Origin of the sequence: Shewanella sp. JNE2 (genome assembly GCF_023159115.1) — a bacterium.
In the GTDB taxonomy this organism is placed as follows: domain Bacteria; phylum Pseudomonadota; class Gammaproteobacteria; order Enterobacterales; family Shewanellaceae; genus Shewanella; species Shewanella putrefaciens.
In genome coordinates this window covers 3114256-3229598 of record NZ_CP096169.1, presented here as the reverse complement: position 1 = coordinate 3229598, position 115343 = coordinate 3114256, and the positions used below count along the sequence as shown (strand labels likewise).

The 115343-nt window shown below is 43.3% G+C and carries 108 protein-coding genes and 12 tRNA genes (2 of these 120 only partly in view); 76 read left to right on the top strand and 44 right to left on the bottom strand.

Annotated elements, in window-relative coordinates; all coding sequences use genetic code 11:
* From ispD to rpoS, 7 genes are all read left to right on the top strand, one after another.
* Positions 1–630 carry the 3' portion of a 2-C-methyl-D-erythritol 4-phosphate cytidylyltransferase gene (gene ispD / locus MZ182_RS14490; RefSeq protein ID WP_086022290.1) on the top strand. Its footprint begins 78 nt before the window's first position, so only the last 630 of its 708 coding nucleotides appear in the window; its start codon lies off the left edge, out of view; its stop codon occupies positions 628–630.
* Between the two features lie 40 nt (positions 631–670).
* A complete protein-coding gene (ispF, locus tag MZ182_RS14485) occupies positions 671–1156 on the top strand; it encodes a 2-C-methyl-D-erythritol 2,4-cyclodiphosphate synthase (RefSeq protein ID WP_011788608.1) in 486 nt (161 codons plus the stop codon).
* A 21-nt stretch (positions 1157–1177) separates the two neighbouring features.
* Positions 1178–2260 carry a tRNA pseudouridine(13) synthase TruD gene (gene truD, locus MZ182_RS14480; RefSeq protein WP_248065780.1) on the top strand — a complete coding sequence of 361 codons (1083 nt, stop codon included), beginning with the start codon at positions 1178–1180 and terminating at the stop codon, positions 2258–2260.
* Positions 2257–3006 (top strand): 5'/3'-nucleotidase SurE, encoded by a 750-nt coding sequence (gene surE, locus MZ182_RS14475; RefSeq protein WP_248065781.1) that lies wholly within the window; start codon positions 2257–2259, stop codon positions 3004–3006. Before truD ends, surE begins: the two co-directional genes overlap by 4 nt.
* Positions 3003–3638 (top strand): protein-L-isoaspartate(D-aspartate) O-methyltransferase, encoded by a 636-nt coding sequence (locus MZ182_RS14470; protein WP_011788611.1) that lies wholly within the window; start codon positions 3003–3005, stop codon positions 3636–3638. The genes surE and MZ182_RS14470 overlap by 4 nt, the downstream gene beginning before the upstream one ends.
* A 92-nt stretch (positions 3639–3730) precedes the next feature.
* A complete protein-coding gene (locus MZ182_RS14465; protein WP_248065782.1) occupies positions 3731–4615 on the top strand; it encodes a peptidoglycan DD-metalloendopeptidase family protein in 885 nt (294 codons plus the stop codon).
* A gap of 81 nt (positions 4616–4696) precedes the next feature.
* Positions 4697–5677: an RNA polymerase sigma factor RpoS gene (gene rpoS / locus MZ182_RS14460; protein WP_248065783.1), complete on the top strand. Its 981-nt coding sequence runs from the start codon at positions 4697–4699 to the stop codon at positions 5675–5677.
* Between the two features lie 97 nt (positions 5678–5774).
* Here the strand turns inward: rpoS and mutS are convergent, their stop codons facing one another.
* A complete protein-coding gene (mutS, locus tag MZ182_RS14455) occupies positions 5775–8345 on the bottom strand; it encodes a DNA mismatch repair protein MutS (RefSeq protein ID WP_248065784.1) in 2571 nt (856 codons plus the stop codon).
* 383 nt (positions 8346–8728) lie between these two features.
* On the opposite strand from mutS, the gene recA reads away from it, so the two are divergent.
* The 13 genes from recA to MZ182_RS14390 all read left to right on the top strand — a co-directional run bounded on the left by recA (position 8729) and on the right by MZ182_RS14390 (position 16039).
* Positions 8729–9802 (top strand): recombinase RecA, encoded by a 1074-nt coding sequence (recA, locus tag MZ182_RS14450; protein ID WP_011788615.1) that lies wholly within the window; start codon positions 8729–8731, stop codon positions 9800–9802.
* Between the two features lie 17 nt (positions 9803–9819).
* Positions 9820–10290: a regulatory protein RecX gene (locus MZ182_RS14445; protein ID WP_411028074.1), complete on the top strand. Its 471-nt coding sequence runs from the start codon at positions 9820–9822 to the stop codon at positions 10288–10290.
* Between the two features lie 340 nt (positions 10291–10630).
* Positions 10631–13255, top strand: coding sequence for an alanine--tRNA ligase (alaS, locus tag MZ182_RS14440; protein ID WP_248065786.1), 2625 nt, complete (start codon positions 10631–10633; stop codon positions 13253–13255).
* 9 nt (positions 13256–13264) lie between these two features.
* A complete protein-coding gene (locus tag MZ182_RS14435) occupies positions 13265–14521 on the top strand; it encodes an aspartate kinase (RefSeq protein ID WP_011788618.1) in 1257 nt (418 codons plus the stop codon).
* 118 nt (positions 14522–14639) lie between these two features.
* A complete protein-coding gene (gene csrA, locus MZ182_RS14430) occupies positions 14640–14837 on the top strand; it encodes a carbon storage regulator CsrA (RefSeq protein WP_007649794.1) in 198 nt (65 codons plus the stop codon).
* 205 nt (positions 14838–15042) lie between these two features.
* Positions 15043–15134, top strand: a tRNA-Ser gene (locus MZ182_RS14425).
* A gap of 22 nt (positions 15135–15156) precedes the next feature.
* A tRNA-Arg gene (locus MZ182_RS14420) sits at positions 15157–15233 on the top strand.
* A gap of 24 nt (positions 15234–15257) precedes the next feature.
* Positions 15258–15334, top strand: a tRNA-Arg gene (locus MZ182_RS14415).
* An 87-nt stretch (positions 15335–15421) separates the two neighbouring features.
* Positions 15422–15498, top strand: a tRNA-Arg gene (locus MZ182_RS14410).
* A gap of 42 nt (positions 15499–15540) precedes the next feature.
* Positions 15541–15617 (top strand) — tRNA-Arg (locus tag MZ182_RS14405).
* 44 nt (positions 15618–15661) lie between these two features.
* Positions 15662–15738, top strand: a tRNA-Arg gene (locus tag MZ182_RS14400).
* 35 nt (positions 15739–15773) lie between these two features.
* Positions 15774–15865: transfer RNA gene (locus tag MZ182_RS14395), tRNA-Ser, on the top strand.
* Between the two features lie 97 nt (positions 15866–15962).
* A tRNA-Arg gene (locus MZ182_RS14390) sits at positions 15963–16039 on the top strand.
* Between the two features lie 338 nt (positions 16040–16377).
* Here the strand turns inward: MZ182_RS14390 and MZ182_RS14385 are convergent.
* The 3 genes from MZ182_RS14385 to hpf (MZ182_RS14375) form a co-directional block, all read right to left on the bottom strand.
* Entirely contained in the window at positions 16378–19254 is a 2877-nt protein-coding gene (locus MZ182_RS14385; RefSeq protein WP_248065787.1) for a valine--tRNA ligase, read from the bottom strand.
* A gap of 15 nt (positions 19255–19269) precedes the next feature.
* Entirely contained in the window at positions 19270–19782 is a 513-nt protein-coding gene (locus MZ182_RS14380) for a DNA polymerase III subunit chi (RefSeq protein ID WP_248065788.1), read from the bottom strand.
* Positions 19783–21029: 1247 nt separating this feature from the next.
* Complete coding sequence (gene hpf / locus MZ182_RS14375; protein WP_011788621.1) at positions 21030–21389, bottom strand: ribosome hibernation-promoting factor, HPF/YfiA family; 360 nt, start codon at positions 21387–21389, stop codon at positions 21030–21032.
* Positions 21390–21686: 297 nt separating this feature from the next.
* Between hpf (MZ182_RS14375) and MZ182_RS14370 the strand changes: the two genes are divergently transcribed.
* On the top strand, positions 21687–22379 hold the full coding sequence (locus tag MZ182_RS14370) for a cytochrome b/b6 domain-containing protein (RefSeq protein ID WP_014611053.1): 693 nt from the start codon (positions 21687–21689) through the stop codon (positions 22377–22379).
* A 99-nt stretch (positions 22380–22478) separates the two neighbouring features.
* On the opposite strand, the gene MZ182_RS14365 is transcribed toward MZ182_RS14370, so the two are convergent.
* Entirely contained in the window at positions 22479–22928 is a 450-nt protein-coding gene (locus tag MZ182_RS14365; protein ID WP_011788623.1) for a c-type cytochrome, read from the bottom strand.
* Between the two features lie 188 nt (positions 22929–23116).
* Here MZ182_RS14365 and trpR point away from each other — a divergent pair, with 188 nt between their 5' ends.
* The gene (gene trpR, locus MZ182_RS14360) at positions 23117–23392 is read left to right on the top strand and encodes a trp operon repressor (protein ID WP_011788624.1); all 276 of its coding nucleotides are present in this window, start codon (positions 23117–23119) and stop codon (positions 23390–23392) included.
* 146 nt (positions 23393–23538) lie between these two features.
* On the opposite strand, the gene slyD is transcribed toward trpR, so the two are convergent.
* On the bottom strand, positions 23539–24195 hold the full coding sequence (gene slyD, locus MZ182_RS14355) for a peptidylprolyl isomerase (RefSeq protein ID WP_011788625.1): 657 nt from the start codon (positions 24193–24195) through the stop codon (positions 23539–23541).
* 641 nt (positions 24196–24836) lie between these two features.
* Here slyD and thrA point away from each other — a divergent pair.
* From thrA to MZ182_RS14330, 5 genes are all read left to right on the top strand, one after another.
* Positions 24837–27305, top strand: a complete 2469-nt coding sequence (gene thrA, locus MZ182_RS14350) for a bifunctional aspartate kinase/homoserine dehydrogenase I (RefSeq protein WP_248065789.1) — start codon at positions 24837–24839, stop codon at positions 27303–27305.
* Positions 27302–28264 carry a homoserine kinase gene (gene thrB, locus MZ182_RS14345; RefSeq protein WP_248065790.1) on the top strand — a complete coding sequence of 321 codons (963 nt, stop codon included), beginning with the start codon at positions 27302–27304 and terminating at the stop codon, positions 28262–28264. Before thrA ends, thrB begins: the two co-directional genes overlap by 4 nt.
* A 71-nt stretch (positions 28265–28335) precedes the next feature.
* Positions 28336–29619, top strand: a complete 1284-nt coding sequence (gene thrC, locus MZ182_RS14340; RefSeq protein ID WP_248065791.1) for a threonine synthase — start codon at positions 28336–28338, stop codon at positions 29617–29619.
* A 223-nt stretch (positions 29620–29842) separates the two neighbouring features.
* Positions 29843–30697 carry a substrate-binding periplasmic protein gene (locus tag MZ182_RS14335; protein ID WP_014611046.1) on the top strand — a complete coding sequence of 285 codons (855 nt, stop codon included), beginning with the start codon at positions 29843–29845 and terminating at the stop codon, positions 30695–30697.
* Between the two features lie 275 nt (positions 30698–30972).
* Positions 30973–34257, top strand: a complete 3285-nt coding sequence (locus MZ182_RS14330; protein ID WP_248065792.1) for a S41 family peptidase — start codon at positions 30973–30975, stop codon at positions 34255–34257.
* A gap of 122 nt (positions 34258–34379) precedes the next feature.
* On the opposite strand, the gene MZ182_RS14325 is transcribed toward MZ182_RS14330, so the two are convergent.
* The 4 genes from MZ182_RS14325 to MZ182_RS14310 all read right to left on the bottom strand — a co-directional run bounded on the left by MZ182_RS14325 (position 34380) and on the right by MZ182_RS14310 (position 37404).
* A complete protein-coding gene (locus MZ182_RS14325; RefSeq protein WP_248065793.1) occupies positions 34380–34817 on the bottom strand; it encodes an OsmC family protein in 438 nt (145 codons plus the stop codon).
* Positions 34818–35013: 196 nt separating this feature from the next.
* Positions 35014–35370: a DUF3325 domain-containing protein gene (locus tag MZ182_RS14320; protein WP_011788632.1), complete on the bottom strand. Its 357-nt coding sequence runs from the start codon at positions 35368–35370 to the stop codon at positions 35014–35016.
* Positions 35367–37031: a PepSY-associated TM helix domain-containing protein gene (locus tag MZ182_RS14315; RefSeq protein WP_248065794.1), complete on the bottom strand. Its 1665-nt coding sequence runs from the start codon at positions 37029–37031 to the stop codon at positions 35367–35369. The genes MZ182_RS14320 and MZ182_RS14315 overlap by 4 nt, the downstream gene beginning before the upstream one ends.
* A gap of 4 nt (positions 37032–37035) precedes the next feature.
* Positions 37036–37404, bottom strand: coding sequence for a DUF3649 domain-containing protein (locus MZ182_RS14310; protein WP_011788634.1), 369 nt, complete (start codon positions 37402–37404; stop codon positions 37036–37038).
* Positions 37405–37874: 470 nt separating this feature from the next.
* On the opposite strand from MZ182_RS14310, the gene MZ182_RS14305 reads away from it, so the two are divergent.
* Entirely contained in the window at positions 37875–39443 is a 1569-nt protein-coding gene (locus MZ182_RS14305; RefSeq protein ID WP_025008729.1) for a methyl-accepting chemotaxis protein, read from the top strand.
* Between the two features lie 241 nt (positions 39444–39684).
* The gene (gene hpf / locus MZ182_RS14300) at positions 39685–40041 is read left to right on the top strand and encodes a ribosome hibernation-promoting factor, HPF/YfiA family (protein ID WP_248065795.1); all 357 of its coding nucleotides are present in this window, start codon (positions 39685–39687) and stop codon (positions 40039–40041) included.
* A 93-nt stretch (positions 40042–40134) separates the two neighbouring features.
* Here the strand turns inward: hpf (MZ182_RS14300) and MZ182_RS14295 are convergent, their stop codons facing one another.
* A complete protein-coding gene (locus MZ182_RS14295; RefSeq protein ID WP_248065796.1) occupies positions 40135–40857 on the bottom strand; it encodes a YebC/PmpR family DNA-binding transcriptional regulator in 723 nt (240 codons plus the stop codon).
* 421 nt (positions 40858–41278) lie between these two features.
* On the opposite strand from MZ182_RS14295, the gene MZ182_RS14290 reads away from it, so the two are divergent.
* Together MZ182_RS14290 and MZ182_RS14285 are read left to right on the top strand one after the other, a co-directional pair.
* The gene (locus MZ182_RS14290) at positions 41279–42847 is read left to right on the top strand and encodes a methyl-accepting chemotaxis protein (RefSeq protein WP_248065797.1); all 1569 of its coding nucleotides are present in this window, start codon (positions 41279–41281) and stop codon (positions 42845–42847) included.
* Between the two features lie 334 nt (positions 42848–43181).
* Positions 43182–43406 (top strand): TIGR02922 family protein, encoded by a 225-nt coding sequence (locus MZ182_RS14285; RefSeq protein ID WP_014611040.1) that lies wholly within the window; start codon positions 43182–43184, stop codon positions 43404–43406.
* A 67-nt stretch (positions 43407–43473) separates the two neighbouring features.
* On the opposite strand, the gene MZ182_RS14280 is transcribed toward MZ182_RS14285, so the two are convergent.
* Complete coding sequence (locus MZ182_RS14280; protein WP_011788640.1) at positions 43474–44055, bottom strand: TetR/AcrR family transcriptional regulator; 582 nt, start codon at positions 44053–44055, stop codon at positions 43474–43476.
* 133 nt (positions 44056–44188) lie between these two features.
* On the opposite strand from MZ182_RS14280, the gene MZ182_RS14275 reads away from it, so the two are divergent.
* Entirely contained in the window at positions 44189–45256 is a 1068-nt protein-coding gene (locus tag MZ182_RS14275) for an alkene reductase (RefSeq protein WP_011919698.1), read from the top strand.
* 89 nt (positions 45257–45345) lie between these two features.
* Here MZ182_RS14275 and MZ182_RS14270 read toward each other — a convergent pair whose 3' ends face one another.
* Positions 45346–47778: a Lon protease family protein gene (locus MZ182_RS14270; RefSeq protein ID WP_025008732.1), complete on the bottom strand. Its 2433-nt coding sequence runs from the start codon at positions 47776–47778 to the stop codon at positions 45346–45348.
* A 309-nt stretch (positions 47779–48087) separates the two neighbouring features.
* Between MZ182_RS14270 and MZ182_RS14265 the strand changes: the two genes are divergently transcribed.
* Positions 48088–49329 carry a DEAD/DEAH box helicase gene (locus MZ182_RS14265; protein WP_248065798.1) on the top strand — a complete coding sequence of 414 codons (1242 nt, stop codon included), beginning with the start codon at positions 48088–48090 and terminating at the stop codon, positions 49327–49329.
* A gap of 86 nt (positions 49330–49415) precedes the next feature.
* On the opposite strand, the gene MZ182_RS14260 is transcribed toward MZ182_RS14265, so the two are convergent.
* Positions 49416–49919: a hypothetical protein gene (locus tag MZ182_RS14260; protein ID WP_248065799.1), complete on the bottom strand. Its 504-nt coding sequence runs from the start codon at positions 49917–49919 to the stop codon at positions 49416–49418.
* A gap of 183 nt (positions 49920–50102) precedes the next feature.
* Here MZ182_RS14260 and MZ182_RS14255 point away from each other — a divergent pair, with 183 nt between their 5' ends.
* Genes MZ182_RS14255 through MZ182_RS14205 form a run of 11 tightly spaced genes read left to right on the top strand, consistent with a single transcriptional unit; the run spans position 50103 to position 59959 of the window.
* A complete protein-coding gene (locus MZ182_RS14255) occupies positions 50103–51056 on the top strand; it encodes a YbgA family protein (protein WP_014611035.1) in 954 nt (317 codons plus the stop codon).
* Positions 51057–51098: 42 nt separating this feature from the next.
* Entirely contained in the window at positions 51099–52079 is a 981-nt protein-coding gene (locus MZ182_RS14250; RefSeq protein ID WP_248065800.1) for a MerR family transcriptional regulator, read from the top strand.
* A 58-nt stretch (positions 52080–52137) separates the two neighbouring features.
* Entirely contained in the window at positions 52138–53598 is a 1461-nt protein-coding gene (phrB, locus tag MZ182_RS14245; protein WP_248065832.1) for a deoxyribodipyrimidine photo-lyase, read from the top strand.
* Positions 53599–53623: 25 nt separating this feature from the next.
* Entirely contained in the window at positions 53624–54061 is a 438-nt protein-coding gene (locus tag MZ182_RS14240; protein ID WP_248065801.1) for a nuclear transport factor 2 family protein, read from the top strand.
* Positions 54061–54888: an SDR family NAD(P)-dependent oxidoreductase gene (locus MZ182_RS14235; protein ID WP_248065802.1), complete on the top strand. Its 828-nt coding sequence runs from the start codon at positions 54061–54063 to the stop codon at positions 54886–54888. The genes MZ182_RS14240 and MZ182_RS14235 overlap by 1 nt, the downstream gene beginning before the upstream one ends.
* The gene (locus MZ182_RS14230; protein ID WP_011788650.1) at positions 54885–56135 is read left to right on the top strand and encodes an NAD(P)/FAD-dependent oxidoreductase; all 1251 of its coding nucleotides are present in this window, start codon (positions 54885–54887) and stop codon (positions 56133–56135) included. Before MZ182_RS14235 ends, MZ182_RS14230 begins: the two co-directional genes overlap by 4 nt.
* The gene (locus MZ182_RS14225; protein WP_248065803.1) at positions 56132–56941 is read left to right on the top strand and encodes a DUF1365 domain-containing protein; all 810 of its coding nucleotides are present in this window, start codon (positions 56132–56134) and stop codon (positions 56939–56941) included. Before MZ182_RS14230 ends, MZ182_RS14225 begins: the two co-directional genes overlap by 4 nt.
* A 1-nt stretch (position 56942) precedes the next feature.
* On the top strand, positions 56943–58196 hold the full coding sequence (locus MZ182_RS14220) for an SAM-dependent methyltransferase (RefSeq protein ID WP_248065804.1): 1254 nt from the start codon (positions 56943–56945) through the stop codon (positions 58194–58196).
* 12 nt (positions 58197–58208) lie between these two features.
* A complete protein-coding gene (locus MZ182_RS14215; protein ID WP_248065805.1) occupies positions 58209–58850 on the top strand; it encodes a DUF2878 domain-containing protein in 642 nt (213 codons plus the stop codon).
* A gap of 3 nt (positions 58851–58853) precedes the next feature.
* Positions 58854–59426: a chalcone isomerase family protein gene (locus MZ182_RS14210; RefSeq protein WP_248065806.1), complete on the top strand. Its 573-nt coding sequence runs from the start codon at positions 58854–58856 to the stop codon at positions 59424–59426.
* On the top strand, positions 59414–59959 hold the full coding sequence (locus tag MZ182_RS14205) for a DUF3833 domain-containing protein (protein WP_248065807.1): 546 nt from the start codon (positions 59414–59416) through the stop codon (positions 59957–59959). The genes MZ182_RS14210 and MZ182_RS14205 overlap by 13 nt, the downstream gene beginning before the upstream one ends.
* A 120-nt stretch (positions 59960–60079) precedes the next feature.
* On the opposite strand, the gene MZ182_RS14200 is transcribed toward MZ182_RS14205, so the two are convergent.
* Positions 60080–60424: a DUF3634 family protein gene (locus MZ182_RS14200; RefSeq protein WP_011788656.1), complete on the bottom strand. Its 345-nt coding sequence runs from the start codon at positions 60422–60424 to the stop codon at positions 60080–60082.
* A gap of 154 nt (positions 60425–60578) precedes the next feature.
* Here MZ182_RS14200 and MZ182_RS14195 point away from each other — a divergent pair, with 154 nt between their 5' ends.
* Positions 60579–60764, top strand: a complete 186-nt coding sequence (locus tag MZ182_RS14195; RefSeq protein ID WP_011919688.1) for a hypothetical protein — start codon at positions 60579–60581, stop codon at positions 60762–60764.
* A 321-nt stretch (positions 60765–61085) separates the two neighbouring features.
* Here the strand turns inward: MZ182_RS14195 and MZ182_RS14190 are convergent.
* The 4 genes from MZ182_RS14190 to MZ182_RS14175 form a co-directional block, all read right to left on the bottom strand.
* Positions 61086–61161, bottom strand: a tRNA-Thr gene (locus MZ182_RS14190).
* A 44-nt stretch (positions 61162–61205) separates the two neighbouring features.
* Positions 61206–61281: transfer RNA gene (locus MZ182_RS14185), tRNA-Phe, on the bottom strand.
* A 487-nt stretch (positions 61282–61768) separates the two neighbouring features.
* Positions 61769–61844, bottom strand: a tRNA-Thr gene (locus tag MZ182_RS14180).
* A gap of 44 nt (positions 61845–61888) precedes the next feature.
* A tRNA-Phe gene (locus tag MZ182_RS14175) sits at positions 61889–61964 on the bottom strand.
* Between the two features lie 388 nt (positions 61965–62352).
* On the opposite strand from MZ182_RS14175, the gene MZ182_RS14170 reads away from it, so the two are divergent.
* Positions 62353–62904 (top strand): cytochrome b, encoded by a 552-nt coding sequence (locus MZ182_RS14170; RefSeq protein ID WP_248065808.1) that lies wholly within the window; start codon positions 62353–62355, stop codon positions 62902–62904.
* A gap of 4 nt (positions 62905–62908) precedes the next feature.
* On the top strand, positions 62909–63484 hold the full coding sequence (locus MZ182_RS14165; RefSeq protein WP_011788658.1) for a YceI family protein: 576 nt from the start codon (positions 62909–62911) through the stop codon (positions 63482–63484).
* A gap of 87 nt (positions 63485–63571) precedes the next feature.
* Here MZ182_RS14165 and MZ182_RS14160 read toward each other — a convergent pair whose 3' ends face one another.
* Positions 63572–63850 (bottom strand): oxidative damage protection protein, encoded by a 279-nt coding sequence (locus MZ182_RS14160; protein WP_011788659.1) that lies wholly within the window; start codon positions 63848–63850, stop codon positions 63572–63574.
* 2 nt (positions 63851–63852) lie between these two features.
* The gene (mutY, locus tag MZ182_RS14155) at positions 63853–64941 is read right to left on the bottom strand and encodes an A/G-specific adenine glycosylase (RefSeq protein ID WP_011788660.1); all 1089 of its coding nucleotides are present in this window, start codon (positions 64939–64941) and stop codon (positions 63853–63855) included.
* A 200-nt stretch (positions 64942–65141) separates the two neighbouring features.
* Here mutY and trmB point away from each other — a divergent pair, with 200 nt between their 5' ends.
* From trmB to MZ182_RS14130, 5 genes are all read left to right on the top strand, one after another.
* Positions 65142–65858: a tRNA (guanosine(46)-N7)-methyltransferase TrmB gene (trmB, locus tag MZ182_RS14150; RefSeq protein ID WP_011788661.1), complete on the top strand. Its 717-nt coding sequence runs from the start codon at positions 65142–65144 to the stop codon at positions 65856–65858.
* A gap of 48 nt (positions 65859–65906) precedes the next feature.
* The gene (locus MZ182_RS14145; RefSeq protein WP_011788662.1) at positions 65907–66233 is read left to right on the top strand and encodes a YggL family protein; all 327 of its coding nucleotides are present in this window, start codon (positions 65907–65909) and stop codon (positions 66231–66233) included.
* Entirely contained in the window at positions 66233–67147 is a 915-nt protein-coding gene (gene glsB / locus MZ182_RS14140; protein WP_011788663.1) for a glutaminase B, read from the top strand. Before MZ182_RS14145 ends, glsB begins: the two co-directional genes overlap by 1 nt.
* A 179-nt stretch (positions 67148–67326) precedes the next feature.
* The gene (locus MZ182_RS14135; protein WP_011919683.1) at positions 67327–68148 is read left to right on the top strand and encodes a YggN family protein; all 822 of its coding nucleotides are present in this window, start codon (positions 67327–67329) and stop codon (positions 68146–68148) included.
* Between the two features lie 384 nt (positions 68149–68532).
* Positions 68533–69474, top strand: a complete 942-nt coding sequence (locus tag MZ182_RS14130; RefSeq protein ID WP_014611022.1) for a LysR family transcriptional regulator — start codon at positions 68533–68535, stop codon at positions 69472–69474.
* A gap of 659 nt (positions 69475–70133) precedes the next feature.
* Here the strand turns inward: MZ182_RS14130 and MZ182_RS14125 are convergent.
* The 8 genes from MZ182_RS14125 to MZ182_RS14090 all read right to left on the bottom strand — a co-directional run bounded on the left by MZ182_RS14125 (position 70134) and on the right by MZ182_RS14090 (position 77159).
* Positions 70134–72020 carry a DUF885 domain-containing protein gene (locus MZ182_RS14125; RefSeq protein WP_248065809.1) on the bottom strand — a complete coding sequence of 629 codons (1887 nt, stop codon included), beginning with the start codon at positions 72018–72020 and terminating at the stop codon, positions 70134–70136.
* A gap of 153 nt (positions 72021–72173) precedes the next feature.
* A complete protein-coding gene (gene hemW, locus MZ182_RS14120) occupies positions 72174–73337 on the bottom strand; it encodes a radical SAM family heme chaperone HemW (RefSeq protein WP_248065810.1) in 1164 nt (387 codons plus the stop codon).
* Positions 73337–73954 carry an RdgB/HAM1 family non-canonical purine NTP pyrophosphatase gene (gene rdgB / locus MZ182_RS14115; protein ID WP_011919679.1) on the bottom strand — a complete coding sequence of 206 codons (618 nt, stop codon included), beginning with the start codon at positions 73952–73954 and terminating at the stop codon, positions 73337–73339. The genes hemW and rdgB overlap by 1 nt, the downstream gene beginning before the upstream one ends.
* Positions 73955–74064: 110 nt before the next feature.
* Entirely contained in the window at positions 74065–74499 is a 435-nt protein-coding gene (locus MZ182_RS14110) for a DUF4426 domain-containing protein (RefSeq protein WP_011788669.1), read from the bottom strand.
* 77 nt (positions 74500–74576) lie between these two features.
* Complete coding sequence (gene yggU / locus MZ182_RS14105) at positions 74577–74867, bottom strand: DUF167 family protein YggU (RefSeq protein ID WP_011788670.1); 291 nt, start codon at positions 74865–74867, stop codon at positions 74577–74579.
* Positions 74867–75415: a YggT family protein gene (locus tag MZ182_RS14100; RefSeq protein ID WP_011788671.1), complete on the bottom strand. Its 549-nt coding sequence runs from the start codon at positions 75413–75415 to the stop codon at positions 74867–74869. Before MZ182_RS14100 ends, yggU begins: the two co-directional genes overlap by 1 nt.
* A 46-nt stretch (positions 75416–75461) precedes the next feature.
* Positions 75462–76280: a pyrroline-5-carboxylate reductase gene (gene proC / locus MZ182_RS14095; RefSeq protein WP_248065811.1), complete on the bottom strand. Its 819-nt coding sequence runs from the start codon at positions 76278–76280 to the stop codon at positions 75462–75464.
* Between the two features lie 180 nt (positions 76281–76460).
* Positions 76461–77159 (bottom strand): YggS family pyridoxal phosphate-dependent enzyme, encoded by a 699-nt coding sequence (locus tag MZ182_RS14090; RefSeq protein WP_011788673.1) that lies wholly within the window; start codon positions 77157–77159, stop codon positions 76461–76463.
* 35 nt (positions 77160–77194) lie between these two features.
* Here MZ182_RS14090 and MZ182_RS14085 point away from each other — a divergent pair, with 35 nt between their 5' ends.
* The 4 genes from MZ182_RS14085 to hemH all read left to right on the top strand — a co-directional run bounded on the left by MZ182_RS14085 (position 77195) and on the right by hemH (position 81078).
* The gene (locus MZ182_RS14085) at positions 77195–78232 is read left to right on the top strand and encodes a type IV pilus twitching motility protein PilT (protein WP_011788674.1); all 1038 of its coding nucleotides are present in this window, start codon (positions 77195–77197) and stop codon (positions 78230–78232) included.
* Positions 78233–78241: 9 nt separating this feature from the next.
* Positions 78242–79354, top strand: coding sequence for a PilT/PilU family type 4a pilus ATPase (locus MZ182_RS14080; protein WP_248065812.1), 1113 nt, complete (start codon positions 78242–78244; stop codon positions 79352–79354).
* Between the two features lie 138 nt (positions 79355–79492).
* Positions 79493–80032: a glutathione peroxidase gene (locus MZ182_RS14075; RefSeq protein ID WP_248065813.1), complete on the top strand. Its 540-nt coding sequence runs from the start codon at positions 79493–79495 to the stop codon at positions 80030–80032.
* A 32-nt stretch (positions 80033–80064) separates the two neighbouring features.
* Positions 80065–81078, top strand: coding sequence for a ferrochelatase (hemH, locus tag MZ182_RS14070; RefSeq protein ID WP_248065814.1), 1014 nt, complete (start codon positions 80065–80067; stop codon positions 81076–81078).
* Positions 81079–81146: 68 nt separating this feature from the next.
* On the opposite strand, the gene ruvX is transcribed toward hemH, so the two are convergent.
* The 4 genes from ruvX to MZ182_RS14050 form a co-directional block, all read right to left on the bottom strand.
* A complete protein-coding gene (gene ruvX, locus MZ182_RS14065; protein ID WP_011788678.1) occupies positions 81147–81572 on the bottom strand; it encodes a Holliday junction resolvase RuvX in 426 nt (141 codons plus the stop codon).
* Positions 81573–81603: 31 nt separating this feature from the next.
* Positions 81604–82167: a YqgE/AlgH family protein gene (locus MZ182_RS14060; protein WP_011788679.1), complete on the bottom strand. Its 564-nt coding sequence runs from the start codon at positions 82165–82167 to the stop codon at positions 81604–81606.
* A 112-nt stretch (positions 82168–82279) separates the two neighbouring features.
* Positions 82280–82609: a stress response translation initiation inhibitor YciH gene (gene yciH, locus MZ182_RS14055; protein ID WP_011788680.1), complete on the bottom strand. Its 330-nt coding sequence runs from the start codon at positions 82607–82609 to the stop codon at positions 82280–82282.
* 165 nt (positions 82610–82774) lie between these two features.
* Positions 82775–83089, bottom strand: coding sequence for a hypothetical protein (locus MZ182_RS14050; RefSeq protein WP_011919670.1), 315 nt, complete (start codon positions 83087–83089; stop codon positions 82775–82777).
* 178 nt (positions 83090–83267) lie between these two features.
* Between MZ182_RS14050 and MZ182_RS14045 the strand changes: the two genes are divergently transcribed.
* Positions 83268–83828, top strand: coding sequence for a DUF4136 domain-containing protein (locus MZ182_RS14045; protein ID WP_011788682.1), 561 nt, complete (start codon positions 83268–83270; stop codon positions 83826–83828).
* 342 nt (positions 83829–84170) lie between these two features.
* Positions 84171–84812 (top strand): trimeric intracellular cation channel family protein, encoded by a 642-nt coding sequence (locus MZ182_RS14040; RefSeq protein WP_041412371.1) that lies wholly within the window; start codon positions 84171–84173, stop codon positions 84810–84812.
* Between the two features lie 47 nt (positions 84813–84859).
* Here the strand turns inward: MZ182_RS14040 and tpx are convergent, their stop codons facing one another.
* The 3 genes from tpx to MZ182_RS14025 form a co-directional block, all read right to left on the bottom strand.
* Positions 84860–85453: a thiol peroxidase gene (gene tpx / locus MZ182_RS14035; RefSeq protein ID WP_248065815.1), complete on the bottom strand. Its 594-nt coding sequence runs from the start codon at positions 85451–85453 to the stop codon at positions 84860–84862.
* 109 nt (positions 85454–85562) lie between these two features.
* Positions 85563–86390, bottom strand: a complete 828-nt coding sequence (locus tag MZ182_RS14030) for a mechanosensitive ion channel family protein (RefSeq protein ID WP_248065816.1) — start codon at positions 86388–86390, stop codon at positions 85563–85565.
* A 34-nt stretch (positions 86391–86424) separates the two neighbouring features.
* A complete protein-coding gene (locus tag MZ182_RS14025) occupies positions 86425–87018 on the bottom strand; it encodes an OmpA family protein (protein ID WP_248065817.1) in 594 nt (197 codons plus the stop codon).
* 321 nt (positions 87019–87339) lie between these two features.
* Between MZ182_RS14025 and ltaE the strand changes: the two genes are divergently transcribed.
* The gene (ltaE, locus tag MZ182_RS14020; protein ID WP_014611012.1) at positions 87340–88353 is read left to right on the top strand and encodes a low-specificity L-threonine aldolase; all 1014 of its coding nucleotides are present in this window, start codon (positions 87340–87342) and stop codon (positions 88351–88353) included.
* A 404-nt stretch (positions 88354–88757) separates the two neighbouring features.
* Here ltaE and MZ182_RS14015 read toward each other — a convergent pair whose 3' ends face one another.
* The 3 genes from MZ182_RS14015 to MZ182_RS14005 all read right to left on the bottom strand — a co-directional run bounded on the left by MZ182_RS14015 (position 88758) and on the right by MZ182_RS14005 (position 92864).
* Entirely contained in the window at positions 88758–89582 is an 825-nt protein-coding gene (locus MZ182_RS14015; RefSeq protein ID WP_248065818.1) for a zinc-dependent peptidase, read from the bottom strand.
* 100 nt (positions 89583–89682) lie between these two features.
* A complete protein-coding gene (locus MZ182_RS14010) occupies positions 89683–91419 on the bottom strand; it encodes a GGDEF domain-containing protein (protein ID WP_248065819.1) in 1737 nt (578 codons plus the stop codon).
* On the bottom strand, positions 91416–92864 hold the full coding sequence (locus MZ182_RS14005; protein WP_411028091.1) for an ABC transporter substrate-binding protein: 1449 nt from the start codon (positions 92862–92864) through the stop codon (positions 91416–91418). Before MZ182_RS14005 ends, MZ182_RS14010 begins: the two co-directional genes overlap by 4 nt.
* A gap of 291 nt (positions 92865–93155) precedes the next feature.
* Here MZ182_RS14005 and MZ182_RS14000 point away from each other — a divergent pair, with 291 nt between their 5' ends.
* From MZ182_RS14000 to MZ182_RS13980, 5 genes are all read left to right on the top strand, one after another.
* Positions 93156–93614, top strand: a complete 459-nt coding sequence (locus MZ182_RS14000; protein ID WP_011788691.1) for a GNAT family N-acetyltransferase — start codon at positions 93156–93158, stop codon at positions 93612–93614.
* A gap of 157 nt (positions 93615–93771) precedes the next feature.
* The gene (locus MZ182_RS13995) at positions 93772–93981 is read left to right on the top strand and encodes a DUF3820 family protein (RefSeq protein WP_011788692.1); all 210 of its coding nucleotides are present in this window, start codon (positions 93772–93774) and stop codon (positions 93979–93981) included.
* Positions 93982–94107: 126 nt separating this feature from the next.
* Positions 94108–94410: a hypothetical protein gene (locus tag MZ182_RS13990; protein WP_011788693.1), complete on the top strand. Its 303-nt coding sequence runs from the start codon at positions 94108–94110 to the stop codon at positions 94408–94410.
* Between the two features lie 169 nt (positions 94411–94579).
* Positions 94580–95092, top strand: coding sequence for a GNAT family N-acetyltransferase (locus MZ182_RS13985; RefSeq protein WP_011919662.1), 513 nt, complete (start codon positions 94580–94582; stop codon positions 95090–95092).
* A gap of 60 nt (positions 95093–95152) precedes the next feature.
* Positions 95153–95686, top strand: coding sequence for a GNAT family N-acetyltransferase (locus MZ182_RS13980; RefSeq protein ID WP_011788695.1), 534 nt, complete (start codon positions 95153–95155; stop codon positions 95684–95686).
* Between the two features lie 130 nt (positions 95687–95816).
* On the opposite strand, the gene MZ182_RS13975 is transcribed toward MZ182_RS13980, so the two are convergent.
* On the bottom strand, positions 95817–96512 hold the full coding sequence (locus MZ182_RS13975) for a pirin family protein (protein WP_011788696.1): 696 nt from the start codon (positions 96510–96512) through the stop codon (positions 95817–95819).
* 11 nt (positions 96513–96523) lie between these two features.
* Complete coding sequence (locus MZ182_RS13970) at positions 96524–96967, bottom strand: DoxX family protein (RefSeq protein ID WP_011788697.1); 444 nt, start codon at positions 96965–96967, stop codon at positions 96524–96526.
* Positions 96968–97133: 166 nt separating this feature from the next.
* On the opposite strand from MZ182_RS13970, the gene MZ182_RS13965 reads away from it, so the two are divergent.
* Positions 97134–98027, top strand: a complete 894-nt coding sequence (locus MZ182_RS13965; RefSeq protein ID WP_248065820.1) for a LysR substrate-binding domain-containing protein — start codon at positions 97134–97136, stop codon at positions 98025–98027.
* A 29-nt stretch (positions 98028–98056) separates the two neighbouring features.
* On the opposite strand, the gene MZ182_RS13960 is transcribed toward MZ182_RS13965, so the two are convergent.
* Positions 98057–99802: a bifunctional metallophosphatase/5'-nucleotidase gene (locus MZ182_RS13960; RefSeq protein WP_248065821.1), complete on the bottom strand. Its 1746-nt coding sequence runs from the start codon at positions 99800–99802 to the stop codon at positions 98057–98059.
* Between the two features lie 139 nt (positions 99803–99941).
* The gene (locus MZ182_RS13955; RefSeq protein WP_011788700.1) at positions 99942–101033 is read right to left on the bottom strand and encodes a CNNM domain-containing protein; all 1092 of its coding nucleotides are present in this window, start codon (positions 101031–101033) and stop codon (positions 99942–99944) included.
* 144 nt (positions 101034–101177) lie between these two features.
* Here MZ182_RS13955 and MZ182_RS13950 point away from each other — a divergent pair, with 144 nt between their 5' ends.
* From MZ182_RS13950 to der, 8 genes are all read left to right on the top strand, one after another.
* Entirely contained in the window at positions 101178–102299 is a 1122-nt protein-coding gene (locus MZ182_RS13950; protein WP_007646311.1) for a bifunctional tRNA (adenosine(37)-C2)-methyltransferase TrmG/ribosomal RNA large subunit methyltransferase RlmN, read from the top strand.
* A 32-nt stretch (positions 102300–102331) separates the two neighbouring features.
* Positions 102332–103120: a type IV pilus biogenesis/stability protein PilW gene (gene pilW / locus MZ182_RS13945; protein ID WP_248065822.1), complete on the top strand. Its 789-nt coding sequence runs from the start codon at positions 102332–102334 to the stop codon at positions 103118–103120.
* On the top strand, positions 103117–104202 hold the full coding sequence (locus MZ182_RS13940) for a RodZ domain-containing protein (protein WP_248065823.1): 1086 nt from the start codon (positions 103117–103119) through the stop codon (positions 104200–104202). The genes pilW and MZ182_RS13940 overlap by 4 nt, the downstream gene beginning before the upstream one ends.
* Positions 104203–104251: 49 nt before the next feature.
* Positions 104252–105367 carry a flavodoxin-dependent (E)-4-hydroxy-3-methylbut-2-enyl-diphosphate synthase gene (gene ispG / locus MZ182_RS13935; protein ID WP_011788704.1) on the top strand — a complete coding sequence of 372 codons (1116 nt, stop codon included), beginning with the start codon at positions 104252–104254 and terminating at the stop codon, positions 105365–105367.
* A gap of 130 nt (positions 105368–105497) precedes the next feature.
* The gene (hisS, locus tag MZ182_RS13930; RefSeq protein WP_248065824.1) at positions 105498–106775 is read left to right on the top strand and encodes a histidine--tRNA ligase; all 1278 of its coding nucleotides are present in this window, start codon (positions 105498–105500) and stop codon (positions 106773–106775) included.
* Positions 106776–106788: 13 nt separating this feature from the next.
* Positions 106789–107409, top strand: coding sequence for a tetratricopeptide repeat protein (locus tag MZ182_RS13925; RefSeq protein ID WP_011919655.1), 621 nt, complete (start codon positions 106789–106791; stop codon positions 107407–107409).
* Positions 107410–107420: 11 nt separating this feature from the next.
* Positions 107421–108608 (top strand): outer membrane protein assembly factor BamB, encoded by a 1188-nt coding sequence (gene bamB / locus MZ182_RS13920; RefSeq protein WP_011788707.1) that lies wholly within the window; start codon positions 107421–107423, stop codon positions 108606–108608.
* 79 nt (positions 108609–108687) lie between these two features.
* Complete coding sequence (gene der / locus MZ182_RS13915) at positions 108688–110154, top strand: ribosome biogenesis GTPase Der (RefSeq protein WP_011919654.1); 1467 nt, start codon at positions 108688–108690, stop codon at positions 110152–110154.
* An 81-nt stretch (positions 110155–110235) separates the two neighbouring features.
* Here the strand turns inward: der and xseA are convergent, their stop codons facing one another.
* Complete coding sequence (gene xseA / locus MZ182_RS13910; protein ID WP_248065834.1) at positions 110236–111582, bottom strand: exodeoxyribonuclease VII large subunit; 1347 nt, start codon at positions 111580–111582, stop codon at positions 110236–110238.
* A 120-nt stretch (positions 111583–111702) separates the two neighbouring features.
* On the opposite strand from xseA, the gene guaB reads away from it, so the two are divergent.
* From guaB to MZ182_RS13895, 3 genes are all read left to right on the top strand, one after another.
* The gene (guaB, locus tag MZ182_RS13905; RefSeq protein WP_011788710.1) at positions 111703–113169 is read left to right on the top strand and encodes an IMP dehydrogenase; all 1467 of its coding nucleotides are present in this window, start codon (positions 111703–111705) and stop codon (positions 113167–113169) included.
* Between the two features lie 117 nt (positions 113170–113286).
* Positions 113287–114864, top strand: coding sequence for a glutamine-hydrolyzing GMP synthase (gene guaA, locus MZ182_RS13900; RefSeq protein ID WP_014611002.1), 1578 nt, complete (start codon positions 113287–113289; stop codon positions 114862–114864).
* A gap of 371 nt (positions 114865–115235) precedes the next feature.
* Positions 115236–115343 carry the 5' end (the start) of a hypothetical protein gene (locus MZ182_RS13895; RefSeq protein WP_248065825.1) on the top strand. 3720 nt of this gene lie beyond the right edge of the window, so only the first 108 of its 3828 coding nucleotides appear in the window; its start codon is at positions 115236–115238; its stop codon lies beyond the right edge, outside the window.

The window sequence follows — 115343 nt, the reverse complement described above, 5'->3', positions numbered from 1 at the left end:
GCCGATAAACCCAAGCAATATCTTGAGGTATTAGGTCAAAGTATTCTTGCCCATACGTTAGATACACTATTGTCGCATCAACAAATCACCCAAGTGATTATTGCACTACATCCTAATGACTCATTTTTTTACGCATTACCACAAGCGCAACATCCAAAACTTATCACAGTGCTTGGTGGCGGTGAGCGTGCTGATTCAGTGTTGGCGGCGTTGATGAAAGCGCCTGAAGATAGTTGGGCCTTGGTACATGACGCAGCAAGGCCCTGTTTAACCTTGGTTGATATCGATAAATTACTTGTGTCACGTGCCGATTTCCCCCATGGGGCGATATTGGCAATGCCAGTGCGTGATACGATGAAGCGTGCTAATCAAAAAGGGGAAATAAGTGCAACTGTTTGCCGCGATAATTTATGGCATGCGTTGACGCCGCAATTATTTCCAACATCTGAGTTGAAAATGCATCTTCAAGCGGCAATCCTAGCTGGTGTAACGGTTACGGATGAAGCCTCTGCCATGGAATGGGCAGGGATATCGCCGGGGCTGGTTTCTGGCCGTGCCGACAATATCAAAGTCACACATCCCGATGATCTGGAGCTGGCTGAACTCTTTTTAATGCGCGTTGCAAAATAGTTTATCTAGCATGTTACTAAAGTAAGTTAGGAAATAATAAATGAAAATCCGTATCGGTCATGGTTTCGATGTTCACAAATTTGGCGAAGTTCGGCCCTTAATATTGTGTGGTGTTGAAGTACCCTATGAGACTGGGCTCGTCGCACATTCCGATGGTGATGTGGTGTTGCATGCAGTGTCTGATGCCATTCTGGGAGCGATGGCTCTCGGAGATATAGGCAAACATTTTCCCGATACGGATACCGCCTATAAAGGCGCTGATAGCCGCGTATTATTGCGTCATTGCTATGATTTGGCAAAGCAAAGGGGTTTTGAACTAGGTAATGTTGATGTCACTATTATTGCCCAAGCGCCCAAAATTGCACCCCATATTGAAGCTATGCGCCAAGTGCTTGCCACCGATTTAATGGCCGAATTGGATGATATTAACGTCAAAGCCACCACTACTGAAAAGTTAGGGTTTACAGGACGTAAAGAAGGCATTGCGGTAGAAGCAGTTGTGTTGATGAGCCGTAAACAAGATTAATTAACGAGATAGATAAGTCCCATGAGCGAACTGCATTACTTATATGGCAAACCACTCGGCACTGCCGATTTACGTACTCAAAATAGCGATTTTATCGTGAAAGAGATTTTGCCCTTTAGCCCAACAGGAGAAGGGGAACATCATCTCTTACATATCCGTAAAGACGGGCTGAATACGGTTCAAGTGGCAGAAATGATTGCCAAGTTTGCAAAGGTGCATCCAAAGGAAGTGACCTATGCGGGCCAGAAAGATAAAAATGCCATTACTGAACAATGGTTTGGTGTACGCATTCCGGGTAAAGAAACTCCCGCTTGGGCAGAACTTAACAGTGAACGATTAACGCTTCTCTCTAGTAGTCGCCATAGCAAAAAATTACGCATCGGTGCACTACTGGGTAATCGCTTTATTTTGACTTTGCGTAATGTCACTCACGCTGAAGATATCATTAGCCGGATTGAGAAAGTGAGTCAAATCGGTGTCCCCAATTATTTTGGTGAGCAGCGTTTTGGCCATGATGGTAAAAATCTCGTCATGGGACGCCAAATGTTGGCGGGTAAAAAAGTGAAAGACAGAAACAAACGCAGCATGTATTTATCTGCTGTGCGCTCAAACTTGTTTAATACCGTCGTGTCATACCGCTTAGCCAACCATGGTACTAAACCTTTAGCGGGTGATTGTGTGATGTTGGCGGGTAGCAAAAGTTTCTTCGTGACACCCGAATGGGATCTGGTGGTGTTGAAACGTCTGATTGAAAAAGATATTCAACTATCAGCACCTTTGTGGGGTCGTGGCATGATGTTGCCTCAAGGCGAAGCCGCGGCGATGGAAACCTTAGCGATGAGTGAGCTTAGCGATGACTGCTATGGTTTGGAACATGCAGGATTGGAGCAGGAACGTCGTCCATTACTGCTTGAGCCTCAAGGGCTTAAATACGAAATAACAGAAGATAGTTTAGTGTTAGAGTTTATTTTACCCGCGGGTAGCTTTGCGACATCTCTACTTAGGGAACTGGTTGATTATCAGGATGTAAAAGAGCAGCAGTGGCAAGCAACAGTTACGTCAGAGGCTAACGCTGTTAACGGTAGTGATGACGCTGCATCATGATCCGCATTCTTGTTAGTAATGATGATGGTGTCAATGCATCTGGCATCAAAGCCTTAACAGAAGCACTCGTTGAAATAGCCAACGTGATGACAGTCGCGCCAGATCGTAATTGTTCGGGAGCCAGTAATTCACTAACCTTGACTAATCCATTAAGAATTAATAGGTTAGATAATGGTTATATTTCTGTACATGGTACGCCGACAGATTGTGTTCACTTAGCTATCCGCGAACTCTGTGATGGTGAACCCGATATGGTCGTTTCTGGCATTAATGCCGGTGCAAATATGGGTGATGATACCTTGTATTCTGGGACTGTCGCTGCGGCAATGGAAGGGCGATTTTTAGGCTTTCCAGCAGTGGCTATTTCTCTCAATGGCCGAGAGTTTAAGCATTATCAATCTGCGGCTGTTTATGCACGGCGCATCGTGCAGGGACTTTTATTACACCCATTAGCGAGCGATCAAATTTTAAATATCAATGTACCAGATTTACCGCTTGATGAGATTAAAGGCATTAGAGTGACTCGGCTTGGCGCAAGGCATAAAGCTGAAGGCATAGTGCGGACAAAAGATCCTGCGGGGCGAGAGATTTTTTGGCTCGGCCCACCAGGTCTTGAACAAGATGCTACCGAAGGGACAGATTTTCATGCAGTTGCCAATGGGTATGTGTCAATTACCCCTTTGACAGTTGATCTCACAGCCTACAGACAATTATCGGTATTGCAGAATTGGGTAGATAAAATATGACTCGAGTTGCCTTAACATCGGCGGTGAATCTCGCTAAAAAGCTTTCTGATGCGGGGATCCGTAATCAAGCCGTGTTAAAGGCGATATCGCAAACCCCGCGTGAAATGTTTCTCGATAATGCGTTAGCCCATAAAGCCTACGAAAATACCGCCTTGCCAATTGGTCAAGGTCAAACGATTTCTCAGCCTTATATCGTTGCCAGAATGACCGAACTATTACTCAGTAATATGCCAAAAAAGGTGCTAGAAGTCGGAACGGGGTCGGGTTATCAAGCCGCCATATTAGCCCAGTTAGTGCCAGAGCTTTGTACGATAGAGCGTATTAAAGGCTTACAAATTCAAGCTCGGCAAAGATTAAAACGGCTCGATCTACATAATGTGTCATTCAAATATGGCGATGGCTGGCAAGGATGGTCTAACCGTAGCCCGTTTGATGCCATTATGGTGACCGCTGCCGCAGCGACAGTACCCGAGGCACTTTTATCCCAACTGGTCGATGGCGGGGTGTTAGTGTTACCAGTGGGAGAGAACACACAGCAATTGATGCGGATCACCCGTCATCGCGAGCGTTTTAGTTCAGAAAATATTGAAACGGTAAAATTTGTGCCATTAGTTAATGGTGAATTAGCATAAATTGGATTGCAACTTCATCACTTGTTAGTGATGTTTAGAGGAAGTGTGTTTCTCATCATAAACAGTAATGCAACTTAGTAGAGGAGTTTTTATTGTTGAATGCGGGTTTACTTTTAAACCTCAGCTTATTGTTTATGCTTGCAGGCTGTAGCTTTCAGGCGAGCCACCCTGCGCCTGTCGAAAGTCTTTCTCCCCACCTCTCAAAACACAGTAAAGGCCATCTTAAATCCGATTCTTATAAAGTAAAAAAAGGCGATACGCTTTATTCTATTTCATGGGCGGCAGGGAAGGATTTTGTTGAAATAGCTAAAATTAATCAATTAGATAAGTCCTACACCATTTACCCTGGGCAGATCTTGTATTTAACACAGCCTCGGATTGTTAATCAGTCCAACACTAAGACTTTAGGTGGATATTCTTCTGCTTTGAAAAGTCAAAAATCAAATAATTCTCAGGAAAAACAATCAAATAATAATAATTTGCAAATAAGTGCTTCACAGAAAAAAACACTTGATCAGAAAGCTAAGTCTGCGTATTCTGCAACAAGTGGCCAACAAAATATTAACCCTTCAATCGTTGCTCCTACTTCGACACTGCCTAACAGTGTGAGCCAGTGGCAATGGCCTGTAAGAGGTAAATTAGTTGGGACTTACTCTGCTAATGAGCAGGGGAATAAAGGCATTAAGATCGCAGGTCAAAGGGGAGATATCATCAAAGCCGCAGCAGACGGGAGGGTGGTATATGCAGGTAGTGCTCTTAGGGGGTATGGTAATTTAGTCATTATTAAACACAGTGAAGATTACCTTAGTGCTTATGCTCATACGGATCAGATCTTAGTTGAAGAAAAGCAACATGTCCTCGCTGGACAAACTGTTGCTAAAATGGGTAGTACAGGAACCGATCAAGTAATGTTACGATTTGAAATTCGTTATCATGGTCAATCTGTTAACCCACTTAATTATTTGCCTAAGCAATGATTGCTTAGGGCCTTGTTGGCAAATGGAGGATAGGAAATTGCAATAGTTCAAGCAGTTTAATTAGGTTTAGGAGATTTGATCATGAGCCGTATAAATAGCACTGTCGCAGAAGAATTAGTCGATTTTTCCGTTGAAACCGCAGAGTTTGATCTCGAAAAAGAGGATATTGCTACAGATTTAGTTCAAGAACTTGGACTAGAACAACAGGTTCAAGATGACCTGCAAAAAAATCTTGATGCCACGCAACTCTATTTAGGTGAAATAGGGTTTTCCCCCCTGCTTAGCGCAGAAGAAGAAGTTTACTTTTCTCGTAAAGCCTTAAAAGGCTGTGAAAAATCCCGTAATCGCATGATTGAAAGTAATCTTAGACTTGTTGTTAAGATTGCACGTCGTTATAACAACCGAGGATTAGCACTCTTAGATTTAATCGAAGAAGGGAACTTAGGACTTATCCGCGCGGTAGAAAAATTTGATCCCGAAAGAGGTTTTCGTTTCTCAACCTATGCAACTTGGTGGATTCGTCAAACGATTGAACGTGCAATTATGAATCAAACTCGCACCATTCGTTTACCGATTCATGTTGTTAAAGAGTTGAACGTATATTTAAGAACCGCTCGGGAATTAGCGCAAAAATTAGATCACGAACCGACAGCTGAAGAAATTGCTGAAAAATTGCAAGTCCCTAGTGCAGATGTCAGCCGTATGTTGAAGTTGAATGAAAAGATTACCTCAGTCGATACGCCTTTGGGGGGCGATAATGACAAAGCGCTGATCGATATATTGGCTGATGATGACAGTGTAGGCCCTGACTATAAGGTACAGGATGAAGATATCTCAAACTCGGTAGTGAAATGGCTCAATGAGTTAAATACTAAACAAAGAGAGGTATTAGCTCGTCGTTTTGGATTATTAGGCTATGAGCCATCGACATTGGAAGATGTCGGGGCCGAGATAGGGTTAACCCGTGAGCGTGTTCGTCAAATTCAAGTTGAAGCCTTAAAACGTCTGCGTGATTTACTCGGTTCACAAGGCCTATCTGTTGAAGCGTTGTTTAGAAATTAATGTTATTGGGCAAAGTAAGACGGTAATGATCAAGCAATTTAAGTCCCTATTAAAAACGCCCACAATAGTGGGCGTTTTGTTTTTTAAATTTAATTGATTAGCTCAAGCGCTTTAATTCGTAGAGTAAATCAAGTGCTTGTTTAGGCGTTAAATTATCGGGATTTATTGCTTGTAACTTAGTTAGAGCGGGATTCTCAGCCGGCTCAGGTAGGGCGAGTAGGGTTTGAATGGGTGTTTTTGTGCCCTCAAGCTGATGATCGCGACTTTCTAATTGCTGCAACTTGTGTTTGGCTGCCTTAATGACTTTCGCTGGTACGCCCGCGAGTGCTGCAACCTGTAAGCCGTAGCTTTTACTGGCGGCGCCTTCTTGTACCGCATGCATAAAGGCGATGGTATCCTCATGTTCTATCGCGTCTAAATGGACGTTATAGACACCAGCCATCAGATCCGGCAGTTGGGTTAGCTCAAAATAGTGGGTGGCAAATAACGTCATAGCACCGATTTGTTGGGCGAGATACTCTGCAGCAGACCAAGCTAGAGATAAGCCATCGTAGGTCGATGTACCGCGGCCAATTTCATCCATTAATACCAGACTTTGAGCCGTTGCATTATGGAGGATATTGGCAGTCTCAGTCATTTCGACCATAAAGGTTGAACGGCCTGAAGCTAAATCGTCCGATGCACCAATACGAGTAAATATGCGATCAATAGGCCCTATCACAGCCCGCTCTGCCGGTACAAAACAGCCAATATGAGCCATAAGCGTGATTAAGGCGACTTGGCGCATATAAGTCGACTTACCCCCCATATTGGGTCCTGTCACTATCAACATGCGTCTTTGATTGTGCAAGGTGACTGGATTGGCGATAAAGGGTGTTTGACTGACACGTTCAACGACGGGATGTCTGCCTGCATCAATCTGGACGCCGATATCCTGGCTTAGCTGAGGACAGATATATCCTAAAGTTTCAGCGCGTTCGGCAAAATTACTTAATACATCGAGTTCAGCAGCCGCTCTAGCAAAAGCTTGTAACTCATGTAGTTTGGGCAGAATAAGATCGAAAAGCTGTTCCCATAGCTGTTTTTCAAGGGCCAGCGCTTTACCTTGGCTTGAGAGCACTTTTTCTTCGTACTCTTTAAGTTCGGGCGTGATATAACGCTCCATATTTTTAAGCGTTTGGCGTCGTTGATAATTGAGCGGTACTTGTGAAGATTGCAAGCGGCTGACTTCAATATAATAACCATGTACGCGGTTATAGCCGACTTTAAGTGTATTGATGCCAGTACGTTCTTTTTCCCTTGCTTCAAGTTGAACCAAATAGTCGCTGGCCCCCTCACTCAGACCGCGCCATTCATCAAGTTCATTATTGTAGCCTTCGCGGATCACGCCACCATCACGAATAAGCATAGGGGGATTATCAACAATGGCGCGCTCAAGCAGTTGTTGCTCTTCTGGAAACTCGCCTAAGAGTTGGCCTAGTTTCACTGTATGGGGGGCGCTTAACTGTGCTAATGATTGCTGCAATTGAGGCAATAGGTTTAATGCTTGGCGTAGTCGGGCAAAATCCCGTGGTCGAGCAGTACGCAGCGCAAGCCTTGCCATAATACGCTCAATGTCACCCAGTGCCTTAAGCTGTTCATGGAGTGGTTCATGTGTGCCTGTCTTAAGTAATTCATTCACAGCCGTTTGGCGGGCGATAATTTGATTAGGATCCCGTAATGGTTGATGGATCCAGCGCTGCAGCATACGGCTTCCCATTGCTGTCGCAGTATTATCTAATACGGCTGCTAAGGTATTATTACGGCCACCCGCTAGATTTTGGGTGAGTTCCAAGTTACGGCGGGTTGCGGCATCAAGTACTATACTATCCGCTTGATTAAAGCGAATTATGGCATTGATATGGGGTAGGGCAGTACGTTGTGTATCTTTAACATACTGCATTAAGCAACCAGCGGCTTGCAGTGATAGACGCGCATCGCTAATGCCAAAACCATGAAGATCTTTAGTGCCAAATTGTGCAAGTAAAAGTTTGATGCTGGTGTCGTAATCAAATTCCCACTCGGGACGACGACGTTTGCCTTTGAAGTGGCTTAGCAAGCCAAGTTCACCAAAATCTTCACTGTAAAGAATTTCGACTGGATTTGTACGTTGTAATTCGGCTTCTAAGGATTCCCTTGTATCAAGCTCTGCAATCACAAATCGGCCAGAGGAAACATCGAGGGTCGCATAGCCAAATCCAACTTTACCTTGATAAACTGCGGCTAAAAGATTGTCTTGGCGTTCTTGTAACAGGGCTTCATCGGTTAAGGTACCGGGTGTTACTATGCGTACGACTTTACGCTCAACCGGACCTTTAGCGGTCGCGGGATCGCCAATCTGCTCGCAAATTGCAACAGATTGACCAATTTGAACCAATTTAGCCAAATAACCTTCAACCGCATGATAGGGAATGCCAGCCATTGGGATTGGATCGCCGCCACTCTTTCCGCGGGCAGTCAGGGAGATGCCTAATAACTCAGAAGCACGTTTAGCGTCATCATAGAAGAGTTCATAGAAGTCACCCATGCGATAAAACAGTAGCATATCGTGATGTTCTGCTTTCATCGTCAAATATTGACGCATCATGGGGGTATGTTTTTCTAAATCATCGGTATCAATTACATTCATTAAATCGTTATCGTCCGTTGTGGCTGCCCTAAAAGCGATATCAATCTGTGTGGATATAGCGTAAAACCTTGGAAGTTTGTGGCTATTCCTACTCAAAATAAGTTGCGCTAATCTTAGCAATATTTTACTGACAATTAAGCCACCAAATGTAGATATTCCCTTATTATGATAATTTATTTGCCCAATATTAATGTAAAAGTGCGTAAGTATAAGGAAATTACCCCATTGAAAAATAATTCGTGCGCAGGTCTTGATACTGTATGATTGTACAGTATACTAGTCAGCATATTAAGACAGAAAGCCTCGCTTTTTGAATTGCCCGCTTTACTAAATTGAATATCACTTTTTGACAGCCTAGATGCTGCCTAGATGAGGGAACAGGAATGAAGGTCGATCCAAACAAAGAGAAAGCACTCGCAGCGGTATTGAGCCAGATTGAAAAGCAATTTGGTAAAGGTTCTATCATGAAGCTGGGCGAAGATCGCTCTATGGATGTCGAAACCATTTCTACTGGTTCGTTATCTCTAGATGTCGCTTTAGGTGCTGGTGGCTTGCCAATGGGGCGTATTGTTGAGATCTATGGTCCTGAATCATCTGGTAAAACGACACTGACTTTAGAAGTGATTGCCGCTGCGCAGCGTGAAGGTAAAACCTGTGCTTTTATCGATGCAGAACATGCGTTAGACCCAATCTATGCTAAAAAATTGGGCGTAGATATTGATAACCTGCTGTGTTCACAACCGGATACTGGCGAGCAAGCGCTTGAGATTTGTGATGCTTTAACTCGCTCAGGCGCTGTTGACGTTATCGTAGTCGACTCCGTGGCTGCATTAACGCCTAAAGCTGAAATCGAAGGCGAAATTGGTGATTCTCACATGGGCCTAGCGGCGCGTATGATGAGCCAAGCCATGCGTAAATTGGCGGGTAACTTGAAACAATCCAACACGTTACTTATCTTTATCAACCAAATTCGGATGAAGATTGGTGTCATGTTTGGTAACCCAGAAACGACAACGGGTGGTAACGCACTGAAGTTCTATGCTTCTGTTCGTTTGGATATTCGCCGCACAGGTGCCATTAAAGACGGCGATGAAGTTGTCGGTAACGAAACTCGCGTTAAAGTGGTGAAAAACAAAGTTGCGGCTCCATTTAAGCAAGCTGAGTTCCAAATCCTTTACGGCCAAGGTATTAACCGAACAGGTGAGTTAGTCGACTTAGGTGTAGCCCATAAGCTGATCGAGAAAGCCGGTGCTTGGTACAGCTATAAAGGTGATAAAATTGGCCAAGGTCGTGCAAATGCGGGTAAATATCTGACTGAAAACCCAGCAATTGCCGCCGAAATAGACAAGACGTTACGTGAGTTACTGTTAAGTAATCCAAGTGCCCTAGCATCATCTGCATCCGATGATGAAAGCACAGAAGGTAATATTGACTTAGAGACAGGCGAAATATTCTGAGTCAGTCCGCATACCAAATCGCGGTAGCGCTGCTAGCGCGCCGCGATTATTCCCGCCAACAAATTCGTGATAAATTGCTCGATAAAGGTTTCGAACTTAACGATATAGAACCTGTACTTGATGCTTGCGAATCCTCTGGTTTTATTAATGATGCGCGTTATGCAGAGTTGTTGGTGCGTAGCCACATCAGCCGAGGCCATGGTGCAATACGTATCCGCCAAGCAATAGCACAGAAAGGCTTATCTAAAGATTGTATTGAAACCGCTTTGGTCAATTGTGATTGTGATTGGTTTGAGCTAGCAAAAGACAAAGCTACAAAAAAATATGGTGTTCCCCGCGTGACAGAAGTGAAGGGCTCTAAAGCTCGGGAACTTATTGCAAAGGAAAAGGCTAAACGTGTGCGTTTTTTAATGGGCCAAGGCTTTAGCTACGATCAAATCAGTTATGCATTAGATTCAGATCCCAATGATCCCGACGAAGATGATTAACGCCCTAATTCAAAAGTGATGATTTGAAGCTAAGGCTGTAAAAACTCATCTACATATCACCTACGGGCTTTGAAGCCTTCTGGTTTCTCGTTGTGCTCACTTGCTTGAAAATTGTCCTTATCGCGACAAACCTACACTGTCTTCAATTATTCCTTATCCTGCCGTTTTGCCTCTAGTGGCTCTGGTGTAGCCTATTCAAGCTAAAATATTAAATTCCTGATGTGTATATCACCAATCAAGACTGGTTGTCTTTCCTTAGTCTGCTTATAATGCTGGGCAAATAGAAATGCGGCTGCCCTATGGTGTAGCTGGTAATGCTTATCCAATTCAGGACGATTTCATGTATCAAACTACAGCAGAGCTTAGAAGTGCTTTCCTCGAATTTTTCCGCAGCCACGGTCATCAGGTTGTGGACAGTAGTTCATTAGTGCCAGGCAACGATCCAACTCTTTTATTTACCAATGCGGGCATGAACCAATTTAAGGACGTGTTTCTTGGCATGGATAAACGCAATTACACGCGTGCGACCACTGCTCAACGTTGTGTACGCGCTGGCGGTAAACATAATGATTTAGATAATGTGGGATATACCGCCCGTCACCATACTTTCTTCGAAATGTTAGGTAACTTCAGCTTTGGGGATTATTTCAAAGAAGAAGCGATTCGTTTTGGTTGGTCATTTTTAACTGAAACCTTAAAGCTGCCGAAAGAACGTCTGTGCGTCACTATTTACCAAACTGACGATGAAGCCTTTGAAATTTGGAATAAAAAGATTGGTGTAGCCGCTGAAAATATCATTCGTATCGGTGATAACAAGGGCGCACCTTACGCTTCAGATAACTTCTGGCAAATGGGTGACACTGGTCCTTGTGGTCCTTGTACCGAGATTTTCTATGACCATGGTGATCATATTTGGGGTGGACGTCCTGGTAGCCCAGAAGAAGATGGCGATCGTTTCATCGAAATTTGGAATATTGTATTCATGCAATACAATCGCCAAGCTTCAGGCGAAATGTTGCCGCTACCAAAACCTTCTGTCGATACAGGTATGGGGATCGAACGTATTGCTGCGATTATGCAAGGCGTACATTCTAACTATGAAATCGATATCTTCCGTGCTCTTATTGCCAAAGCCGCAGAAATTATCGGCGTGACTGATTTATCCAATAAATCACTACGCGTTATTGCTGACCATATTCGTTCATGTGCATTTTTAGTGGCCGATGGTGTAATGCCATCTAACGAAGGCCGTGGCTATGTGCTGCGCCGTATTATCCGCCGCGCCGTGCGTCATGGTAATAAGTTAGGTGCGACAGAAGCCTTTTTCTACAAATTAGTTCCGACGCTGATTGATGTGATGGGGGATGCAGCCAAAGGGCTCGCTGAAACTCAAGTTATTGTTGAAAAAGCACTTAAAGCGGAGGAGGAGCAGTTTGCTCGTACTTTAGAGCGTGGTTTAGGTATTTTAGACGCAGCCTTAAGCGAATTAACCGGTGACACTTTAGACGGTGAAACCGTATTCAAACTCTATGATACCTACGGTTTTCCAATGGATTTAACCGCAGACGTTTGTCGTGAGCGTAATATTATTGTCGATGAGGCAGGTTTTGAAGCGGCAATGGCTGAGCAACGTAGCCGCGCCCAAGCAGCGGGTAACTTTGGTGCCGATTACAATGCGGCATTGAAAATTGACGCCGAAACAGCATTCTGCGGTTACACCGAACTTGTGGGTCAAGCAAAAGTCACCGCGATTTATCAAAACGGCGAGTTAGTGACGGCTATTAAAGCGGGTGATGAAGCGGTTCTTGTGCTAGACGTGACACCTTTCTATGCTGAATCGGGCGGTCAAGTGGGCGATAAAGGCCAATTGGTTGCGAACGGTATTGAATTTACGGTAAACGATACGCAAAAGTATGGTCAAGCAACAGGCCATCAAGGTGTCTTAGTCGCAGGGAGCTTGAGTATTGGCCAAATGGTTGAGGCTAAGGTTGATAAAAAATTACGTCACCGTACTCAGTTAAACCATTCTGTTACGCATTTATTGCATGCCGCACTGCGCCAAATGCTTGGTACGCATGTCACGCAAAAAGGGTCGCTGGTTGATCCTGAGCGTTTACGTTTCGATTTCTCTCATTTCGAAGCAGTCAAACCTGCGGAACTAAAGCAAGTCGAAGAATTAGTGAATACCCAAATTCGCCGTAACCACGAGCTGAAAGTCGCTGAAATGGCGATTGATGAAGCTAAAGAAAAAGGTGCTATGGCACTCTTTGGTGAGAAGTACGATGCACAGGTTCGTGTTGTCACTATGGGCGATTTCTCTATCGAATTGTGTGGTGGTACCCATGTGGGCCGCACTGGTGATATCGGCTTATTTAAGATCACCTCAGAAGCGGGCATTGCAGCAGGTGTGCGCCGTATAGAAGCTGTGACAGGGGCCGCGGCTATGGCTTATGTGGCGCAGCAACAGGCTGAGCTGGAAGAGGCGGCTGCCTTGTTAAAAGGCGATACTCATTCAGTGGTTGCTAAGTTAAAAGCACAACTCGATAAAATGAAACAACTTGAAAAAGACATGGCGCAGCTAAAAGATAAATTAGCGGCGGCTGCGAGTGCTGACTTAGTGGGCGATGCTGTGGTTGTTAATGGCGTGAATGTACTTATCAAAAAACTAGATGGCGTTGAGGCTGGTTCACTTCGCGGTTTACAAGATGAATTAAAGCAAAAACTAAAATCTGCCATTATTGTGTTGGGTACGGCTCAAGAAGGCAAAGTGAATCTGATTGCTGGCGTGAGTAACGACTTAGTTGGCAAAGTCAAAGCGGGTGAGCTAGTCGCTATGGTCGCTGCACAAGTGGGCGGCAAGGGCGGTGGTCGTCCAGATATGGCGCAAGCGGGTGGTAGCCAACCAGAAAATCTGGATGCGGCCTTAGCTCAAGTATTACCTTGGATTACTGAGCGTTTAGCTTAAGAGGTTGCTGTGCCTGAAAAACGAAAGCTTAGTCGTAGCAAGCTTTTTGTGAAAAAGTTTGGTGGCACTTCGGTGGGTTCTATAGAACGTATTGAAGTGGTTGCCGAACAGATTGCAAAGTCCGCTCGCAGTGGTGAACAACAGGTACTCGTGCTCTCTGCTATGGCAGGGGAGACAAATAGACTTTTCGCACTTGCCGCGCAAGTTGACCCCCGTGCTTCGGCGCGGGAACTCGATATGCTTGTCTCAACAGGCGAACAAGTGAGTATCGCATTGATGGCGATAGCTTTGCAGCGACGTGGTATTAAGGCTAAGTCGCTCACGGGAGATCAAGTTCAAATCCATACCAATAGTCATTTTGGTCGCGCAAGTATTGAGAATGTCGATACTGGCTATCTAGAGTCACTGCTTGATGATGGAATTGTGCCGATAGTCGCAGGGTTTCAAGGGATTGATCCTAACGGAGATGTAACGACCCTTGGGCGTGGAGGGTCTGATACCACTGCGGTTGCGTTAGCTGCTGCACTTAACGCTGATGAGTGCCAAATTTTCACTGATGTTGCTGGTGTCTTCACAACCGATCCAAATATTGATAGTAATGCGCGTTGTCTTGATGTCATTGGCTTTGATGTTATGCTCGAAATGGCCAAACTGGGAGCTAAGGTGTTACATCCTGACTCGGTTGAATATGCCGAACGTTTTCGAGTGCCTTTGCGAGTGTTATCTAGTTTTGAAGTTGGTCAAGGTACCCTAATTCAATTTGGTACCGAATCTGACGTGATAAGTGCTTCCTTGGTGCAGGGGATTGCGATCAATAAAGCGTTAGCAACATTAACGATTGATGGCTTATTAACGACGAGTGAACATTACCAAGCCTTGTTAGCTTGTTTGTCTCGCCTTGAAATCGATGTGGAGTTTATCACCCCGCTCAGATTAAATGAGGATGCTCCCGCAGGGTGTGTAAGTTTTATGCTTGCAGAAGCAAAAGTGGATATTTTATTGCACGAGCTTGAAGCATTGAGTACAAGTCTTGAGCTTGGTCAATTGATTGTTGAGCGTCAACGTGCAAAAGTATCTTTAGTTGGCAAAGGTTTACAGGCAAAAATGGGATTATTGACTAAGATGTTAGATGTCTTGGGTAATGAAACAATCCATGCTAAGTTACTCTCGACGTCGGAGAGTAAATTATCAACCGTTATCGATGAAAGGGACTTGCACAAAGCGGTTCGGGCGTTACATCACGCTTTCGAGCTAAATAAGGTGTAATTAAATAACCGTTTGAGTATTGAATACTATTAATTTGTACTAAGCTGACCTTATAATAAGCCCATCTACCGGATGAGTGCCGTGTGTAAGCTGAATTAAGAAATAAAGGAGCTATCGAATGCTGATTTTGACTCGTCGTGTTGGCGAAACACTGATGATTGGTGACGAAGTCACTGTTACAGTGCTGGGGGTAAAAGGAAATCAGGTGCGTATCGGTGTTAACGCACCTAAAGAGGTTTCTGTTCACCGTGAAGAAATCTATCAACGTATCCAATCTGAAAAATCGGGTTCACCATCGGAAGGTGGTAACTTTTAATACTGCGCTATGGCGAGGGTATTACGGCGACAGAAGAGTCAGTTTTTTAACTGACTTTTTTATTTTTTAGACCGAAAGATTGGCGTAAATCAATACATTGGCTTGATATAACAGCAATGTGATTAAAAACAGTTCAAATGGGATCTGTTTCTGAAAAAGGGTTTGACTTATTTTCGTCAAACAGTAATATGTGCGCCAAGAAAACGGAGAGGTGGCCGAGTGGCCGAAGGCGCTCCCCTGCTAAGGGAGTATGGGCTTTAACTCCCATCGAGGGTTCGAATCCCTCCTTCTCCGCCATTTCTTACCGATAGAAAACAGTGCGCGTGTAGCTCAGCTGGATAGAGTACCTGGCTACGAACCAGGCGGTCGGAGGTTCGACTCCTTCCACGCGCACCATTTTTTATTGAAGCAATACAAGTCGCGCATGTAGCTCAGCTGGATAGAGTACCTGGCTACGAACCAGGCGGTCGGAGGTTCGACTCCTTCCATGCGCACCATCTCTGCATTAGTTAATCTTTAACTCATCAGTTTTGAATTTCAATTTGAAATTTTGTAGTTAGTTGCTTCTAGTAAGTTATAAAAATGCGCGTGTAGCTCAGCTGGATAGAGTACCTGGCTACGAACCAGGCGGTCGGAGGTTCGACTCCTTCCACGCGCACCAATTAAATCTCAATGCTTTTGTGTTGCGATAAAAAGTTAAAATGCGCATGTAGCTCAGCTGGATAGAGTACCTGGCTACGAACCAGGCGGTCGGAGGTTCGACTCCTTCCATGCGCACCAAATTAGTTGATAAGCGGTATGGTCTATCAGCGAAAAGTAAAAATGCGCGTGTAGCTCAGCTGGATAGAGTACCTGGCTACGAACCAGGCGGTCGGAGGTTCGACTCCTTCCACGCGCACCAATTATGTAAGCATTGCTTACGAATGTAGATTTTGCGGAGAGGTGGCCGAGTGGCCGAAGGCGCTCCCCTGCTAAGGGAGTATGGGCTTTAACTCCCATCGAGGGTTCGAATCCCTCCTTCTCCGCCATTCTATTTCTTAGTCGAAGAAATAGATTTGCGAGATAAAGATACTTATTCTAGACTCAATTTCGGTAGGCTCTAGTTAGAAGTAAAAAACAATTTTTGCGCATGTAGCTCAGCTGGATAGAGTACCTGGCTACGAACCAGGCGGTCGGAGGTTCGACTCCTTCCATGCGCACCATATAGATAAGCCCTGCAAGCAATTGCAGGGCTTTTTTATTAGTTGTCTAAGTTTTACTTCCCACCTCTTTTAAGTTCATATCCTGCCGACTGCTCACTATGGGAAATTAGGTATTCAGGATTTTCATCTACTTCGCTTTAAGAATCGTTAAGTGGTTTTAATGCGGTGTAGTAGGTTAATGAAGCCATGTTTAGAATTGGTTTGGATTTAACAAAGCGTCAGACTTAAGATAACCTGTGGTTTCAGCGTCTATACATACAAGAAGGGCAGCCACTAGGCTGCCCTTCATTCAGTTGAATCAGTCAATCATAGCAAGTCAATCAGAGCATGAGAGAAGGTTAAGCTTCTAACTTAGCGAACTCAGATTTTTGTTCGTTGAGCTTATCCATATCTCGCTTGAGATCGGCCATCTTAGCGCGCTCTTTGTCGATAACCTCGGCTGGGGCTTTTGCCACAAAACCTTGGTTCGACAATTTACCTTCGATGCGAGCGATCTCTTGGCCGAGCTTTTCAAGCTGTTTGTCGATACGGGCCATTTCGGCGGCAACATCGATTAAACCTGCCATTGGGATTAACAGTTCCATTTCACCAATCAAACCTGTGGTCGACATAGGCGCAGTTTCGCCATCGGCTAAAATGGTCATGCTTTCTAGGCGAGCAAGCGTAGTAAAGAAGGTTTGGTTGGCTTCAACACGGGCTTTATCCTGCGCGCTAACACCACGAAGTAGGGCATTTAATGGCTTAGATGGGGCAATGTTCAGTTCGGCGCGAATGTTACGTACAGCGACAATCACTTGCTTAACCCACTCTAAATCGGCCATTGCTGCGCTATCGACTTTAGCGGCATCAAATGTTGGGAACGGTGCCAGCATAATGGTATCACCAGCGACACCAGCTAACGGTTTAACGCGTTGCCAAATGGTTTCAGTAATATATGGCATCATAGGGTGCATCAGGCGCTGCATCGCTTCGAGCACCGTCACTAAGGTGTGGCGAGTACCGCGCATTTGCGCTTCACTGCCGTTTTGCAATACCGGTTTAGTTAACTCTAAGTACCAATCGCAGAACTGGTTCCAAGTGAACTCATACAGGGTATTGGCCGCTAAGTCGAAACGATAGGCCGCCATGTGATCGTCAAAGGTCTTAACGGTTTGATTGAACAAGCCGATAATCCAGCGATCGGCTAGTGATAGTTCTAGCTCACCACCTTTGTATTCTGGTGAGCCAGGGCCACAATCTTGATCTTCTGTGTTCATCAGTACGTAGCGCGAGGCGTTCCACAACTTGTTACAGAAGCTGCGGTAACCGTCTAAGCGCTTCATATCCCAGTTGATGTCACGGCCCGTTGATGCCATTGCGGCAAGCGTAAAGCGTAGTGCATCAGTACCGTGGGCTTCGATGCCATTTTCAAACTCTTTGCGGGTGCTCTTTTCTATTTTAGCGGCCAGTTGTGGCTGCATCATGTTGCCGGTACGTTTTTCAACTAAATCTTCAAGTCCGATACCGTCGATCATATCTAATGGATCGAGTACGTTACCCTTAGATTTTGACATCTTGTTACCCGCTTCATCGCGGATAAGGCCGGTCACGTAGACGGTTTTGAATGGGACTTGTGGCTTGCCGTCTTCATCTTTGATGAAGTGCATGGTCATCATGATCATACGGGCAACCCAGAAGAAGATGATGTCAAAACCTGTCACCAACACGTCGGTTGGGTGGAAGGTTTTTAAATCTTCTACATTGTCAGGCCAGCCTAATGTAGAGAAAGTCCACAGAGCAGAGCTGAACCAAGTGTCCAGTACGTCTTCGTCTTGGCGTAATGTCATTGAATCGCTGATATTGTGCTTAGCACGGACGTCGGCTTCGTTGCGGCCGACATAGACTTTACCGTTTTCGTCGTACCATGCAGGGATGCGGTGACCCCACCACAATTGACGTGAAATACACCAGTCTTGAATATCACGCATCCACGAGAAGTACATGTTCTCGTATTGCTGCGGCACAAACTTGATGCTGCCATTTTCAACGGCTTCGATAGCGGTTTTCGCCATTGGCGCAACAGCCACATACCATTGGTCGGTCAGCATAGGTTCGATAACTACACCTGAACGATCACCATAAGGGACTTTTAAGGCGTGAGGCGCGATTTTTTCCAGCAGACCTAAAGTGTCAAATTCGGCGACGATAGCATCGCGTGCTTTAAAACGGTCAAGTCCGGCAAAGCGTTCAGGTAAGCTGCCATCGAGGGTTTTGTTAAAGGTACCGTCAGAGTTCACCACTTCGGCGCTCACGCGAATGGCGGCATCTAAGGTCAGCACGTTGAACATGGGCAGGTTGTGACGTTTACCGACTTCATAGTCGTTAAAGTCATGGGCTGGGGTGATCTTCACGCAACCTGTACCAAAGGCCATGTCGACGTAATCGTCGGCCACGATAGGAATGCGGCGATTTACTATTGGCAGCAGAATATATTTGCCAATCAACGCTTGATAACGTTCATCATCGGGATGGACTGCAACCGCACTGTCGCCGAGCATAGTTTCTGGACGTGTGGTAGCGACTTCTAAGTAGTCTTTACCATCGGCGGTTAGCTCACCGTCGGCCAGTGGATAACGCAGGTGCCACATATGGCCCTGTTTTTCTTTGCTTTCCACTTCTAAATCAGAGATAGCCGTGTGCAGCTTTGGATCCCAGTTGACCAAACGCTTGCCGCGATAAATCAACTCGTCTTCGTACAGACGCACAAACACTTCTTGCACGGCCTTGGACAAGCCTTCGTCCATAGTGAAACGCTCGCGGTCCCAATCAACAGAGGCACCCATACGACGTAGCTGCTTAGTGATAGTGCCACCCGATTGTGCTTTCCATTCCCACACTTTACCCATAAAGGCATCGCGACCTAGGTCATGGCGATTCTTGCCTTCTTCGGCTTCAAGTTTACGCTCTACCAACATTTGGGTGGCGATACCCGCATGGTCAGTACCGACTTGCCATAGGGTATTTTTGCCTTTCATCCGTTGGTAACGGGTTAAGGTATCCATGATGGTGTCTTGGAAGGCGTGGCCCATGTGCAAGCTGCCCGTCACGTTAGGTGGCGGGATCATGATGCAATAATTGCCTTTGGATTCATCACCGTGTGGTTTGAAGTAACCTTGCGCTTCCCAGTTTTGGTAAAGCGTTTGCTCGATGGATTGCGGATCGTATGTTTTTTCCATGGGAACGTATCTGTCTCAAACTAAATTAAGTGGATGTGTTGCTAAATTATGGGTCGTTAATTCGATCCCTAGGTCGCGATATTGCCTATAGCGTTCACGGGCAACGGCTTTATGCTGATCGTCATTGGCAACAAAATCGATGATTTGACCAAAGTTTACCGCAAATGGGGGGGCTTGGTCTGCAATATTAATCAGAAGTTGACGACTTTTATTGGCCCCAAGGGGGTCAAAACCTATTTCAACTGGGGCACCAGTGATAGGTCCTTCACCTTTCAAGTTGTGAGGTACAAATGCTGTTGGCTCAAATTGCCATAATAATTCATCAATCTCTAAAGCTAAGTTTTTGTCTTGACAATGAATATAGACTAATTGTTGCTTAATATAAGCTTGCTGAGCTAATTGACATGCAAAAAGGTGCATTGCTCCTAAAGCCGCATTGGTATTGGCTACAGTGCTTATGGCTGACTGGATCGCGATATGACCAGATTGTGCCACTGGTGGCATCAGATAAAACAGCGCTTGAGTCATAATTTCAATGCCTTGCATGAATGCGAACAACTAAGGGAGGAGTTTACACTAAAAGATGAGTTTGGTTAATGGAGCTCCGAGCGTTTTGATTCTTATGAGACTATTCATAAAATGAAAAAGCGCACCCGAAGGTGCGCTGGTTTTAGTATAAGATCTGGTCAAACGAGTTTATCCTCCTTATTAATCAGTGAATATGGAACCAAGTTTACCTTATTTATCAGTGTATTGTTTGCATACATTAAACAATTGTACTACTAACAACTAACTCACTTGTACTCGGTTTACATTTATCAATAAACGGTTTACGGCTTATAGTGTGTACTAGGTACATTTTTCTGCTAAGCAGTAGGGCCATATCACTCGTTTAGCTTACTTTAGTTTATCTTACTTTAGTTTATCTTAGTTATTACAATTGCAGCTTTAACTTAAAGCACTTAACATTTTTACTGTTTATCAAACTTACATACTAACATTGGAAATTACCGCTAAGTGAGTATTTACCTTAATCAAGCATAAACCACTCTCTTTAACACCCTCCTAATAATTTAGTGGATAACTATTTGACATATTAGCCTTGTTAGATTGAATACCTCTTAGTCTTGAGCGAAAACCTAAATTTAAAAACAGATACTTATTAGGATTTTCTGACTTTAGTGGTTATTTACTTAAGTTACTCCTTAAATATAAATGCTAAAGAGATATAACTACATTTTTGAAGTTCATTTTATCTGTTAAATACAATTGCTTTTGCTAATATAGTTTTTACATACTCCTTATATTCATGAAAACATAAACGTATTGAGTTTGTCTTAGGTGTTAGGGTAAATACTTTTAAGAACGATTAGTTTTTGTCAGTTACCTCCTTTTCTATCAAGTATGTTGGTTGAAAGTGGAGCCTGTAAAACTGTGTATATCAGTATAAAAGTCTATGGTGCGTTAGATGAGATTAGCTAAATTTTTACTTGTTCAACGGTTAACTATGGTTTCATTAATTATGTTTCTGATGGCCTCCTATTGTTACATTAAGCTATTTACATTTTTTAATCTTTTTGACTTATATTCACATCACTTCGATTCTTGCTGTCACTTAGTAAAGTGTAGTAGGTATTTAATTGAACACCTAGTTTTTGCTCATCATAAAGATGATTTTATCTAGCTTTTGCATAAAACTGTGTCCAACGTAAATGACTTCTACTTTTATGCCTCTCAAAGTGATGTGTCTCGCACTTACATTAACACTAAATAAATTAAGCGGCATCTTCCTCCTCATATTCGTCAATTGCATCTACATCGTCAGTGTCGGTATGTACTAATGAAGCAAAACGCTGTGCTTCGGGTTTATGGGTTAATCGATTGAGTTGTTTCTCTAATTTTTGACCCATGGCAGTAATTGCTGCATAAAGGTTCTCGTGTTTTGCTTGAGCAAAAAGTTCTCCATTTGGGATGCCAACCGATGCTTCAATCTTGAAACCTGGTTTCTCCTCTGTAATGATCACGTGGGGATTAATCAACTGCACATCGTGTCTAGAAAGTTTCTCAAAACGGCTTTCAATACGTTCACGGATTGGGGCAGTGACTTCTAGTTGTTTGCTCGTAATCTTTAGCATATGTCGAACCTTCTGTTGTTTCCTTGGATTTCAGAGTACCAACCTTAGCTGTATAAAACGAGATCTAAATCACAAAAATTCCCCATTTGGATACTGTTCGCTGGATATTTGATCGCTTAGACAATTTTCAATTATTCTTAGCTTGAAAGCCTTGTATTCCTCACCGAACAGGGGCATATTCGATAAGTTAACTCTGCAGCCTTTTCCTGATTTTCCTATATTTACTTTAAATTTATCAGCAAATCCCTTTAAAATACGTCTACTTATTTTATTCGTTCGCTCGAGTAGGTCTTATTTATGAAAACCGAATATATCAAAGTTAAAGTATGGGATTTACCTACACGTATTTTCCATTGGGTTATGGTGATGCTCATGGGCTTGTTATGGTGGAGTGCGGATGCCGGTGAAATGCAATGGCATCAAATTTTTGCATACAGTTTGCTGAGCTTGATTGCTTTTCGATTTGTGTGGGGATTTGTTGGTAGTGATACATCTAAATTTAGCCACTTTATTTGTCATCCTAAAGTTGCGTTGAAATACCTCAATGAAGTGCGAACTAAGGGAATATCTTTTGTACTTGGGCATAACCCTGTAGGGGGGTATATGGTCATTGCATTGATTACTGTGATTAGCCTACAAATAGTGACAGGATTGTTTGCAACCGACGATATTTTTACTGAAGGGCCGCTATATAGTTATGTTAGTTCAAGTACAAGTGCATCAATGACTTGGCTACATAAGACGAACTTTAATCTTATTTTATTGTTGAGTGCTATTCATATATTGGCTGTCATTATTCATGCAATCAAAGGGGATAAATTGATTGGAGCCATGTTGACTGGTGATAAAAAGATTTCTAAGACGGAGTTGTCTTCATATCAACAAGTTAATCCATTGTTTAAATCCGGATGGATTGCCTTAGTACTTTTTGCTGTTTTGGCTGCTGTTATTTTTTCTTATTTAGTTTGGCCTATTGTACGAGTGCTTTAGTCATCACGCGGTAAATGTTACATGAGAAAAGTAAGTGATAAGGTTGCATTAACGAAAAAGCCTGCTTAAAGCAGGCTTTTTCGTTAATGCTTAAGAAAATTAGTCTTTCTTATAAGCATCGTGACAACCTTTACAGCTTTTACCTGTATTCATAAAGGCGTCTTTGATTGCAGCCTGATCGCCTTGTTGCGCAACAGTTGCTAAAATGGCGGCATTTTCTTGGAATGTTTTCATTTTTGCATCGAAATCGGCTTTATCTTGCCAGATTTTCGCTAAGGCTTCAGTATCGCCTTTATCTGACCCTTCAATAAATCCCTCGATTGGTAGCATCGAAAGCGCAGCAACATTCGTTGCACGCATAGCGAAGGTTTTGGCTTCGAAAGGTTTTTTACCTTTCATCATCGCACCCATATCACCAAAATTATAGGCAATAAGGCTAAATGCAGATTGGCGGTATTCAATTGCATCTTTAGCATCTTCGAAATTATGTGCTTGTGCTGCTGAAACGAATAAGGTGCTAGCAACGAGGGTAAGTAGTAATTTTTTCATAGTATTCTCACAAATTAGCGTCGAAGTGTGACATTGCGCCTCTATTGTACACAAATTAACTTGATGTACTAGAAGCATTTTTGTCAGTTTTTGTCTAGATGTAATCAAGAAGCGTAACAAGTTATTTGTTAGAGAAACAAATCTGGTAAACTGCCATGTAATGCTTTAACAGTAGTTATGGGGCGATTATGCGAGCAAATTGGGACTTAGTATTAAACAAGATTTTGAGTCATGGAAATTATGAAGATCTTTTTATGCTCCTTCATTTACTGTTAACTGAAGATGAGCGAAGTGCCATTGCTGGGCGGCTTAAAGTTTTCCAGCTACTGCTAAATAGTGAAATGAGTCAACGTCAGATTGCAGCAGAATTTGAAGTCAGTATTGCCACTATTACTCGGTGCTCTAATTACCTTAAAAATATGACTCCCGAGCATAGAGCGAAAATTCAGACATTAATAAGTTAGTGGAAAGAGATGTTTTTAAGGAAAAGTTCAATAAAAATGAGGCGCTTCCTTTTTAAGAAAGTACCTCATAATGCAAAATTTGTGGTCGAGTTTATTTAAACTCGACCTATATCTATAAATACTGAGCTTAAGTGTTAAAGCTCAAACTAGCCGCGGCAACCACAGCCGCCATTGCCATCACAACCTGCTTTGGGTGTATCACAGGCTTCGTGATCATGCTCGTGGTGGTGATCATGGTCATGCTCTGAACCACCACAGCAACCACCTGTTTCCTTGCCGGAACCACCGCAGCATCCACCACCATGATCATGATCGTGTCCATGGCTGCCACAGCCACCTTGGGCATGAATGTGGCCATGAGCGATTTCTTCGGCTGAGGCTTCACGAACGTCAACGATTTCGACGCTGAAATTGAGCGATTGGCCCGCTAAAGGATGGTTGCCATCGACGATAACGACATTATCTTTTACTTCGATGACTTGAACAGGGCGTTGGCCCATTTCAGTTTCGGCGATGAAACGCATACCAGGGACGATATCTTCGATATCACCAAAGGCTTCTAATGGCACGGCTTGACGTAGGCCATCGTGATAAGGGCCATAGGCTTCTTCGGCACTAATAGTGACATCGAGTTTTTCGCCTTTGCTTTTACCGTCTAATGCGGCTTCTAAACCTGGGATCAGGTTTTCAGTGCCGTGTAGATATAGCATAGGTTCAGAGTCGAAAGAGTCTTCTAATAGTCTGCCTTCTTGATCTGATAAACGGTAATGAATGGTTACCGCGCTGTGTTGAGTGATCTTCATATCGCCTCCAATTCGTAATGTGCGCGCATAATAACGTGCTTTTTTAGTGCTGGCGATAATTTGAAGTGGCTTATGTTAGATATCGCACAGGTTTTTTTTAGGAAAATTTGTCGGTGCTTTACGGTAGAAAGGATGAGTAATGTGATTTTTGCTCGTTAGCCGGTCAATTTAGCCTGAGTGATGAGGTAGAACAAATAACGCATTATTTTAAAGTGCACTATAAATAATTAGATGTAAAACAAATGATTATCTAATGTTTTTTGTGCAGTGTTACGTTGACGTCAACAGTTATCTATTGAGTAAATCGCATTTTTACCCCTAGAAAACTTCATATTAACGAATCTTGATGCAGTATTTTATCGAGCGTTAATATTTGCCTATAAATAATCCATTTTAGGGGTTGACAAGCGCGGGTAAAAAAAGCAATTCTGTTTATCAAGAAATTAACATGGATTAGCCAAAACACATGCATAGCCTAGGTTTCGTAGTAACTACCATTATTACAACCACCACTACAACAACAGTGGGGGCGGGCTGATACACCCTAAAGAATTTTAACGATGAGCCCGCTTCCCACAAAGAAGCGGGCTTTTTTGTTTCTAGCTCTTATTTCTAAGTCGGGCGCGGTACAGGAGAACAAGATGAAAGTAATGAAATTTGGTGGTACCTCGCTTGCAAATTGGCAGCGATTCTCGATGGCGGCGGATATCGTTGCCAAGTCATCTAAGCTTGAGCCAATAGCCACAGTGCTATCTGCCCCGGCGACTGTGACAAATGCGTTACTAGAAATGGTTGATGTAGCCGTTAAAGGTGAAGATTATTCGTCTGTGCTGCAGCATGTTGAGCGGGTATTTACCTCGCTATACCAAGATGCCGTTACTTCAATGTTGTCGAGTGAGCAGAGTGAACAGCTCTTTTCTGGACTTAATGCGCAGCTGGTGATTTGGCAGGATAGATTACGTGGCATTAGCTTACTGCAAGAGTGTCCCGATGGCATACGTGCTGAAATCGTGGTGGCAGGTGAGCGTTTATCTGCAGCCTTGATGGAACAAGTGATGCTATCTAAGGGGATCACGTCGGCTCAACTCGATCCGCGCGCCTTGTTTCTAGGTCGTGGTCGGCCGTTAGAATCCGTGGTCGATATCGCTGTGAGTAAGCCAAGGTTTCGTGCGTTGGCATTAGGTGAAAAACGCGTATGGGTAATGCCGGGTTTCACCGCCGCCGATGAACAGGGCAAAGTGGTGACATTAGGCCGTAATGGTTCGGACTATTCTGCTGCCGTGCTGGCCGCTTGTTTAGATGCGTCAAGTTGTGAGATCTGGACTGATGTTGACGGCGTTTATAATACTGATCCCCGTGTGGTTGCCGACGCTAAGCTGTTGTCACAACTCAGCTATCAAGAGGCGATGGAACTCTCCTATTTTGGCGCTAAAGTGCTGCATCCTAAGACGATTGCGCCCATCGCTCAGTTCCATATTCCCTGTTATATCAAAAATAGTTTTAACCCCGATGCGCCCGGCACTCTGGTATCAAACCAAGCCGATGAAACTGGCTTGCAGGTTAAAGCTATCTCCAATTTAGATAACCAGACCATGTTCGATATATCAGGCCCAGGCATGAAAGGCATGGTTGGCATGGCGAGCCGTACTCTCGCGGCGATTTCCCGCAGCGGCGTGTCAGTCTCTTTAATCACCCAAAGCTCCTCTGAATACAGTATTAGCTTCTGTGTGGCGACGTCTGACTCGGCCAAAGTGAAATGGGCCTTAGAGCAAGAGTTTGAATTAGAAATAAAAAGTGACTTGCTTGAACCTATCGCTATGCGTCATGAGCTCGCCATCGTTTCTTTGATTGGTGATGGCATGCGCACCCATAAAGGGGTGGCGGCGCGTTTCTTCCAAGCGTTAGCGCAGGCAAGCGTGAACATTATCGCCATCGCCCAAGGTTCGTCCGAGCGCTCGATTTCGACTGTGATCGAGCAGCGTAAGACTAAGCATGCGGTGGCGGCTTGTCATCAAGGCTTTTTCGATGTGCAGCAGTATTTAGATGTGTTTTTAGTGGGTTGCGGCAATGTGGGCGCAGGCCTGCTCGAGCAGATAAAACAACAGTCCGCCATGCTTAAAGAGCAGCACATCAGTATCCGTGTTTGCGGCATAGTGAATTCGAACAAGATGCTACTCGACAGTGCGGGCATCGATTTAAGCAATTGGTCTAGCTTGCTTGCCGATAGTCAGCAAGCCTGCGATATCCCTGCGTTACTTGCATGGGTGAAAGAGCAACAATTGCTTAATCCTGTGCTGGTGGATTGCACCTCGAGTGAGCAAGTATCGGATCTGTATTTGGATGTGATGAACTCAGGATTGCATGTGGTCACGCCGAACAAAAAGTCGAACACTCGCGATTATGCTTATTATCAAGCACTTCGCCAAACGGCATTAAAACAGCGTCGCCAATTCTTATATGAAACTACAGTCGGTGCAGGTTTACCTGTGATCGATAACCTGAAAAAACTGTTATTTGCGGGTGACAAACTGCATAAGTTTAACGGTATTTTATCGGGTTCTTTATCCTTTATCTTCGGCATGCTGGATGAAGGCATGACACTTTCTGAAGCAACCGGTCTGGCGCGGGAAAAATGTTTTACTGAGCCCGATCCCCGTGATGATTTGAGTGGTATGGATGTGGCGCGTAAAGTGCTCATTCTTGCCCGTGAAGTGGGACTAAAGTTAGAGCTCAGTGATGTGCAGGTTGAATCGGTATTGCCAGCCGAGTTTGATGATTCAGGTGATGTTGAAAGCTTTATGGCACGTTTGCCGCAGGTTGATGCTGCTATTGCCGCTAAAGTGGCGCAGGCCAAAGCCCAAGGTAAAGTGTTGCGTTATGTGGGGCAAATTGAAGACGGCGTCTGCCGTGTGCGTATCGCCGAAGTCGATGCACAGGATCCGCTTTATAGTGTTAAAGGCGGTGAAAATGCCTTGGCATTCTATAGCCGTTATTATCAGCCTATTCCCTTTGTGCTGCGCGGTTATGGCGCAGGAACGGAAGTGACCGCTGCTGGTGCCTTTGCCGATGTATTAAGAACTTTGAATTGGACCCGTGAGGTGAATGTATGAGTTTGACGGTTTACGCTCCAGCCTCTATGGGTAACGTGGGCGTCGGATTTGATTTATTGGGCGCCGCTTTGGCGCCTATCGATGGCAGTTTACTCGGCGACAGAGTGACTATCGCCGCGGCAGCGTCGGGTGTGAGTCTTATGCAAACCGGCGCTTGGGCCCATAAACTGCCTGATAATCCGCAAGACAATATTGTGTACCAATGTGCCGAATTTTTCTTAACAGCCATAAGTAAGGAGTTTTTAACTGCGCTGGGTAAAGCAGATGAAGGCGTGGCACTCACACTGGAAAAGAACCTGCCCGTCGGCAGTGGTTTAGGTTCGAGTGCAAGTTCAGTTGTGGCGGCGTTATATGCACTGAATGAACATTTTGACAGACCTTATAACGAGCAAGCACTGCTGGAACTGATGGGCGAGTTTGAAGGAAAGATCAGCGGCAGTGTGCACTATGACAACGTCGCCCCCTGTTACTTGGGCGGCATGCAATTAATGCTCAATGTGCCGGGGACAGTTTGCGAAGCAATACCGAGCTTTAAAGAATGGTATTGGGTTGTGGCCTATCCTGGGATTTCACTCTCGACGGCGATGATGCGTAAACTCATGCCAGATCAATATGATAAAAGTGTCACTATCGATTTTGGCCGTTATTTAAGCGCCTTTGTGCATGCGTCTTATCAGCAGAATGCCAAGCTTGCGATCAGCGTATTAAAGGATGTGTTAGCCGAGCCTTACCGCGCCGCCGCGATTCCCGGTTACGACAATGCTAGAGTCGCGTTAGCCGATTTAGGCATGTTGACTACGGGGATTTCGGGCAGCGGCCCAACGCTGTTTTCGATTACCGATGATTTAGCCACGGCAAATACCGCTAAAGCTTGGTTAGAGCAGCATTATTTAACCGAGGCGGGTGGCTTTGCCCACGTGTGTCGCCTCGATGAGCAAGGCACGCGTAGGGTCGATTAATAGTTAATTTAGCTAAGACTAAGTACCCCAAATTAGCATTTAAGGTTTAGCATCAAAAGGTTGAGTTGAGCATGGAACTATATAATTTAAAACACCCTTCGCAGAAAGTGAGCTTTAAAGAAGCGGTACAACTGGGGTTAGGTAAAGACAGAGGTTTGTTCTTTCCTAGTCAAATACCCGTACTAGACGATATTGAAGGGCTACTGGCATTGCCATTCGTTGAGCGCAGTAAAAAAGTACTCGGCGCATGGCTTGCCTCTGAGTTAGGCCAAGATGCGGTTGATGAACTGGTTGAGCGTGCCTTTAACTTCGATTTACCTTTGGTTGCCGTCGATGAGCAGCGCGCTTGCCTCGAATTATTCCACGGTCCAACACTGGCGTTTAAAGATTTTGGGGCGCGTTTTATGGCGCAATGTGTCAATGCCTTTGTGGGTGACACGCGTTTAACTATTTTGACTGCGACCTCGGGCGACACTGGCGCAGCGGTTGCCGATGCCTTCTATGGGCTTGAGAAAGTCAATGTGGTGGTGCTCTATCCTAAGGGCAAGATCAGTGAACTACAGGAAAAGATGTTCACGACGTTGGGCAAGAATATCCATACAGTCGCTGTCTCGTCCGATTTCGATGCCTGCCAAGATCTCGTTAAGCGCGCCTTTGATGATCCCGAAGTCCGTGATGGTCTGAGCCTGAATTCGGCTAACTCTATCAATATCAGCCGCTTACTCGCGCAAATTTGTTATTACTTTGAAGCCGTTGCCCAGTCTAAACAACGCCATGAAGCCGATCCTGTGATTTCTGTGCCAAGTGGTAACTTTGGTAACTTGACCGCAGGTTTATTCGCTAAAGCCATGGGATTACCGGTTAAACGCTTTATTGCCGCGACCAATGCCAACGATACAGTGCCGCGTTATTTAGACAATGGCCAATGGCAGCCCAATCCGACTCAAGCGACTATGTCCAATGCCATGGATGTGAGTGAGCCAAGTAACTGGCCGCGAGTGGAAGCCATTTGTGAGAAATTAGGCTGGCCACTGAGTAATTTGGTTGGGATCCGTTTATCGGAGGAACAAACGTCACAGGCGCTGGTCGAGTTACACGCTCAAGGTTATGTGTCTGAGCCCCATGCGGCGATTGCGGCTAAGGCCTTATCTTTAACTTTAGTGCCCGATGAAGTGGGCATATTTTTGGGGACGGCGCATCCCGCTAAGTTTAAGGATGTTGTGGATAGGGAGTTAACGCTTAACTTACCCTTGCCGCCCGAGCTTGAAGCTGTTGCGAGTAAGCCTATCTTATCGGCGGAATTAGCACCTGATTTTATCAAATTAAAAGCACATCTATTTAAAGTATTGGTTTAATGTTTTATTGCTTTTAGTCAAGCGGTCATATTTTAAATTGTAAAAGGGAGCTGGGCTCCCTTTTTACATGTCTCGAATTTGAAGATGACGTAATGAATCTCATTGGGAACAATGGCGCCCATCTTAGGTGCCAACTATGCTTACTAAGCTATAAGCCAGTCTTTAAGTTGTCACGCTTCTTCCTTCACCCGTTGCCGCACATAACTTGAGAGGTCTTTAGCTTATGCTTTGGTTTAAAAGTGTCTCTTACTTGTTTATGTTTATCTTGCTAACCCATGGGGTATCGCAAGCCGAGAAACTTTTGCCTTGCACTAACACTATCCGAGTTGGTTACAACAACTGGCCTCCGTATGCCTGGCAAGATCCTAAGGGACAAGCCCATGGACTCGATGTTGATCTTATGCGGGCATTTGCACTTTACCTTGGGTGTGAAGTGAGTTTTATCAATGTGCCAGCCAAACGATCCCATCAGATGCTAAAAACTGGGGAGTTAGATGTGATGATGGGAGCAACGATGACAGATGCACGGCAAGCATATGCATTGTTCACTGTGGATTATCGAGATGAAGAAGTACGTTTTTTTGTACTTGATGAACAAAAAGATCTGATTAATGTTGAGAGTTGGGCGGATATTTTTACTCGAAAATTACGATTGCTTGTTCCTTCTAGTGGTTGGTATGGCGCTGATTACCATAGACTCCAATACCAACTAGAACGGGAGTATTTGCTCGTTTTAAGTCCTGATGCAAGTAAATCAGTACAAATGCTTACCTATGGTAGAGGCGATATAATTTTGGGCGATGCGATGGCGGTTCCCTACATTGCTAGCCAGTATCAGAATATTAAGTTAGTTCCATTAACATTAGTGTTAGACAAAAGTCATATCCATCTAATGCTAAGTAAAATGAGCATGACACCTTTACAGCTTGCTCAGTTCAATATTGCGATTAATGCGTTGAAGGACAACGGAGAAATTACCAAGGTTATTCATAAGTGGCAGTTACTCTCTATTGCGAAGCAATCAAACATGAGTCAGCAAAATTATCCTACCAACATTCTATATGTTTCTGATTTTTAATATTTTAAGTTTTTTTAATTATATGCCGTCATTTTCATCTAAGGCGGTTTAATTCAATGGCCTTTCATCAGTTTTAGTCGCTAGTTTCAATTGTATTCATTGGTCCTTTCGGTATTGCCTTGGCGACACATTTGCTAAAACTTCTCTCTATTGACGTTACTGAACTTCCTATCAAATTCTGCTAGTTTGTGGGAATCATTATCAGATTTAAAGTTTGCTTCAAGCGCATTATTAAAAGCCCATCGCTGAACATAATAATAGGATAGAGACAATACATGAAACTTCGCCATTCCGTTGCCTGCTGCATGCTTGCCCTAGGCACATTAACAGCGTTCCAAACCATCGCTGCCGATGCGGTGAGCAATCAAGGGTATTACCGCGCGCCAGCGTTGCAAGATCAAACCTTAGTCTTTACTGCAGAAGGGGATTTATGGACTCAGACCTTAGGTCAAAAAGCGGCTACTCGCTTAACGAGTTTACCCGCAGAAGAGCTAGGGGCGACTATTTCGGCCGATGGTAAGTGGGTTGCTTATGTTGCCAACTATGAAGGCGCGAGCGAAGTGTATGTGATCCCCATTACGGGCGGTGTGGCTAAACGGGTGAGTTTTGAGAATAGCCGTGTACGAGTTCAGGGCTGGACTGCCAAAGGTGAGATTTTATATTCCACCGACACGGGCTTTGGTCCTGCTAATAATTGGATGCTGCGCAGCGTCGATCCTCAAACCCTCACCACCACAGATTTACCCTTAGCCGATGCAGTTGAAGGTGTGATTGATGATCGCAACGAATACGTGTACTTCACCCGCTTTGGTCTGCAAGTGACTGGCGATAATGCCAAAGTTTACCGTGGCGGCGCAAAAGGTGAATTATGGCGCTTTAAACTCGGCAGCAAAACCGAAGCACAGTTGCTCAGCGGCCAACACGATGGCTCAGTGCGCCAACCTATGCTATGGCAGGACAGACTCTATTTTATTAGCGACAGCGATGGCAACGACAACCTCTGGTCGAGTGCGCTCGATGGTTCAGATGCAAAACAGTTAACTCAATTTAAAGATTGGCAGGTCCGCGGTGCGCGGATGGACCAAGGCAAAGTGGTATTCCAGTTAGGTGCGGATATCCATGTGTTTGATATTGCGGCCGCTAAAGACTCGTTACTCAATATTGAACTCACTTCCGATTTTGCCGAGCGCCGTGAGCATTGGGTAAAAGATCCTATGGATTACGCTTCTTCAACTAATTTGGCCCCCGCTGGCGATAAAGTGGTGATCACCGCCCGCAGCCACGTGGCGATCGCGGGTATTGATGGCTCGCGTTTAGTTCAAGTTGCACTGCCGGGGACTTATCGCGTTAGGGAAGCGGTGTTGAGCCAAGATGGCAAGTCGGTTTATGCGATTAGCGACATGACAGGTCAGCAGGAAATTTGGCAATTCCCTGCTGATGGCAGCAGTGGCGCTAAACAGTTAACCAAAGATGGCCATACTTTAAGAATGAGTCTTAATTTGTCCAGTGACGGTCGATTTATCGCCCATGACGATAACGATGGTAACGTGTGGCTGTTCGACTTAAAGAAAAATACCAATCAAAAAATCATCACTAACGGTGAGGGACTTGGGCCTTACGCCGATATCCGCTGGTCCAGTGACAGCCGTTTTATTGCATTAACTAAGTCGGAAATCGGTAAACAACGTCCGCAAATCGTTCTGTATTCTGTGGATGAAAATAAGGCCGAGACGCTCACCAGCGACAAATACGAGTCCTATTCGCCAACCTTTAGCAGTGACGGCCAGTGGCTATATTTCCTATCGAATCGCCAATTCAGCGCAACACCAAGTTCACCTTGGGGCGATAGAAATATGGGTCCTGTGTTTGATAAACGCAGCCAAATTTTTGCCATCGCACTGGTCAAAAATGCCAAATTCCCCTTTAGTAAACCCAATGAACTCGAATCGAATCAAGTTGAAAAAACCGATGCTAAGGATAAACCGAGTCCAGTGAAAATCGATTGGGCAGGGATCTCCCAGCGTTTATGGCAAGTGCCTGTCGATTCAGGCAATTACAGTAAGCTGCGCGTCGTCGATGACAGACTTTATCTGTTAGATCAAGCTATTGGTGACGATGTCGCACCTAATTTAATGACCATCAAATTTGACCGATTAAGCCCCAAAACCGAGGTTTTTGCCGAGGACATTGGCCAATATGAGGTTTCTGCCGATGGTAAAAAGTTGATGCTACGTAAGCACAGTAATGAGAAATCACTCCTGATCGTTGATGGCGGCGATAAATTAGGCGATACGGATAATGCCAAAGTGCAAACGGAACAATGGCAGTTAGCGATTTCTCCGCAGCTTGAATGGCAGCAAATGTTTGAAGATGCTTGGTTGATGCACCGAGAATCTTTCTTCGATAAGAAGATGCGCGGCCTCGATTGGCAAGCGACCAAAGCTAAGTATCAGCCTTTGCTCGATCGTCTGACTGATCGTAACGAACTGAACGACATCTTCATGCAAATGATGGGCGAGTTAGATTCTTTGCACTCACAGGTGCGCGGTGGTGACATACCTCAAGATCCCGATGCGGCTAAAGCGGCAAGTCTTGGTGCGCGCCTACAACAAACTGCGGATGGCGTTAAAATCGCGCACATTTACAGTAACGATCCTGAGTTACCGGCTAATGCTTCACCGTTAAATCGTATCGAAGTCGATGCTAAAGAAGGCGATATGCTGCAGGCGATTAATGGCACGCCAGTGGCGAATGTGGCTGACGTCACGCGTCTTTTACGCAATCAACAGGATAAGCAAGTATTACTACAGCTTAAGCGTGGTAGCCAAACCCATAAAACCATCGTCATGCCCGTTAGTGCTGTGGTGGACAGTCAATTACGTTACTTAGATTGGGTGAGCCATAACGCGGCTGTGGTTGAGGATGCGAGTCAGGGCAAGATGGGTTATTTGCATTTATATGCCATGGGCGGCGGGGATATTGAAAGTTTCGCCCGTGAGTTTTATACCAATTACGATAAAGAGGGTTTGATTATCGATGTTCGCCGTAACCGCGGTGGCAATATTGACAGTTGGATTATCGAGAAGTTACTGCGCCGCGCTTGGGCGTTTTGGCAACCGACCCACGGCACGCCAAACACCAATATGCAACAAACCTTCCGCGGTCATTTAGTCGTGTTAACCGATGAACTGACCTATTCCGACGGCGAAACCTTCTCCGCAGGGATTAAAGCACTCGGTATTGCGCCATTAATTGGTAAGCAAACGGCAGGGGCGGGTGTGTGGTTATCTGGGCGAAATGCGTTGACCGATAAAGGGATGGCGCGGGTGGCCGAGTATCCACAGTATGCAATGGATGGCCGCTGGGTGCTTGAAGGCCATGGCGTAACGCCGGATATTGAAGTCGATAACTTACCTTTCGCTACCTTTAATGGCAAAGATGCGCAGCTTGAGGCTGCAATAAGTTACCTAAAAGATGAGCTAGTGAAGCAACCTATTCCTGCCTTAAAGGCGCAACCTATGCCGTTAAAAGGAATGGCACAAGATATTAACGCTAATTAGTTAGAGATTAAGATGCGATATTTAACTGAAATTTAAGTTAATGTCGTTACTATAATGGTGTACAAATTTAGGGTGTTGTCTCATTGTTCCCGAGACAACACCCATTTTTATTCTCACCAGTATTAAAACTTGATGTGAATGTCCGTCGCTAACGAGTTGGCGATAAAGCAGTTTATATGTGCTTTTTCGTGCATTTTTTCAAGTGTTTCTTGGCTAACCTCAACGCCCTCGGCAAAAATTATCTTTGGATTGAGCACGATTCTTGTGATGGCGAGTTTACCTGCTTCATTTTTCCCTAGTTCGGCAGTGGCGGCATCGATATAAGATAAAACCGGTAAGCGTTTTAGGTGAGCAATGGCCAAAAACGTCAGCATATGGCATGACGAAAGCGAAGCTAGCAAGCTTTCCTCTGGGTTTACATAGTGTTCATTGCCTTTATAATCTGGCGCTGAAGAAGCCTGAATCGTTTGGCCGCTACCAAATGTAATACTGTGGTCTCGGCAAAACTCCCCTTCTTGTGCAGGCGAAGTTTGCCAGTTAACCGTTATGTTAAAGCCCATTATTTTCTCCTTAACTGAGATACTCATGGGCACTATAGCTTAGGCATCCACCTCAAACCACCTTAAGATTCCGATGTTTGCGTTTAAATCAATGTGAGAGCTAATAAATGGCTTATGGTATATCAATCTAAGCCCGCCTGCTCCACCTAATGACTCTGTCCAGTGGTGTTTTAATGACACTGGCTTATAGGCTAATCTATAAGGGGATACCAGCACTCAATATTAATCCTCCGGTTAACACACTTCCGGTAACAATACCTATCGGCAAATGACGTGGACTATAGCTTAACGTCAGAATCACCAACATCGCGGCGAGAGAAATTATTCCCATAAATAAAATACTCCCATAGGCCCAGCCTTGGTCGCTCGCACAGGCACTCAAACTAAACGCAAGTAATAACCAAGCAAATAAGGTTAATAAATGGCTTTGCCATTGTGCTGGTGGACGGTTAAATACATCCTTAAAATGCCCAAATTTTGCTAAGGCAAAAAGGGATAAGGAGAGGTAACTTAGACCTAAAATCCCTAGCACGGGAATCATTTTGGGCATCATGATTTGGCTTCCTCTAATGACGAACTCAGTTCGGTTGCTACGGATGATGTCTGCGCACTAGGGCGGTTTCGAGAGGACCTTTCTGGACGCTTAGCAGGTGTCGTCGCAATCAACGTCAGTTTTTGGCTAGCAAACAACATAAGGCCACCTAACAGCAATGTAAGTAGATCGAAACCAACGAGGGCCCATTGGTTTGATTGGATATTGTCGACGATATTATGGGGAGATGTGAGCGCATTGAGCACGGGGAGAGTACAGCATAATATGCCCGTCATCATTAACGCCATTCGCCAATGACGGCGTGAGCGGCCATAAATAGCCCAAATCCCCATCGTGGCCAAAGCGATAAAGAAGCTGTGAACTTCCCACTCCGCGCGGCCTATTAGCTGGGCGGGTAATAAACGGTTAGCGTAAAAGAATGCAACGGTTCCTAATGGTAGTCCGATAATAAACATAAAGTTTAATCCTTCTACCAAACGTAAGCCAAAGCTTGGTTTTTCACCTTTATCTATTTCTTTTTGTTGCTTTTGACGTATACGAATCGCCCACATGAGTGTGCCTGTTGCCACCATAGCGCAACCTAATAAACCACAGAAAAAGAATAAAATTCTGAGTAATGTCCCAGCAAATCGTGCTGTGTGAAGCGACATCATAGTATCGTAAGTTGTTAATGCTCCCGATGCATCGTGGGGGCTAGCATATTTAAGCTCACCCGTTACACCACTAAATATCAAAATATTTGCTTCGTCTGTGACATCCTTTCCTGTGTTTTGATAAAAGGTTACTTGGCTATTTTGATCGTTGGGATTTGACAGAATGACTTGTTTTATGGGGGCATCTCCCCAAGCAGCCTTTACCTGAGGCACTAATTGACTCAACTGTAGAGATGGTGCTGCAATTCCTGCTGGTTTCTCAGTTTGTCTTGCAGGATTTAGATCCTGTAAAAATGCTTGATTATCCCCAGAGTAGGCGGTAGTCACTGTCCAAGGGATATAAAGTAACATCAGGGTGATAAGTCCGGTGTAGGTGATCATGATGTGGTAGGGCAGCGCGATCACTGAACTCACATTATGGGCATCTAACCAAGAACGAGCACCTTTTCCACGTCTAAAACTGAATAGATCCTTGAAAATACGCTTATGTATCACTATGCCGCTAATTAGGGCGATTAGCATAAACATAGTACAAAAACCGACAATATAGCGGGCCGTAATGGCGGGCATATAATGCAAGTCAAAGTGCAGACGATAGAAAAAATTGCCTCCGCGACTCTCTCTGATGTCGGAGAGAGTCGCGCTACCATCAGCCAAGGCAACATGTTCCTCTATCTTGCCACGACGCTGGCCTTTTTCTGGCGGTAATTGCCAACTATAACTCAACAATGGTTGACGCTCAGTTGGAAAACTTATCATCCAACGCTGTGCCAATTGAGGGGAATGTTCTTCTATATAACTTTGGCCCTTATCTAGCTGTTTTTCGATTGAGGAGGATTGATATTCTTGATAAACACCACTGTGTAATTCGGGTTTAGTCCACTGTGTAATTTCGTGGCGAAAATAGCTCAAGCTACCAGCGAAAAAGATCAACAATAATACCCAACACACCAGTAAACCTGCCCAAGTGTGAAGCCAAGATAAGGTTCTAAAAAATGTTTCTTTCATCTTACTATCCACACACCTTAATCAATCCAAAACACAATAAACTCACTAGGCCTAGATCTCGCCATGCATGCCAAGTTTTACGTACACAGAAGGCGTAAATAATTGCGATGGCATAAAATAAAAAAGACAACATATTTGCTGTTAATGTGCTTTCAAACTTTGGCATTGGCAGTAGGAGTGTCAGCAAACAAGCTAAGGTTGCTGCGGCGAGATACCCCGCTAACATCGCAGCGCTGGCGCGGGCGAACACTTTAAGGGCATATAGGGATTGCTCTTGCTTAAACCATTGCAGTATTCCCGATAAAAATATGGGGAAACGCAATGGCGTGCTTGAAGAATGTGTTGATGTGTCGGACGCTGGCATATTAGGCATACGTGTTAATTCTCATTTTTAGCCCATTTGGGTCAGATATGACTTCCCATCACAATCCAAACCACTTTTTAGATTTCATGCCACCCACAAAAAATAGTGTGTCTACTTACGAATGTGTTGGTGACAATGGGAATGATATAAATTTCAATGTCGCGCAGTATAACTTAGTTGGTGCAAATGATAAACGATATCATTTAGATTGAAGTGTAAAGTTGTGATATATCGCCGAGTCTATTTTGGGTTTGTCTTACCTAAAGTGGAGAGTGTGATATTGATTAAGCCTAGTGAGATGATAATGAGGGGTAAGTCACAATTGTTTGTTTTTATAGGTGCTTGTTGGTTTTTATGCTAATGCTTGTTTAGCATTTGGTTAACTTTTCTACTGTCATTGTGAGCTTAATCAACGTAGGTTGACTTTCCTTTTGGCAAAATGCCATTCACATTTTTACCGAGAGCCAACCCTTAACCCTATGCAAACACATCCTACAAAAGGTGAGAAACACCTGTCTGATAATGCGATTTTACTCTCTACCACGGATTTGAAGGGAAACATTAAGTATGTTAACCAGACATTTTCAAATATCAGTGAGTTTAACGTCGATGAGTTGCAGGGGAGTCCCCATAATATCGTGCGTCATCCCGATATGCCTGCTGCGGCATTTAAGATGCTCTGGGAGCGGATAAAGAGTGGCAAGCCCTGGATGGGGATAGTTAAAAATCGTACTAAGAGTGGCGATTACTATTGGGTTAATGCCTACGTTGCTCCTGTATATGAGAATGGTGAAATTCATGAATATCAATCTGTTCGCCGCCAAGCGACGCCTGAGCAGATTAAAGCTGCCGAGAGTATTTATCAGGATATTAATCAAGGTAAAAAACCTAAAGCTTTGAAAAAAGACAAGTTAGGATTTAGTGGGAAAATACTGGCTGCGATGCTTTTCTCCATTATGATCACCGCTTATGTTGCCAGTTATTCTCCATTACTTGCGGCTTTTAGTGGCGGGATACTTGCGGTTATTGCTTGGTTTGTTTTGATGAAGCCACTACATAATCTTGTCTCTATTGCGACAAATATTATTGATGATCCTGTTGCTATGGGGGTGTATACGGGGCGTCAAGATGAAATCGGTAAGCTGGATCTGGCTTTACGCTTCTTAATCACAGAAATTGGTGGTGTGGTCGGGCGAATGGCTGATTCAGCGAGTGAAATTCAGCAGCAGAGTGTCAGTTTAAAGCAAACCATTACTAATACATGGGAACATGCTGATAGTCAGAGCGAACAAACGACCCAAGCCGCCACGGCAATGGAGCAAATGAGTGCGAGTTTTGCTGAAGTGACGGGCAATATTCATCGTACCGCTTCGGAAATGGTATCTAGCCATCAGGCGGCTCAGCGTGGACATTCACGTCTTGAAACGGTAATCGATGCGATACATCAATTGAGTGTACAGGTAAGCCACTTTTCAGATGTGGTTGCAACGATTGAAGAAGATAGTCGTGCCATTCATCAGGTATTAGAAGTGATCCGCGCTATTGCCGATCAAACCAATCTATTAGCCCTTAATGCTGCGATTGAGGCGGCTCGTGCTGGGGAGAGTGGTCGTGGTTTTGCTGTTGTTGCTGATGAAGTACGACAACTATCAAGCCGTACGAGTCAGTCAACCTCACAAATAGAAATGATTGTAGGCCGATTTAGGGACAGCACCCAAAAAGCAACGTCCACCATGATGGCAGGACAAGAGCAGGTCAAACGGTCCGTTGCGCTTGCAGAGGATGCCAGTGTGGCTTTTGGTGAGTTATTGTCATCGATTACGCGGATCAACTCTTTGAGCGATGATAATGCCGCAGCAATGACCCAACAGGCGTCGGTTGCTGCCGAGATCAGTCGCGCAATTCATGTCATCAGTGACTTAGCTCATCAGAGTCTACAACAAACCCAAGATGCAGCGGCGAGGGGCGACCAAGTCTCGCGTTTATCCACTAAAACCCATCATTTATCCCAGCAGTTTTGGCAACAGAGTGTACAACGTAAATATTGAGGCTGATTTGGTATTAGCTTAGCGGTTGATTTATAAATTGTTAGTTGTATGTAAATCAACCGCTTGATTTTATTTTCTGCACTTATCCCATGATGTTTCTTTGATGTAACTCACATTTAGAAGACGCTAATATCTGCATTAGTCTAAATATTTGTCGATAGGGCTTGTGTTTTATCCTGCATGCCCCAAGCTCTAATAGTGAAGCGAAAATAAAAGTAATGACAATATAAAGGGACAACCTATGAAAATAAATCTTTCTGGTCACCATGTCGATGTTACTGATTCTGTTAAAGAACATGTCAACGAAAAGTTTTCAAAAATCGCCACTCATTTCCCTAGTTTGATCGCGCTCGATATCATTATTGCGAAAGAACATGGCGAGTTTCAGGTTGAAATTCGGACAAATTATGAAGGTAGTCGCATTTCTGCTTCGGGTGCCGATGAGGTGATGTATCCCGCAATTAAAGCGGCTGCCAAGAAGTTAGATGCAGCACTTAAACACCGTAAAGGTCAGCTTAAAGCCGATTTACATGAAACGCCTAGCTGCACAACGCCTGCGATAGCCCATGAAATTATCCAAGAGATGGACTTACGTTAGGCACTCACCTGCGATAATTTCTCTTGAATTAAAAGAGCTTGATGATAAAAAACGCAGCCAAAGGGCTGCGTTTTGTTTTCAGGCGAGAGACGGTTACTCTTCAATTTCTGCATTGTGATAGACGTTTTGCACATCGTCACAATCTTCTAATGCAGCGATAAACTTATCGAATACTGCAACATCTTCCCCTGTCACTTTTGTCATGGTTTGTGGGACGAAGGTGATATTTTCGATTTCAAAGTTAATGTCTGGCATGGCATCGGTCAGTGCCGTTTTCACTTTGAAGAACTCTGTATGTGGCGCAAATACGCTGATTATGCCATCTTCGACTTCAACGTCACTAACATCCACATCGGCCATCATTAGGATTTCTAAAATGGCATCTTCATCATCGCCAGGGAAAACAAATACGGCAGAATGATCAAACATATGGCCAACAGTACCAGGGCCACCGAGCTTAGCATCGTTTTTGACGAAAGCTTGACGAACTTCAGTAAAGGTTCGTTTTACGTTATCGGTTAGGCAGTCCACAATCACCATACAGTTACCAGGGCCAAAACCTTCATAACGGGCGGTATCGTAATCTTCACCGCCACCACCTTTGGCTTTTTCGATAGCACGTTCGATAACGTGCGCCGGAACTTGATCTTTCTTCGCACGCTCAATTAAACGGCGTAGTGATAAGTTACCATCAGGCTCTACACCACCTTGTTTAGCGACAACGTAAATTTCTTTCCCGTAGCGTGAGTAAAGGCGGGTTTTCTGACCTGCAGTTTTCGCCATGGATTCTTTACGATTTTGATATGCTCTGCCCATCTTGATCTCGTTAGCTCAAAAAATTGCGCCGATATTAGCAGTTTTCTTGATGGATGTGCAGCCGTCTATGTGGGATTTATTGTACAGAAGACGATGGAGTACGCATTTCTGAACAGCTAGGGTGACAGCCTTTCTAAAGGCGTGAGTGCAAGATGGGCTTTTTCATACTAATGTCTAATGCCATAAGGTCGATAGACTGTTGATGATAACCCTTAGTCAGATTGGATTTTACTTAAGAGTGAATATCTTAAATTGATCATAGGGATAAACTAACCGTTATTGTCTCGAACCTAAAATGCGGTCTATTTCCAGTTTAGCCATTAAACTTTCTAAAATGAAAATACAGTATGGCTTGACCCTTGGATAAGTCTCTTCGTTGGCCGTTTCATTTTTCACCTTGTGTCCTTGCGAGATTATATATATGGAAATACAGCATAAAATTATGGTTGCGCTCAGTTTTATTCTGGTCATGCTGTGCAGCTTATTGCTTGCAGGACTCGGTATACCTAATGTTGTGCAAGCTATTATTTTAGGTTTCTTAGCTTGCGGCCTCGTCTTGTGGGTTGTGTTACGTTCATCTGCTACGCAAGCACAGCTAGATGAACTTATTGCTCAAAAGCTGAAATTGCAAAATACACCTGCGCACGATATCAGTGTGCAAACGAGTAAAATAGCCATTGGTTCGGCAGAGGTTTCACATTTTATTGATTTACTAAATAAATCGATAGAATCAAATGGTGAGCATGCCAGTGCTATTGCGGTAGCCGCAGAACAATTAAGCCATACCACTGCTCAATTAGGGGATAATGCGGCTGATATTTTAGTTCAGGCTCAGGAAGCTGAACGATTTAGTGTGCAAGGCCGAACCCAAGCGCAAAAAGGGGTAGAGTCTATTCATTCACTTAGTGCGGACATTGATACTGCTGCCGAACAAGTTCAGGCTTTGAAGTCTAAAGCAGAACAAATCCAAAAAATCACTGAAGTTATCAATTCCGTAGCAGAGCAAACCAATTTGCTTGCACTAAATGCAGCCATTGAAGCAGCAAGAGCAGGAGAGCAGGGGCGAGGTTTTGCAGTGGTAGCAGATGAAGTCCGAAGCCTTGCGGGCAAAACTGCAGTTGCAACCCAAGATATTGGTAAGATGTTATTAGAAATTCGCAGCGAGACCGATAAAACCTCTGGTTTAATGGAGCGAGTCGTTTCTCAAACCGCTGACGTGGTGGTTGCTATGGGGGAATTAGACGAACACTTTACCGAAATATCAACATCTGTGACACGTTCAGCGCATGCTTTAGGTGAGATGGAAGACTCGCTAAAGCAATACAATCATACGACAAACGAGATTAGTCGCTCCGTCTCACAGATCCGCGACTCATTGAATTCCACGGGTAAGCAGAGCCACAAAGTGTCAGAGCAGGCGTTTACCTTGTCATTAACAACCGAGGGCATTTTTAAGGCATTGTCTCATTGGGATACACAAACCTTTGATCAGCAAGTTTTATTATTGGCAAATGATGCTGCTAAAGCCTGTGGAGAGAAATTTGCTCAAGGTATCGAAAATGGCAGTTTTAGCGAGGCTGATTTATTCAATCCCCAATATCAACCGATAGCAAATACCAAACCCCAGAAATATAGCACGGCTTTTGACCGTTATACCGATCAGCATTTCCCTGGGATTCAAGAACCTATTTTAGAGAAGCACAGTGAAATTATTTATGCTGGGGCTGTAGATAAAAAAGGCTATTTTCCGACACACAATAAACGCTTTAGCCAAGCGCTTACGGGCCGGGCAGAGATGGATATAGTACATAATCGAACCAAACGGTTGTTTAACGATCCAACGGGGATCCGCTGTGGTACACATACTGAGCCTGTGTTATTACAAACCTATAAACGGGATACAGGGGAGGTAATGCACGACTTGTCTGTGCCAATTTATGTGAATGGGAAACACTGGGGCGGATTTAGGGTAGGGTTTAAAGCTAAATAAAGGTATCTCGTCAGGTATCCGTTTATTTATGTTAAACGGGAATGGGATCGGATATTTTATAAACGTGATCAGTTACCCGTAATGACTTTATGGTATGTAAATATGTTGGTGTTTTGTTGTTGCGATGTTTAAAATGCGCAATATTAATGACGCTAAGATGGTCTAACACAAACAACTCACAGTGGCATAGGGTTAGGTACTGACTGTTAGGTCTTAGTAAATTGATTTTAAATGGTAAAACGTATTTTTAGATGTTTTACAACTCTAAGAGTTGAAGGATGCTCTTATCACGTTAGTCAATAGCAGTAGATGCTGCTTAATGCGAGTAAAAGTGATGCAAGCAACACAAGCGACTGTAACCGTTTTGTATTATGACGCACCAGTAGGGTTGATTATGCACAATGCGGTACTTAATGGTTTATCTTTGAGTGAGTCTGGTCGTGTGATGATCCCTGCCAGTTTCCGCAACGGAAAGTCAATTATTGCCGTACTCGAAGGAGAGTGTAAGATTTTGAACTCCTTGGGGGAACGTGTTTTTGCACAGGCGAATATTGGCTGATAACCTGAGTTCTTCAGGCTAATGTCATTTCAACATTAACTGGATGAATATGACCTTAATCAATGGATTATTGACACACTTCAATAAAGAGTTGATTGGCGAGCTGTTGTAAGGTTTTGGCTTCTGGATGTGTATGGGCAAACGTTCTAAGACCATATATCCCCATCATCAGGTATTGAGCTCTTTGCTCGCTATTACGTTCACCTTTAAGTTTTTTTTGTTCTTGAGCAGTCTCAAATTGCTCTGAGAGCGCCCGTTGCCAAGATTGTAAATATTGGTTAATGATCCCTTGGATCTCATGATCTTGCTCCGCTATTTCATTCAATGCTTTGGTAAGCAAGCACGCTTGACCACTGTCACAGCTTAAACATTCAACAACAATTTCATCTAAGTAATGTTTAAGATTAGCGAGTACATCCTGACCGCTTGCAAAGAAATGATTAAATTGTAAGTTTCTATCCTGCTGATACTGCTCGATGGCAGCAATAAGTAATCCACGTTTGTTGGTGAAAGCACAGTAAATAGAGCCCGGATGTAAGCCCGTCGCTTGGGTAAGATCCTGCATGCTTGTTTTGGTGTAACCTTTATGCATAAAGGCTGTCATCGCACCGCGAAGAACTTGTTCTCTGTCGAACTCGGCATTACGCATCGAATTTATTTCACTACTCTAGAAACACTTAGGACGGATTCTACCTAGTTTTGAACAAACATTCAAAAATGAACTTGAATGTTCATTCAAATAATAATATCTTGAATGCACATTCAAGAATAAGGCCGAAATAATGAGCATACAATCTTCACCCAATCGATTGGAAAACCTGTTTGAAACCTACCAGCTTAATGAAACCATTACTTTAAATAACCGCATCTTAATGGCGCCGTTAACCCGTTGTATGGCAGATGCTGAACTTGTGCCTACCGCCGAAATGGTTGCTTACTATGCTCGCCGGGCTGATGCAGGATTGATCATCACCGAAGCCACTATTATCCGCCCAGATGGTCAAGGCTATCCCAATACTCCAGGTATTTTTACCCAGTCGCAAATTGCCGGTTGGCGCAAAGTGACCGATGCGGTACATGCCAAGGGCGGTAAAATTTTTGTGCAGCTATGGCACACGGGTCGAGTAGCGCATCCGCACTTTTTTGGTGGCGGAGATGTACTTGCCCCTTCTGCACAGAAGATTGAAGGCTCTGTGCCAAGAATGCGTGAGCTAACCTATGTCACACCAAAACCAGCGACACTTGAAGATATTCAAGGATTAGTACGCGATTACGCAAAAGCCGCTGAAAATGCTATCGAAGCAGGATTTGATGGTGTGGAAATTCATGGTGCCAATGGCTACTTGATTGATGCTTTCTTACACCATGACAGCAACCGTCGCACGGATGAATATGGTGGTACACCTGAAAAAATGTCGCGTTTTGCGCTTGAAGTCGTAGACGCGATCATTGCACGCATTGGTAAGGACAGAACGGGGTTACGCCTTTCTCCTGGAGCCTATTTCAATATGGCGACCGATAGCCGCGATCGCGCCGTCTTCGACTACTTACTGCCAGAATTAGAAACGCGTGATATCGCTTTTGTACATATTGGGATCTTTGATGACAGTATGGAATTTGACTATTTAGGTGGCCGAGCTTCTAGTTATGTGCGAGCACATTATGGCAAAACTTTAGTAGGAGTAGGGAGTTATAGTGCTGAAACAGCAAGTGAGGCTATTGCGGCAGACAAGTTTGATTTGATTGCTATTGGTCGCCCCTTTATTGCAAACCCTGACTATATCGCTCGTGTTCGTGATGGGCTTGAACTTGTCCCTTACAGCGATGAAATGCTGGCAACATTAGTATAAATTTGTCCGTGAGAGTATTTAAAGACAAAGGGTTAGCCATTGGCCAACCCTTTTTTATCACTTCATTCTCGGCTTAAAAATCTTAGACTTTAATCGGCTTTACTCAACATTCTTAGTGTGGTGAGTTTTTGTTGTGCTATACCAAAAATGCTCTCAGGTGAATATTGCTCTTGGTTTGGTGATGGTTCTTGCTGCAAGAAGCTACCTGCATTTTTGCCGAGTAACAGTGCCATCGCTTGAGTGACATGGGTTATCGCCCAAATATGGAATTCACCCTGTTCAACGGCATCGACAATATCTTTACGCAGCATAAGATTGGCAATATTTGATGCGGGAATAATCACGCCTTGGCTCGATAAGCGGCCCTTTATTTTACAGACATCGAAAAACCCTTCAATTTTCTCATTAACACCACCAATCGGTTGGGCTTCTCCAAATTGATTCATCGAACCTGTGATCGCAATATCTTGCCTGATAGGCAGTTCACTGATGGCAGAGATAATAGCGCAGCATTCGGCCATAGAGGCACTGTCCCCATCAACGCCACTATAGGATTGCTCAAAGGTGAGGTATGTGGTTAAGGGGATTTGTGCCGTCTTGCCTAAAACCGAAGCTAAATAAGCGGTTAAGATCAACACTCCCTTAGAATGGATCCGCCCACCCAGTTTGACTCTGTGCTCAATGTCTAACACTTCACCTTTACCAAAAGCCGTTGTCGCGGTAATACGATTAGGCATACCAAATTGATGGTCAGAGGTAGAAATAACGGATAAGGCATTGATCTGACCAATAACGTCACCTTGGGTGTTAATTAATGTTGTACCATTAATAAAGCTTTGCATTATGTTGTCGTGTAGGCGTGAAACCCTCTGCTCTTGGTTGCGAAGTGCTTGCTCTACATCAGGCGCACTAATTTGCTTGCTACCCGCTGATTTTGCACAATAGTTTGATTCACGGAGCAGATTGGCAATATTTGCTGAATGCAACGAGAGTTTTTGTTGATCTTCTGCTTCACGGGAACTGTATTCGATGATCCGTGCGATAGCGCTTCTATCACAGTGCAGCATATTGTTATCGTGGACTATGCTGGAAATGAAGCGGGCATAATGGGCTTCAGAGGCATCGGTTCTGTCCATCACATCTTCAAAATCAGCGGTAACTCTAAATAATTCACTAAAATCTGGATCATAGTGTTGTAAGAGTTGGTAGGTTTCATGATCACCAAATAGGATGATTTTGACATCTAAGGGGATAGGTTCAGGTGCCAGCGATATTGTACCCGATAGCGACACTTCACGTTCTAATGAGCTTAAATCGAGTTTACGCGAACGTAGGGCGCGTTTAAGACCATCCCAGACATAGGGACGCTCTAATACTTTTACCGCGTCCATCAATAGCACGCCACCATTGGCCTTATGTAAACTGCCTGAGCGGATGAGGGAAAAATCGGTAAATACAGTGCCCCTGAAGGTCGCATTTTCGACATAACCAAATAAGCTGTGATAACTCGGGCTTTCTTCAACCACGATCGGAAATTTTTGTGCGCCTTGGCAAACCAGTACGTTGACTTGGTAGCGACGTGGCATTTTCTTTTCGAGTGAAGCATAGGCGAGGGCGAGTTGTTCTTCACTTTCTTCTAAAAAGATATCCAGGTTATCTAAAATATCTGCCTGCATACCTGTTAAAAATGCACGCACTTCAGGTTGATGTTTATATTTATCCTTAAGGGGTTTAAAAAAGTGGATCAGTACATCTTTTGCAACTTGTTCATCATGTTCTTGTTGAGTGTCACTAAATTCTTCTTCCCACTCAGTATTTTGGCGGATTATGTTGCGCAATTTGACTTCGAGTCCATTGATATTACTTTCAAATTGATTGCGTTCTGTTTCAGTTAATGCCGTAAAGGAGTGTTCATCATGGGGTTCTTCGCCGTTTAGGGCGATCATTTGATAGTCACCCTGTAAGGTTAAGCTAAGGCTAATTCCCTTTTGTTTGGCTTCTTCGCTTAATTCGGTGAGCGCCGCTTCTTGCTTTTGTGCCAGTTGGCTTTTAAGTTTTTCAGCACGGGCATAATACATTTCATTATCAAAGGCTAAAGGAAGCGCTTTGACCAACTTAAGCATCAATTTTTCGATGGCTTTTTTAAACTCTAACCCAGATCCTGCAGCGAGTTTTAGCACTTTAGGGCTGCGGGTATCATCAAAATTTACCACATAGCACCAATCGTATAGGCTGTGCTCACTTGGCTCATGTCGATTGAGGTAACGTAGCATCATAGTGCGTTTACCTAAGCCATTTTGACCGATAGCGTAGATATTGTAGCCCTTTTCCTTTATTCCCATGGCGAACTCAACGGCTTGTTGAGCGCGTTCTTGGCCGACAATATCATCCAGTGGTGTCAGTTCTGCGGTTGATTGACAGTCGGTGCTTAATTCTTTGAGATCACATTTACGGTACAGTTGTTGACTGGTTAATGGTGCTGCTTGGCTCGGCTTGATCTGAAATGAGTGGTCAGTGGGCATAAATATCCTTGGTGTTTCAGCCTTAATATTTCCATTGTAGACAATAAGATAGCATTTTTGTCAATCAATACTCTGTAAAATATTAATAAGTTGTAGCTTCTGCCTCGCTGGTATTCGCGTCTCAGTGAAGTCAATCTTGATACCCTATTTATACATTACTTCCATCGGTGGTGACCTATTATTGAGGCTATGACAGTTGCTCGTGTGGTTAATGTCGATTGCATTGGAGGAATGCTTTGCTTTTGCGTCTAGGCGCGACTATGTCGTATCTGCTAACATTAATGCCATGATGTTATTTGGTGATTTCCAATGTCTTTCAGTTCCTTATCTTTAAATGCCACTCTAGTGAATACCATAACCGAACTGGGTTACTCGTTACCCACACCCATTCAATCGGAAGCAATTCCAGTCATTTTAGCCAAACAAGATGTGATGGCCGGCGCACAGACAGGTACGGGTAAAACGGCTGCATTTGCACTCCCTATTTTGCATCTGCTTATGGCTAAAAATGTAGAACAGAAGGCTGAGAGGGTAAAAACCGTACAAGCATTAGTGTTAGTACCAACACGTGAGTTAGCGGTACAAGTACATCAAAGCTTTGTTAAATATGCTAAAAATACAGATATTCGTATAGGTATAGCCTATGGCGGCGTGAGTATTGATGCGCAGGTCGATGTATTTAAAACAGGTATTGATGTGCTAATTGCAACCCCAGGGCGATTGCTCGATCATCTTCGTCAAGGAGTATTAAACCTTAATCAACTCAGTACATTAGTTTTCGATGAAGCCGACCGTATGCTTGATATGGGGTTTATGGATGAAATTAATGCAGTGCTTAAACAAGTGCCTAAGGACAGACAAACGCTACTTTTTTCTGCCACCTTAGATGATGCGATATTTGAGTTGAGTAAATCTTTACTACGTGAGCCTAAATTAATCGAAGTGACTAAACGTAATACGACCGCAGCACAGGTTGAGCAACGAGTGTATGCCATTGATAGCGATCGTAAAACTGAGTTTGTTAGTCACTTGATTCGTTCGAATTATTGGCACCAAGTGCTTATTTTTAGTCGTACTAAGCAAGGTGTTGATAGACTTGTACAGCAGTTAAATAAACTGAGTATTGTCACTCATGCCTTCCATGGTGATTTGTCCCAAGGCGCACGGGAAAAAGTATTACAAGCATTTAAACTGGGTAATATTCAGGTGTTAGTGGCCACCGATGTTGCTGCCCGAGGGCTAGATATTGTTGAATTAAAATATGTGATTAATTTTGAATTGCCCTTTATTGCTGAAGACTATATTCACCGTATCGGCCGTACGGGGCGAGCGGGGAGTGCAGGCCTTGCTATCACGCTGTTTAGCCAAGAAGATACATTATTACTAGAAGAAGTTGAAGTTGTGCTTGATAAGCGCTTGCCGCAACAATGGTATCCCGGTTTTGAGCCAGATTTTAATAAGATGGAACCTGAACCCAGGCGTAACGGTAAAGCGGCACAAAAACAACGTGCCAAAAAACGCGCCTTCGGCAGTAAAAAGCCCTCTCGGTGAGTCGCTATTGTTTAGGGACTCACTTGTGAGCACAATAGCCTTGGGGTTGGGCAATGGTTTATTTGCTAACCTCAGTATTTAGCGTATCAACTGTAATGAACTTCAGCTTGGTTATTGCGTTGCCGCTCTTCATTTTTTCCCGTTGATTCTTTAATGAGTTCTACTTTTTGGGCTTGAAGTAGCTCTATTTGCTTAGATTTTTCTTCTTCTGATAGATTTTCGTCAGCGGCAATTCTCTCCATTTCTTCTTCTATTTTCTTCAGTTTTTCCCTATCGAGACCTGTACGTCTATCTAGAATAGCTTGCATGGCTTCATCTAAACGATTGGTGTCTTTTTCAGGTTCTTTTGTTCCCGCTATGTTTTGCACATTACTTGTATAACTCTGTTTAGCATTGGATGCTAAATGACTATAAGTATCAGCAGGTTGTGCAGTGGTCCCAGTAGAGGACAAGGTCACTTTATCTTGAGTTGATAATACCGTTGCTGAAGCTGTGGTGGCCGATACAAGTGCATCTTCAAACTGATTCTGGCTTGACTTGACCTGAGCGAGCGTAACGGCTGTGAAGGTATTAGGGTGAGTAACGATCATTTTTGTGTGGCTCCTTTGATTGCTGTGTCAAATGTCGGGTTATTTTTAAGCAATATTGAGGCCGAATGCGCAAAATCATCGTTTAGTTAATTTCACTGTTACTTATAAATATTTGTACAAAAACTTGATCTTTGTACAACTCTGGTCCGTAATGTAAGTCATAGTTATACAAGGAGTCAGATTATGTATAAGTTTAACCCGCAGCGAATTCAGATTGGGATCAGTGCTTGTCTATTGGGTGAAAAAGTTCGCTTCGATGGGGGGCACAAAAATTCTTCCTATTGTAATCAAGAGATTAAAAATTTTTTTGATTATGTTCCCATTTGTCCTGAGATGGCGATTGGTCTAGGTGCACCTCGTAAAAGCATACGTTTAGTGCGTGATGGTGAAACCATACTTGTTCAAAGCGGCGATGGTAGCTTAGATGTCACCGACAGACTGAATGCTTACAGTGAAAGCAAAGTACAAGAGCTAGATTTTTTAGGGGGATACTTGCTCTGTGCTAAATCGCCTACATGCGGTATGGAACGGGTGACTGAGTACAAAATAGGCACGAATAACGGCACAAAATCGGGTATCGGTGTGTTTGCTCGCAAGTTAATGGAGCGTTATCCATTACTACCCGTGGAGGAGGAGGGGCGCTTACACGATATGGTATTGCGGGAAAACTTTTTTACCCGCGTTTATGCCTATCACGATTGGCACCAAATGAAGCACGAAGGATTAACTAAGCATAAATTGGTTAAGTTTCACTCCCGTTATAAATATCTGCTCATGGCCCACAGCCCTAAATGGTATCGCGAGCTAGGACCTATTATTGCCAATATTGATGATCTTGAAACCAGTGCGACTCGCTATTTTGAAGGCTTTATGACGGCACTTAAAATTAATGCGACTCGTAAGAATCACACCAGCACGTTACAGCATATTCAAGGTTATTTTAAAAAGCATTTGAGCAAAGAGCAAAAGACAGAACTATCTGAAGCGATTATGAAATATCGACAAGGCCTCTTGCCATTATTGGTGCCTATTACCTTGATAAATCATTATCTGCGGGAATTTCCAACCCCCTATATTGAAGACCAAGTGTATTTGAATCCTCATCCTGAGGCGTTAAAACTGCGTTACGCATATTAATTTATGGTCGCAAGCAATTGTTTAACCAAATAAGTGATTAAGATGAAAGAAGATCAACCGTCCATGCCTGATGCAGAATACCGAGATGAAGTCTTACTCCCAATCGGGGAAGTATCTTCAATTACAGGGGTTAATGCGGTGACATTAAGGGCATGGCAGCGCCGTTTTGGTTTAGTGATCCCGGAACGAACTCCCAAGGGACACAGGTTATACACGGCAGAAAATATTAAAGAAATTCATGAGATCAATGCTTGGTTGGCTAAAGGGGTCGCGATTAGTAAAGTGAAACCTTTGCTGTTGAGTGCCGCGAAATCTTTGCCCTTAGAAGTCACTCAAACAGAAGTGACTGATATTTGGACTGAACAAATTGCAGCCTTGACGGCTGCACTGTTGGCATTTAATCAAAATAAGTTACACCAGATATTGGATGAAGCAATCGGCTTATACCCGTTTCATTTAGTCAAAGATAAGTTATTGAATCCTTGGTTGAGTCATATTGATAGTTTACTAGTCGAACGGCTCGATGCTGAGTTAGTGACCGCATGGCTAAAGAGTGAATTACTTAGTCGGACAGGCGGACGTTTTGTGCTTGCAGGGCAAGCACATACGGCAAGAGTTGTTGTAATAACACTCTGCCGTAATACACAGTTATCAGCAAATGCAATAAGGACTAATACCCTATTTTCACTCATTTTGTTACTTGAATTAGCGGCGTTACGAGTGTCGGTTATTGATCTTGGTGAGCAGGTTATTGGGAATTTAGCGCTCTTAAATGGCAGGCTCAAAGTCGATGCACTTTTGGTTATTCCTGATGCTAGTCATTCCGGTTCTGAGCAGACTGAAATACTCGATACCCTAAAACAAATGGCTTTCCCATGCTGTGTCATTGGACCCTTTGCCCCCATGTATACCTCGTTATCCACATTTGCTATGCCAACGGTAGCGGCGTTGATTGATTCTGTGTCACCTAAATCGCAGGCTTCGACTCGGCATCAAACGGTCAATCTGCAGCAGGGTGTATAAGTAAAAGGCGGTATTAAAAATATGAGTGGAGATAACAGTGATATCACTTAAAGAACAAATGGCTACGTCAAATGTAGGCGATACACTGATGTGGTTTCGTCAAGATTTAAGACTTGCCGATAATCAAGCATTAACAGCGGCTTGCGATTGGGCAAGGGCGCAAGGTACTGCGCTTAGGGCTATATATATTGCAACTCCCATCCAGTGGGCATGCCATGATGTAGCGCCTATTCAATTAGATTTTATTGAACGTCATATTAATCTGCTTGCGAAAGGTCTTGGATGTTTAGGTATTCAGTTTGAGTTAATTCAATTAGAGCGTTTTGCGGATATCCCACAATTTATGCTTGATTATTGTCAGCAGCACAATATTACAAGGGTGTTTGCTGGCTCAGAGCCAGAGATAAACGAACGAGTTCGCGATCAGGCATGCATTGATGCGGGTGTGCCGCTGTTGTTAACTGATGAACATTGTTTGCTCGCGCCAGGCACAGTGTTGAACTTATCGGGTGAAATGTATCGAGTTTTTACCCCTTTTAGTCGAAAGTGGCGAGAAATTGCCGCCCGTCATGCCATTTTGCCGCTCGGAGTTCCCGCACCACTTGGGCCCGTTTTACCAGAACCTAAAGTGTTAAATTTAGCCGTGAATAAAGTATCGAGCGAACAATGGGGCGCGGGAGAAGGGCAAGCTAAGCGTTTGCTGTGCGATTTTGTACAGCAAAAAGTGCAAGATTATAAACAGGATCGTGATTTTCCGGCCCTAGATGGGACGAGTTGTATTTCTCCTTATTTGGCGATTGGCGTGCTCAGTGCACGCCAATGTGTTGCCGCATTATTACAGCGTTTTCCTGAGGTGATCGTGGATGATACAAGCCTTGGCCGAACTTGGCTTAATGAGCTTGTCTGGCGTGAGTTTTATCGTCATTTATTAGTCGCATTTCCAGACTTATCTAAAAATTATAATTTTAATCGTCAAGCAGACCAAGTTCAGTGGCGTAATAATATTGAAGAGTTTAAGGCTTGGTGCGAGGGACGAACTGGTTATCCTATTGTTGATGCAGCTATGCGTCAGCTTAATCAAACAGGTTGGATGCACAATCGCCTGCGTATGGTGGTCGCCAGTTTCTTAACCAAACATTTGTTAATTGATTGGCGTTGGGGTGAGCGCTATTTCCGCCAAAAACTCATTGATGGTGACTTAGCGGCTAATAATGGTGGCTGGCAATGGTCTGCTGGATGTGGATGTGATGCCCAACCTTATTTCCGTATTTTTAATCCAATGAGCCAGAGTGAAAAGTTTGATCCAGATGGCAGCTTTATCCGTAAATACTTACCAGAGCTGGCATCTTGGGGAATAAAGCAACTGCATCAACCCAATACCGCTAAGACTCCTTTATTGTTTAAACAGCCATTATTTGCCGAACAAGCCGCTTATCCGAGTGCCATAGTGGATCACACCGAAGCAAGGGTTAGAGCATTAAGTGTGCTCGGCGTATTGAAAAAGGCTTCTGCCTTATAAATTTGGGTTCTGGAGTAATACAGCGATGACTGAAGTAAATCCAAATACACTTGTTGACGATTTTATCCAGCTATACCAAGCATTAAATAAAGACAATCTGCATTTGCTCGAGCGAGTTTACGATGACAAGATTATATTTGCCGATCCTATGCATCAGATTATCGGTTTACCTGCATTAACTCAGTACTTTGCTAAGTTATATAAAAATGTTCAGCATATTCAGTTTGATATTAAGGAAGTGCAGCAGAATAACTCTCAGGCAGCACTCTTTTGGCAAATGCAGTATTCCCACCCCAAGTTAAATAAGGGGGAAACTATTTTTGTCGATGGCATGAGCCAACTGAGATTCAATGAGAAAATCTTTTTCCACCGAGATTACTTCGACCTCGGGCAAATGCTATACGAGCACTTGCCTTGCATGGGGGGGCTAATTCGCTTACTTAAAGATAGGGCGGCAAAGTAATGGACAGTGTTAATTATCGTCCTGTCGATCAATCTAGCGCTGTCAAACTGGCACAGCACAAAACTGTGCTTATTACTGGGGCAACTTCAGGGATTGGATTGCAACTAGCGCAGGATTACTTACAGCAGGGTTGGCATGTTATTGCCTGTGGTCGCGATCGGCAGCGTCTGGATGTATTGGCATTAGTTGAGCTTTTAGGCGCCTCGATTATCGTGTTTGATATATCGCAGCGCGAGCAAGTTCAGCAAGCCGCGAAAGACTTAAGCCAGTTATTAATCCATAAACATTGCCAACTCGATTTAGTGATTTTAAATGCGGGGAGCTGTGAATATATCGATGATGCCAAAGCGTTTGATGATGCATTATTCGAGCGAGTTATTCATACCAATCTTATTTCGATGGGTTATTGCCTTGGTGCATTTTTACCTTTGATGCCAAAAGGTTCACATATTGGATTAATGAGTTCGAGTGCGATTTACTTACCTTTTCCCCGTGCTGAAGCCTATGGCGCCTCTAAAGCTGGTGTGCAGTATTTAGCCTCAAGTTTAGCGATAGATTTGACGCAATTTGGCATTGGGGTGAGTTTGATTTGCCCAGGTTTTGTGGCAACCCCATTAACGGCTAAAAATAATTTCCCCATGCCGATGCAAGTGACTGTTGAAGCCGCTTCTAGGGCTATACGCCGCGGATTAAAACGTGGTCAGCGTGAGATTCATTTTCCAAGGCGTTTTACTTATTTACTGAAACTATTGTCATTTTTACCTGCTTTTTTATGGCAAAAGATGATGGCTACCAATACCAAGCCACTTAAGGATCCGAGTCTATGAAAAATATCGCTATTGTTGGCACTGGTATCTCAGGTTTAACCTGTGGCCATTTATTGAGTGAGTCACATAAAGTGACAGTATTTGAAGCCAATGACTATATTGGTGGTCACACCGCCACTGTCGATATTCATCATCAGGGACAAAATTACGCTATTGATACTGGTTTTATCGTATTTAACGACAGAACTTATCCTCGTTTTGAGCGTTTATTGGCTCGTCTTAAGGTAAAGATATTACCGACAGAAATGAGTTTTAGTGTGCACAATACGCTGACAGGACTTGAGTATAATGGTCACCACTTTGGTAGTTTATTTGCTCAAAAGCGGAATATTTTTAACCCTCGATTTTGGACTTTTTTAAGAGAAATTTTACGCTTTAATAAAAGTTGCAAAGCGATTTATCAGCAAGATAAATATCCCGAGGGAAATTTGGGGGATTTTTTAGAGCGAGAACATTTTTCGCCTTTTTTTGCTGAGCATTATATTTTACCTATGGGAGCGGCGATTTGGTCTTCAAGTATTGAAGATATGCGAGCATTTTCACTGAGGTTTTTTATTCGCTTCTTTGAACATCACGGATTATTAAATGTCAGTGATAGACCTCAATGGTATGTGCTTGAAGGCGGTTCTCGTAGTTATATTCCTGATTTAATTGCCCCGTTTAAAGAGAGTATTCACTTAAACTCCCCTGTTAGTGCGATTGAACGGCAACACGATGGAGTGAGATTGCTCGTTAAAGGTGAGTGGCTTGAGTTTGATGAAGTTATTTTAGCCTGCCATAGTGATCAAGCACTTAGGATGCTTATGGATCCTACATCGACTGAGAAGGCCGTTCTCGGTGATTTGCAATATCAAGATAACGATGTTGTGCTACATACAGACACACGCATTTTACCTCAACGTAAAGCTGCTTGGGCTAGCTGGAACTATCGCTTAGATGGTGATTTAAAGCGCCCCGCATCAGTCACTTACAATATGAACATTCTGCAACAGTTGCCTGCCAATGCACCGACTTTTTGTATCACGTTGAATCAGTCAGAATTGATTGATGAGGCTAAAGTATTGCGCCGTTTCACCTACGCTCACCCCGTATTTAATGAGGCCAGTCTCAAGGCACAAGCTCGGCGTGAGGAGATTTCAGGCCACAATCATACCCATTTTGCTGGCGCTTATTGGCACAATGGTTTCCATGAAGATGGCGTTCGTAGTGCCCTCGATGTGTGTGCACACTTCGGAGTAGAACTATGACGACGCTTAGCAGTGGTATTTATTACGGCACTGTATTCCACAGTCGTTTTACACCCATCAAGCATAATTTCAGCTATGAAATGGCATTGCTTGCGATTGATTTGGATGAGGTTGATAACATCAGTGCGATGGGGCGAATATTTGCCAGTCAGCGCCGTGCTTTATTGAGATTTAATCCCAAAGATTATCTTATTTCTTTTACAGCTAAAACGGGTGAAACCCGCGAACAGCAAATCACAGATTTGAGCACTGCGTCACTTAAAGCTCGAGTGCTTACCCAAGTCGCAGAGCTTGGGGCTGATAAGCTATGTGATCGAGTGATGTTTGTTGGGCAAATCCGCCATTTTGGTGTGTATTTTAGTCCAGTTAATTTTTATTTTTGTTATCAAAATCAAAAGCCTTTATATATGTTGGCCGAAGTGAGTAATACACCTTGGAACCAACGTCATTGTTATTTAGTGGATTTAACTACACCGCAGCCATCGGATAAGGTATTCCATGTTTCGCCTTTTATGACACTGGATATGCGTTATGTTTGGCATATCTCAGCACCGACGGAACATTTAAATATAGGTATTGAGAATAATTCAATACCTAAGGTGATTGGCAATCAAGAGGGGAAAAAGCTCTTTAATGCTTCTCTTGTAATGAAACGCCAGCCAATTAATGCGGTCAATCTGCGTTCATTTTTATTCCACTTTCCTTTTATGACACTAAAGATCTTCTTCGGTATTTATTGGCAAGCATTAAAACTCTTTTTCAAACGTGTGCCCTTTGTGCCGCATCCAGCTCAGGTGGAGAAATAATATGGAAAATACAGCTTCGCAAACTTCAGCTATCACAGGGAAGCTTCCTGACAGTCTTGCGCGTAAAGTATTACTTAAGGCGCTGGAAAGCTTGCCGCATGGATGTTTAACCTTAGTCGAAGGCGATAAGAGCTACCGTTTTGGCCAGAGTCATGCGGATTTACATGCCACTTTGGTGGTTAAGCACCCGAGTTTTTATCGGCAAGTGATGTTATCTGGCTCCATTGGAGCTGGTGAAAGTTTTATCCAAGGACATTGGGAAAGTCCTGATCTGACTAAGGTGGTGCAGCTTTTTGCGCGTAACCTCGCCTTGCTCGATAGGATTGAAGCCAAGTTCTCTTGGTTAACTGGTACGATAAACCGTGTGAAACATGTGCTGAATCGTAATTCTAAGGAAGGATCAAAGCGTAATATTTTGGCCCATTACGACTTAGGCAATGCCATGTATGAACAATTCCTAGACCGAGAAATGCTGTATTCCAGTGCGCTTTATCCCCATGAAGAAGCCAGTTTACAGGAGGCTCAGCAGTTTAAGTTGATGACTATCTGCGAACGGCTCGACTTACAACCAGGTCAAACTTTACTAGAGATTGGTACGGGGTGGGGAGCGCTCGCCATCTACGCTGCCAAGCATTATGGTGTACATGTCACCACGACAACCATCTCGGATGCACAATACGCTTATGCCAAAGCACGCGTTGAGCAGGAGGGGTTAAGCGACAAAGTCACACTACTCACAGAAGATTATCGTAATTTAACGGGGGAATACGACAGGGTTGTTTCCATTGAAATGATTGAAGCGGTTGGCCATGAATATCTGGCTGGATTTTTTAAAAAGTTAGCATCACTTCTAAAACCAAATGGAAGGCTATTGCTGCAGGCGATTACTATTGCCGATCAGCGTTATGACAGTTATCGCAAAAGTGTGGACTTTATTCAGCGCTATATTTTTCCTGGTGGCTGTTTACCCTCGGTGAGCCAAATGGTGAATCACATGGCTAAGCAAACCGATATGGTGGTTTGGTTGGTCAATGATATGGGGCTGGATTATGCTAAAACGCTAAAACATTGGCATGAGAATTTTGATCATGCGATAGGTGAGATCCAAGCATTAGGCTATGGCGAAGACTTTATCCGTATGTGGAAATTTTACTTAAGTTATTGTGAAGGGGGGTTTTTAGAACGCACCACAAGTACAGTGCATCTTGTTGCTGTACGCCCTGACTATCGATTGTCAGTGATGCAATCTTGTTAAATGAGCGTTTACATGAAGCCCATTTTAAGTATTCCTAGCGACCGATCAGCGTCTGCTTATGCTTTATTATCCCGTGACTGTCCTAAGTCTCGGGGATTTATCATTTATAATGCTGTCAGTTTTCAGCTGGTGTGGTGGTCTAGTGTACTTTGGCTGAATTTATCGCTTACTCTTACTATCCCATTATTATTACTGCATTTTATCTTACTAATCGTACTGGGAAAACGCCAGTGCTATAAGCTTGATTGGATGCTAATCCTTAAACTCGCGCCTATCGGAATGGCCATAGATACACTACTGGTGATTTTTGGGGTGTTTGAGTTTGCGATATTCCCTTGGTGGCTCATTTGTCTATGGCTACATTTTATATTGAGTCTGCATTATAGCCTCGCGTTTATGCGGCATTGGCCCTTATTTTTACAAGTCATCATCGGCGGGATATTTGGTTGCCTGAGCTATGTGGCTGGCGCAAAAATGTCCGCGGTCGCTTTTCCCTTTGAACTTATCTCTACCAGCATAGTGCTTGCCATGATTTGGTGTTTACTCTTTCCCTTATTACTGCACCTTACGCATTCAAATAGCCTGATGGCTTTTAAGACGCTGTTATTGAGTTGCCAAAGAGTATTCAATCGTGGCATGGATAGAAGGTTATAACCTATGACGCTGAAAAAGTTAGTCTGTTTGTACTCTTACTTTGTATTTGTAGGAACTATGCCATTTGGGACATTATCTGCGCAGGATAAAGCCCCTCAATCTGCCAAGGCTACATCCGTTCAGCATTTGAACTCACCTTTGATTGAAGTTGGGCGAGGAGAGATGGATTGGCTATGGTTGAGTTTATACAAAGCGAAGTTGATGACTGCTACAGGACATTATCAACAGGAGCAGTACCCCCAATTATTAGAGATTGAGTATTATCGCGACATTGATTCTGAGGATCTTTTGCAAGCAACACGGGAACAGTGGCAAAAACTAGGATTTTCTAAGACCGATATTGAACGCTGGCTGAGTGTATTAGCGTCTATCTGGCCCGATGTAAAGCAAGGTGATTACTTGAGCTTTATGGTTATCGATGGGAAAACTAGCCAATTTTTTTATAACCAGCAACCGCTTAATATGATTGATGATGCGCATTTTGCCCAAGCTTTTTTAGCCATTTGGTTATCACCTAAAACAAGCCGCCCGAGTTTGAGGGCACAATTACTCGGAGAAAAATCATGCGACTGTTAAAACACTTTTTGGGGCAAAAATGGATTTTGGTTTTATTGATGATTACGGGGCTCTCGAGTTGTTCATCGGTTGAGGTGACTGATTACCAAGAGACTCATCCAAAACTTATTTTGGAGTCCTTTTTTAATGGCCCACTAACTGCATCAGGCATAGTGCAAAACTTCGGTGGTAAAGTGATCCGCAAGTTTAATGTCATTATGGAAGCGAGTTGGCAAGGGGACATCGGGGTTATTAAAGAATGGTTTGTTTACGATGATGGTGAAACTCAAACCCGTGTGTGGCATATAAAAGCCTTAGGTAATGGGCAATATACAGGCACGGCCGATGACATTATTGGTACTGCTCAAGGTCAATCTAGTGGCAGCGCACTGCGTTGGAAATATGACATGCTATTACCTGTGGACGGCGATGAATACCAAGTTCATTTCGACGATTGGATGTACTTAGTCAATGATAATACTGTTATAAATCAGAGTGATATCATTAAGTTTGGTGTCACAGTCGCTAAGGTGACTTTAGTGATTCAAAAGTGAATCTTATGGTCTAAATTGAGTTTAACAGTATTGTTTAGCTAAAAATAAGCAAAGTGCTTTTAGGATAGGTAGCAACCTCAATTATCTCACTTGAGGTTGCTAGTATAACGGGGTAAAAATCTAGCCAGCTTGACGACTATTATCGATAGATTTTTTATCGTAATACTCAAAAGGAAATAAATTACGGATCCTCTGCTTAACATTGTCACTCACATTGGCGGAAATATGTAAGCGCACGTCTCCTGATTTTTCAGCCCTAACAGTACAAGTGAGTTTTTCGGCCTTAGCGATTTGGCGGCACTCTTTTTCAAACCTTTCAGGGATCTTGCCCTTATGCTGAGTCATGCGCCCATCTTTAAAATGCATTTCAAAAATTGTCATACCTTTTTTATTGCTAAAAATCAGTTTGTAAACGAGAAATAAGCCAATAACGACAAAAATGAGTTTAAAAATATTGGCAGTCATAATGCCTCCTATATTTATATCTGTAGGACAAAGATACTCTGTAGTCACTTGTTTTAACAGTGCGCTAACACGCAAATTCGGGCTGGTAATAATTCTATGCTAGTCTAAAATTCAAAGGTGATGGAGAAACAACCTCTAAGTTAAGGAAAACATTATGCACCTATCAAATGCTGAACGTTGGTCGTTACTGTGTAAAAAACAAATAGAAGTTATTGATAACCTTGCAACTCAGTTTCCTGAAAGAAAGGTTAACTTGAATGAATTAAGTCAATGCTGGCGCCATGTACAGCACCAAGTTCAGGTTGGTGATAGGCCAATACCCTTTGAGTTAATGAAATAATTGCTTGGATAAGAGCATTTTTATTGAGTTGTTTATATGGTGCCGGCACCAAGAGTCGAACTCTGGACCTAGTGGCGTTATCGAGAGTAAGTCAGTTGCGATTCCCTATTGATGACGGATGTTTTTATGCAAACGACAGATACAATAAAGCCACTCAGTGAGTGGCTTTATTGTTTATATGGTGCCGGCACCAAGAGTCGAACTCTGGACCTACTGGCGTTATCGAGAGTAAGTCAGTTGCGATTCACTATTGATGACGGGTGTTTTTATGCAAACGACAGATACAAAAAAGCCACTCAGTGAGTGGCTTCATTGTCTATATGGTGCCGGCACCAAGAGTCGAACTCGGGACCTACTGATTACAAGTCAGTTGCTCTACCAACTGAGCTATGCCGGCGTAAAGCATTATAAAAAACTCTAGTGAGCTTATTACTTTAAAAGTGGTGCCCGAACCCGGAATCGAACCAGGGACACGAGGATTTTCAATCCTCTGCTCTACCGACTGAGCTATTCGGGCAACTAAACTAAGCGTTAGTTAACTACTTTATACTAAAGCGTAAAATACGCTGTCTGTTCAAAGTGCGCGTATAATATAGTGCTCGCTTTAGCTGCGCAAGCCCTTTTAAAGTGACTGATTAACTATTAAACAAAATTGAGGCATTTATTTTATTCTTACATTCTTCACGTATGTCGCTGTTGAAGTTTTCAGCAATCTTGAGGTTACAAATATTCTTTAAGGTTTAAGTATCCTTGCTTATTTCGTTTTTTGGGATAAGTCAGTTGTGATTCACTTTGATGACAGGTGTTTTTATGCAAACGACAGATACAAAAAAGCCACTCAGTGAGTAGCTTCGTCGTTATATGGTGCCAGCACCAAGAGCCGAACTCGGGATCTACTGGCGTTATCGAGAGTAAGTCAGTTGCGATTCCCTATTGATGACGGGTGTTTTTATTCAAATGACAGATACAAAAAAGCCACTCAGTGAGTGGCTTCATTGTTTATATGGTGCCGGCACCAAGAGTCGAACTCGGGACCTACTGATTACAAGTCAGTTGCTCTACCAACTGAGCTATGCCGGCGTAAAGCATTATAAAAAACTCTAGTGAGCTTATTACTTTAAAAGTGGTGCCCGAACCCGGAATCGAACCAGGGACACGAGGATTTTCAATCCTCTGCTCTACCGACTGAGCTATTCGGGCAACTAAACTAAGTGTTAGTTAACTACTTTGAACTCGTTGGTTAAACCACATCGTCCGAAGTGCGGCTATATTAGCTAGGGTGTTTGAGCTCTGCAAGTGCTTTTTCCCAATAAATCACTCGTTCGGCTGTTTAATGCGCATCTTGGGTGTTTTTTATCTTTTATTCTGCAAATTCAGCTCATTTTCATTCGTTTGCTGTGTTTTTCAAATCAGATGGATACTGATGTTTACTATAGCTTTGTTCCCATTAATCCTGGTTTTTGACTTAATTTCTAAAATTTAGAAAGATATTAGCGATTTTTGCGGCTTTTAGTTTTTAAATTTAGACTTATGATAATGGATATTGTTTGATAGGTAATATGAGATAACGCGAGTATGGAGAGACTCTATGTTTCGAAATAGTAAATTGGCATATGGAATACCCGCTATTGTTATTCATTGGATCAGTGCGTTAGTTGTGATTGGGTTATTCGCCGTAGGTGTGTGGATGGTGGAGTTAACCTACTACAGTATTTGGTACAAGACTGCACCGCATCTACATAAAAGTATTGGGATTCTGTTATTGGCTGCGACTATATTTCGTTTGGTATGGCGCTTAGTTAATCCTAGGCCTGCACCTGAGACAAGTCATAAACCGTGGGAAAAGACGGCCGCACATTTGGCGCATTTTATAATTTATGTCTTGCTCTTTGTCATCATGATCGCTGGCATTTTAATCTCAACCGCAGATGGCCGTGGTATCTGGGTGTTTGATTGGTTTGAACTACCAGGATTGGGACTTTTGTTTGAAAACCAAGCTGATATCGCGGGTGATATTCACCAATATGCGGCTTACAGCTTGATCGCGCTGGTCGTTATTCACGCCGCGGGCGCATTAAAACATCACTTTATCGATAAAGACACCACCCTACTTAGAATGATTAAATTTAAACGAGGATAATACAATGAAAAAGCAACTGTTAAGCGCACTGATTGGTGTATCTCTATTGGTTCCTATGGCGGCTTCTGCTGCAGATTATGTGATTGATACAGAAGGTGCTCATGCTTCTATTACTTTTAAAGTAAACCATTTAGGTTATAGCTATGTGGTGGGGCGTTTTAATGATTTTAGCGGTGATTTTAGTTACGATGCGGCTAAACCAACAGCGATGACTGTAAATGTTACTGTGAATACATTAAGTGTCGATTCAAACCATGCTGAGCGTGATAAACACATTCGCGGCGAAGATTTTCTTAATACTGGCAAATTCGCTAAAGCGACCTTTGCATCTACTTCGGTGGAAGATAAAGGCAATGGCGATTTAGTGATTAACGGTAACTTAACTTTAAATGGTGTGACTAAACCATTAGCGATCAAGGCCCATGCTGTGGGTGAAGGTCAGGACCCTTGGGGTGGCTACCGTGCCGGTTTTACGGGCACAACCACTTTTGCGATGAAAGATTTCGGTATCAAGATGGATTTAGGTCCAGCATCTAGCCATGTTGAGTTAGATCTAGTGGTTGAAGGAGTGCGTAAGTAATTCTTTATTCTGCCATTTAGATAAACAAAAAGCGCCGAAAGGCGCTTTTTTGTAAGCTTTATACTTAGAGTCGACTAACGACCAGAATTAATCTTGGTCTTTTTCTGGTACAAAGCCTTCAATTTCAACATCTTTACCTTCAAATAGGAAAGAGGTCATTTGTTCTTCAAGAAATTTACGATCATCAACATTCATCATGTTGAGTTTTTTCTCGTTGATCAGCATAGTTTGCTTTTTTTGCCATAGGCCCCAAGCTTCTTTGCTGATGTTATCAAAAATACGTTTACCTAAATCACCTGGATACAGTTGAAAGTCTAGGCCGTCGGCTTCTTTATTTAAATATACGCAATTGACTGTACGCGCCATGATTATTCCTTACTGACTGCGGATTGAACGAGTGATCCCAAATTGGCTAGCACGCGCTCGGTGGCTGCGGCCAGTCCCACTTTGGAAGGATGACTTATGTTATACCAGAGAGACTGGTTTTGTTCCATGACGCCCATCATTTGACTGTTGTTTTGCGTCTGATCTAAATTAAGCATCATTGGCTGAATATCTAAATGAAAGTGGCTAAATGTGTGTCTAAAGCCTGTTAACCATTCGAGCTGTTGGGCATCGAAGCCTTGCTCTTCAAGATGAGTTTCAAGTGCATCTTGAGTAGCGAATTCAGGGAAGCACCAGAGTCCGCCCCAAATTCCCGCTGGCGGACGTTTAGCTAAAAAGACTTGGTTGTCTTGCATCAGCACTAACATCCACGCCGCTTTGGTGGGTATGGTTTTTTTAGGCTTTTTGCCAGGGAAATCGGTTTGTCTGCCAATCAGTTGAGCTTTGCAATCAATCGCCACAGGGCAGACGGCGCAGTTAGGTTTACTACGAGTGCAAATACTGGCGCCTATATCCATCATGGCTTGATTGTATTTCTGAATATCTTGCTGCGGCGTCAATGTATCCGTTAGTTGCCAAAGCTGTTCTTCAACCGTTTTTTGCCCTGGCCAACCAGCAATGGCGCCGTGTCTTGCTAACACGCGTTTTACGTTGCCATCGAGAATGGGGTGATGTTGCCCAAGCGACAGCGATAATACTGCGCCTGCTGTTGAGCGGCCGATGCCGGGTAGGGCGAGCACTTGCTCAAAATCCGTTGGAAATAATCCTTGATAATCGTCGCGGATCATCTTGGCCGCTTTATGCAGATTACGCGCCCTAGCGTAATAGCCAAGGCCGTTCCAATGATGCAACACCTCATCGTCTGGCGCGTTAGCGAGTGCTAACACATCGGGGAAACGCGCCATAAATTTAAGATAATAGGGAATAACAGTCGCAACCTGAGTTTGTTGCAGCATGATTTCAGAAACCCATACGCGATATGGGGTTTTATCTTGCTGCCAAGGGAGAGTTTTACGACCGTGATTGTCGTACCAAGAGACGATACGTGTAGCGAAGGAGGCTGTAGATTTCATCGGCGCAGTGTAGCGGCAGTTATCTTCTTAGACAAGCTCAAAAGACACGTGAATAAAGCCTAAAAAGCCAAAAATCGCTGCTAAATTCGCACTCTTAAATAATCTTGGTATACTTTCGCCCCATTAGTGCTTGCACTGTATGTTGAACTTTGGATAATGCCCTTCTTTTATGATGGTGCTGTCCACTAGACGAGGCAAAAATGAGCGAAGTCACTACCGCTGAATTTAATGAAGAAGGCAAGTATCTGCGCAAGATCAGAAGCTTTGTCCTGAGAGAAGGTCGCTTAACTAAAGGCCAAGCCCAAGCTATTGAAAGCCAGTGGCCAACAATGGGTTTAGATTACAGCCCAGTGCCATTAAACCTTAGCGAGGTTTTTGGTCGTGAAGCCGATACTGTGCTGGAAATTGGCTTTGGCATGGGTGCCTCTTTAGTACAAATGGCAAAAGATGCACCGGAGCAAAATTTCATTGGTATTGAAGTACATAAACCGGGTGTAGGCTCTTGCTTAAGTGATGCTGCCATTGCCGGTGTGACTAATTTACGTGTATATCATCACGATGCCATGGAAGTATTAGAACATGCGATTGCTGACGGCTCATTAGCTCGAGTGCAATTGTTTTTCCCCGATCCTTGGCATAAAAAACGTCACCATAAGCGCCGCATCGTACAAGCTGAATTTGCCGAACTTGTTCGTAGCAAGCTAAAAATTGGTGGTGTGTTCCATATGGCCACTGACTGGGAAGAATATAGCGAGCATATGCTCGAGGTAATGAATGCGGCGCCCGGTTATAAAAACCAATCGGTCGATGACACCGTTGTGCCACGTCCTGATCATCGCCCACTGACAAAGTTTGAAGCCCGCGGCCATAGATTGGGTCACGGTGTATGGGATCTGATGTTTGAGCGTATCGTTTAATCACGAACTCAATTTTAGCTAATTTTAAACACAAAAGGGAAAATCACTATGGCAACTAATCGTAGCCGTCGTTTACGTAAGAAAATGCGCGTCGATGAATTCCAAGAGTTAGGTTTTGATATGACTTGGACTTTTGATGCATCTGTATCTGAAGCCGATATCGATGCAACGGTAGATAAATTTATCGACGAAGTGATCGAAGCCCGCAAATTAGGTTTTCACGGCGGCGGCCACATCGAATGGGAAGGCATTATCGCCACCCAAACGATTGGCAAATGTACCGAAGAAGATATTGCTGCAGTTAAGGCATTCTGGGCGACTCAAAAAGTGTCCCAGGTTGAAGTTAGCGAACTGTACGATATTTGGTGGGGTTAATGCCCGAGTTGGCATTACTTGAGGAAGTGGTCGAGAAAGTTCGACCCTTGCTCGGCCAAGGAAAAGTTGCAAATTATATCCCCGCACTGGCTAGCGTTGATGCTGGCAAATTAGGCATTGCCGTCACGACTGTTGATGGTGAAACTTTAGGTGCGGGCGATTACCTTGAGCCGTTTTCGATTCAAAGTATCTCTAAAGTTTTCAGCTTAACCTTAGCGTTAACTTTATATGAAGAAGCCGAAATCTGGAGCCGTGTTGGCAAAGAACCTTCGGGCCATTCCTTCAATTCTCTTGTTCAAGTCGAGTTAGAACGTGGCAAGCCGCGCAATCCCTTTATCAATGCTGGTGCGTTAGTGATTGCTGACTTATTGCAGAGCCGTTTAGGTGCGCCTAAACACAGAATGCTTGAGTTAGTTAGGCAACTCAGCCAAAACGATAAAGTGTGTTTTGATAAACAAGTGGCAGATTCAGAATATCAGCATAGTGCGCGCAATGCGGCTATCGCTTATTTGATGAAGTCGTTTGGTAATTTTCAAGGCGATGTTGATACTGTGCTGCGCACTTATTTTCATTACTGCGCCCTAAAAATGAATTGTGCTGATTTATCTAGGGCCATGTTGTATTTGGCGAATCGCGGCAAAACTGTGGATGGCACTGAGCTGATTTCTCAAGTTCAAACTCGGCAACTTAACGCTCTGTTGGCCACCTCGGGCTTATATGATGGCGCGGGTGAATTTGCTTATCGTGTTGGTATGCCTGGTAAAAGTGGCGTCGGTGGCGGTATTATTGCGGTTATCCCTGGCGAGTTGTCGATTTGTGTTTGGTCACCGGAGCTTGATGAGAATGGCAACTCACTTGCGGGTACTGCTATGCTTGAGCATCTAAGTCAGCGTCTTGGGCGCTCTATTTTCTAGCTTCCCTCGTTTTTATTAGCGCTATTAAGCTAAAACTAGCGAATTTCGCCATGTTAGCATTAGCGCTAACTTTTCTATATTCATCATAATCAATACGTTAAAAAGTTGGCGTATATCCTGCTATAGCTATTTAGTGGTGTAGGTCTATTGAATTTCTCAGATTAAAGGATTGTTAAAAAATGAACATAAATAAGCTATTAACTGGATGTGCATTATCTGGCGTTATTCTAGGATTATCAGGCTTACCGTTAGCGCAAGCGCAAACAGAACTTAAAATCGATGAACGTTGCGATGTGTCTTTAAATTATGATGTTAAGGTTGAGCCTAAAAAATTAGTCATGAGTGAGAAGGGGGCTGAGAAGTACCGTATAGAAGTTGATAAGTTATTTGTAGAAGGTAAGCAAGTTAGCTTAACCGACAAGCAGAAAAAATTGGTTACTCAATATGCCGATGAAGTGTCGACTCAAGTGCCTGAAGTGATCGAACTTATCAATGAATCGGTATCTCTTGCATCAAAAGCTGTTGGCATGGCGTTAACCCCATTAATGGGTGATGCGGCTGGCGCTAAATTTGATCAAATGATGGTTGGTGTACAAAAGCGGGTAGATACAATTGCTTACAAGCAGGGTGATAGTTTTTATTTAGCGGCCACAGAAGAATCGATGCAAAACACTTTTAATGATGAGTTTTCCCAAGAAATGGAACAAATTGTTCAAAATTCTATCGGGACTATTATGATGACACTCGGTAGTCAAATAATGTCGGCTAATGGTGATTCATTTGAGGCGAAGATGGATGCTCTTTCTAAAAAAATGGACAACTTAGGCCAGGATATTGAGCAACAAATTGAAAGCCAATCTAAGGGGTTGGAGGCTAAGGCGGATCGTTTATGTGATCGATTCGAAAATTTACTCGTGCTTGAAAATCAACTGCGTAAAGAGATACCTGCATTAGCACCTTATGCGTTGACGCAAAACACTGTCAATCAAGTACGCCAATAAAGCATTGTGTAAGTTTTATTTCTGTTAGCGCTCAATAATGATTCTGCCCTAATCACGGTAATCGTATTAGGGCTTTTTTATTTGAGGATCACGACAATAGAGGGATTTAACGAGAGTCGACTTGATAACTTGATGTGAATTAGCACGGAATGTTACATTCTAAAGGCTAATGTTTGATATACTCCTAAAATATAATGAAAAGCTGGCAATTCAGCCAGATATAACACTCTACTTCAGCGGACTTTTTCGGTCAAAATCTCTGCAATAAATGCTTTTGCTATGAGATATTAATGCAATAGTGAGCGTTTAACTGTGTTTGTGCTGCGCTCTTGCATTATACCGAAAGTTAATATCATTGTCGTAAACTGCTTAAGGCTACTTTCCATGCTAGAACTGTTAGAACCTATTGCGATTTTTACTCATGTGGCTAGAGCTGGTAGTTTTAGTGCCGCCGCAAGAAGGCTTGGGATCTCTAAATCTAAGGTCAGTACGCAGGTCGCCGATCTTGAACATAGACTTGGTGTTCAGTTAATACAACGTACTACTCGAAGCTTAAGCCTGACTGAAGCTGGGCATTTATTGTATCTGCAAGGTGAAGAATTGCTTCGTGATGCAGAGCAAGCGATTGCTAGTGTGCACAATTTAAATGATGCTACCCGCGGAGTACTGAAGGTTGGAATTTCACAATCTTTTGGTGCCATGCATATTATTCCAGCCTTACCGTCATTTATGGCAAAACATCCTGAGCTAGAACTACAAGTCAGTTTACTTGATCATAAAGTGGATGTGGTTAGCGAAGGATTAGATTTATTACTGACTATGTCTGAGCAGTTACCATTAGGCATGGTTGCCAGACCATTAATGAAATGCCAGTTCCTCTTGGTTGCCTCCCCTGATTATGTTGCTAAGCACGGTGAACCTACTCGTCCAGAACAATTAGTTGACCATAATTGTTTAGTTTACCAAGGTGAGTGGCATGAACACAGTATGTGGCAATTTAAGAAAGGAGATGATTACTGTGAAATTGGCGTCTCGGGTAATTTTAGAGTCGATAACGCTCCAGCATTAAAATCTGCTGCTATTAGTGGCTTGGGTGTTGTGTATTTGGCAAGTTATTTGATGGAAGATGAGATTACTAAGGGGACGTTAGTTCCTTTACTAAAAGATTGGCAATTAACTCACCATTTACCACTACAAGCAGTTTATCCTCGTCGTAAACATCTTGCGCCTAAAGTGAGTGCCTTTATTGAATTTATTAAAGACCATATAGGAAATCCACCCTATTGGGATATTCCCTATGCAGAACTGTTCAGTAAACGTCAGTAAAAATGGAAACATTGTTCTTGAAATTACCCTAATTAGTTTTGCATAAGATTGACATTCTATCTTTTTGTTTTTTATCAGTGGGTTGGGCTTTAGGTGTCCATGTATTTAAGTTCGGTTTTTTAGCGGTTACTAAAGTGAAAAACTGAAAGTAACTTGAACTCTGTTCTTATCTGAATACAATGGTGGCAGATGATCTGGGATTACCTGAGTCCTATACTTTTATTGGAAATGACCCCTTTCGATTTTGGTATACAGGTTGGCAGAAATGCAATTCTAGATCACCGCCAACAGTGGTTTGCGAACTAAAACAATGTTGGCTTTTAAAACCATCATCCTAGTTTTTGGTTTACCTCGGCTTACTCGGCTGAGGTAATTTTTTTATGATGGTTAAGTAATGGGGAAACGAGTTTTGTCTCTCTGTACCCTAAAGTCACACCGAGTATTAAGTTCTCGACGTTAATACATCAAATAAAGTGATCCACAGTGAGATAGGGTTTTATTACCGAATGGGTAATAAATCCAATAAAAAAGCCACGAAATCGTGGCTTTTTTATTGGTTGTGAACCGTCCTAAATAGCGTTGACACTTTTCAAACTCATTTTGGAGAGTGTGATGACTTTAAAAGGAAAGACGAAAACCGCCTCCCTTAGATACTAATATTAGGCTTTGTTGACGCTGGCAATCCATTGATCGACTTGCTCTTCTAGCACATCTAAAGGTAGCGCACCGTTTGCTAAGACTAAAGTGTGGAAATCTCGAATATCAAACTTATCACCTAGTTGTTTTTCTGCTTTATGTTTAAGTTCCAATAACTTAATCATACCAACCTTATATGCCGTGGCTTGCGATGGCATAACGATGTGGCGCTCGACCATTTTCACTGCATCGGATTTAGCATTGGGCGTATTATCCACGTAATAGGCTATGCCTTGTTCGCGGGTCCATTGCTTGGCATGGATACCTGTATCGACGACCAAACGACAGGCTCGCCATAATTCCATTGCTAAGCGGCCAAAATCAGAATAAGGATCGGCATAGAGTCCCATTTCTTTTGGGAAGGACTCGCTGTATAAACCCCAACCTTCAATATAGGCGGTATAGCCTCCAAATTTACGGAACTTAGGGATGTCTTTAAGCTCTTGAGCGATAGCAATTTGCATATGATGACCTGGAATACCCTCATGGTAAGCGAGTGCCTCCATTTGGTATTTGGGCATGGCTTTCATATCATACAGATTCGCGTAATAACTGCCGGGTCGAGAACCATCGGGGGCTGGTTGTTCATAAAAGGCTTTGCCAGCGGATTTTTCTCTGAACGCCTCCACTTGCTTGACTATCATCGCCGCCTTCGGTTTTACTTTGAACACTTCATCTAAACGCGACTGAATATTATCGATGAGCTTAGTTGCCTCTGTTAAGTAAGCAGCTTTGCCTTCGGCGGTATTTGGGTAGTAGAACTGAGGAGCATCGCGCATAAATCCAAAAAACTCCTGTAGAGAGCCCTTATAATGTACTTTTTGCATAATAGTGCGCATTTCATTATGGATACGCGTTACTTCTGCAATACCGAGTTCATGGATTTGATCTGCGGTCATATGTGTTGTCGTAGTACGAGCTAATGCATTGTTATAAAATGCGGCTCCGTTTGGCAGCTTCCAAACGCCATCTCGAGTATCAGCTTGGGCAGCTAAAGTTTCTATATAATGTATCAGTTGGTTATAGGCAGGTTTTACCTTATCCACAAGGGCTTTTTCTGCTCCTGTGATGAGCGTCTTTTTCTCTTTTTCCTGAATATCTAAGGCATTGACCTTTTTACTAAAATCAGCGAGAAGGGCACTGTCGTCACCTTTGTCAAAAGGTGCGCCTTTGATGATGTTTTGACTGTCGGATATGACATAACTAAAGACAAACTTAGGTGCAATAATGTTCTTTTCTGCTCTAATCTCCAGCGCTTTTTGTAATTGATTTAGGCGCTTAGGAACACCATTTAAACGACTAATATAGGCTTGGGCATCACTGATATTATTAATTTGGTGCTGGTTAATTAAAAATGATGCAATCATTGAATGACCACCACGCATTTGATTCACTGGGTAATTATGGTAACTCCATTGATAGTCATCTATATCATTTTGTAGGTTTTGCTTAAGTAGCTTAAGACTTAGCTGTGTTTGTGGATCTAACTTAGTTGCATCAAGTTGATTAACCTCCGCAAGCTGTTTTTTCGTACGGAGCAATTTTATCGCATCGGCCTCATCGCCTATGTCATCCCATTTATCATAATCCTGTTTGATCCCCATATAAGTCTGAGCAATGGGACTCGCCATAATGTTCTCCATAAAAATAGCTTCAAAGAGAGCATTGGCTTTTTCGGATTCTGTTTGAGTTGTGGATTGTGTCGGTTCACTGGCATTTAGATGTACCATTGCTGCCGGCGCAGCTTGTACCGATAAAGCCATTGCAGCCGATAGTGCTAGGGTGACTAAACTGATTTTAAGGTTTAGCTTTTGGGATCTTTCCGTATTTGTTGTCGTTGTTATTGGCATGATTTGGCTTCCCTAGGGTTAGATTATCTAATTCTAAAGAAGCCAAGCAAAAATGTGTGGATATTAATGTTAGAAAATGTGTTAGTCGTAAAAGCATTAACTTAGATGATTAACGGTCAAGTGTTTGAAATTAAGCTATTTTAACTTTTGATGCTAGCAGAATTGTGTCAGCAAATCGTTTACAAACATATGACCTTTAGGGGTTAATTGCCAATATTCCGCCGATTCGGTGAGTAAACCACGCTGTTTGGCTTTTTCCATTCCTTCGCTCAATGTTTCTCGATGTAAACCTGTCCGCTGTTCAAATTCTTGCTTAGGAATCGGCGTCATTAAACGCAGACGATTCATTAAATATTCGAGCGCTCTATCCTCCTCGGCAACTTCAGTCAGTTCGACAGTGTATTGGTTTGAACTCAAATAGCCTTTAGGGTGTTTAATTTTTACCGTGCGGATAATGCGATTTTGTTCTGGTAATGTCACTTTGCCATGGGCGCCACAGCCTATGCCTAAATAATCACCAAATTGCCAGTAGTTGAGATTGTGTCGGCATTGATAACCTGGTTTGGCATAGGCCGATATTTCATATTGCTCATACCCTAAGGCTGCCAGCCTTTGTTGCCCTTGTTCATAGATATGCCAGAGCGCTTCGTCATCGGGGAGTTGCGGCGGTTTTGAATGAAATAGGGTATTGGGTTCAATTGTTAACTGATACCAAGATAGGTGTGGCGGGTTCAGCGCCGCGGCGGTGTCGATATCGGCCATGGCTTCATCAAAACTTTGGTTGGGTAATCCATGCATTAAATCGAGGTTAAAACTTAAGTATTTTGCTTGGCTAGCTTTTTGGGCCGCGATTTTAGCTTCGTTTTGATCGTGAATACGTCCGAGTAAGTTGAGCTTATCCTTGGCGAAACTCTGCACACCGATAGATAAACGGGTGATGCCAGCAGCGCGGTAGGCACTAAAGTCATCGTGCTCTAAGGTGCCAGGGTTGGCTTCCATGGTGATTTCGATATTGTCACTAAAGGGAATTAGTGCATTGGCACCCTCGAGTATCCGCTTGATTTGTTTAGCATCAAATAATGATGGTGTGCCGCCACCGATAAAAATGGTATGGATTTGTCGACCTTGGACTAAATGCAGATCTTGACGTAAATCTTCCAGCAGGGCATCTACATAGGCCTCTTGTGGTAGCTCGCCATTTTGTCCGTGGGAGTTAAAGTCGCAATAGGGGCACTTTTGCACACACCAAGGAATATGGATATATAAGCTCAGTGGCGGTAATACGAGCGTTGGGGGTTGCATGGCACTCGATGACATTATTGCGTATTCCCGCCAGTCAAAATGCCCTGTGCTTTCATTGCTGCTAGAAGTTGAGTTAGGGCTTTGCCGCGGTGACTTAAGGCATTCTTTTCATCACTGCTCATTTCAGCGGCGCTGCAAGTATGTTGTTCAGGGATAAAAATGGGATCATAACCATGGCCATTCTCACCTTTTTGTTCAAAGCCTATATGACCTTCCCAGGATGCTTGGCAAATGATTGGAGTGGGATCTTTGGCATGGCGCATATATACCAGTACGCATTGGAATCTTGCCCTGCGAGGTGCTGGCTGGTCTTTTAACGTCTCAAGTAGTTTCAATACGTTGTCTTGATCTTTGGCATTTTCGCCCGCGTAACGTGCTGAATAAATGCCAGGAGCGCCTTGAAGTAAATCGACTTCTAATCCTGAATCGTCTGCAATGGCGGCAAGCCCCGTAATTTGTGCTGCATGTCTTGCTTTAATAATGGCATTTTCTACAAAAGTGGTACCAGTTTCAGCCACTTCAGTAACATTAAATTGATTCTGCGGTAGTACTTCTACGCCATAAACGGCAAGCATTTGTTCAAATTCGGCAAGTTTACCTTTGTTGCCACTGGCAAGAACGATCTGTTGCATGGGATACCTATATCGAGGGGCTATTGTTGCGAAGGCAATGATACCCAAGCCGATAATGAAAGGACAGTGAAAGGATAGGGCGATGCTTTATCGCCCTAGATTGATTTGAATTAATCGACGTAAAACTTTTGCTTAAACTGCAAGTTAGTATTGAGCTCGTTACCGTATTTTATGGCGATATTAAAGTGTATTTCTTGATTATCGCGATAAGGCACTTGGGCGATATAGTAAATAGCATTGCCTTCGCGGATTTCTTTAAATTTTAAATCAATTCTGGTATCGAGTAGATTTTTGGCAACGCCGGTAATTTCAACAGGAACTGCGGGCGAACCTGTTTCACTGACGTCCAATACCGCAATATTGACAATTCCTGTGTAACTGCTGCGTTCAATACCATAGGCCTTAGCTATACTAGGCGTGATAAAAGTGCTACCTAATGCCATGTAATGAATATCGAAATTACCAACAGTTTCTTTTTGCTCGGCGTTAGCGATACCGCAAAGACTTGCTGTTAAGGCTAGCATTGCGAGGAGTTGACGAAACATAACTGCATTCCTTCATGTTAGGTGTACTTAAATAGAGATCGTAAGACCTCGTGTTTATTTGGATGAATGTATAGGACTTATTCTAAAAGCTCACTCACTTCAGGTGGGATCAGTTTTGGGGTCACGATTCGGATTTGTTTATGGCGCCCAAGCTCACCTTTAATGATATACACATCACTCTTTGGCACTTTAAATGCCTTGGCTAAATATTTACTCAAATGAGCATTGGCTTTGCCATCTATCGGAGGGGCTGTTATCGCAACTTTGAGCTCATCACCATGGAGTCCAACTATCTGATCTCGGCTTGCTTTTGGCTGAATATATAAATTAAGCAGCAAGTCACCTTGCTGCTGGACGACTGCACTCATTAAATGACAGCCCAATAGGGGATATATTGAGCAAGTAACATGTTGATAAAGTTCATGCCAATAATCACCAACATGACAGATAAATCTAAACCACCTATCGGCGGAATAATGCGGCGCACTGGGGCAAGTAAGGGTTCTGTTAACTGATCCATCACCATCACAATCGGGTTATAACCTTGGTTAAACCAGCTTAAGATAGCTCGAATAATAAGCATCCAAAATAGGAGTACACCCGCTTTTTTGACCACAGAGACTAAGGCAAAAATAAGGAATAAGACAACGTCTATGCCTCCGCCGGCAATAAGACTAATCAGCAAAACTTTTACCATGACTACAATGAGGGCGAGCACAAAAGAAGCTGTATCGAAGCGTCCCATTGAGGGAAGTATTCGGCGCATTGGGGCGATAAGTGGATGAGTAGCCTTAACAATAAACTGGCTGAAAGGGTTATAAAAATCGGCTCTAGCCAGTTGTAGCCAGATCCGTAATATCACCACCATTAAATACAGATCAAATAGCGTGCTAATTAAAAAGGTCAATGCATTCATTGAGATTTCTGCCTATGTGAGTTCGATAAAAACGCGTGAATGAATATTAAAATGTTTTTGCCATTTCTTCTGCACGATTAATACAGTTTTCCATGGCTTTTTTTACTAAGCCGCGCATATTTGCAGCTTCAAATGTCGCAATTGCTTGTGCAGTTGTGCCACCCTTAGATGTTACATTTTCCCTTAGTTGCCCAAGATCAAGTTCGGGATTTTGTTTTGCCATCATAGCAGCGCCGAGCGCGGCTTGCTGTACTAACATTCTGGCTTTGTACTCATCTATGCCCATTTGTTTACCTGCATCTATCATTGATTCCATCAGCAGGAAAAAATAAGCCGGTGAGCTACCTGATAGAGCGATCACTTGATCTAATTCAGCTTCTTCATTTACCCAAACGATTTCGCCCCCGCTTGACATTAAACGATCGCAAATGGCTTTTTGATCAGTAGAAATGGCTTGAGGCGCATAAAGCCCTGTCATACCAACACCAATTTGCATCGGTGTATTTGGCATTGCACGGATAAGTGTAATGTCTTGTGCTAAATAGTCGCTATAACGCTGTGCTTTAACTCCTGCAGCGATAGTGATGACTAACTTTTTCGACATGTCGATAGCTTGTAATGCTTCGCATACTTGCTGCATTAGTTGAGGTTTCACTGATAGCACTATCACATCAGCGTTTTGGGCTGAGGATAAGTTGTCTTGAGAAACTAACACGCCAAAATCGGTTTGCAGTGCATCCAGTTTACCTTGACTAGGATTAGTCGCTTGGATGAGTTTAGCGGGATAACCGCTATGAATTAACCCGCTAATGATGCTGCGGGTCATATTGCCTGCCCCGATAAAGCAGATTTTCTGTTGTTCCATGTGATCCCCGTCAGTGAATTAACCGTTTAGCCGTAATTTATCCTGCTTGTTTTAAGCTTTAACGATTTTGGGATTAAAGTGATAGAGCCTAAACTTGACTCTCGCTATGCAATTATTGAGATAGTATTTGGGTATTAGCTTGTAAAAACAAGAGCAAAGCTGAGTTTATGAAGCTAAATCTTACTCAGCGTAGTGACGCTCACCAAAAATCGCACTGCCAATGCGTACCATAGTCGAGCCACATGCAATCGCGGTATCAAGGTCATTACTCATCCCCATAGATAGGGTATCAACATCAGCATAATGCTGTTTCAACTCATCGAATAATTGCTTTAGTTTAGTGAACTCTTGGCGTTGCAACGTTGAATTATCTGTAGCTGTTGGGATAGCCATCAGTCCCCTCAGTTTTAAATTAGGCAACTGCGAGATTAATTCTGCTAACGGCATCATTTGGTTAGCATCGATACCTGATTTTGTATCTTCATCACTGATATTGATTTGAATACAAACATTAAGAGGTGCCATGGATGTCGGACGTTGCTCGTTCAGACGAAGGGCAATTTTGTCCCGTGATACCGTATGCATCCAGTCAAAATGTTGAGCAACAATATTGGTTTTATTTGATTGAAGTGGGCCGATAAAATGCCATTCAATGTCCGGATAGTTTTTGCTTAGTTCAGTGATTTTTGCGGCGCCCTCTTGAACATAGTTTTCACCAAAGCAGCGTTGCCCTGCATGGTAAGCTGCGATTATATCTTCAATGGGTTTTGTCTTACTCACTGCAAGAAGACGAATATTGTGAGCTTGGCGAGCACATTTTTGCGCCGCTTGGGCGATCCTACACTGGGCGATTGCGAGTCTGTCTGCTATTGTTGTCATGATGTAATTATCTAGTTGCAAGGATATCCCAAACGATGGAAATCACTGAGTTATTAGCTTTTAGTGTAAAACACAAAGCCTCGGATCTACACCTCTCTGCAGGGATATCTCCCATGATCCGTGTTGACGGTGAAGTGAGAAAAATTAACCTACCAGCGCTCGATCATCGGGGCGTACACAGCTTAGTGTACGATATTATGAATGATAAACAGCGCAAGGACTTTGAAGAGCATTTAGAAATTGATTTTTCGTTTGAAGTGCCCAACTTAGCCCGTTTTCGTGTAAACGCATTTAACCAATCCCGTGGTGCCGCCGCAGTATTTCGTACCATTCCCAGTGATATATTGTCACTTGAACAACTTGGCGCACCGGAGATATTCAAAAAAATTGCCAGTTATCCGCGTGGTTTAGTGTTAGTCACTGGACCGACTGGCTCGGGTAAGAGTACCACACTTGCAGCAATGGTGGATTACATCAATGAAAACCGCCATGATCATATCTTAACCATTGAAGACCCAATTGAATTTGTCCATCCTAATAAACAATGTTTGATTAACCAGAGGGAAGTTCATCGGCATACACACAGTTTTAACGCTGCCCTCAGGAGCGCCTTGCGCGAGGATCCAGACGTAATTTTAGTGGGTGAGATGCGTGATCTTGAAACCATACGCCTAGCGATGACCGCCGCAGAAACTGGCCACTTAGTCTTCGGTACTTTACACACAACTTCAGCAGCGAAGACGATTGACCGTGTGGTGGATGTATTTCCTGCTGGGGAGAAAGACATGGTACGCACTATGTTATCTGAATCATTACAAGCGGTTATTTCACAGACGCTTATCAAAAAAATTGGCGGTGGCCGTGTCGCTGCACACGAAATTATGATGGGAACACCTGCAATTCGTAACTTGATCCGTGAGGACAAAGTCGCACAAATGTACTCTGCCATTCAAACTGGCATGGCTCATGGAATGCAGACTCTGGAGCAATGCCTGCAAAATTTAGTTAATCGTGGCCTGATCACCCGCGAAGACGCCATGTCGAAAAGCTCAAATAAACAAGCCACATTTTAAGGATTTATAATGGATGTACGTCCGTTTTTAAAAGTCATCGTTGAGCGTAAAGCCTCTGATTTGTTTATTACCGCGGGCTTTCCTCCCAGTGCAAAAATTGATGGCGAATTACGTCCCCTCGCCGAGAGTGCATTTACGCCTGCACAGTCTTTAGATTTTGTTGAGTCACTCATGACTGAAGCGCAGAAACAGGAATTTCACTCAACCCGTGAATGTAACTTTGCTTTTGCGGCAAAGGATCTCGGTCGTTTCCGGGTCAGCGCTTTTTGGCAAAGGGAATCACCAGGATGTGTTATGCGCCGGATTGAGACCAAAATTCCCGAAGTCGATGACTTAAAATTACCTCCTATTTTAAAAGATCTGGTGATGAGCAAGCGTGGGCTTATCATTATGGTCGGCGGCACAGGTACGGGTAAGTCAACCTCATTAGCAGCATTGGTTGGATACCGTAATGCCCATGCCCGTGGCCATATATTGACGATTGAAGATCCTGTTGAATTTGTTCACGATCATAGAAAAAGCATTATCACCCAACGTGAAGTAGGCATAGATACTGAGTCATTCGATGCGGCATTAAAAAGCTCCCTTCGTCAGGCACCCGATGTGATCTTAATCGGTGAAATTCGTACCCAAGAGACGATGGAATTTGCATTGTCGTTTGCAGAAACAGGTCATCTTTGTATGGCAACCCTACATGCCAATAATGCGAACCAAGCACTCGATCGGATTATGCACTTAGTGCCTGAGAGTAAACATCAGCAGTTACTATTTGATTTATCCTTAAATTTACGTGGTATTGTGGCGCAGCAATTGATCCCCAAAGTCGATGGAACGGGGCGCCGCGCCGCGATTGAAGTATTAATTAATACTCCAAGGGTAGCGAGTTTAATTGCCAAAAATGAGCTGCATTTACTCAAGGAAACCATGGCAAAATCGAATGAACAGGGGATGCAGACATTCGACCAAGCGTTACTGGAATTATATGTTGATGGTGAAATTAGTTATGCCGATGCCTTACACCATGCTGACTCACCAAACGATTTACGTTTGATGATCAAATTACAAAATAAAGAGCCTACTGGTTCAAGTTTTATGGAGGGCGTAACACTCGATATGGATTAAGGCTGTAGATTTAATCGACGGTTCAGATAAGTCGATTATTAGTCAGTGCTTACTATGAGCCTAACCCTAGCTTTTATTTTTAATTCAATATGATCTTTATCTCGAGCATTTACGTAATGCCAGATAAAGGAGAAAACGATGAATAAATTCACTCTAATATTAGCAGCGACAGCAAGCATCATCAGTGCGGGAGCCATGGCCACCACTTGCCCAAATTATCTCGATCTGGAAGTACGTAAATTACATTCAGAGGATAAAATTAATCTGTGTGAGTTGACTCAAGGTAAACCTGTATTGATCGTCAATACTGCCAGTAACTGTGGCTATACCTCACAGTTTAAATCCCTAGAAGCGATTAATAAGGAATATAAAGACAAAGGATTAGTTGTGATAGGTTTCCCATCGGATGATTTTTTTCAAGAAGAAAATGATGAGAAAGACACGGCGAAGGTATGTTACATCAATTATGGTGTGACTTTTACTATGTTGGCCACATCGCCGGTCCGAGGAAATGATGCAAACAGTGTATTTAAATACTTGGCCGAAAAAACGGGTGCGCCAAAGTGGAATTTCTATAAGTATGTTGTCAGTGGTGACGGTACAGTTGTACAGCAGTTCAATTCAAAAGTGAAACCCGATAGTGCCGAACTTAAACAGGCTATTGAATCGGTTCTTTAATTTTAATACGTTAAATTATTTAAGAGGCTGTTTTGGCTAAATTTTCAGGATTATCAAAAGACATTGGGCATGCAAAGCGCGGCAGGGTTGGTGTACTGTTACTTAATCTGGGTACACCAGATGCTCCAACAGCATCGGCAGTAAGACGTTATTTAGCTGAGTTTTTATCCGATCCTCGTGTAGTAGAAATCCCTAAATTAATTTGGATGTTAATTTTACATGGGATTATTTTGCGAGTTCGTCCGGCTAAATCGGCGGCTCTATACGAAAAAGTATGGACCCAAGCGGGTTCTCCTTTAATGGATATCAGTTTGCGCCAAACGGCAAAACTTACGGATAAGCTAGCATCTGAGGGAATAGATGTATCTGTGCATTTAGCCATGCGTTATGGAAATCCTTCGGTTGCCAGCACATTGCAAAATATGCACAAGCAAGGGGTTGATAAGATTGTTGTATTGCCTTTGTATCCTCAATATGCGGCGCCGACGACAGGCTCTGCTTTTGATGCGATAGCAAAAGAGTTATCCCAATGGCGTTATATTCCATCACTTCATTTTATTAATACTTATCATGACCATCCCGATTTTATTGAGGCTTTAGCTGAGTCAATTCGAGTTGATTTTGAAAATCAAGGCAAGCCTGAAAAACTGGTATTGTCATACCATGGTATGCCAGAAAGGAACTTGCATTTAGGTGATCCTTATTATTGTTTTTGTGCAAAAACTACACGCTTAGTAACTGAAAAGCTTGGATTAAGTCAGGATGAGTTTGTGATGACTTTTCAATCTCGCTTTGGTAAAGCTAAATGGCTACAACCTTACACCGATGCCACGATGCAAGCATTACCCAATGCGGGTGTTCGTGATGTTGCTATTGTCTGTCCGGCATTTAGTGCCGATTGCCTCGAAACATTAGAAGAAATTGTTGGTGAAAATGGCTATATTTTTACCGAGGCAGGAGGGAATAAGTTCCGTTATATTCCGGCACTTAACGATGATGATGCACACATTACTATGATGGCAAATCTTGTCAGGCCTTACTTATAACCTGACGTAGCTTAGACCTATGAAAATAAAAAAGGATAAGGCAACTTATCCTTTTCTTTACATTAGATCTAACGACCAAATTGATTCTCGAAATAGCTCTCGATGATAAGCACTGCAGAAACCGCATCTACTTGACCTTTCGTTAAGGCTTTAAAACCACCTAACTCAAACAATCTTGCTTTGGCATCTGTTGTCGTTAATCTTTCATCTTGAGTCACGATTTTTACCCCAAATTTAGCATTGATCCTATTGGCAAACTTACGGGCTCTGTGGGTCATGTCCTGCTCAGTACCATCCATATTAAGGGGTAAGCCAACAACAACGAGATCTGGCTGCCACTCTTTAATGAGATCCCCAATTTGATCCCAATTAGGAATGCCGTCTACAGCCTTGAGTGACAGGAGTGGTGTGGCACTGGCAGTGATTTCTTGTCCAATGGCGACACCGATACTTTTTGTACCAAAATCAAAGCCTAAAACAGTTTTAGTATTCATAGTATGACTAATTATTGGGAATTATTTAGGTTCAAGCGTGGCCTGCTTGTGCTGATACTTGCCAAGCATCGAATCCAAGTGAGCGACTCGCCTGTGGCCAACGGTCCTCATGTTTTACATCGAACAGCAGAGCATTTGTGGCTGGTATGGTAAGCCAGGAATTTTCAGCGAGCTCTTGTTCTAGCTGATGTTTACCCCAACCAGCATAACCAAGTGCTACGAGAAATTTATCTGGAGATCGCTTGCCTCCAATTGCAGTTAATACATCGCGAGAAGTGGTCAGCATTAGCCCTGAACCCAGATCTGTACTATTTGCCCAATAGGGTTGGGAGGTATGGAGCACAAATCCGCGATCCTGCGAAACTGGACCGCCCATTAATACTTGAGCGTTTTGTGCAATATCCGCAAAAACCTGCTCTGCAGGTAAATCCATTTGTTCTAAGAGTGAGCTAACTTCAATACCTAACGGTTTGTTGATTACTATTCCCATCGCTCCCTTGTCATCGTGCTCACATAAATAAATGACTGAACGCTCAAAAAAGGTATCGTCTAGTGAAGGCATTGCGATTAAAAAATGGTTTTGTAAACTCTCCATTAAAAACTCCGTTCAGGCCAATAGGCATTAATCTACAAGTCGAACTAAAAGCAGGATTATTGAAATTATTCATTTAAAATGATTAGCTTACTGGTTATTTTAGCCAGTATTGTTAACCACCAGCTAATTTCACCTTGTAGTTTTGTTTTTCGAGTAACAGTTTCAGTTGTTCTCGATTGTCAGTTTGTATCTCGATAGTGAAATCCTTAACTGTACCACCACAACCACATTGTTTTTTAAGGGTTTGAGCAAGGGTTTTTAGTGCCGTTTCATCTAACCCTAATCCTGAGATAATTGATACGCCTTTGCCTTTACGCCCCTTACTATCTCGGTGGATCCGAACTATACCATCTGATTCTGGTATTGCTTTGGCAGTTGATTCTGGGCTAATACGGCCTTTATCGGTACTGTACACTAAGGATACGTTAGGATCTGCTTTCATAAGTAATTTTCATTGGATGTCAGTGACGTTATGCGGCGGTAGTTTATCAAATTCGTTGGCGTTCGGGGAGGTAAAAAAAGACCACTTAAAGATTGACTGTAAGTGGTCTGGAGAAAATGCCAACTCTTTGCAGGGAGGTAAGCATATTTTTGAAAGTTAGAACCTTTAGAAGCGCTGAGCCACCATCACTATCAATGCTATTGCTGTAAGTAGAGCACAGGGCATGATATAGCGGTGCAACTTAGGCAGTGCAATCAAACACGCAGTTGATACAAATCCGAAAGCCGCCACAGTGGCGTAATTCGCGCCATTTGTGATGGCGTTAATGACTAACCAACTGAGTACCATTATCGGTAATATCAATAAACTAAAAGGCAAGTGACGTTTGATTTTTGTACTATTAACTTCAAGAGGCGCTTTTTGCGGAGCGATAAAAAATATCGCAGATGCAACAATAAATGCGCTAATAAACCAATACATATCATTCTCCTTTCGCCTTAATTGATAATCATTATCATCTACATGCTTGCTGAAGTCAAGCTGAATGAGCTATAGCTTTTCCACCAATTGAGTTGTAGAACAATCAATAGCTCTGTAAGCTAAATCTATAATCTCTGATGCTTGTATTTGTTCAGTTTGAACATTTGAGGAAAATAAGATGAAAAACATAATTGTTGGTTTAGCCGTACTGGCATTGAGTGCTTGTAGCTCACTCAAGTCTGGTTGGGACTATGATCCTAGTGTCAGTTTTACTCAATATAAAACCTATGCTTGGGTTGCTCAAAAAAATGATGAGTCTGGATATCATTTGGATGGCTTGATGGATCAACGGGTCAGAGATGCTGTTAATGCACAATTAGCAGCTAAGGGAATGAGCTTAGTTGATGCAAAAGAAGCGGATGTGTTAGTAAATTATCTCACAAAAGTCGATAAGAAGATTAATGTTGATACCTTTAATACTAACTTTGGCTATCATCCCTACTATGGCCCAGGTTGGGGATGGGGCGGGAATATGCAAACTCAAACGACAGTTAGAGAGTATGAAGTTGGTACATTAATAATTGATTTAATCGATAATAAAACCAGCAAGCTTATTTGGCGAGGTTCTGTTGCCGATACCATTCGTGATAAAAATACTCCATCAGAAAGAGTCCAAACTATCAATAAAGCCGTTGGTAGTGTAATGGCTAATTATCCCCCTAAACCTGATATTAAATAGTGATCAGAAGATACAAATTAAGCGACCTGCAGGTCGCTTTTTTTGACTGTTTTTATATTGTTAGTCGATAAAAATGCTTTTTATGCAGTTATTTACAATATTGACAAGTTCTCTTTATTTAAACTTATTGAAAAGATGATCCATCTTCAATGGTAATTTTTGAGTTAATACTGTTAGTTTACTGTTATTGTTGTTTTTATTATATGATTGTTGTATTCGGTTGCCATCCTCACATTTTATTATCTATTATTTTTTCTAATGATAACTTCAAAATTAAATCATTACATAACTTGAGTTTTATCAGGCAGAATCTGCTTCTTTTTACTGTAAATGACCGTTGAAATGCAAGAAACACAATTTATTGGATTACTATGGTTTGTTGGTATTCTTGCTGAAGCGATGACGGGGGCCTTGGCAGCTGGGCGAAAGCAGATGGATTTGTTTGGGGTTGTGATCATTGGCTGCGCAACGGCAATTGGTGGCGGTACCCTAAGAGATATGATGTTAGGAAACTATCCCCTGATCTGGGTTGAGAATGTACATTATCTTCTCGCCATAGCATTTGCGTCTTTATTGACAGTCGCCATCGCGCCTGTGATGCGCTATTTGTCTAAACTTTTTCTTGCTATAGATGCTTTAGGGCTTGCGGTATTTTCAATTGTTGGGGCACAGAAAACGTTAATGTTGGGATTTAGTCCCACAATTGCGGTTGTGATGGGGTTGGTTACAGGTGTATTTGGTGGCGTAATTCGCGATATTTTGTGCAATCAAGTACCTTTGATTTTTAAGAAGGAACTTTATGCCGTTATTTCACTTTTAACAGCTGGATTATATATTACCCTCAAAGCCTACCAGTTGACGGAATGGATTAACCTTGTGATTTGCCTTAGTATCGGCTTTAGTTTGCGGATGTTGGCGCTACGATACCATTGGTCAATGCCTACATTTGATTATCAAGCAAACAGTGATCAACAGTCCCACTAAATTTAAGAAGCAGGGAAGGCAAACTCCCTGCTTTTTTACTTTGGCGCTTACTGTTGGTTTTGGAGCGTTTTTAACGCTTCGAGTGCGGCATCATAGTTAGGATGATCAGTGACGTTTGGCACTAATTCTTGATATTGGAGCTTACCTTCAGCATCAATAATAAAGATGGCTCTAGCCAATAAACCATAATTCTCAATTAACAGACCGTACTTCTCACCAAAATCACGCCAGACTGAATCAGAAAGTACTTTAATTTTGTCAACATTTTCAACTTTGCAGAAGCGCTTCTGTGCGAATGGAAGGTCAGTGCTTATGGTCAAAATAACGACATCATCTGAAAAGTGGCTGACTTCGCTGTTAAAGCGTTTTGTCTGTAGGGCGCATACGCCAGTATCTAGGCTAGGTACAGCGCTTATTAGCACCACTTTACCTTTAAAGTCACTTAAGGTAACTGGGGTAAATTGCTCATCGACCACTTTAAATCCCGGTGCAATTTCAGCGAGTTGAGGTAGTTTACCTTTGAGGCTCACATGCTTCTCACCCATAAGTACCTGTGGTTTCTCATTAGCGAGAGCATTTGAACTCAGTAGTGCTAAACTATAAAAACAGCAGGTGGCAAAAAATGAAATAGACCCTTGCATTTTATCTCCTCGTATTCATCTTTCTGTATCAGCTCACCATTAAGTTACACTAAAATAATTGTATGAGTTGTAAAAAAGGTCGGTATTAACCGACCTTTTTTAATATGAATTATTTATTTTCAGGTAATTGCTTTACATGAATATCCATTTGCGGAAATGGAATTTCAATATTAGCGGCATCCAGAGCATTTTTTATTTGCTCAAGGATCTCAAAACGTGCAGCCCAAAAATTAGGCGTTTTAACCCAAGGACGAACTACAAAATTAATAGAGGAATTTCCCAGTTCAGATAATCCAACGGTATAGGATGGATCCTTTAGTACATATTGGTTGTTATCTAAGATATCTGTTAATACTTTTTTAGTTAATGCAATATCTGCTTTATAAGATACACCGATAACAAGATCGATACGGCGATTTTCTAAGGCTGAGTAGTTCGTGATAGTGCCATTCATAATTGAGGAGTTTGGTGCCACAATAACTTTATTATCAGGAGTGCGTAGTTTTGTTGAAAAAATAGTGATTTCATCGACAGTACCAGCAATACCAGCGGCTTCAATATAATCACCTACACGGCATGGACGGAATAATACCATTAAGACGCCAGATGCAAAATTAGATAATGAACCTTGTAGCGCTAAACCTACAGCTAGACCTGCTGCACCGATAACGGCAACAAGCGATGCTGTTTGTACGCCAATTTGCCCTAATGTTGCAATAATAGTAAAGACAAACACAATCGCCCAGGTTAAGTTTGCAACAAAAGATACAACAGTTGGATCAACTTTACGGCTGTTTAGTAATTTACGAATAACCTTTTGCGCTACGCCTGAAAAATATTTACCGACAAAAAAGATAATAATAGCGAACAGAGTTTTTAGACCATAGGCCATCAATAATTCTGGTGCTTGATTTAATAAACCATCTAGATTTTCCATTGAATAACTCCCTAAATAAAATACGCTAACAAAACTATTTATTATTGACGATAAATTGTACTCGTCGATTTAATCTGCGTCCTTCGCTAGAACGATTATCTGCGACAGGTTCAGATATACCTTTACCTACAATGGTAAATCGATTTGGGTTAAAACCATAGTATTCAACCAAAATTCGTCTCACATTTTCAGCACGCTGTAGCGATAGCTGATAATTAAACTCAGGTGTACCGACAATGTCAGTGTGCCCAACTAAGAGCAATGCGACATCATTATTGGCTTCTAAGAATGCTTTGACTAAAGCTAAAGATTTCCATTGCGATAAGTCTACCTCGGCAATCGCAAATTCAAAGTAAACGATTGCTGTCTCGATATTATGACAATCAGTACTTGAATAGGTACTAGGATCATTGATGTCACATTGAATATTGTGAGTGGTGACTTCTACTTCATGGGGGCAGCCATTTGCTAATACTTTTGTATTTATGGGGGTATCTGGACATGCGTCTTTAATGTCTGGCACACCATCTTGATCGGTATCCTGCCAAGCATAAACCTGTGATGTTAGACTTAGTCCTAATATCAAAAGTAAAGGCTTAATCCAATGCAATAGGGATATATTCACCATAAATCACCTTATATATTGTGGGTAGAGCAGTCAAAAATACCAATAAATTTACTCAGCTGTAGCATGACAACCTTCGCACTGCATTCTATCTATTTACGGGTAATTCGCCAAGCTCAACGCTGATTTTTCATTTGCTAGCTCATCTCTCAACCGCTGAAATAATCAGAGTATATTCATTTTTACTTTAATGTTTCTCAAAGTATAAATATATCGACTTAGCAATGGTTATGTTGCTCTTGGCTTAGGCAAACTATACAAATTTTATCTTTGGCGTTAGAGTCACTAACTCATTGTGATTACGCAAATAAAATTGAGGGCAAGATGATAGATTTACGCAGTGATACTGTTACCCAGCCGACTGAAGCCATGCGGTTAGCTATGTCCAGAGCTGAAGTCGGAGACGATGTATATGGTGATGATCCTACCGTAAACAGCTTACAGGATATGGCTGCTGAGATGTTTGGTTTTGAGAGTGCGCTGTTTACGGTTTCTGGCACTCAAGCAAATTTACTTGCTTTAATGGCTCATTGTGAGCGTGGGGATGAGTATTTGTGCGGCCAACAGGCGCATAATTATAAATTTGAGGGCGGTGGTGCTGCAGTTTTAGGCAGCATTCAGCCGCAGCCATTGATAAATCAATTGGACGGCACTATTGTGCTTGCAGACATAGAGGCTGCGATTAAACCTGATGATATCCACTTTGCTCGCACCCGTTTATTGAGTTTAGAAAACACCATTGCGGGTAAAGTATTACCGCAGACCTATCTGGCAAATGCACAGGCTTTAGCTTTTCATCGTGGTTTGAAAATTCACCTTGATGGGGCGAGAGTAGCCAATGCTGCGGTAGCACAAAATATCCCTATTAGTGATATCACTGCGCATTTTGATTCTGTTTCCATCTGCCTTTCAAAGGGGCTTTGCGCGCCCGTGGGTTCATTACTCTTAGGTGATGAGCGTTTGATTAAAAAGGCAATACGTTGGCGTAAAATGCTTGGCGGTGGTATGCGTCAAGCGGGGATATTAGCTGCTGCTGGTAAACTGGCATTGACAGAACAAGTAGAGAGACTTGCTGAAGATCATGAAAGTGCAACTTATTTTGCCCAGAAATTAACCGAGTTTGCCGAATTTGAGGTTGATTTAACCACGGTACAAACCAATATGGTGTTTGCGACTTTGGCGCCGCATATTGACGCTATGTTATTGGCCAAACGGTGCCAAGAGGCTGGGATTTTAATTAGCCCTGGACGGACAATTCGTTTCGTTACACATAAGGATGTTACTCGTCAGGATATTGATAAAGTGCTAAATATCTTTAAGTTACATTTTCAAGCGTAATTGAACCTTCGCTATTTACTGTCCGAAAGGTTCGTCTGGCAAGTTCTTGTGCTTACCTTCGCCATGCGAACCACTCGTTATTTGAGTTGAATAACGATAGTTCATTCTTCGTTTAATTGTTATGACATCAGGATATATCACTGGGGCAGATATAGGTTTAAACCTGATAATAGTTCAAATAAAGGGTGGGTATTGAACAAACTTGAACGGTGATAAAGATGATCGCTGCACTGTGTTAGATGGGCAAATCGTTAGAAAAGCTGACCAAGGATGACGTTCTTCTCGCACTTCTAGGGCGTTGGTGATGCAGGATAATGCTTCGACTTCTCGCAATGAGCTAATGTGTGCATTACCGTATGTTTGCCGTAGAAAATTCAAATTACAAGATGATTAATTTTGAGTCATCAGTGCCAGTTTATTGGGTCAAGTTGATAGAAATGGCTGATTTCGCGATAAAGATTTGGATACTGCTGATACAGTGCTTCGGGTTTTTCAAAAAAAACTTCAGTGATAACAGCAAAAAATTCAGCAGGGTTAGTGGCGCCATAATAATTAAATAGCGAAGGGCGTCCAAGTGCCGCTGACTCTTCTAATTCGGCAAAAGTTTGGCTTAGTACGGTCGACCAAGTCAGGTAGTCAGCACTGTGTTGCAAAATGGGGGCTCCATTAGCGTGCCCATCTTCTTGATCGAGTTGATGGGCAAATTCGTGGATCACGACATTGTTGCCATCATGGGGATTGGCAGCACCATCGAGTGTATTTTTCCATGAGAGGACGACTTTTCCCTGCTCCCATGATTCCCCAGCGAGTATATTGCGTTGTTCCCACACAACACCATTGGTGTCTTGTTGTTGATTACTCACGATAAAGGCATCAGGGTAAACCAAAATTTGTTTCAGTTTGGGATAAAAGTCTGTTTTCCGATTTAATAATAACAGACAGCCTTGGGCGGCAATGGTGACTTTAACTTCATCATTAATCTCTAATCCATCGCATCCGATAAAGCTTTTTTCATCAATGAATATTTGAATATGCCGCTTAAGCTGAAGTTGAAGATCGCTTGGTAGTGCATGAAAATAAGGCAATCTTTGCTTGAGGATTGCGCGCCACACCTTAGGAAAGGGTTTGGCTATCACTTTACGTCTATGTAAGGTTTTGCGCCAACGACTCGAGAGTAGCCAAATGATAGCGCCAATGCCCAACATGAGAGTGAGTACAATAGCTAACATAGAGATCCTTTCACGTTGTGAGTATATTAGCAAATGGGGGTGAAAGGTTGAAAGTCAACTCCTTGGTTAAAAATAAAACGGATTTTCCTATAAACATGTCTTAGTAATAACGCAATGGAATGTTAATAAGCGTTTCAGTGCGATTGCGCCCCGTGAGTTTTGCGTGATAGAGGGCTTTGTCGGCTCGCTTTATTAGGCTATTTGTATCGAGTCGCTCGGGAGGATGCCAACAGGTAATACCTGCACTGATAGTGACAATACCTGCATGGGGAGAGTCTTCATGGGGGATCTTAAGATCTATAATCGTTTCCCGTAAATGTTCTGCAATTTTGTATGCATCTTCAAGGTGCCTTGATGGAAGTAAGATCATAAATTCTTCTCCACCATAACGGGCAAGGGTATCTGTTGGTCGCTGCAATATGGACTTGGCGGCATTGACGATTTGCTTTAGGCACTGATCTCCTATCACATGTCCATATCGATCATTAAATTGTTTAAAGTTATCGATATCAAACATCACAATACTTAGTGGTACTTGATGGTCGTTAGCATATAGCAATTCTTTTTCAATCTGATTATCTAAATAACGGCGGTTATAACAGCCTGTTAACCCATCGGTTTCAGCCATGGCTTTGACTTGTGCGGCATAGGTTTTTAAGGTCGCGAGTGAATTCACCATTTGCTGAAGCTCAAGGTTATCCGTTATGGGCATTGGAGTATCAAGTTTTTCATTGGCGATGGCATCCATCGCATCGCGTGTGGCAATGACGGGTTTAATGATGCCCTTATCGATAAAGTGCCAGCTTGTGAGCCAGATAAAAAAACAGTACAAGACGCCACCACAAAAGATAAGCAGAACAAATGCCGTACTATGGTTTTTAAGATCACCTCCGGCTTTTTGGATTTCACTGCCGACTTGTTCGACAAGGGTTTGTGTAAATGTAGCAACCAACTGTGCAGCATTTGCTTGATAGGTTAAATGAGCATTAGCAATATTATTGCTTTTCAATGCATTACGCGATAGTTCAAATAAATTATCATCTCCAACAACATTTTGTTTTATTTGCGATAGCCAATCTACATATATACTTTGATTTTTATCGAATGCGGCTAACACAGTTTCCATACTGATTAGATGGCGCATAGCCTCCCGTTGGAGTTGATTTAACGCGACAATATGTTCAGCATTTTTGACTTGGGTAAGTAATGTGAAAAGATGCTCCCCTTGATGAAGGTATTCAGATAGAAATTGATTTTCTTTAATATTATTTGAGATTGCATTGAGGTCTTTTTGGGTCATAAGTGGTGGGTAACTATTATGTATTTGTTTTAGTTGGACTTGCATCTTATCGCCAAAAGAGGATGCCAAACTGGTCAAGTTAGCTTGAATATTTCCTGCCTGTAACTTTGCTTGTAATGCATTATCAGTCAATGTGCTAAGTAGCGGTATTTGCTGCATATAATAAAGTTGAGTATCGATAATATTATTTATCGCTTGCTGTAATTGAGGGGAGGTCTCCAGCTTGGCGATTGTTCGAGAGCTATCAATAAGCAGCCCCCACTGTGTTGCTAGTTCACTTAAAAGCTGCAGACGTTGTAACTCATTATCATAGTGGTTGAGTCTGGTCGTGATGATTTGTAGCTTTTCAGTATCTTTAGCCAGTTCTAATGCAGTGCTGACTTTTACCACATCTTCAGTTACTAAATCTTCAATTTCGGTCCTTAATTGGTGGGAGAGTAAAAGCGCGATAATACCGTTAAATAGCGCCATGCCCACTATGATATAGAAGGCGAAGGTGATTTTATGTTTTAAACTTGTCAACCGTTTAGAGGTCATTTTTCATCTTTCTTGTCAATCGCAGGCACTTCCCCATAGGTATTTTGGAGATTTTTTATCTTAGTACTTAATTTGCTGAAAATATCAGTACTATCTGTCGTTTTATGGCTCGCGGCATAACATGCTTGAGTCAGTTCAGGGTAGATTTGCCCCATTGCTGTGGTCGTAAAGTGGCCAAAAGTTAATACCTTCGTTGACCAAAATAAATTTGCTATATGGCTGGCGTTGAATGCCCCTGCGATTTCTCTTAATGCTTCTTTATTAAATTCAGGGGCAGTGACAACATCCATACGACAGGGGTTACCTCCTCCAAGGGCATAGGCATACTGTGCTTCATAGGTTCCCATATATTTAAGGAGCCAATAGGCTGCTTGTGGGTTCTTGCTGTCATAGCTGACTGCAAAGGCATAGGCTCCGTTATAGGGGTGTCCTCCAGGAACCTGAGCGACCGCAAGGCGTGCGCCAGGGATATTTTTCTCAACACGAAAAGAGATTGGCCATAGGTTATTGTAAGCAAAGGGCCAGATAGCGGCTTGTCCTGTAGCAATGGCATTTGCGGCCTCATTAAAGGCAAATTGTTCATTTGCAGGCACTGAATATGCCATCAATTTGCGGTAAATCTCGGCGGTTCTTATGGCCTCATGATTAATCATTGGTACTTCAAAATGAGTAATTTTTTGTTGGTTATTAAATCGAGGCCACATCCAAGCTCCTCCTTGGCTCCAGAGTATGCTCGAAAACTCATCATTGATATGGGGTTTATTACCTGACATTAATGCAAGACCGTAAAAATCGTGCGATAAGGTTTTCCCCCCAAGTTCAGAACCTGCTTTGCGGGTAAAGAACATGGCTTGGTCGAGAAGTTCTTCAGGTGTTTTGGCGGGCGTTAATGGATAACCGAAACGTTCTAAAAAGCGAGCCTGCTCAGTGGGATGATTAAAAAGATCTTCACGGTAATGACTCCCCATTACATAGTTATTATAGGGAATGGCATGAATTTCGCCTGAATAAGATAAAATATTGAGCAGGGAGGGGTAATAAGGCTCAAGGTACCACTCCATCGCTTTTTCACCGTCGGGATCGTAAAGTTTTGCTAATTCTAAGAGGGGAACCGTATAACCATTCGATGCCCATTCTTTTGCCCATCCCGCTTCCATGGTGAGCAAATCATATGTTCCTTCGCCTTGTTTTAATGCCTGAGTTTGAAGGTTAAACATTAACTCAAGTTCAGTGCTGACCACTTTGACACTGACGCCCGTTTTTGCTGTAAATCTAGGAAGCATTTCTTGGGTGAGATAGTCCGTCCAAAATTCTTTTTCAGCCACGAGAGTGATAGGCGTTTTATTTGTCAGTGGTGGAATTTGAGCTAATGAAAATTCAGCCTTCAACGGCGTCACTAGCGTCAATCCAAATCCAATGAGTGCTACATGAAGCTTTTTTAACAAAAAATGCCCCTTATTTTTATCGGTAATACTAACGAAACGATTTTTTATGCTTGTTGTATGTTAATGATAGGCGGGATAAAAATTTATGCGGGGGTTTTTGAGGGTTTTATAGCATAAAAAACGATAACCTAAAGATTTTAAAAAGTTGAAGGGAGTTACGGCGTTTTTATCAGTCGAAAGTAGGTATAGAAATAGGTGTCAGTGTCATCAAACTGCCAAATAATCCCATTAATATCTCCATAGTATGCCGTCTAATCACCTTGATGTTTACCATTAGAGAAGGGATGCAAAATGGATATCAAAACTATTATGCCAATCGAATTTGAATTAGTTGAATCAGCGCCTTTATTCCATGAGTTACTCTATCTACGTGATGCCGTAGGACGGCCATCGATAGGGGTTGACCTCGCGGATCATCGGCAGTCCCAAGTATTGTACTGGGTTTCTGTACGGATTAAGGATGCAGTGGCGAAAATGCAGTCAAATGTGGTTGCAACAGCCTGTGTCTATCGAGATCGGCCTACGCATTTGGCCATTGAAGATTTTATTGTTCTTCCTGAATATCAACATTATGGGCTTGCAAAAATAGTCTTAGAACGGGTAATGACCTTTGTGGATGAGGAGGTTAATTCGGGTACTTGTGTGAGTATAAATGCCTATGGAGAAGATGAGCGCTTGTGTACTGAGTATGGTTTCGTGCATTCCCATTGTGCCAGTCTTGGTCCAAATTTATTGAAAATCTATGCCTAATGTAGGCATTCTCGGGAGTGTTTGTACTCCCCACGGTTTGGTGTGACTGCGTTATTTACTTTGCATTGTTAGTGATTTATGCAGGTATTTACTCAGTTTCTGATGTAGGATCTTGAGCCATAGATTACGTATGGAGCACTGTCTCTAAGGTGATAATATGGATCAGCAACAGCTTATCGATGCCGTTAACCAAACTATGCCTTTTGGTAAATATGCTGGACGAAAACTGTTAGAATTACCTGAGCCTTATCTTGTGTGGTTTCATAAACAGGGGTTTCCTCAAGGAAAGCTCGGAGAACAGTTAGCGTTGATGTACGAAATTAAGCTTAATGGCTTGGAAGGAATGCTAAAACCGCTATTGAAATGAGTTCCCTCCCACGAGATAAAAATCATACTTTTGCGATAGGTGTTGTATTTCGTGATAGAGATTGGCGATTTATTGCTTTTGACATGCTTTAATGAAGCATATTAGCAAAACAAAAGGAACGTAGGCATGATGGCAAAATTAGTAAAATTAGCAGCAGTAGCAACCTTAGCCTTAGGTATGTCAAGTGCTTGGGCACAGGGCGTAACCCATGAAGGAACTGTTGTTGATACAATGAACGGCGGTGGTTACACCTATGTTCAGATTAAAGAGGCAGATCAGACTTTTTGGGCTGCAGGTCCTCAAACTGAAGTTAACAAAGGTGATAAAGTGGCCGTTGTTGAACAAATGTGGATGAACGAGTTCACCAGTAAAACATTAAATCGTACCTTCGATAAGTTGCTTTTTGTTGGACAAATCGAAAAGAAATAATCGCGTTAATATTGCCATTGGTGAACGCCAGTTATTAAACGGCCTCGAAAATTTCGAGGCCGTTTTGTTTTCAGTGGTGTATTCCCTTCTTATTTAGAGTGCGCTAATGCTGTCGGTAATCTAAAAAATGCGGCAGAATAATCGTTGATTAATTTGGAGCTTGAAATCAATGGTGACTCTTGTTCGACAAGTGGAAATCCAACCCTACCAACCTAAATATGCTCAAGCAGTCAGTGAGCTATTTCACTTGTGTGTCCACAACATTGAGCATGAACGCTATTCGCAAGCGCAGCTTAATGCTTGGTCTAAAGCGCCAAGATCGGCTAAACATTGGCATTTGCGTTTAAGTCGTTCCCAAGCTTGGATTATTTTGGTGACATCGACCGAGAGCTTATCTAAGATTTGTGTTGGTTTTATCAACGTTGAAACCGATTATTACCATCGTGGTTATATTGATAGCTTCTATATTCACCCCGATTGGCAGCGCCAAGGGGTGGGTGGGCGTGTTTATTGTGAGTTAGAACAGTGGGCTAGGGGGCAGGGATATGCCAGCTTAAGTGTTGATGCCTCTTATTTATCTAAGGGGTTGTTTACCCAATTGGGATTTGTCCAAATCCAACGTAACTATCAACAAAAACTGGGGCAAGTGCTCACCAGTTTTTATATGACCAAAAAACTGTAACTGAATGGGATTAGTCTCCCTTTTGTCAATTGACCCTCATTTTCCAGAGGAGTGAACACTATGCAGATACGCTTATTCTCCCCTAAGGATGTTTCACAAATAGCCTCCGTATTTAATGCCAGTGTCATGGAAGGCGCACAGGAATATTACTCATTGACCGAACGTTTAGCTTGGGCACAAAATCAAGGTGAAGCCCGTAGTGATGATTACTGGCTTGCTAAGCTTGAAGATACAACCACTTGGGTGGCAGAGCTGAATGATAAATTAGTGGGTTTTATCACCTTGAAACCTTGTCCTATAGTTGAACTCGATGTGCAAGTTGGTGAGGTGGATTGTTTATTTGTTCACCCTGAATATAGTCGAGCAGGTGTTGCCACTCTGCTATATCTGGCATTGTTTGAAGAAGTCAAAAAACGAGAATTTAAGCGTTTGACCGTCGAAGCCTCATATCAAGCTCGGCCATTTTTTGAAAAGCATGGATTTAACTGTATTCGCCGTAATGAGCTGCGTCGATATTTAACTCCAGAGGATAAGCTACAGGATAAAGCACAGATATTGGTGAACTTTAGTTTGATGCTTTCACTTTCTCACTGATGTGGCATTTATTCACTAAGACTTTACTTGGTTAATGGCTTTTGATGCTATCCCATTTGGGCAATAAAAAAACCGCCAATTTACATATAGGCGGTTTTTTTGTATTGAGTCCGACTAAGGCAATCTGACATTAAGCTAAGTCAAATACGAGGGCAGTTACTGTCCCTTGCAATGCCGTAAATGTCAGTGTATCCAGTTCTGTGATGTGGGCACCATCCCCAGGATTTAACAGAGTGCCATTGATACTCAATTGTCCTTCAACTAATTGTACATAGAGATTACGGTTCGTTTGCACTTGCTCCATCGTCACTTGCTCGGCAGGGGCAAGCTGTAGTCGATAGAGTGTTGCATCTTGTTGTACTTTCAGTGTGCCATTTTCACCTGTTGGAGTAACTATTGGCGTAAGCGCCGAAGTTTGAACAAACGCTTTTTGTTGATAGCCCGCATCAATCCCTAAGGTGTCTGGCTGGATCCAAATTTGTAAAAAGTGTAATGGTTCAGTGTTTGAAGCATTGAATTCGCTGTGATAAATCCCTTTACCCGCAGACATCAATTGAAACTCTCCTGCTGGCAAGGTTTTGATATTTCCAAAACTATCTTTGTGGGCGATAGCGCCAGATATCACATAACTGATAATTTCCATGTCTTTATGACCATGGGTATCAAAACCTGCACCGGGCACCACTCTATCATCGTTGATGACTCTTAGGGATGAGATCCCCATATGTGCGGGATCATAATAGCTAGAAAAAGAGAAAGTATGTTGACTCTTTAGCCAGCCTAAGTCTGCTTGACCACGATCCTGTGCTTTTCTTAGTGTGATCATACTATATCCCCTTATTTGATGCGGTTGGCCAATAAGTTGTCTAGCGATAATTTACCAGCACCTGAAATCGCAAGAGAGACAGTTGCTGCTAATAGGGCTAAGCCAAACTCATAACCGTTATTGGCAAGGAACAGGCCATTACCTATATGCACTGAAAAAATCGCGACAACCATAGTGAATGACAATACAAGGGCCGTTGGTCGGGTTAGTAGGCCGAGTAACAGGAATAGGCCGCCGAAGAATTCACTTGAACCTGCCATGAGTGCCATTAAATAGCCTGGTGTTAGACCAATTGATGCCATCCACTGCCCAGTGCCTTCTAAGCCGTAGCCGCCAAACCAGCCAAACAATTTTTGAGCACCGTGGGCGATTAAGATGATCCCTATCGGAATACGCAGAGCCAGTGGTGCAAAGCTAGGAGCTGATGTCAGTGTTTTTACGATGAGTGCTTTCATGGGATATTCCTTATTTCAAATTTTTTAACTAAGTGAGTTAATCGTATTGTTAGGTGGATGTTCTCTTTGAACCTCTCCATTGCTAAACAGTTTAGACTTGACCTCAGGCAAAGAAAATCGGAACATTTTCAATATTAATTTCAAATAATTTGAACAAGAGGCGCTTATGTTGCCAGCCATTAGCCTTGATGGATTAATTGTGCTCGATGCGATTGATAAAAAAGGGAGTTTTTCAGCCGCGGCAGAATCGTTATTTCGAGTACCTTCTGCCTTAACCTATACAGTACAGAAACTTGAAGGCGATTTAGGTGTAAAACTATTTGAACGTAAGGGACAAAGAGCTGAACTGACACTAGTCGGTCAATTAGTATTGCGTCAAGGTCGGGAGATCCTTGCTGCCACATCAAGGCTTGAAGAGGCTGTACGCCAATTGGAAACGGGCTGGGAGTCTTCCTTAACCTTAGCGATAGATACTGTTGTACCGATTTCTCCTTTATTGCAGCTTATTGGTGAGTTTACGGAGTTGGGTAAACAAGTCACGGTGAATATTAGTGAAGAGTCCTTAGGTGGAGGTTGGGACGCGCTCTATTCAGGGCGAGCTGATATTGCTATCGGCGTTACTGGGGAACTGCCAAAAGGACAATATCATTTGGTTGAAATTGGCCATCTTGAGTTTGTATTTGCACTTAATCCAACCCATCCCTTGGCTTTGTATAAGTTGCCGATACCGACTGAGGCGCTGTTACAGTTTCCATCTATAGTGGTTGCGGATAGTTCTATGGCATTAGCACAGCGTTCAAGTGGTTTATTCGATAGTCGACAAGTGATTCGAGTACCCAATATGCAAACTAAGATTAAAGCGCAGGAATTGGGCTTAGGCGTCGGATATATTCCTGCGCACCTTATTACTAAAGAACTGGCCTCGGGTGATTTGATTGCCTGTGCAGTCGAGATCCCCCGCCCCGCACAGAAGGTATTTTTGGCATGGCGCAAGGGCAATCAAGGTAAGGCACAAGCTTGGTTTGCCGAGCGGTTACCCCATTGTGAATGGCTGTTTTAATTTAATATGTCAGGTTAGACAGCTTAGTGCTATCCAGAACGTCTTAAATGGCTAGTGTAGTGAACATGTGGCGATAAAAAGTCCGCTAAATTAGGTGATCTATTTAAAAAGCGAATAAATGCCTGTGGCAAGGTAAGCGATTCCATTGACTCCTGCCAGCGAGCCTGCAATAGAGGGTGATAACCTTCTTTACCTGCAGCCGTATATGAGGTGGATACACCAACATACAAAGACTCGGGTTCGACGGGATACCAAAGCTGTTGGCTATCTTGCTGCATCATTTCAAGTTTAAATAAACGCTCACCCAGTGGGCGTCTACCATCATAGTAATAACGTAAACCATAGGTATAAGGGAAACTACCTGCGCCAGTGCCTCGCACACTATTATTAGTGGCAGCATTAATGGCCGATTCGAGTGCTTGATAGAGGAACTGGCCTTGAATTTCATATTTCACTAGTGGTAATTCAAACGGCAACAATTGCCCCATCACGTCGGCGAGAGTGAGTCGACCTTGAGCAACGGATTGACGAACACCTCCAGCATTATGCAGTGCAAAATGCACCCGTGGATCTTCAATTTTTGCTTCTTGAAACATACTGCGGCTTACCCAAGGGGCAATTTCGCTGCCATGGGGCAACGCTTTTGATGGTAAGCGAGTGTGAACTAGGTTCTTAGGGACTAGAGCAAGAACTTTATTTTCCATTTCGGCAATCGCAGGGCGATAAATAGTATTAATGACGTCTACGATATCTTCATCTGCGTCATCCCAATAAATATGGGGATGACGGCAGAGCTGTTGACGTACGGCTTGGTAATCGGCATCGCTCACACTTGTGCTAGCACTTAATATAAAGTGCTGATCGAGCATGAAATAGTTGCCACCCTCAAGCTGGATAAATTGGCCATTGGCGTCAAATTCGATCTGAGCTAAGCCTATGGTTTCTGCATATTTTCCAGCATGGACAATCGGCGTGCCATTGATAACTTCACCATAGGGAAGGTTACTTAAACCTAGATCGCGAAAATCCCCCTGCAAAGTATGGGTGTGCCCACCCACAATAAGGCTGATCCCTGAAACTTGTTCAGCAAGGCGTTTATCCTGATCTAATCCTAAGTGACTCAGGACAATAATATGCTTAATCCCTTGGGTATGAAGATAAGCTACTGTTCTTGCTGTGGTGGCGATAGCGTCTACAAAATGGGTGTCAGGATCGGGGCGAGCAATTTCTTTCATTTGATCTAACGTAATGCCAATGATGGCCATTTTTTGATCATAAAAGGGTTTTAGGATATAGCTTGCCAATTGCTGTTCATGGTCATAGGCCAAGATATTCGGCTCGCCTCGTAAACAGCCTGGCTTATTTATATCTTCTTGGCTTAAATCCATATTGCCGGCAAGCAAAGGAAAATCGATTTGTTTGGCGAAATGAGCAAGCAGGGCATTGCCCTCATCAATATCGTGATTGCCGATAACCATCGCATCAGGTGCTAACAAATTGAGTAAATGGGCATTGGCTTTGCCTTTAAAATGGCTGAAGTACAATGTGCCTTGGAAGCTGTCACCACCGTGTAGAAAAATAAAAGGCGTATCGGTTTGTGCAGCGGCGTGACGTGCTTTTGTTATCTGATAGCCTATGCGCGCATAGCCGCCACTATGGCAGGTGACACCGAGCGGTTGTTGACCCACGGTAAGGGAAAATTGCACACGGCTGGGTTCAAAATTTGAATGTGTATCGTTGATGTGCGCGAGTGAGAGAATGTAGCCCTGTGTCATAACTTACCTCTTTTACGGCGGGAGAGTATATACCCAAGCGCCCCCAAAATGCGAGTATTGAAATGAGTTGGGTATTCTCTCTAAAACAATAAAGGGAGCTAAGCTCCCTTTATATTAACAAGTGCTAAATGAAATACTATTAACCCGATCTTGCCTCATCATCATCGGCAGCGGCTTCAAAATCACCGTCATCAGAAAGGCGAATACCTTTTTGTTTCATGCGTTTTGCCCATAACTTACGTGCCAGCTGTTGCATATCCGTAGCAGGATCATTCACATCCACAATCTCTAGACCTAACATAGACTCGATGATGTCTTCTTGTGTCACAATACCTTGGCTACTGCCATATTCATCAACCACCATAGCTATTTGCGTATTACGCTTAATCATTCGCTCAAATAATGGCAGAATTTTGGCGGTTTCTGGTACAACGAAGAGACTACGTTTTAGCTCACCAATTGGAGCATCTGGTGTGTAACGCTCGGCTAGCAGCACATCGGTACGAGTGATATAACCAATAATATCATCGTGATCCTGATCGTATATTGGAATGCGGGTAAAAGGTTTATCACGGTACTCTCGAACAAACTCATTTTGAGTGAGATCAACGGGCAGTGAAAACATCACAGTGCGTGGTGTCATAATAGCAGTGACGGGCATATCTCGTACTTTTAGCATTTGAGTCAAAATTTTTGACTCTTGCTCATCAAGTTCGCCAGATTCCTGGCCAATTTTAGCCATCGCGCTCATCTCTTGGCGAATATATTGCCCTTCTTCGCCTTTACCTAAAAAGTGAGTAACCTTTTGTGACAACCAAATCAATGGCTTCGTCACCTTTTTCATCCAAGTGATCGCAATAGAAACGCTTGGTGCAAGGCGTCGCCAATGGTTTGCTCCCACAGATTTAGGAATAATTTCTGAGAAAAACAGAATAATAAAAGTTAATACGCCAGAGAAAACACCCAGCATTTCATCCCCAAACACTTTTGCAGCCTGTGCACCAGCCACCGCAGCACCAACGGTATGGGCAACAGTATTTAAGGTGAGAATAGATACTAAAGGTGCTTCGACATTGTCTTTGAGTTTACGTAATCTCGCGGCGGCAGCACTGTCGGTTTGCTCAAGTGAGGCGATATAACTCGGGGTAACCGAAAGCAAAACAGCTTCGAAGACACTACACAGAAAAGAGACCGCGACAGCGACAAGCACTATAATGATGAGGGTTAACATATAGGTGGTATTACAACTCCGTATTTTAGGCCAACATTAGCCCAGCGAGATTCTACCATAGTAGAGTTGTGTCGCTGGCTAAAAATTTATTGCATCTGTATAATTCGCCGCCCTGTTGCAGGTTTTGGTGTTGAGGTGAGTGGTATGAGTGAAAAAAAGATCAATTTATTAGACCTTGATCGTAAGGCTATGCGCGCATTATTTGCGGATCTAGGGGAAAAGCCCTTTCGTGCCGATCAACTCATGAAGTGGATTTATCATTTCGGTGTCAGCGACTTCGAAGAAATGACGAATATCAATAAAGTGTTGCGTCAAAAATTGGCTGCACGCTGTGAAATTGTTGCGCCTGAAATTTCCAGTTTCCAAAAGTCCACCGACGGGACAATTAAGTTTGCGATACATGTTGGTGAAGGGCAGGAAGTTGAAACTGTCTATATTCCAGAAGATGACCGTGCGACTTTGTGTGTATCATCTCAGGTGGGATGTGCGCTTGAATGTACGTTTTGCTCAACGGCTCAACAAGGTTTTAACCGTAATTTGACCGTATCTGAAATTGTCGGCCAAATCTGGCGGGTTTCACATTTCTTAGGTTTTGCAAAGGATACTGGCGATCGTCCGATCACCAATGTGGTGATGATGGGTATGGGTGAGCCACTGCTTAATTTAGCCAACGTTATCCCTGCAATGGATATTATGCTGGACGATTTTGGGTTTAGCCTATCAAAACGCCGGGTAACCCTGTCAACTTCTGGTGTTGTGCCCGCCCTTGATAAACTTGGTGATGCCCTTGATGTGGCATTGGCCGTGAGCATTCACGCTCCTAATGATGAGTTACGGGATATTTTAGTCCCAGTGAATAAAAAGTATCCATTGCAGGAGTTTCTTGCAGGGATCCGTCGTTATATTGCGAAATCAAATGCAAACCGTGGCCGTGTAACCGTTGAATATGTGATGCTCGATCATATCAACGACAGCACTGAGCAAGCTCACGAGTTAGCAAAACTAATGAAAGATACGCCTTGTAAAGTGAATTTAATTCCTTTTAATCCGTATCCTGGTTCACCCTATGGTCGTTCATCGAACTCGCGTATTGATCGTTTTTCGAAAGTATTAATGGAATATGGCTTAACGGTGATAGTACGTAAGACCCGTGGTGACGATATTGATGCTGCCTGCGGTCAGTTAGCGGGGGATATTCGCGATAGAACTAAGCGTTTGGCAAAAAAACGCATGCAAGAAAATCAGATTTCAGTCACAATGAATTAACTCATTGTTTGCACAGATTTATAGGCTTGCCCATGAAGCATGGATTGTCAGGGTTTTCATTAGCAATCACCTTGTCATTAGTCATGACAGGGTGTGTCACTGAGCGTACATACACAGGAACAGATATCCCTGTATCAGAGCGAAAATTAGATAGAGTCGCCGCGGCACGGGAGCGAATGCAGCTCGGTTTAACCTATTTGAATCGAGGTAACTCGGAACAAGCCAAATATAACCTTGATAAAGCAATAGAATACGCGCCAGAACTTGAAGATGTTCATGTTGCAATGGCCTATTACTATCAAACCGTGGGTGATCTTGTACGTACCGAACAAGCGTATCAGAAAGCCATTAGTACTAAGGACGCCTCTGGCGATTCCATGAATAATTTTGGGGTGTTTTTGTGCCAGCAAAAGCAATACGAAAAAGCTGAAAAAATGTTTTTGGCCGCAATAGAAATGCCCAAATATACGCGCACCGCTTCGAGCTATGAAAATTTAGGTTTATGCAGCCGAGAGTCGGGAAAAGCAGAAAAGGCACGACAGTATTTTCAGATGGCGTTAAAGTATGACCCGAGACGTTCGGTGTCATTGCTGGAGCTTGCTGAGATTGAGACTGAACAGGGTGATTTTATTCAAGCGCGTAATCAATTAGCGCGATATCACCAAGTGGCAGCTCAGACTCCAGAGAGTTTAGCGCTCGGAATAAAAATAGAGCAGGCAATGAATGATGATGCTGCCGTTAAGAAATTTGGTATTTTATTGCTTGCCAAATTTCCAGCATCACCTCAGGCCAAGCAATACAGAGTTAATTTGCATCAATGAAAGATCACGAAACCAACGCGTCAATTGAAGTTAACGAAACAGAAACCACGACGCCTGATGTAACGCTCGGAAATATTTTAAAAAATGCCCGTGAGGAAAAGGGATTAAGCATTGCCGATACCGCAGTGAAATTGCATTTGCGTCCAGGTATTGTTGAAGACCTTGAAGCCGATAATTTTACCAATATAGCGTCACCCACCTATGTTCGTGGTTATGTGAAAAACTATGCGCGCATGTTGGGTATTGACTATGCACCAATAGAGGCTTGCCTCGCTAAGCAAGTACCTTTAGTGACATCCCCTGCGATGCAAAGCTTTTCACGCAAAACAACCTATCAAGCGAGCGACACTAAATTAAAGTGGGTCAGCATATTTATTGTCATCGTATTACTCGGGTTGTTGGTTGTATGGTGGATGCAAAAATCGACGTTACTGACAACGGTCGATGTATCACAACCGACAATGGAAGAGGTTGCCGCAGCAAACCTCACGCTACCTGGCGATGTGTTGTTGACTGAAACGGATGTTAGCCAAGGGCTGACTGATATCGCAGTCAATGGATCAATGTCGATAGATGGTCCCATCAAGGATACGGATGCAAACACGATTGATCCAAATCCGATGGATACTGATGCATTAGAGTCTAATGCGTTAACGGCCGGAAATACTCATAGTGTCGCCAGTAGTAATGTTGGCGTGCCTGCGACTTCAAATCAAGCTGTGGTGGCTAATACTCCTCACACTAACAATGCCACAGGTAACATATCTACAGCCTCGTCTTCGGCGACCTTATCCGCGACGAATGCACCTACAGCGCAAGGCACAATTGCCGTTGCTGGGCAGTCTAATCTTAATATTCAACTAGCAGGTGATTGCTGGATTAATATTGTTGATGCTCAGGGCAAAGTGTTAGTTGATGGTGTAAGAGGGGCAGGGGCAAATATCCAAGTGAACGGTACTGCACCGTTTAAAGTAATTTTAGGGGCCCCCCATGTGGCGACGCTAAGTATGGATGGCCAAGCCATAAGCCTAGCTGATTTTCCTAAAGGCCGAGTTGCTCGTTTAACGCTTCCTAAAGCGTAAGACTGACTAACAGGCGCAGCAGAACGTACCGAAATAGAGCGTATTAAGTATGTATAATGAAACTCCCATAAAAAGACGTCCTTCCACCCGCATTTATGTGGGTAATGTACCGATTGGTGATGGGGCGCCGATTGCCGTTCAGTCAATGACGAATACTAAGACTACCGATGTTGAGGCTACTATTGCTCAAATTCGCGCCTTAGAAAAAGTCGGTGCCGACATAGTGCGCGTTTCCGTACCGACTATGGATGCCGCTGAAGCCTTTAAAATCATAAAACAATCTGTAAATGTTCCCTTAGTGGCTGATATTCACTTTGATTATCGTATTGCCCTTAAAGTTGCTGAATACGGTGTCGATTGTTTACGCATCAACCCAGGTAATATAGGCAATGAAGAACGTATTCGCAGTGTGGTTGAGTGCGCCCGGGATAAAAATATCCCAATCCGTATTGGCGTCAATGGCGGTTCATTAGAAAAAGATTTGATGGACAAATACAAGGAGCCGACCCCCGAGGCATTGCTCGAATCGGCAATGCGCCATGTGGATATTTTAGATCGCATGAACTTCGACCAATTTAAGGTCAGTGTTAAGGCGTCGGATGTGTTCTTGGCGGTTGAGTCCTATCGTTTATTGGCAAAACAAATCCGCCAACCGCTGCATTTAGGCATTACCGAAGCGGGTGGCGCGCGCGCAGGCTCAGTAAAATCAGCCGTTGGCTTAGGCATGTTATTGGCCGAAGGTATTGGGGATACATTACGTATTTCCCTCGCTGCCGATCCCGTTGAAGAAATCAAAGTCGGTTTTGATATCTTAAAGTCGCTACGTATTCGTAGTCGCGGCATTAATTTTATTGCCTGCCCATCTTGCTCGCGCCAAGAGTTTGATGTGATCAGCACGGTGAATGAATTAGAGCGCCGCTTAGAAGATGTCACTACAGCGATGGATGTATCTATTATTGGCTGCGTAGTGAATGGCCCTGGCGAGGCTTTAGTGTCGCATATTGGTTTAACCGGTGGACACAATAAGAGTGGCTACTACGATGAGGGTGAGCGTCAAAAAGAACGTTTTGATAATGACAATTTAGTCGATTCCCTCGAAGCCAAAATTCGTGCTAAGGCGAGCCAACTGGCAAACCGTATCCAAGTAAAAGATACAACCGAGTAAAATGTATGCATTGGTGCCAGAGACTTTGAGGTGTGCCCCGAAACCGATGGGGCCATTTTACGTTTCGTCTTCAGGCGTCTATAATGCGGAACATTTTTATTAATCTAGCGAAATCGGACGAGTCGATACAGTGGCAAAACAGATCCAAGCGATTCGCGGAATGAATGACATTCTGCCAACCCAAAGTCCTCTATGGCAAAAAGTAGAAGCGGTACTACGTTCGAGCGTCAGTGCTTATGGCTACAGCGAAATACGCACTCCAATAGTGGAAAATACCGATCTTTTTAAACGCTCTATCGGTGAAGTGACTGATATTGTTGAAAAAGAAATGTACACCTTCGAAGATCGTAATGGCGATAGTCTGACCTTACGTCCCGAAGGTACCGCCTCTACTGTGCGCGCGGGTAACGAGCATGGTTTACTCTATAACCAAGAACAGCGCCTGTGGTATATGGGGCCTATGTTCCGCCATGAGCGTCCACAAAAGGGGCGTTACCGTCAATTCCACCAGTTTGGTGTTGAAGTTTATGGTATCGGTAGCGCAGATATTGACGCCGAAGTGCTTATGTTATCGGCGCGTCTATGGGAAAAGCTGGGGATTAGCGAACATGTGACGCTTGAGCTTAATACCTTAGGTGATGCCGCTGAGCGTGCGGCTTACCGCGATGCCTTGATTGCTTTTTTAGAGCAGCATAAAGATAAGTTAGATGAAGACAGTCAACGCCGTATGTACAGCAATCCACTGCGCGTACTGGATTCTAAAGATCCTCAAGTTCAAGGGATTTTAACCGATGCGCCAGCGCTGATGGATTACTTAGGTGAAGAATCTTCACAACATTTTGCACAATTACGTGAACTCCTAGACGCCGTTGGCATCCAATACCGAGTTAATCCTCGCTTAGTCCGTGGTCTCGATTATTATAATCGCACTGTATTTGAATGGGTTACCAACAGCTTAGGCTCACAAGGCACGGTACTTGCGGGCGGACGCTATGATGGTTTAGTGGCGCAATTAGGCGGTAAAGATACCCCAGCGGTCGGTTTTGCGATGGGGCTTGAGCGTATTGTATTGCTGCTTGAAACCTTGGGCCTTACACAAGACATTCCCGCGGCAGTTGATGTGTATGTCACCGCCATGGGGGAGAATTGTCTTGTCGAAGCCATTAAAGTTGCACAGGACTTACGTAGTGCGCTGCCATACCTTAAAGTGATGAGTCACTGTGGTGGCGGTAACGTGAAGAAACAAATGAAGCGCGCCGACAAAAGCGGTGCGAGTGTGGCATTACTGATAGGTGAAGAAGAACTTGCCGAAGGTATGGTCACAGTGAAACATTTACGCAATGACAACGAACAACAACAGGTTGCTCGAAATGCCTTAAGTGCATTTTTAGCTGAACTTACCAAATAAAGGGGATGTGCGCGTGGAAATTTATAGCACAGAAGAACAACAAGTTGATGCTATCAAACAGTTCTGGAAAGATTATGGAACTTCCATTTTAATCGGTGCTGTCGTGGGCCTTGGTGGCCTATACGGTTGGAATTATTATTCCGATATGAAAGTGGCTAAAGCGGAGGAAGCGTCAAAAGCCTTTCAAGCATTGACGACCAAATCTGCCGATGAAGCCGCCATGCTAGCGGGTGTTGCTGAGTTTTCAAAAAATCACGATCAAAAAGGTTATCAAGCACTGTTGGATCTTATCGTTGCCAAAACTGCTGTAGAAGCAAAGGATTATCCTAAGGCTATCGATGCGTTGAACAAGGTTATTACGGCCAAGCCAGGGGCCAGTTTAGATACAATTGCAACCTTACGCTTGGCCCGTATTCAGGCGGAGCTTGGTCAAATTGATGCCGGGTTAGCGACCTTAGAAAAAGTATCCGATAAAGCCTTTTTAGCTCAACGTGAAGAGTTAAAAGGTGACTTCCTTGTGCGTCAAGGTGACGTTGAGAAAGCAAAAACGGCTTATCAAACCGCCATGGATAACGGTGGTGTGGTAACAAGCCCGGCACTTAAAATCAAACTTGATAACCTAAATCAGGCATAAGGGATCCCTTGATGAAGTCTTGGTGCAAAAACCTGTTAGCCGCTGGATTGAGTCTAGCGATGTTATCCGCCTGTTCATCGAGTGATGTTGAAGAAGAGCCGGTAAGTGAGTTAACTGCAATTCAGGCAACGGTGTTCCCTGAAGTAAGTTGGAGCGCCTCTGTTGGTAGTGGTGTGGGAGATTATTATTCTCGCCTTATGCCGGCAGTTCGTTACGGTAAAATTTTTGCCGCAGACCGTTACGGTAAAGTCATTGCGTTTGATGAAGCTACGGGTGACCGCGTTTGGACTAAAGATTTTAGCGAAGAGTTTCGTGATAACGCCTTAGCTAAAAATAAAGGTGCTCGCATTGCCGCAGGTGTCACCGCTGCCCGTAATAAAGTCTTTGTGGGTGGTGAGAGTGGGCTGCTTGCAGCACTGAATATCGAAGATGGCCAAGTATTGTGGCATATCGTTGCGGGTGGTGAGCTTTTATCAAAGCCAACGGTTGCTGATGATGTGGTTGTGGTGAGTACGAGCTCCGGTTCACTCGAGGCTTTTAACGTCGATACTGGCGATAAGCTGTGGGTGTACAAGATGCAGTTGCCGAACCTGACGTTACGTGGAACAGGCTCTGCCGCCTATGAAGCGGGTGGTTTCTTTATTGGTACTGCCGATGGCAAAGTGGCTGTTGTGGTGAAAAACAATGGTCAAGCCGCGTGGGAACAAGCGATTTATAATCCAACGGGCGGTAACGAGTTTACGCGTATGGCCGACGTGGATATGACACCGCTTATTCTTGGTGATAATTTATATGCAGTTAGCTATAACGGTAACTTAGTGTCGATGGAATTGCGTACGGGTCGCATAGTATGGACACGTAAGTATTCAAGCTTTAACGAATTAGCATCAGCAGGATTAAGTTTGTTTTTAGTTGACGATCATAGTCGTATCTACTCAGTTGATAGACGAAATGGTTTAGAGCTATGGAGCAACTCTGAGTTAACAAATCGAACATTAACCTCGCCTGCAGTTTATAAAGATTATTTAGTTGTCGGTGATTTCGAAGGTTATCTACACTTTATTGATCGCAGTACAGGGACGATTGTCGGTCGTATTCAAGTCGATAGCTCTGGATTATACAGTCAGCCATTAGTGGTGGATGATAAAATCTATGTTCAAGGTCGCAGCGGAAAGCTGGCTGTTGTAACACTTCCGTAGTTAAAAGTGTTATCCTTGCAGAGCCCCTGGAAGTGTGTTCCGGGGGCTTTTTATTGAAAAGTTTTTTAGAGGCAAAATCATGATCCCTGTAGTGGCCCTTGTTGGTCGACCGAATGTCGGTAAATCCACCCTATTTAATCGTCTTACGCGTACGCGTGATGCGCTGGTTGCTGACTTTCCTGGCCTAACACGTGACCGTAAATATGGTCGAGCATTCTTATCCGGCTATGAGTTCATTGTGGTCGATACTGGCGGTATCGATGGCACTGAAGAGGGGATCGAGACAAAAATGGCAGAGCAATCCCTTGCCGCCATTGAAGAAGCCGATGTGGTTTTATTTATGACCGATGCGCGCGCGGGGTTAACCGCCGCTGACTTGTCGATTGCACAGCATCTGCGTAGCCGTGAAAAAACCACTTTCGTGGTTGCCAATAAAGTTGACGGTATCGATGCCGATTCGGCCTGTGCCGAGTTTTGGTCTTTAGGTTTGGGTGAAGTCTACCAAATGGCGGCGTCCCAAGGGCGCGGCGTCACCAACATGATCGAATACGCGCTGACACCTTATGCTGAAGCGATGGGCATTGAGCGTCAAGGTGAAGAAGAAGTCGTCGACGAACGCCAATACACTGAAGAAGAAGCCGAAGCTGAGCAAAAGCGTCTACAAGATTTGCCTATTAAGCTGGCGATTATCGGTAAGCCAAACGTAGGTAAGTCAACCCTCACCAACCGTATTTTAGGTGAAGAACGGGTCGTTGTGTACGATGAACCCGGCACAACGCGTGACAGTATTTACATTCCAATGGAACGTGAAGGTCGCGAGTACGTGATTATCGATACCGCGGGTGTTCGCCGCCGCAGTAAAGTGCATCAAGTTATTGAAAAGTTCTCAGTGATCAAGACCTTAAAAGCGGTTGAAGATGCCAACGTGGTTTTACTTATCATCGATGCCCGTGAAGGGGTTGCTGAACAAGATTTAGGTCTATTAGGTTTCGCGCTTAATGCAGGACGTGCCTTAGTGATTGCCGTCAACAAGTGGGATGGCATCGATCAAGGGATTAAAGATCGTGTGAAGAGTGAGCTTGACCGTCGTCTTGGGTTTATTGATTTTGCCCGTATTCACTTTATTTCGGCGCTGCACGGTACTGGTGTTGGCCATTTATTTGAATCGATTGAAGAAGCCTATGACAGTGCCACACGCCGCGTCAGCACTTCTATGCTGACCCGTATTATGCAAATGTCCCAGGACGATCACCAGCCACCATTAGTGAATGGCCGCCGTGTGAAGCTTAAATACGCTCACGCCGGTGGTTACAATCCGCCAATCGTGGTGATCCACGGGAACCAAGTGAGTAGACTGCCTGACTCGTACAAGCGTTACATGATGAACTACTTCCGTCGTTCATTGAAAGTGGTGGGTACGCCTATTCAGCTGCGTTTCCAAGAGGGTGATAACCCATTTGAAAACAAGACTGAGAAGTTAACCATGAGCCAAGAGCGTCGCCGCAAACGCGCACTGAGCCATATTAAAGACAGAAAAACCAAATAGTGTTTTTACCGAACACATTTGAAATAAAAGGAAACTTAGGGTTCCTTTTGTGTTTTAAGACGATTTCAGCCTTGCTTAGCCTTATTCGAATGGCTTTATCTGGGTGACAGTTGAGATCACTTGGCCATAGCGTAAGCGAGTTTGTAAGTCATCACCGATAGCCAGTTTATCGACGGAGTCGATCACTTGATTGTGAATATCCGTCGTAATGCTATAACCACGACTTAAAGTGGCTAATGGGCTAACGGTTTCTAATTGATGGGCAGCGTATTTTATCCGCTGTTCACTTTGGCTGAGCTTATCCTGCAATGCATCCTGTAAGCGACTCGCAAGATAACTTAGGCGGGTACCCTCAATGGCGAGTTTATGCTTTGGTGATTGTTGTTCAAGGCGGCTTGCGAGCAACTGCTGACGGCGGCTGAGCAGATGCAAGCGATTTGATAGCGCGGACTCCAGTCGTAATTGCATTTCATCGAATCTTTGTTCGAACTGTTGCAAAGTCCGTTTAGGATCTTGGCGTTGTAATCTATGTTCTAACAAACTTAAGCGTCTTTCTTGCTTGAGCTGATAGTGTCTTACACTTTGCTGCAGCCGCGATAATACAGTCGCGAGTCTTTGGGTTTTATTCTCACTATCTTGAGAGAGAAGTTCGGCACCCGCAGACGGTGTAGGGGCACGGATATCGGCGACATAGTCACTGATAGTGGTATCGACTTCGTGGCCTACGGCGCTGACGATGGGCAGGGCGCTGTTATAAATAGTGTGGGCGAGGGCTTCGCTGTTAAAACACCATAAATCCTCAAGTGAACCGCCACCGCGGGTGAGCAGTAAAACATCGACCTCCAGCCTTTGATTGGCGATATTAATTGCCTGACATATGCTCAAGTCCGCAGTTTCACCCTGAACTTGAGTCGGATAGATAATGACTTCGATGGAGGGATCGCGCCTTGCCAATACATGTAAAACGTCGCGAATTGCAGCACCTGTTGGTGAAGTAATAACGCCAATACGTTGGATGTTTTTGGGCAGTGGCCTTTTGGTGTCAGCGGCGAATAATCCTTCGGCGGCGAGCTTCATCTTAAGGGCATCAAACTGCTGCGCCAGTAATCCATCACCCGCGGGTAACATGGACTCAATTAATAATTGATAGTCGCCTCTGGGTTCATAAACACTGATTGCGCCTTTGACTAACACTTGCTGACCATTGATGGGTTTAAAGCTGACTGTCTGATTACGGCCTTTAAACATGGCGCAGCGGATCTGGGAGTAATGATCTTTTAGGGTTAAATACCAATGACCTGAGCTAGGGGAAGAAAAGTTGGATATTTCGCCATTAAGCCAAATTTTACCCAATTGTCCCTCGAGGATTTGCCTGACTTCACCATTGAGCCGCGAGACAGTATAAATGTTGTTTTTGGTGCCTTGCATCGAATAACTCAAGAAAATGGGGATATTTGCTATTTTCCATTTACCGCGCCCCATATGCAAGGTATAATCCCGCCGCAATATTTCACCTCTAAATCCTACTCAACTGGGGAGATGTTGCTAATGCTACGTTTAATTAAAGAAGCGCTTACTTTTGACGATGTGTTACTTGTTCCTGCGCATTCTACTGTACTCCCAAATACCGCCGTTCTTAAAACTCGCCTAACCAATACTATCGAACTCAACATTCCGCTTGTGTCTGCCGCTATGGACACAGTTACCGAAGCTCGCCTTGCGATTGCGATGGCGCAGGAAGGTGGCTTAGGTTTTATTCACAAAAACATGAGTATTGAGAAGCAAGCCGAAGAAGTGCGTAAAGTAAAAATTTACGAAGCTGGCGTGGTTCAACAACCTGTGACAGTGACTCCTTCAACGACACTTGCTGATCTGAAAGTGTTAACCCTGAAAAACGGTTTTGCCGGTTACCCCGTGGTTAACGAAGCGAATGAGCTTGTCGGTATCATTACTGGCCGTGACGTGCGCTTTGTGACGGATTGGAGCAAAACGGTAGAGGAAGTGATGACGCCTAAGTCGCGTTTAGTCACCGTTGCCGAAGGCACTAAGTTAGATGAAGTGCAAAAATTAATGCACTCTAACCGTATTGAAAAAGTGCTGGTTGTCGATGATAACTTCAAATTAAAAGGGTTGATTACCGTTAAAGACTTCGAGAAAGCCGAGCGTAAACCTAACGCTTGTAAAGATGAGTTAGGCCGTTTACGCGTGGGCGCCGCTGTTGGTGCGGGTGCCGGCAACGAAGAGCGCGTTGATGCGCTGGTTAAGGCCGGTGTTGACGTACTGTTGATCGACTCTTCCCATGGACATTCTGAAGGCGTATTACAACGTATTCGCGAAACCCGTGCCAAGTACCCAGATTTACAAATTGTGGGTGGTAACGTCGCCACGGCTGAAGGTGCTTTAGCCTTAGTTGAAGCGGGTGTTAACGCTGTTAAAGTGGGTATTGGTCCTGGTTCTATCTGTACAACCCGTATTGTAACCGGTGTTGGTGTGCCCCAAATTACCGCGGTTTCCGATGCCGCCGAAGCCGTAAAAGGCTTAGGTATTCCTGTGATTGCCGATGGTGGTGTGCGTTTTTCTGGCGACTTAGCCAAAGCCCTTGCCGCGGGTGCATCTTGTATTATGGCGGGTTCAATGTTTGCTGGTACCGATGAAGCACCTGGTGAAACCGAGTTATATCAAGGGCGTGCATATAAATCATACCGTGGTATGGGGTCATTAGGCGCTATGTCTCAAGGCTCTTCTGATCGTTATTTCCAATCTGACAATGCTGCCGACAAACTGGTGCCAGAAGGCATTGAAGGCCGCGTGCCTTATAAAGGCAAGCTTAAGGAAATCATCCATCAACATATGGGTGGTTTACGTTCATGCATGGGCTTAACAGGCTGTGCAACCATTAGCGAGCTGAATGAAAAAGCGCAATTTGTAAAAGTGACTTCTGCGGGGATGGGCGAGTCCCATGTACACGATGTGACTATCACTAAAGAAGCGCCGAACTACCGTTCTGGTTCATAAATGTTTGATGTAGTGGGGCGGCAATAAGCCGCCCCACTAACAATATGTGTGATGCTCTCAAGCTTGACGTTGTCAGTTTTGAGCCAAGTTAAACAATAGATAAAATAAAGGTTATCCATGAGCGATATTCATGAGCACAAGATACTGATCCTCGATTTTGGATCCCAGTACACTCAACTGATTGCCCGTCGTATCCGTGAAATTGGCGTTTACTGCGAATTATGGGCATGGGATGTGACCGAAGCCCAAATCCGTGAGTTTGCCCCTAACGGTATTATCCTAGCGGGCGGCCCTGAAAGTGTGACGGCTGAAAATTCTCCCCGTGCACCTGAATATGTCTTTAACGCTGGCATACCTGTTTTAGGTATTTGCTACGGCATGCAGACTATGTCTGAGCAGTTAGGTGGTAAAGTTATTCAAGGTGTGGGCGAAGGTGAATTTGGCTACGCTCAAATTGAAATGCTGACAAAATCTGCGCTGTTCAAAGATATTGAAGATGCAGTCAATAGCGAAGGGAAACCTCTGCTCGATGTATGGATGAGCCACGGTGATAAAGTCTCTGCGATCCCTGAGGGATTTGTGGCGGTAGCTAAAACCGATACTTGCCCATTTGCTGCTATGGCTAATGAAGAAAAACGCTTCTATGGCGTACAGTTCCACCCAGAAGTGACCCACACTCGTCAAGGCATGCGGATGTTATCGCATTTTGCCTTAGACATCTGTGGCTGTGCCGCCAACTGGAAACCCTCATCGATTATTGAAGATGCGATTGAGCGTTTGAAGAAGCAAATCGGCGATGATGAAGTGATTTTAGGCTTGTCTGGTGGTGTCGATTCTTCGGTTGTGGCTATGTTGCTGCACCGCGCGATTGGTACAAAACTGACCTGCGTATTCGTTGATAACGGTTTATTGCGATTGAATGAAGCAGCACAAGTGATGGAAATGTTTGGCGATCATTTCGGCCTGAATATCATCCACGTTGATGCGGAAAACCGTTTCCTCGATGCGATGAAGGGCGTTGCAGATCCAGAAGCAAAACGCAAAATCATCGGCCGTGTATTTGTGGAAATTTTCGATGAAGAATCGAAAAAATGCGCTAATGCAAAATGGTTAGCGCAAGGCACGATTTATCCTGACGTGATTGAATCTGCTGGCAGCGCTACAGGTAAAGCACATGTGATCAAGTCGCACCATAACGTTGGCGGTTTGCCTGACGATATGGAACTGGGTTTAGTTGAGCCACTGCGCGAACTGTTCAAAGATGAAGTGCGCAAAATTGGTTTAGAGTTAGGTCTGCCATACAACATGCTTTATCGTCACCCGTTCCCAGGACCAGGTCTTGGTGTGCGTGTATTAGGTGAAGTGAAGAAAGAATACTGTGACTTACTGCGCCGCGCCGATGCTATCTTCATCGAAGAACTGCATAAAGCCGACTTATACAATAAAGTCAGCCAAGCCTTTACTGTGTTCTTACCCGTGCGCTCTGTAGGCGTGATGGGCGATGGTCGTAAATATGACTGGGTTGTATCACTGCGCGCAGTAGAAACAATCGATTTTATGACAGCTCATTGGGCACATCTACCCTATGATTTCTTGGGGCGAGTGTCGAACCGCATCATCAACGAAGTCGATGGCATTTCCCGTGTGGTTTACGATATCTCTGGCAAGCCGCCAGCGACTATCGAGTGGGAATAGCGCAAATATAAATAGCTAATAAAATACTATTTATGATTTATCTCAATGCCAGTCATTTTATTGACTGGCATTTTTTATTGGGGTAACGATATTGACTCAAAAAACAAGGTGATCCACAAATCTGAAGCAGTCAGTATCGCTTTGTACGCAAACAGCAGTCCTTTGATGGAGTAATTATATAAGGCTGCACTTTATTACCATTGCAGGATTGTGTACCGCTATGTGGGTTAACATATCTAATTTGCAAGGTTTTCCTCCTTAAACTTCTTTTTAATCATTATGCTAAGAGCTGTTATTATCGAATTATTGATTATCCAATAAAATTATCTTGCTCTCGATAGGGTTAACAAGATGTTCAGCTGAGGATTACCGTGGCAATTTTTGATATTGAGAAAGACGAATTACTCCGACTCTCCGATACTCTGCTCGAAGAGTTGATTGCTCGTCTTGCCGAGGCTGAAATAGCTGCGCAGGGACAT

Excerpts from the sequence above, each read along its gene's own strand:
- MZ182_RS14285 (WP_014611040.1), top strand. The coding sequence starts at position 43,182 with ATGCAAGCAACACAAGCGACTGTAACCGTTTTGTATTATGACGCACCA.
- ruvX (WP_011788678.1), bottom strand. The coding sequence starts at position 81,572 with ATGAATACTAAAACTGTTTTAGGCTTTGATTTTGGTACAAAAAGTATC.
- tpx (WP_248065815.1), bottom strand. The coding sequence starts at position 85,453 with ATGCAAGGGTCTATTTCATTTTTTGCCACCTGCTGTTTTTATAGTTTA.
- MZ182_RS13965 (WP_248065820.1), top strand. The coding sequence starts at position 97,134 with ATGTTGCCAGCCATTAGCCTTGATGGATTAATTGTGCTCGATGCGATT.
- MZ182_RS13980 (WP_011788695.1), top strand. The coding sequence starts at position 95,153 with ATGCAGATACGCTTATTCTCCCCTAAGGATGTTTCACAAATAGCCTCC.
- MZ182_RS13950 (WP_007646311.1), top strand. The coding sequence starts at position 101,178 with ATGAGTGAAAAAAAGATCAATTTATTAGACCTTGATCGTAAGGCTATG.
- MZ182_RS14260 (WP_248065799.1), bottom strand. The coding sequence starts at position 49,919 with ATGATCGTTACTCACCCTAATACCTTCACAGCCGTTACGCTCGCTCAG.
- MZ182_RS14030 (WP_248065816.1), bottom strand. The coding sequence starts at position 86,390 with ATGGAAAATCTAGATGGTTTATTAAATCAAGCACCAGAATTATTGATG.
- MZ182_RS14370 (WP_014611053.1), top strand. The coding sequence starts at position 21,687 with ATGAAAACCGAATATATCAAAGTTAAAGTATGGGATTTACCTACACGT.
- MZ182_RS14330 (WP_248065792.1), top strand. The coding sequence starts at position 30,973 with ATGAAACTTCGCCATTCCGTTGCCTGCTGCATGCTTGCCCTAGGCACA.
- MZ182_RS14110 (WP_011788669.1), bottom strand. The coding sequence starts at position 74,499 with ATGTTTCGTCAACTCCTCGCAATGCTAGCCTTAACAGCAAGTCTTTGC.
- MZ182_RS14305 (WP_025008729.1), top strand. The coding sequence starts at position 37,875 with ATGCAAACACATCCTACAAAAGGTGAGAAACACCTGTCTGATAATGCG.
- MZ182_RS14295 (WP_248065796.1), bottom strand. The coding sequence starts at position 40,857 with ATGGGCAGAGCATATCAAAATCGTAAAGAATCCATGGCGAAAACTGCA.
- MZ182_RS14045 (WP_011788682.1), top strand. The coding sequence starts at position 83,268 with ATGAAAAACATAATTGTTGGTTTAGCCGTACTGGCATTGAGTGCTTGT.
- MZ182_RS14250 (WP_248065800.1), top strand. The coding sequence starts at position 51,099 with ATGAAAGAAGATCAACCGTCCATGCCTGATGCAGAATACCGAGATGAA.
- MZ182_RS14280 (WP_011788640.1), bottom strand. The coding sequence starts at position 44,055 with ATGCGTAATGCCGAGTTCGACAGAGAACAAGTTCTTCGCGGTGCGATG.
- MZ182_RS13960 (WP_248065821.1), bottom strand. The coding sequence starts at position 99,802 with ATGACACAGGGCTACATTCTCTCACTCGCGCACATCAACGATACACAT.
- thrB (WP_248065790.1), top strand. The coding sequence starts at position 27,302 with ATGAGTTTGACGGTTTACGCTCCAGCCTCTATGGGTAACGTGGGCGTC.
- MZ182_RS13955 (WP_011788700.1), bottom strand. The coding sequence starts at position 101,033 with ATGTTAACCCTCATCATTATAGTGCTTGTCGCTGTCGCGGTCTCTTTT.
- MZ182_RS14325 (WP_248065793.1), bottom strand. The coding sequence starts at position 34,817 with ATGGGCTTTAACATAACGGTTAACTGGCAAACTTCGCCTGCACAAGAA.
- recA (WP_011788615.1), top strand. The coding sequence starts at position 8,729 with ATGAAGGTCGATCCAAACAAAGAGAAAGCACTCGCAGCGGTATTGAGC.
- MZ182_RS14135 (WP_011919683.1), top strand. The coding sequence starts at position 67,327 with ATGAACATAAATAAGCTATTAACTGGATGTGCATTATCTGGCGTTATT.
- MZ182_RS14075 (WP_248065813.1), top strand. The coding sequence starts at position 79,493 with ATGAATAAATTCACTCTAATATTAGCAGCGACAGCAAGCATCATCAGT.
- alaS (WP_248065786.1), top strand. The coding sequence starts at position 10,631 with ATGTATCAAACTACAGCAGAGCTTAGAAGTGCTTTCCTCGAATTTTTC.
- MZ182_RS14270 (WP_025008732.1), bottom strand. The coding sequence starts at position 47,778 with ATGCCCACTGACCACTCATTTCAGATCAAGCCGAGCCAAGCAGCACCA.
- MZ182_RS14160 (WP_011788659.1), bottom strand. The coding sequence starts at position 63,850 with ATGGCGCGTACAGTCAATTGCGTATATTTAAATAAAGAAGCCGACGGC.
- MZ182_RS14145 (WP_011788662.1), top strand. The coding sequence starts at position 65,907 with ATGGCAACTAATCGTAGCCGTCGTTTACGTAAGAAAATGCGCGTCGAT.
- MZ182_RS14090 (WP_011788673.1), bottom strand. The coding sequence starts at position 77,159 with ATGACAACAATAGCAGACAGACTCGCAATCGCCCAGTGTAGGATCGCC.
- bamB (WP_011788707.1), top strand. The coding sequence starts at position 107,421 with ATGAAGTCTTGGTGCAAAAACCTGTTAGCCGCTGGATTGAGTCTAGCG.
- thrC (WP_248065791.1), top strand. The coding sequence starts at position 28,336 with ATGGAACTATATAATTTAAAACACCCTTCGCAGAAAGTGAGCTTTAAA.
- MZ182_RS14365 (WP_011788623.1), bottom strand. The coding sequence starts at position 22,928 with ATGAAAAAATTACTACTTACCCTCGTTGCTAGCACCTTATTCGTTTCA.
- surE (WP_248065781.1), top strand. The coding sequence starts at position 2,257 with ATGATCCGCATTCTTGTTAGTAATGATGATGGTGTCAATGCATCTGGC.
- MZ182_RS13995 (WP_011788692.1), top strand. The coding sequence starts at position 93,772 with ATGGATCAGCAACAGCTTATCGATGCCGTTAACCAAACTATGCCTTTT.
- MZ182_RS14470 (WP_011788611.1), top strand. The coding sequence starts at position 3,003 with ATGACTCGAGTTGCCTTAACATCGGCGGTGAATCTCGCTAAAAAGCTT.
- ispF (WP_011788608.1), top strand. The coding sequence starts at position 671 with ATGAAAATCCGTATCGGTCATGGTTTCGATGTTCACAAATTTGGCGAA.
- MZ182_RS14385 (WP_248065787.1), bottom strand. The coding sequence starts at position 19,254 with ATGGAAAAAACATACGATCCGCAATCCATCGAGCAAACGCTTTACCAA.
- MZ182_RS14220 (WP_248065804.1), top strand. The coding sequence starts at position 56,943 with ATGGAAAATACAGCTTCGCAAACTTCAGCTATCACAGGGAAGCTTCCT.
- MZ182_RS14170 (WP_248065808.1), top strand. The coding sequence starts at position 62,353 with ATGTTTCGAAATAGTAAATTGGCATATGGAATACCCGCTATTGTTATT.
- MZ182_RS14235 (WP_248065802.1), top strand. The coding sequence starts at position 54,061 with ATGGACAGTGTTAATTATCGTCCTGTCGATCAATCTAGCGCTGTCAAA.
- MZ182_RS14205 (WP_248065807.1), top strand. The coding sequence starts at position 59,414 with ATGCGACTGTTAAAACACTTTTTGGGGCAAAAATGGATTTTGGTTTTA.
- MZ182_RS13990 (WP_011788693.1), top strand. The coding sequence starts at position 94,108 with ATGATGGCAAAATTAGTAAAATTAGCAGCAGTAGCAACCTTAGCCTTA.
- der (WP_011919654.1), top strand. The coding sequence starts at position 108,688 with ATGATCCCTGTAGTGGCCCTTGTTGGTCGACCGAATGTCGGTAAATCC.
- MZ182_RS13985 (WP_011919662.1), top strand. The coding sequence starts at position 94,580 with ATGGTGACTCTTGTTCGACAAGTGGAAATCCAACCCTACCAACCTAAA.
- yciH (WP_011788680.1), bottom strand. The coding sequence starts at position 82,609 with ATGAAAGCAGATCCTAACGTATCCTTAGTGTACAGTACCGATAAAGGC.
- trmB (WP_011788661.1), top strand. The coding sequence starts at position 65,142 with ATGAGCGAAGTCACTACCGCTGAATTTAATGAAGAAGGCAAGTATCTG.
- MZ182_RS14165 (WP_011788658.1), top strand. The coding sequence starts at position 62,909 with ATGAAAAAGCAACTGTTAAGCGCACTGATTGGTGTATCTCTATTGGTT.
- MZ182_RS14100 (WP_011788671.1), bottom strand. The coding sequence starts at position 75,415 with ATGAATGCATTGACCTTTTTAATTAGCACGCTATTTGATCTGTATTTA.
- hemW (WP_248065810.1), bottom strand. The coding sequence starts at position 73,337 with ATGTCATCGAGTGCCATGCAACCCCCAACGCTCGTATTACCGCCACTG.
- guaB (WP_011788710.1), top strand. The coding sequence starts at position 111,703 with ATGCTACGTTTAATTAAAGAAGCGCTTACTTTTGACGATGTGTTACTT.
- MZ182_RS14310 (WP_011788634.1), bottom strand. The coding sequence starts at position 37,404 with ATGCCTAATATGCCAGCGTCCGACACATCAACACATTCTTCAAGCACG.
- MZ182_RS14000 (WP_011788691.1), top strand. The coding sequence starts at position 93,156 with ATGGATATCAAAACTATTATGCCAATCGAATTTGAATTAGTTGAATCA.
- MZ182_RS14050 (WP_011919670.1), bottom strand. The coding sequence starts at position 83,089 with ATGTATTGGTTTATTAGCGCATTTATTGTTGCATCTGCGATATTTTTT.
- ispG (WP_011788704.1), top strand. The coding sequence starts at position 104,252 with ATGTATAATGAAACTCCCATAAAAAGACGTCCTTCCACCCGCATTTAT.
- MZ182_RS14060 (WP_011788679.1), bottom strand. The coding sequence starts at position 82,167 with ATGGAGAGTTTACAAAACCATTTTTTAATCGCAATGCCTTCACTAGAC.
- MZ182_RS14225 (WP_248065803.1), top strand. The coding sequence starts at position 56,132 with ATGACGACGCTTAGCAGTGGTATTTATTACGGCACTGTATTCCACAGT.
- MZ182_RS14085 (WP_011788674.1), top strand. The coding sequence starts at position 77,195 with ATGGAAATCACTGAGTTATTAGCTTTTAGTGTAAAACACAAAGCCTCG.
- MZ182_RS14290 (WP_248065797.1), top strand. The coding sequence starts at position 41,279 with ATGGAAATACAGCATAAAATTATGGTTGCGCTCAGTTTTATTCTGGTC.
- MZ182_RS13940 (WP_248065823.1), top strand. The coding sequence starts at position 103,117 with ATGAAAGATCACGAAACCAACGCGTCAATTGAAGTTAACGAAACAGAA.
- hpf (WP_248065795.1), top strand. The coding sequence starts at position 39,685 with ATGAAAATAAATCTTTCTGGTCACCATGTCGATGTTACTGATTCTGTT.
- mutS (WP_248065784.1), bottom strand. The coding sequence starts at position 8,345 with ATGAATGTAATTGATACCGATGATTTAGAAAAACATACCCCCATGATG.
- MZ182_RS14200 (WP_011788656.1), bottom strand. The coding sequence starts at position 60,424 with ATGACTGCCAATATTTTTAAACTCATTTTTGTCGTTATTGGCTTATTT.
- hpf (WP_011788621.1), bottom strand. The coding sequence starts at position 21,389 with ATGCTAAAGATTACGAGCAAACAACTAGAAGTCACTGCCCCAATCCGT.
- MZ182_RS14080 (WP_248065812.1), top strand. The coding sequence starts at position 78,242 with ATGGATGTACGTCCGTTTTTAAAAGTCATCGTTGAGCGTAAAGCCTCT.
- MZ182_RS14130 (WP_014611022.1), top strand. The coding sequence starts at position 68,533 with ATGCTAGAACTGTTAGAACCTATTGCGATTTTTACTCATGTGGCTAGA.
- rpoS (WP_248065783.1), top strand. The coding sequence starts at position 4,697 with ATGAGCCGTATAAATAGCACTGTCGCAGAAGAATTAGTCGATTTTTCC.
- MZ182_RS14230 (WP_011788650.1), top strand. The coding sequence starts at position 54,885 with ATGAAAAATATCGCTATTGTTGGCACTGGTATCTCAGGTTTAACCTGT.
- MZ182_RS14320 (WP_011788632.1), bottom strand. The coding sequence starts at position 35,370 with ATGATGCCCAAAATGATTCCCGTGCTAGGGATTTTAGGTCTAAGTTAC.
- MZ182_RS14315 (WP_248065794.1), bottom strand. The coding sequence starts at position 37,031 with ATGAAAGAAACATTTTTTAGAACCTTATCTTGGCTTCACACTTGGGCA.
- MZ182_RS14240 (WP_248065801.1), top strand. The coding sequence starts at position 53,624 with ATGACTGAAGTAAATCCAAATACACTTGTTGACGATTTTATCCAGCTA.
- csrA (WP_007649794.1), top strand. The coding sequence starts at position 14,640 with ATGCTGATTTTGACTCGTCGTGTTGGCGAAACACTGATGATTGGTGAC.
- MZ182_RS13975 (WP_011788696.1), bottom strand. The coding sequence starts at position 96,512 with ATGATCACACTAAGAAAAGCACAGGATCGTGGTCAAGCAGACTTAGGC.
- MZ182_RS14210 (WP_248065806.1), top strand. The coding sequence starts at position 58,854 with ATGACGCTGAAAAAGTTAGTCTGTTTGTACTCTTACTTTGTATTTGTA.
- yggU (WP_011788670.1), bottom strand. The coding sequence starts at position 74,867 with ATGAGTGCAGTCGTCCAGCAGCAAGGTGACTTGCTGCTTAATTTATAT.
- rdgB (WP_011919679.1), bottom strand. The coding sequence starts at position 73,954 with ATGCAACAGATCGTTCTTGCCAGTGGCAACAAAGGTAAACTTGCCGAA.
- MZ182_RS14215 (WP_248065805.1), top strand. The coding sequence starts at position 58,209 with ATGAAGCCCATTTTAAGTATTCCTAGCGACCGATCAGCGTCTGCTTAT.
- truD (WP_248065780.1), top strand. The coding sequence starts at position 1,178 with ATGAGCGAACTGCATTACTTATATGGCAAACCACTCGGCACTGCCGAT.
- MZ182_RS14040 (WP_041412371.1), top strand. The coding sequence starts at position 84,171 with ATGCAAGAAACACAATTTATTGGATTACTATGGTTTGTTGGTATTCTT.
- phrB (WP_248065832.1), top strand. The coding sequence starts at position 52,138 with ATGGCTACGTCAAATGTAGGCGATACACTGATGTGGTTTCGTCAAGAT.
- trpR (WP_011788624.1), top strand. The coding sequence starts at position 23,117 with ATGCGAGCAAATTGGGACTTAGTATTAAACAAGATTTTGAGTCATGGA.
- glsB (WP_011788663.1), top strand. The coding sequence starts at position 66,233 with ATGCCCGAGTTGGCATTACTTGAGGAAGTGGTCGAGAAAGTTCGACCC.
- proC (WP_248065811.1), bottom strand. The coding sequence starts at position 76,280 with ATGGAACAACAGAAAATCTGCTTTATCGGGGCAGGCAATATGACCCGC.
- thrA (WP_248065789.1), top strand. The coding sequence starts at position 24,837 with ATGAAAGTAATGAAATTTGGTGGTACCTCGCTTGCAAATTGGCAGCGA.
- MZ182_RS14025 (WP_248065817.1), bottom strand. The coding sequence starts at position 87,018 with ATGGTGAATATATCCCTATTGCATTGGATTAAGCCTTTACTTTTGATA.
- ltaE (WP_014611012.1), top strand. The coding sequence starts at position 87,340 with ATGATAGATTTACGCAGTGATACTGTTACCCAGCCGACTGAAGCCATG.
- MZ182_RS14275 (WP_011919698.1), top strand. The coding sequence starts at position 44,189 with ATGAGCATACAATCTTCACCCAATCGATTGGAAAACCTGTTTGAAACC.
- pilW (WP_248065822.1), top strand. The coding sequence starts at position 102,332 with ATGAAGCATGGATTGTCAGGGTTTTCATTAGCAATCACCTTGTCATTA.
- guaA (WP_014611002.1), top strand. The coding sequence starts at position 113,287 with ATGAGCGATATTCATGAGCACAAGATACTGATCCTCGATTTTGGATCC.
- MZ182_RS14195 (WP_011919688.1), top strand. The coding sequence starts at position 60,579 with ATGCACCTATCAAATGCTGAACGTTGGTCGTTACTGTGTAAAAAACAA.
- MZ182_RS14380 (WP_248065788.1), bottom strand. The coding sequence starts at position 19,782 with ATGACTCAAGCGCTGTTTTATCTGATGCCACCAGTGGCACAATCTGGT.
- MZ182_RS14265 (WP_248065798.1), top strand. The coding sequence starts at position 48,088 with ATGTCTTTCAGTTCCTTATCTTTAAATGCCACTCTAGTGAATACCATA.
- MZ182_RS13970 (WP_011788697.1), bottom strand. The coding sequence starts at position 96,967 with ATGAAAGCACTCATCGTAAAAACACTGACATCAGCTCCTAGCTTTGCA.
- MZ182_RS14010 (WP_248065819.1), bottom strand. The coding sequence starts at position 91,419 with ATGACCTCTAAACGGTTGACAAGTTTAAAACATAAAATCACCTTCGCC.
- xseA (WP_248065834.1), bottom strand. The coding sequence starts at position 111,582 with ATGCAAGGCACCAAAAACAACATTTATACTGTCTCGCGGCTCAATGGT.
- slyD (WP_011788625.1), bottom strand. The coding sequence starts at position 24,195 with ATGAAGATCACTCAACACAGCGCGGTAACCATTCATTACCGTTTATCA.
- MZ182_RS14125 (WP_248065809.1), bottom strand. The coding sequence starts at position 72,020 with ATGCCAATAACAACGACAACAAATACGGAAAGATCCCAAAAGCTAAAC.
- MZ182_RS14015 (WP_248065818.1), bottom strand. The coding sequence starts at position 89,582 with ATGTTAGCTATTGTACTCACTCTCATGTTGGGCATTGGCGCTATCATT.
- MZ182_RS14335 (WP_014611046.1), top strand. The coding sequence starts at position 29,843 with ATGCTTTGGTTTAAAAGTGTCTCTTACTTGTTTATGTTTATCTTGCTA.
- MZ182_RS14255 (WP_014611035.1), top strand. The coding sequence starts at position 50,103 with ATGTATAAGTTTAACCCGCAGCGAATTCAGATTGGGATCAGTGCTTGT.
- mutY (WP_011788660.1), bottom strand. The coding sequence starts at position 64,941 with ATGAAATCTACAGCCTCCTTCGCTACACGTATCGTCTCTTGGTACGAC.